Here is a 115,343-nt window from a genome sequence, read left to right as displayed (position 1 = left end):
CTCAATTTTGCAAAGATACTGACTAATATAAGAAAATAAAGTAACAAAAATTACAAAGAATTGTTAAGGGTTATAAGGGCGTGACTTATAAAAAGATTCAAATTCAAATTTCCTATCTTCAAATTGACTGGGCAAAATTTTAAAGTTTTGAATTCGGTCTACTCTAAATGCTCTATAATCATTTCGTAAATGACACCACGCAATTAGAATCCATTTATTGTCTGTGGCAAATATGGCACATGGTTCAATAACTCTAAAAGTAGCATCAACTTGATCTGCCTTACGGTAATTAATTTCAGTTAAATTAAAATTAGTAATGGCCAATTGCAATTCGGAAAGAGCATTACTGGAAATTATTTCTTGTTTAAAATCAAAAACTCGAATTTTACTATGTAGTAATTCACTTTTCTGTTGAATAGACGTTCTAAAAACCGACTTAATTTTAGTCATCGCTTCCTCAAAATCACTAACAAACGATGCATCATTTGATTTGTTTACCAAATGTTGAGCAGTAATTAACGCATTGGCTTGTTTTTCAGTAAACTGAACCGGTGCCACAACATAACCATCCATCAAGCTATAGCCTCTGCCTTCCAAAGTGATAATAGGAACGCCAGCAACTTCTAATTTTTTAATATCTCTATAAATGGTTCTAATACTAACTTCAAATTTTTTAGAAAGCTCCGTTGCCGTTAAAATTCGTTTTGATTTTAACAAGGTTAATATGGCAATGAGTCTAGAGAGTTGTTGCATGATTCACAAATATAGTAAAAGAAAAGAGGCAAGATTCAAGATTTATTTGTCCAGATTCTTACCTCTTTTTTTCTCGTCTCTTATTTATTAAGACATGGAGTGCAATGCTACTTTGTTACCTTCCGTATCTTTAAGTAAGGCAAAAAATCCATTTTCACCAATATCTGTTTTTGGTAATAAAACCTTACCTCCAGCACGTTCAACGCGACTTAAAGGAAGACTTAGATCATTGCCACCATTCAAATAAACGGTAACACCTTCCATAGATGGTTTTGCATCATCACCTTTAAAAATGGCTCCACCTACCCCTTCCTCTTCAGGTTTATAGTCAAATACACCATATTCCATGGTACCGTCTGGCATGGGATGATCGGTAATTCCAATTCCCAACACGGTGGTATAAAACTTTTTAGCTCTGTTATAATCCGTTACAGGAATTTCAAACCAACTGATTGCACTTTTCATAATTTATAGATTTTTATGGTTAAACATAATGCAAATGTAGCCGTGGTTTTGACAAATGATGTCAGGGGTTAAAAAAGTTTGTTCATCGTAAAAATGAATGGACTAAATAGTCAAATAAAAAATGCGGTTGTTAATTTACTTGATCTAAATACTGCGTATATTTTCTCTCTTGATCGAGATTATCTTTATTCAGATAATTATTTACGGCTTCTTGAATGCTCATAAAACAATTTTCTACTCCAATCTGATTTATCAGTCCACTTTTAGCGAAAGCATCCCTTAATGGGCCTTTTATATTTGTAAAGTATATTTTAATTCCTCTACTATTGTATTTTTTCAAAAGTTCATTTAAAGCGAAAACACCGCTACTATCAATATTACTTATAACTTCGGCATCGATAATAATAAGCCTTAAATCTTCACCTTTTTCATAAACTAATTCGTCCAATTTCTCTTTAAAATAATTGGTATTTGCAAAATATAATTGCGAATCGAACCTAACGATTAAAAATTCTTTATCAATTTCAACATCATTAAACCGCCCTTTATTTCTGTAAAAGTGAGCTGTATTGGGCACCTTACCTAATACTGCCATATGTGGTCTTGAAGTCTCAAAAATAACCGCAAAAATAGAAACCATTACACCCACCATAATCCCTTCTTTTATTCCGACAGTTAGCGTAATAATCAAAGTAACCAACATCATTATAAAGTCTTTCTTATCGGTTTTCCATAAAAACCTCATGTCTTTGACTTTTATCATGCCTAAAATTGCAGTAATAATTATGGCGGCAAGTACTGTTTTGGGTAAATAATAAAAAACTGGAGTCAAAAATAAAATGGTTATTAAAATAAACAAAGCAGCAACCACATTAGACATTGCTGTGTTAGCACCGGCTTCTTTATTTATTGCAGATCTAGAAAAGCTTCCTGTAAAAGTATAAGCTCCAAAAAATGACCCTACCATATTACCTAAACCTAATGCAATTAATTCTTTATTTGGCTTTAAATTGGAATCAATTACATCTTCATCTAAGGTTTTTGCAATTGATATTCCTTGTAAAAATCCTGTGAAAGCAAGTGTTAATGCTATTGGCAGTAACTTTTGCATAAGCGACACGTCAAAATGGTGCATTAAAAATGGAGGTAAACCTTTCGGGATATCTTTTACAATTTCAACATCAGATAGGTAATTGCCGAACCATTTCATAACCAAAATACCTATAATAACGACCAATAATTGACCTGGTAATTTTTTATGTATTTTTTTTAATCCATAAATAATTAAAATCGACCCCAAACCAATCAATATAGTATTCAGATTAATTTCAGTTATTTTTTCAAAAAGATTTACAATTATAGTGTGAATTTGATTACTTCGTGCTACATCTAAACCTAATAAATCTTTTAACTGACTAAAGGCTATTATAATAGCAGCGGCAGATACAAACCCGGTTAAAACAGGTCTGGATAAAAAATTAACGATAAAACCCAGTCGAAATATACCCACCAAGAATTGTAGTGCACCCACCATTATGGTGAGTAACAAAACGGTAGTAATATAATTATCTGTACCTACAATTGCTAATGTAGATACTCCGGAAGCAATAATTAATGAATCTAATGCTGTAGGACCAGTGGATAATTGTTTAGAAGTTCCAAAAATAGTATATATCAATTGCGGAATTAAAGCCGTGTATAAACCATAAATAGGTGGTAAACCTGCAATAATGGAATAGGCAATTCCTTGAGGAATTAAAATAATACCAATAGTTAAACCAGCAAATATATCTCCTCTTAAAAACGAGGTTTTATAGTTTGGTAACCAATCTAATATTGGGAAAATTTTATTCATGTAATACATTATTACCCACTTTTAACAGCTATGTTAAATTCAGTTGGCATGTCATTTTTAACTTAATATCTTTACTTTAGCAAAAGTAATGCAATTGAACTGATTTAAATAAAACGAGATGCAAATAAAACTATTGCTTTTTGGCATTGTTAAAGATATTGTTGGTAAAAACACAACAGAATTAGAAATAATTCCCAATACAACGATAACCGATTTCAAAAGCATATTGATTGAACAATACCCAAAACTCGTTCCTTATAAGAATTTTTCAGTAGCCGTTAACGAAAACTATGTTGATGATACATATTTAATCAAAGCCAATGACGTAATTGCCATCATTCCACCAGTAAGTGGAGGATAATGAAACACATTTTTAATTCTTTACAAAGTGGAACAGAAATCTTACTTAAATTTATGCTCTCAAATATTTTTTATCGACATAAAACGTACCGAATGGTATTATAGAAGCAGCCAAGACAATTAAAAATGTCTTGTTATCCCATTTATATTCCGATTTTACCAAAAAAGCCAAAACTACATACGCCACAAATAACAAACCATGTGGCATTCCAAACATTTTAACCCATGATTCATCATGACCAATATATTTTATGGGAGTTGCTATAAAAAGCAGTATTAAATACGACAATCCTTCTAAAATAGCTACAATTTTAAATGTGGTCTTCATTGGTTTTTTATCTTAAATTATGGTCTGCAAAAATAGGGAATTTCAATTCTATTTATATCCAAAACGCAGTGTCTTTCAGCAAATTTTAACAATAATTAAAGAAAACAGCCTCTATTTTTAACAAATTCTTATTATCCAAGCCCATTTTAAAAATTTAGGTTTGCTCATAACTAAATCAACCTCAATGAATATTAAAATCTCACTACTCCTTTTTATTAGTTGCTCTATCGCACAAGCTCAAATTACAGGGACAGTTACCGACGAAAACAATACGGCTTTACCATTTGTAAATATTTACTTACAAGGATCATATAATGGTACAACCTCAAATGATGATGGTATATACCAATTAGATATTAATAAAACAGGTAATTACACTATCATTTTTCAATATTTAGGGTTCAAAACATTAAAAAAAGAGGTTAATATAACCGCATTACCTTTTGAATTGAATATCGTTTTAAAAGAGGATGCTTTAGCGTTAGATGAAGTTCAAATAAGTACTAAAGACAATCCTGCTCATCGAATTATCAGAGCTGCAATTGCTGAAAAAGATAAAAATTTAAAGAAAACGTCCAATTTTACAGCCGATTTTTATTCGCGAGGTATTTATCGGATTAAAGATGCTCCTGAAAAAATTATGGGTTTTGAATTGGGTGACCTCGGTGGTGGTTTGGATTCAACAAGAAGTGGCGTTGTTTATCTTTCTGAAACGATTTCTAAAATTACCAAGAGCGAAAAGGAATTTAAAGAAAACATATTGGCTTCTAAGGTTAGTGGAGATGATAGTGGTTTTAGTTTTAATCAAGCATCTGAAGTAAATTTTAACGTTTATACGAACTTGATAAACCTCGGCGAAAATATTGTTTCACCAATAGCGAATTACGCTTTTAACTATTATAAATACACCTTGGTTAATAGTTATTATGAAGGTGAGTTTCTCATTAACAAAATAAAGGTTGCCCCTAAAAAAACTACGGATAATGCCTTTACGGGATTCATCTATATTGTTGAAAACAGTTGGGAATTTTTTGCTGTAGACCTTTCAGTTACCGGTAAACAAATACAACAACCTATGGTTAAAAAGTTGACGTTAAAACAGAGTTATTCTTATTCTGAAAAAGACAAAATGTGGCCACTATTTTCTCAAAGTATAGATTTTGTTTTTGGCATGTTTGGCATTAACGTAGATGGACGTTTTACAGGTGTATATAGCGATTATAATTTTCAACCCAACTTTACAAAAGCCACATTTACCAATGAAATTCTTTCAATTGAGGACAAAGCCAATAAGAAGGATAGTCTTTTTTGGAAGAATATGAGACCCATTCCGTTAACCGCCGAAGAAATGAATGATTATCAACTAAAAGACAGCATTAAAGAAATTAGACAGTCAGAAAAATACTTAGATTCCATAGATCTTAAGCGGAATAAATTCAAAATAATGAATGTGCTAACTGGCTATAATTATTCGAATACTTATGAAAAATGGGGTTTAAACATTGGCTCACCAGTCTTCAATTCTATGTTTAATACCGTGCAAGGATGGCATACCAATATGGATATCTCTTATTATAAGTATTATAAAGACGAAAACAGAAGTTTTAATATTAGATCCAAAATAGATTATGGTTTGTCAGATGACCAATTGAGATTGAGTGGTGGGTTTACCTATAATTTTAATGGAAAAACCAATTCTTATGTAAGTATAAATGGTGGTAGAAAAATTATGCAATTTAACGAATCAGAACCCATTGCCCCTATAGTTAATGCGGTGAGTTCCTTATTCTTTGAAGATAATTATGCAAAATATTACGATAAAACTTTCGCTTCTATTAGTGGAGGAAAAGAAATTTTTAATGGCTTACGAATGAACTCTTCAATTAGCTACGAAAACAGAAAACCTTTATTTAACAATGCCGATTGGGTAATTCTGAACAAAGATGATGAACAGTACTCTTCTAATAATCCGCTAGAGCCTGATAATTATACATCAACCCCTTTTGACGAACATAGTATTTATAAGTTTTCGTTAGGTGCTACCATTAAATTTGGACAAAAATATATTTCTTACCCAGATCGAAAAATAAATTTATATGAAACCAAATATCCTGCTTTAAACATCGGATATACTAAAGGTTTTGCCGCGAGCGAAAATAAATATAATTATGATTTGGTACAAGCACGACTATATCAAGATTTAAAATTTGGCAATAAAGGAACCTTTTCTTATAACATAAAAGCAGGTAAATTTTTAAATACTGATGAACTTTCCTTTACAGATTACAAACACTTTAATGGAAATCAAACCCATGTAAATCTAGATTTGAACTATACCAATAGTTTTTATTTGTTGCCTTATTACAATTTAAGTACAGACGATCAATACGCAGAGTTCCATGCTCAACATCATTTTAATGGCTATTTGTTACGAAAAATTCCTTTACTAAATAAATTGCAATTTCAATTGGTTGTTGGTGCTAAGGCTTTATTTACGCCTGATAATACACCTTATTCTGAATATTCAGTTGGGTTGGATAATATAGGCTTCGGTAAATTCAGATTTTTACGTATTGACTATGTACGATCTTATTTTAACGGCAAGGCTACTAATGGTGTTGTGTTTGGCTTGAGTTTTTAAAACCCCTGAATTCAGGTATAAATAAGCTTTATAATTGCTTAATTTTGGTTTATGGAAAACACCTCAATACATGTTACTACAGAAAAACTGAATTTACAAGCGTGTTACGACTTTGTTCAAGATGCTTCTTGTGGCGGAATTGCCCTATTTGTAGGTACTGTACGTAATTTAACAAAAAGTAAGGAAGTTACGTTATTAGATTTTTCTACCTATAAACCCATGGCAATTAAAGAAATGCAGAAAATAGCTGATAAAGCCTTGGTCGATTTTGACATTTTAAAAATTGCGATTCACCATGCTGAAGGTGAGTTACAAGTTGGTCATATTCCAGTAATTATTGCTGTTTCTTCAGCTCATAGAAAGGCCGCTTTTGATGCGTGCCAATACGCTATAGATACCTTAAAAGAAACAGTTCCAATCTGGAAAAAAGAACACTTTGTGGATGGTGAAGTATGGGTTAATGCACATCCATAGTTGAGCTTCACTCGGTAACTTCGAAACAAAATGTATTTCGTTTCTTGTTAATCCAAAAGGTAGGGAAAATTGCTATGAATAAAAATATGAAAACAAAATTCCTAACCTTTTTTCAAGGGGAGGTGCCAAAACGTTTTTTTAAGGCTTACTGAATTTTTAAGGGCGGAAGGGTTGGTGTTTTTTTTGAATTTTAAATATGAATAAAAACTTTACAATATTAATAATAATCTTATCCTTTTTTTCTTGTAAAAAAGAAAAACAAAACCTTTTTGTTAGCAATGAAACTATTACTATTGAGACTGAGGTATTAGATTATTCTGATGAGATAAGTCACATTAAGGCATTTGCAAAAAAAGGCAATTACAACAAAGACATTGCTTTTATGATTGATTATAGCATACATAGCGGTAAAAACAGATTTTTTGTAGTTGATTTAAAAAAGGACAGTATCCTAAAAAAAGAGCTGGTTTGCCATGGTGATGGTAAAGGAAAAAATACTACAGGAATTCCGACAGTTTTCAGCAATAAGAGTGAAACCCATTGTAGTTCGTTGGGAATGGCGGTTATGGGCGAAAGAGCCTATAGCAGTTGGGGGAAAAATTATAAATATTGGATAGATGGTCTTGAAAAAACCAACAGTAATATGCGTAAAAGAATTGTGGTGTTACATGGCTGGAAAGGAATGCCTGAAAAAGAAACCTACCCAAACCCCATTGCAACCAGTTGGGGCTGCCCAACAGTTTCTGTTAGCGTTTTAGATGAGTTGGATGAACTATTAAAAGAAAATGAGAAAGTGTTATTGTATTCGTTTAGATAAGCCAATTCTTAATGAGAAAAATTGTAAGGCCATTTATTAAAGCAAAATAAAGCAACAAGACTATTGTAAAAAAATGATCGATTTTTGTGATTTTATAACCCCTATTATATAGATACTTAGAGCCCCTAACAATTAAATAAAAATCTCTTTTTGATATTTAATACTTATAATTTTTAAAATATAATACAGAATTACAAGAATTAGAGGTGACATTATATTCAGAAACAATAATGTTCTGCCATGAACTCTATAGTCATTGTAAAGAATAACTCCAATTAAACCAATTATAAAGAGAGGTATTGTTAAAAATAAACCCGTTCCAAAATTATTCCATTGTCTGTTACGAGTGAATATTAAAAAAAAGTTTATTCCAATACCTAATGCAATTGCTATCTGCGAATAACTTATATAACTATTTTCTAAACTATCTCCATTTTCTTTAATAAAAACGAAGCGTTCATATTTTTACAAACCCCTGTTTTTAGTCGGTAGTCAAAATGCAGTTCATCATTGATGATTTCAGCATCAAAATAATAGTTTTTAATAGCCGTGAGTTCCTTTTCAATTTCGCAAAGGCTAAGGTCGTGTGTAGCAATAATTCCTGTAGAATTTGAAGCTACCAGTTTCTGTACAAACTTTTTAGAACCAATAGCTTTATCGGTACTATTGGTTCCTTTTAGAATCTCATCAAGTATTATAAAATAACGATCAGATTTTATTTGCTCTACAATAAACTTTAAGCGTTTTAATTCCGAAAAGAAATACGACTCATCATCTGCTAAAGAATCTGTAGTACGCATGCTCGTAATTAATTTTATAGGAGAATACTCAAATGATTTTGCACAAACAGGTAAGCCCATATTTGCCATGACTATGGATAAAGAAACGGTTCTTAAAAAAGTACTTTTGCCCGCCATATTTGCCCCAGTAATGATAAAAAATTGCTGGTTTTCAATGGTATAATCATTATCAATACGATTGGTGGTTTTTAACAACGGATGTCCCAATTGCTGGGCTTGAATTACGTTTTTATCTCCATTTAATTCTGGATACACATAATTGGGGTTGTTAAAAGCAAAATTTGCCAGACTATTTTGGGCATCAAAAAAGGCAATGACCTTAAACCAATTTTCAACTTTATCTCTATACGTATTTATCCAATTTTCAATTTTAAATGCCTGATTGGCATCCCATAATAATAAGCCATTACCAACAAAAGCCATTATCATATTATTACGCTGGTCTAACGCATCTAAAATTTTTGAGAATTTTTTAAAAATAACTGAGGCTTTTTCCTTTTCTGTTTTAATGGCTTCTTGTTGAGCAATCAAAATTTCAGAAGAAAAAGTAGAACCTTCTATCTTATCTAACAATTTATGATATTGCTTAAACGTATCCTTTGCTTTTCCGGCATCATCATAAATAGCATTCACCTTTTTTAAATACGCACCCGCAATACCTAAGCCAATAAAAAACCAAACCAATAAAAAATGATAGGAAACAACGTCAACACTGATCAAAACAATCAAAACCAAAGAAATTAAAGCAAAAACTCTTGGTAAAAACGCCATGAATTTAGGTAAACCTGCTTTGTAATTATGGATCCATTTTATAATATGCTTCGCCGGATGTTTTACATTAACCAAACTGCCAATAGCTGAAAATTCTTGTCGCCATTTAGGTATTTTAGACAATTCTTTTATTCCATTTTGCTTTTTATCAATATCATCAATATTATTCAATGTTAATTGATTAGCAAACTCTCTTGCTCCTTCTTTTGTTACTGTTCTGTTAGCAAATTGATAAAATGATCCTTTTCCAAAAAGATCAATATCATAACTATAATAATGATTTGGGTTTTCATGTTCAGTACCCGCATCTAAATCGAGATAATTACCATAAATAATCTCAATTTCCGTATTATTTATTGCTAATAGCTGTTTGATAAAATCTCTTTTGTATTGCAAATCTGAATGTCTTAGCACCAAATACAAAAAAAGAGCAATGCCTATAATTGCAATTGCTGCTACTATTTTAAGGTTTGCAAAAAAGAGGTAAATCCCCAATGCTATCGCTACAAAAAGCAATAACCTAATGGTACTTGACAGAGCCAATTTCTTTTTTAACGTACTTAATTCTAGTTCGTATTTTGTCTTTTCAGACTTATAAAATTCTAATGGTTTTTGCATTGAAGTGGTTTGAATTTTTTATGTTTAAGCGAAAATTAATTATTTTTTTCTCAATTGAAGTCTTTTTTTGACTTGCTTAGCAGGGCTAAGGAAGGAAAAAAAGACAAAAAGTGAGTGAAAAAAAGCAATTTTTTAGCAAATAGAATAAGTTTAAATCATTTCATTCAATAATTGCTTATACCTCCTTTGAGACTTAACATCTTCAAATTAGGATATTTTTCTTTAATTTTTTGAGTTGCCGTATAACTGCTAATTCCTTTTTGACATATAAATATAAACGTTGGTTGGTCCAGTAAATCTAGACTTTGCTCCACGTGACCAACGATATCATCAAATGCTGACAACGGTATTTTTGCATCGACTGTAAAAGGCAAAGATGTTGAAATATCTTCTATTACAGAAATTATTTGAACCTCGTTTTTGATTTTCGAATTTATAATTTGTTTTAATTCATTACTGGCTATTAACAATGACAAATCTTGAGTTTCACAATTGGCATCAAAATAACTATCTTTTTCAAATAGTTGTGAAATTCTTTCTTTATCAAATGTTCGTTTTAGCTTCATTTTGTATTGTGAGTTCTCCAAACTATTATAAATGAGCAACACATCAGTCAAAGGATTTCCAATTCCACAAACCAATTTTAAAACCTCATTAGCTTGTAACAATCCAATAATACCAACAATAGTATTTAAAGTGCCTATTTCTGAGCAATTGGGAATGGCATCCTTAGAAATTTCTGGAAAAGCATCACGAAGATTGGCACTAAATTCACTGGTCTTTTGCTGAATATTAAAACTAGCTACATAACCGTCAAACTTATAGAGTGAACCATAAATAAATGGTTTGTTTTTTAACACACAAACATCATTCAATAAGTATTTGGTGGGCAAACTATCTGTACAATCAATAACATAATCAACACTTATCAATAATTCAAATATGTTCTTTTTGTTAATAACAAAGTGATGCTCAAACACCTCGGTAAACGGAGCAATTTTTCTTAAATAGCTCCCTAAAACCGCTACTTTTGACTTCCCTACATCTCCAGTAGTAAAAAATAGTTGACGGTGTAAATTAGTAATGTCTACCATGTCAAAATCTACCAAATGAATAGTGCCAATTCCACTTCCCGCTAAAGAAGTAGCAACTGAATTTCCTAAACCACCACAACCCACAATCAAAACACTTGTTTGTTGTAGTTTTTGCTGTCCGCTCTCACCTATTTCAGACAACGTAGTTTGACGTTTGAACAATTGTTTAGCAGTTTTATGCATTTATAATTCTTTTTCCAGATTCATTTAATCGATAAATTTCGTCATTCATAGAATAATAGGCATTCAATTTATCTAAATAATTAGCATATTGTAAATCTCCAAAACCATAAACTGTTTCAGTACGTTGCCACAACAACATTTCTCTGATGATTTGATTTTTGTTTAAGTTTTCTCCATCAATAAGTTCTAACATTTTTTGTTGGATTTGATTCAGGCCGTTTGACTTGGGAAAACGTTCTAAATGTTGGATGATAGCCATTTGAAAATAGGCAAAATCAGGTTTTTGATTAAAATCAAAAGCCTTTAATTCTTCAGGATTATTATTAACATAGATTTCCCAACATTTTTTCGCAAATAAAAGTTTTTTGCGACTTAATTTCTTTTTCTTACCTAATAATTGAGGATAAGATTTAGCATCATAATCGCCTAACGTTTGCAATTGATCTTTGCCATTTTCTTTACCTGTACAAACCAAATGATACATTACAGATTTATCGTAACTCTCCAATAAATAAGTACATAATGCCATTAGATTTATTTGACAAAACAGATCATATTCAAACCATAAAATAATTTCGTCATATTTAGCAACATTCTCTAATTTAACAATCTCTTTAATGGTTTTGTCAAAGTATTCTAATTTGCCAATACCCAAATCATTCTCAAAATAGTTATATCGTTTTTTCCAAAATTCATCACTACCTACTTCCTTACAGATCGGACCTTCACAAAGCATTTCTCGCCAAATAATTACATCTCCTTCAATTTGAGATTGACTAAAAATAGAAGCAGTGCTATCACCATTTAAAATATGTAATGTCTTAGCCATTGATTTCCTTTATGGCTTGTTGATACTCTTCTGGGGTATTTATATTGCGTATCAATTCATCATCAACCTCAACAATTTCAACCTCCGAATTTATCAATACTTTACGCGGACATGCATACCCTTGTGCTAAATAACCCAACAATATTGGATATGCTTTTGGCTCATAAATGGTAATTAACGGTTCTACAAAAGTTTTGGATTTCCCTTTTATTGCAGTCGCCATTTTTGAAGGGTTCCGATGCTTTAAAAGTAACTGAATTACTTCAGAATCTACAAAAGGTAAATCGCTAGCAAATACCAGCCAAGCTTTATTCGGATCATGTTGAAATGCAGAACATATAGCTCCAAATGCTCCTAAATCGAAGAATTTATCTTCTATTATTTTGTCAACTTCTGAAGACATACCACTTGCAACAGAAATATAGGTGTCTAATAAGTTTCTTTCTAGTAATTGTACGGCATGATGCCTCTGTGGTTTACCATGGTAATCTAACTCCGTTTTATCTTGACCCATTCGAGTACTTTTACCACCGGCCAAAACCAATCCATTAATTGGTGCTATTTTTTCTTGAATTAAATTATTGATATGTCTAGCAATGGCATCTTCTTCAGTTATTGAATAGGCTTTAATATTTCTTATATGTGGAAATTTTTCAAGTAAACAATCAAAATAATCAACCTCGTCATTCAATTTAATAATGAATTGAATTCGTGTTAATTGATCTAAACGTTTTTTTACAGAAGCCTCCTTTTCATTGTCTAAAATTAAGATCTGCTTTTCTCCTTGATAATGGTTGCCATTAATAAAAACTAAATCGTGTTGAGATAAACGAATACGCTCGTTATACTCGTTTAACTCAGTTTTTATTGTGGTCTCTAAACTTCCTGAATGATGAAACACAAAACTATCAAAATCTTGTTGCGTCTCCGAATCTCTATGCGAAGCATCTAAATAGCCAATTTTAGCCTCTTTTTGAAGTTTTTTACTCATTTTTTGAACAAAAGTGGCAATTACGGAGCATTTTGTGCCCAAAACAGCAATTTCATTTGGTGCGAAATTTTCATTTTCACGCCTTTTTAATTTTGTATGTTTTTGGTGTTTCTTTTCCTCCATTACTTAACCTTTAAAATCTGATTTACCTCCCGTTTTTTCTAACAACTTAACCTCTTTTAATATCATATGCTGTGAAATACTTTTACACATGTCATATATGGTAAGAGCAGTAATTGTAGCTCCGGTTAATGCTTCCATTTCAACTCCAGTTTTACCTTCAATTTCTACAGTACATAAAATTTCCGCATGTTCATCATCAATAACATCAATGTCTATATCAACACCATTAATAGCCAATGGATGGCACATCGGTATTAGATCTGAAGTCTTTTTTACCGCTTGAATCCCAGCCACAATAGCCGTTTGAAAAACAGGCCCTTTTTTGGTGGTAATATCGTTAACTTTAAAATTAGAAACGACTTTCTTACCTAAGAACAACGTAGCTATAGCAGTGGCCTTACGTTTGGTAATGGCTTTATCGCCAACATTTACCATTTTAGGCTGATTTTTCTTGTTGATATGTGAGAATTTGTTCACTTCGATGTTATTTTTTGACCTCACAAGTGTTGACGCTGATGTGTCAGACTGAAAGGTATATTGTTTATTAATACTGTCGATATCTAATCAAAGGAAAAGTTTCTCCTTTTCTAAACTCCGTTTTATCGGCTGGCAATTCTAAAAAACCATCTGCATCTGCTAAATTAGCCAAATCTCCTGAACCTTTACCTTTTACTGGCGTTCCAATTATCCTTCCGTTTTCATTTTGCAGACGTACTTGTAAAAAATAAGTTAATGCTGGTTGAAAGGTAAAATCTTCAGAAAGAATAGCGTAATCCAAATTTTTATATTCAATGCCAATTGATTTTCTAAACCAAGGATAAAAATATTTTAAACAACCTACAAAAGTAGAAACAGGATTCCCTGGAAAAGCAAAAATTGTAGTTTTATGATTTCCATTACCTATTTTCATGTCATTTATACTAAAAGGTCCAATGGCCCCGAACCAGAAGGGTTTTCCTGGGCGTTGTTTTACTTTATGAAATTGTTTTTTAACCCCTAACTCTTCTAATATTTCGGGTAAAAAATCAAATTTCCCTTTACTGACGGCACCACTAAAAAGCAACACATCATAATCTAATAAATATCCTTCTATTTTTTGTTTCAAAATGGCTTTATCATCGTTAATATGGGCTGTATCTGCCTGAATTTTCAACTCCTGTAAAAGTGCCACTAACGTATAAACATTACTCCTTCTAATTTGATGATTTAAAGGAATTTTATCAACCTCAATCAACTCATCACCTGTAGAAACAATCATAACTTTTGGTTGTTTGGCTACTTTTACTGTTGCCTTACCAACAGTAGCTAGCACTCCAATTTCAGCTGACGAAATTATAGTGTTTTGTTTTATCAATAAATCATCTTGCTTTCGATCTAACCCTTTTCTATGAATGTTTTGACCTTGCTTTATAGTATCAGTGGATAGTTCAGCTTTACCGTCTTTAATCTCTACAAGCTCGTATGGAATAACTGTATCTACATTTTTGGGTACCACGGCACCTGTCATCACTTCTATACAATTCTGTTGACTTTTTAACGATAATTGTTCTGCCCCAGCGGCTTGGATGCTTTCAATTGGAAATGTGATATCCCCTTTTTTATAAGTATCATAATAAATGGCAATACCATCCATGCTGACTCTATCAAATGGAGGAAAATCTCTATCTGCACCAATGTCTTCCTTTAAAACACGTCCTAACGACTCCATAAAAGGAATTTTTTCAACACCGAAATCTTGAGATTCTGCTAAAATTATTTCTAATGCTTTTTCAACCGTTATCATAATAATATGACTATTTTAAACTTAAACCCCAATACTGGAGACATCTGTTTCTATTTACCTAACCTCCTATTGTAGACATACTTTCCGAAACATCATTATTTCTATTGGCCTCTGCTATAAAACCATTTTCAGGTTTTTGCTTGATAATACTCATAAAAAGCTGCTTTAAATCATCATTATTTGCTCCTTGGCGGATAAAATCTCGTATATTAAAAACACCATTATCAAAAAGGCAATTTTTAAACATGCCTGTAGACGTTATCCGTATGCGATTACAATCATCACAAATAGTTCTGGTGAAAGCAGGAATGATTCCAAATGCCCCTTTATAATCTGATACTTTGAAGTTATGAGAAGTTGATGATTTATCTGATATTAAAGGCGTAATGTTGCTATAATTGGATTTAATTTTATTTAAAATTTTATTGTAATTCCACTCCTCCTTCATGTTGCGTTGCCCCTTACCATTAAAAGGCATTTCTTCTATAAAACGTACTGCTAAATTTTTATGTTTAGTCAATTCAATAAAATCTATGATTTCATGTGTGTTAACATCCGATTGCACCACACAATTCAGTTTTAAATTTAAAGAGCTACTTTCTAAAGCTTCCAACGTTTTAAAAACATCATCAAAAACATCACGTCTTGTTATTTTTGCAAAATTCGCTTTGTCTAAACTATCAATACTCAGGTTTATAGTTTTTACTTTTAAAGCTTCAAGCTCTTTAATATGATTTACAATTAAAACGCCGTTGGTAGTGATATTAATTTCTTCCAATTTATCATTAAACGAAAGCATTTCTAAAAACTTGATAAAATCTTTACGTACAAATGGCTCTCCTCCTGTTAAGCGAACTTTATTAACACCTAGTTCACTTAAAACTCTGGTTATTCGGTACATTTCTTTAAAAGTAAGTAGTTCCTTCCTGTCAACGATATCAATGCCATGTGCTGGCATACAATATTGGCAACGCAAGTTACAACGATCAGTTACTGCCAATCGTAAATAGGAAATTTGCCTACCAAAATTATCGGTTAACATAATTATAATTTTAAAATAGAATTATTGGTAAAGATAAGAAAGAAAACATTGCCTAGTTTGGCATCCACCTTTTAACTCCGTGATATACAAAAGCACCTAACAAAGCTCCAAATACAATAATGAGAATTGCCAATACTCCCCGACCCAATAAAATAAACATAGGTCCAGGACAAGCACCAACTAAAGCCCAGCCTAAACCGAAAATAATACCACCAAACAAATTAGCTTTAAAAGCATTCTTTTTTGGCGGTATAATAATTTGTTCACCATCCTTATTTTTTAAAATACCTTTTTTGAATAACTGAATAATAAGAATACCTAAGACTACAGCAGAACCAATAACGCCGTACATATGAAAGGATTGAAACTTAAACATTTCATAAATTCTAAACCAAGAGATAACTTCTGCTTTGCTTAGTATAATACCAAATAAAATACCTACTATAAAAAATTTTATAAATTTCATCTTCTAAAATATTATCGGAATAAATACCCATGTCATTATTAATCCACCTACGAAAAATCCAATAACTGCAATTAATGATGGAATTTCTAAATTACTTAGCCCAACAATAGCATGACCCGATGTACAACCACCTGCATAACGTGTACCGAATCCAACTAAAAATCCACCCAGCAATAAAACTAAAATTCCTTTTAAAGAAAATAATGCATCTAATGAAAAAATTTCAGCTGGTAAATAAGATTGTCCGGCATTTTTAATACCTATTTCTGACAAATCCTGAATCGTTTGAGGATTTAAAGCAATAACCTCGTTTGGAGTAAGCCATTGATATGATATAAAACCGCCTATAATTGCTCCAAAAACAAAAATTAAGTTCCACGTATTTTTTCTCCAATCAAGTTTAAAATAACTATTGAATTTACCAGCTCCACCAATAGCACATATCGTTTCTAAATTTGAAGACACTCCAAATGTTTTACCAAAATAAAAGAGTAAGAACATAACCAAAGTAATCAATGGACCTGCGACATACCAAGGCCAAGGTTGTAAAAAGAATTCAATCATAATTATATTTTAATATTCAAGAACTTCTATTTTATTCCTAAATAGTTTAATTTTTTGTTCGTTTTCAAGTTGTTTTAACAATCTAGAAATAACAACCCGTGATGTGTTTAAATCTTGAGCAATCTCTTGATGCGTTGTTGTCAAGGTTGTGCTTCTCATTATTTTTACCTTATCAGTTAAGTATTTGAACAAACGCTCGTCCATTTTCTTAAAAGCCAACGTATCTATAGCTTCAATCATTTCTGATAGACGTGTATTGTAACTATCAATTACAAAAGTTCTCCAAGATTTATATTTGGCTAACCATTCATCCATTTTTTCAACAGGTATGAATATAATTTCAGAATCCATTTCTGCCACACCTCTAATCTCACTTTTTGCACCGTGCAATCCACTGCCAAAAGTAATGGTACATGTATCGCCATGTTCTAAGTAATACAATACTATTTCATCTCCCTTAGTATCTTCGTGACTAATTTTTATTGCACCTGATAGGATTAAGGGAATCTTATCAAATTTATCACCTAAATCTAGTAACAATTCATTTTCCTTTACCTTACTATAGACACCTACTTTGACAATTTCATCAACAAGTGCCTCCTCAAAAACTACATTAAAATAAGATGTTAATTTTTCTTTAATCATGATGTTCAGAAAATTAGTTATTGATGTATTTCATAATTTTTTGGGTAGACCCAATATTATTTAAAATATACTCCTTGGCAATATTACCTTTATTTTTACGAAAATCGTCATCGCTAAATAATAAAGTTAATCCAGTATCAAGCTCTTCCAAATTTTGAATAGACAGGCAGGCTTCAATCTGAAGCAAATCTTTTGCTTCATTAAATTTATGATAATTTGGACCAATAATTATTGGTACTCCAAAAGTTGCTGGTTCTAATACATTATGAATTCCAGTTCCAAAACCACCTCCAACATATGCAATATCACTATACTTATAAATCTTGGTTAGAATTCCAATAGTGTCTATAATTAACACTTGATATTCACTTAAATCCTTATTCTCCATTTCTGAATACAATAGTACTTTTTTATTTATGCTTTGCTTTAATTTATCAATTCCTTGAATATTGATATTGTGAGGAGCTATGATAAATTTTTGATTCTCATTTGATTTTTTATTAATAAAACTAACCAACAAGGCTTCATCTTTAGGCCAAGTACTACCGGCCACCAAAGTTGTTTTATTATTTTTAAATTTTTCAGCAAAACTAAGGTCAATTTCTTGCATCGTAATTTCATAAACTCTGTCAAACCTTGTGTCTCCAGAAAGCGTCGTATTGTTGAACCCTATTTTATTCAATAATTTTACAGATTCATTGTTTTGTACGAAAAAATGATCAAAAGTTTGTAGCGATTTTCGCATCCATCCTCCATAACCTTTAAAAAAAGATTGATTTTCTCTAAAAATGCCCGAAACCAAAATAGTCTTTATCTGTTTTTTTCTAAGTTCTTTCAATAAATTTGGCCAGAACTCATATTTTACAAATACTGCTATCGAAGGATCTACAATTTCTACAAACCTTCTTACATTCGTTTTAGTATCTAAAGGTAAATAAGTAACCACGTCAGCTATTGCATAACTTTTTCTAACCTCATAACCTGAAGGCGAAAAAAAAGTAACTAATATTTTAGATCCAAAAAATTGTGATTCTGAATTTGTAGTTTGTATTTTTATTTTTTCTATGATTGGTCTTCCTTGTTCAAATTCTCCCAAAGACGCACAGTGAAACCACACAACTTTGCTATCAGGTCCAAAACTATTTTGTAATTGAACAAAAACATCCTTTCTACCTTCAACAAAAAGAGCAATCTTCTTATTAAAAATTGCAATAATTTTAATCAAAAAACCTGCAATATAAACCGCTATGTTATATAAAAAATACATAAGATTTGGCTAAAATATGAATTTGTAAGATTAGGCGTTAAATAATTTGTAATTTTGTGCGTTTATTGTTAAAAACCATAACGAATGAAACCAATTGAAATGGTTGACTTAAAAAGTCAATATAAAAGAATAAAAGGGCAAATAGATACATCTATTCAAAAAGTAATTGATAATACCTCGTTTATCAATGGACCCGAAGTAAAACAATTTCAACAAGAATTAGAAGAGTACCTCGACGTTAAGCATGTAATACCATGTGCCAATGGCACGGACGCTTTACAAATTGCCATGATGGGTTTAGGCCTTGAGCAAGGAGACGAAGTAATTACAGCTGATTTTACTTTTGCTGCAACTGTTGAAGTTATTGCATTATTAAAATTAACACCTGTATTAGTTGATGTTGAAGCAGATACATTTAATATAGATATTGAAGCTCTTAAAAAAGCCATCACTCCAAAAACAAAAGCTATTGTACCTGTACATTTATTTGGACAATGTGCAAATATGGAGGCTATTTTAGAAGTTGCTAAAGAACATAACTTATATGTAATCGAAGACAACGCTCAAGCGATAGGTGCAGATTATACTTTTGCTGATGGCACAAAACAAAAAGCAGGAACCATTGGAAACGTTGGAACAACTTCGTTTTTTCCATCTAAAAACTTAGGCTGTTATGGTGATGGTGGTGCTATTTTCACAAATGATGACGATTTAGCTCATAAATTACGTGGTATTGTAAATCATGGGATGTATCAGCGTTATTATCACGATGAAGTAGGTGTAAATTCACGTTTAGATAGTATACAAGCAGTTGTGTTAAGTGCCAAATTACCTCATTTAGATGCATATTGTAATGCCAGAAGAAATGCTGCTAAATATTACAATAATGCCTTTAAAGCTTCTAAAAACATTATTACCCCTTCAGTTACTTACAACTGTAATAAAAACGGAAATGAAATTTGTGACACTTGTAATTGTCATGTTTTCCATCAGTATACCTTAAGGATAGTTGACGTTGATAGAAATGCACTACACCAGCATTTATTAGATAATAATATACCATGTGCTATTTATTATCCAGTGCCTTTACACAGTCAAAAAGCATATAGTGATGAACGTTATAACGAAGCTGATTTTCCTGTTACCAATGAATTGATAAAATCGGTTATTTCTCTACCTATGCATACAGAGTTAGAAGAAGACCAACAAGATTTTATTGCCAAAACGATATTGAATTTTATAAATAAATAAGCATGAATTTAACGGTTATTGGGACTGGCTATGTAGGTTTAGTAACAGGAACTTGTCTAGCAGATATGGGTAACAATGTTACTTGTGTTGATATTGATGAAGACAAAGTAAAGGCCATGAAAAATGGTAAAATACCTATTTATGAACCTAATTTAGAAGAACTTTTCAATAAAAATATTGTAGGGGATAGATTACACTTTACCACAAATTTAAAAGAAGCAATTCAAAATTCATCAGTTATATTTTTAGCATTACCTACGCCGCAAGACGAAGATGGATCTGCTGATTTATCTTATGTTAAAGGTGTTGCCCATGATTTGGGCAAAATGATAAAAGGTTATAAAGTAATCATTAATAAAAGTACGGTACCCGTAGGTACATCTGATATTGTTAAAGACATCATTTCTAGTCATACTAATGTAGCGTTTGACGTAGTTTCAAATCCTGAATTTTTGCGTGAAGGTTATGCTGTAAAAGATTTTATGGAACCTGAACGTATAATTATTGGTTCTAAAAGTAAAAAGGCTAAATCTATTTTATCAAAATTGTATAAGCCTTTTATTAGCACAAAACGACCTATCATCTTTATGGATGAACGCTCTTCAGAGCTTACAAAATATGCTTCTAACTGTTTTTTAGCAACTAAAATTACCTTTATGAATGAGGTTGCGAATCTCTGCGAAATCATAGGCTCAGATGTTGATATGGTTAGAATTGGTATGGGTTCAGATTCGAGAATAGGGAACCGGTTTTTATACCCAGGTATAGGTTACGGAGGTTCTTGTTTTCCGAAAGATGTAAATGCTTTAGTAAAATCTAGTGATGAAGCCAATTACGATTTTAAAATTTTAAAATCAGTTTTGGATGTTAACGTACAACAAAAAAAGTCATTAGTTCCTAAAGTATCTCGTTATTTCAATGACAATTTAAAAGGTAAAAAAGTCGCCATTTGGGGATTAGCTTTTAAACCCAATACAGATGATGTACGGGAAGCACCAGCTATTGATGTTATTAACGAATTGTTATTACAAGATGTTGAAATTACAGCCTACGACCCTGAAGCTATGCCAAACATCGAGCGTATTTATGGTGATAAAATCCAATTTGGGAAAAATGCTTATGACATTTTAGAAGATGCGGATTGCTTATTAATTTGCACTGAATGGAGCGAATTTACGCAGCCAAGTTTTGATAAAATTAAAAAATTGTTGAAAAACCCTATCGTTTTTGACGGTAGAAATATGTTTGATTTAGAAGCCATGAAGCATAATGGATTTCATTACGAATCTGTTGGAAGAAAAATAGTTACGATTTAATATTTTATAAAATGAGTAAAATTTTAGTTACTGGTGGTTTAGGTTTTATAGGTTCTCACACTGTTGTTGAACTACAAAATGAAGGTTATGAAGTTGTTATCATTGATGACCTTTCTAATACTACAATTGATGTTTTAGATAAAATAATTTCAATTACAGATAAAAAGCCTTTATTTGAAAAATTAGATTTAAAGGACAAGACTTCCATTCAGCAATTTTTTAAGAAGCATAAAGACATACAAGGTGTTATTCATTTTGCTGCCTCTAAAGCAGTTGGTGAAAGTGTTGAAAAACCTTTGAAATATTACCACAATAACATTTCAACATTAATATATCTATTGGAAGAAATGACTGCAAATAAGGTGAATAATTTTATTTTTAGTTCTTCATGTACCGTTTATGGTCAAGCTGATATTATGCCCATTACTGAAAGTGCTCCGTTCAAAACTGCGGAATCTCCTTATGGGAACACCAAACAGATTGGAGAAGAGATTATTTCTGATGCTTCTAAGGTTTCTGATTTAAATGCCATTGCGTTACGCTATTTTAATCCTATTGGAGCTCATAAAACGACTAAAATAGGAGAATTACCTATTGGAGTACCACAAAACTTAATTCCTTATGTAACGCAAACAGCAGCGGGAATGAGAAAAGAACTTTCCGTTTTTGGTGGCGATTACCCAACACCAGATGGTACCGCAGTGCGTGACTATATTCATGTTGTTGATTTGGCAAAAGCTCATACAGTTGCTATGAAAAGATTATTGGAAGGTGATAATAAATCAAATTTTGAAGTCTTTAACATTGGTACTGGCAAAGGAAGTTCCGTTTTAGAAGTGATAAAAGCCTTTGAAAAGGCTACAAATAAAAAATTAAACTATAAAATTGTCGAGCGTCGTGAAGGTGACATTACAGAAGCATTTGCAGATACTACTTATGCTCAAAATGAGTTAAAATGGAAAGCTGAACTTAGTTTAGAAGATGCATTGGCATCTGCTTGGAAGTGGCAGGAGACCTTGAAATAAAAATAACTCCTATTTTCGTAGGAATAATAGACATGAAAAACATATTAATTACTGGTGGAGCTGGATTTATTGGAGCTCACGTTGTTAGACTATTCGTTACTAATTATCCTAAGTATCATATTTATAATTTAGATGCCTTAACCTATGCTGGAAATTTAGAAAATATCGCTGATATTTCTGATGCTCCAAATTATACTTTTGTTAAAGGAAATATTAAAGATATCGACTTTATTAATAATCTATTTCAAGAGCATAAATTTGATGGGGTTATTCACTTGGCTGCTGAAAGTCATGTGGATAGATCTATTACCAATCCTAATGATTTTATTGAAACGAATGTATTGGGAACTGCTAATTTATTAAATGCCTTTCGCGATTTATGGAAAGGCAATTTTGAAGATAAATTATTCTATCATGTTTCTACTGATGAAGTTTATGGTTCCTTAGGTAAAACAGGATTGTTTACTGAAACTACATCTTACGACCCACAATCACCTTATGCCGCTTCTAAAGCTGCATCTGATCATGTGGTTCGATCGTTTGGAAACACCTATAAATTACCTTTTGTAATAAGTAATTGTTCTAATAATTATGGTGCAAATCAATTTCCAGAAAAGCTTATTCCCTTGTTTATTCACAATATTAGAACGGGTAAAAATTTACCAGTTTACGGTGATGGAAATTACACAAGAGATTGGCTATTTGTTGAAGACCATGCCAAGGCAATCGATTTAATATTTCATAAGGGTAAACTTGCCGATACTTATAATATTGGCGGATTTAACGAGTGGACGAACCTGAACTTAATTAAGGTATTGTGTAAGCAAATGGATTTAAAATTAAATCAACCTGAGGGAACTTCAGCAAAATTAATCACTTTTGTAAAAGACAGACCGGGTCACGATAAACGCTATGCTATCGATGCTACGAAACTTAATAAAGAATTAGGTTGGAAACCTTCGGTAACCTTCGAAGAAGGCCTGTCTAAAACTATTGATTGGTATTTAGAAAACGAACAATGGTTGAACAATGTTACTTCTGGTGCCTATAAAGATTATTATAAGAAAATGTACGAATAATACATCTTTAAATATTTAATTATTCAATTGATCGTAAGCTGAATATTGTTGATTAAAAGCCGCATCAATATTTGGAGTTTTTTTTGGCTTCCTTCGTTTTAAAGGAATAACGATACTAGCACCAATTACTCCACCTAGCACACTATATTGAAAGTCTTTTTTACTTCTTGTACCATTGAACCATTTTGGATCAACAACCTCCTTTAAATACCCAAAAGCTGAAGCTGTTGCTGCTCCTATTAGCCAAGCTTTTAATTTGCTATTTGTTTTTCTATAAACTAAATAAGATGTACCTCCACCAATTATTGCTCCTACAATAACATGTTCTGGATGTCCTTTTTCAGAAATAATGGTTTGTCCATATAATGGATAATAAGCAAATAGTACTATTAAGATTATTATATACCTCACAACTAAATATACTCTTTTTTATTTAAAGGCATTCAATCCTGTAACATCTAACCCTGTAATTAGCAAATGAATATCGTGCGTACCTTCATAAGTAATTACCGATTCTAAATTCATCATATGTCTCATAATAGAGTATTCACCAGTTATACCCATTCCTCCAAGCATTTGTCTCGCTTCTCTAGTTATTTTTAACGCCATATCAACGTTATTCCTTTTGGCCATTGATATTTGTGCTGAGGTTGCTTTTCCTTCATTACGCAACACACCTAACCGCCAAGCCAATAGTTGTGCTTTTGTAATTTCCGTAATCATTTCAGCCAACTTCTTTTGTTGCAATTGAAATGCTCCAATAGGTTTACCAAATTGCATACGTTCTTTCGAATATCTTAAGGCTGTATCATAACAATCCATTGCCGCACCAATCGCTCCCCAAGCAATTCCAAATCTAGCCGAATCCAAGCAACCTAATGGTGCCCCAAGTCCAGATTTATTTGGTAATAAATTCTCTTTAGGAACTTTTACATTATCAAAAATCAATTCTCCTGTAGCAGAAGCTCTTAAAGACCATTTATTATGTGTTGTTGGTGTTGTAAATCCTTCCATACCACGTTCTACAACAAGCCCGTGAATTCTACCCGATTCATCCTTAGCCCAAACCACTGCAATATCTGCAAATGGTGCATTTGAAATCCACATTTTTGCTCCATTTAGTAAATAATGATCTCCCTTATCTTTAAAATTAGTCACCATTCCTGAAGGATTCGATCCATGGTCTGGTTCTGTAAGTCCAAAACAACCCATAAATTCTCCTGACGCCAATTTGGGTAAATATTTTTGACATTGAGCTTCGTTACCATATTTCCAAATAGGATACATAACTAAAGAAGATTGCACTGAGGCCGTTGAGCGAACACCAGAATCACCACGCTCTATTTCCTGCATAATTAGTCCGTAAGAAATTTGGTCCAAACCTGCTCCTCCATACTCTTCAGGAATATAAGGTCCAAAAGCACCTATTTCAGCCAATCCTTTAATAATTTGCGTTGGAAATTCCGCTTTTTGAGCATAATCCTCTATGATTGGTGAAACTTCTCGCTTTACCCACTCTCTAGCAGCATCCCTAACTAATTTATGTTCTTCGGTTAATAAATCATCCAATTGGTAATAATCTGGAGCTTGAAATAAATCTTGTGACATATTATTAATATTTAGTATTCAAAAATAACGATTTATGTCATTTTATTGTGTTTTTTTCTAAATAGTTTATTGACTACATTTGTTTATGTATTATAAACATTACTACTTTATCGGTAATGGCTAAAATCTTAATATTATGACAAGAGCAATAGCTAGATACATTTGCTCTTGAATTATAATTACTAGTTATTTATTAATTTCAAAAACTAAATCACCTGAAATTTTCATTAAAAAAAGAAGAAAAGCTGAAAAGTAAAATCCTGATTGGAGAACTATTTGAAAAGGGGAAATCCTTATCAAAATTTCCACTGCGTTTAGTATATTTAAAATCAGAGCATTCTTCTAATTACCCAATAAAAGTAGCCTTCTCAGCCCCAAAGCGTAGGTTTAAAAAAGCTGTGGATAGAAACAGAATTAAACGCCTGATGAGAGAGGCTTATCGCAAAAACAAGCATATTTTATATAGTAACATTGAAGAAAAGTATATTATTATGTTTACCTATTTAGACGAAAACGAGTTAAAATACGTTGAAATAGAAGAAAAATTAATACTTTTATTAAAAAGGTTATCTGATAAAATCAAGTCTTGCCAGCATGAAGAGAGTTAAACAATTAGGAATTATTACTGTACTGATTACTGTTTTAACAGTATCAGTTGGTTATAAATCTGACTTTTTTGAAGTCGCCAAACAAATAGAAATCTATACTACATTGTTCAAAGAATTAAATATGTATTATATAGATGAAACTAATCCTGCCGAATTAACAGAAGCTGCAATAGACCACATGTTAAATGAATTAGACCCCTATACTCGGTTTTATGACGAGCAAGGTGTAGAAAAAGCAAGAATAAATGCCGCATCTGATAATGGAGGAATTGGTGCCAGTACTAAAATAATTGACAATAAATTGTATATAGCCGAAGCCTATGAAGATGCCGCAGCAGATAAAGCTGGATTAAAAACTGGTGACCAAATTGTAAAAATAAATGAACTTGCTCTTAGCAAAATCCCTGCAATAGATGCTATGTCTATGCTTAACGGCAACCCTAATTCTAAAGTTAGTTTAGAATTAAAAAGGCAAGACAAAACTTTTACCGCTACAATAAACAGAGAGGCTAATGAATTTGACCCTGTTCCCTACTACAGAATGTTAGATGACCAAGTTGGTTATATTTCATTTATTAAATTTAACACAAAAGCATCTTCTAGTGTAAAAGCTGCCTTTGAGGATTTAAAATCTCAAGGAATGACTAAGTTGGTTCTAGATATTAGAGGAAATGGTGGAGGATTGCTAAATGAAGCCGTGGAGATAACGAACTTTTTTGTCCCAAAAAATGAAGTAGTAGTTACCACAAAAGCTAAAGTAAAAAAGTGGAGTGACACTTATAAAACGAAAAGAGAGCCTATAGATTTAGATATTCCAATTGCAGTTTTAATAGACCGATATTCTGCATCAGCCTCTGAAATTGTTGCTGGCTCTTTACAAGATTTAGATCGAGCGGTAATTATTGGCGAACGTTCTTTTGGAAAAGGTTTAGTGCAGCGTTATAGAAAACTAACCTATGGTACACAGCTAAAATTAACGATATCAAAATATTATACGCCTAGTGGAAGATGCATTCAAGAATTAGATTATACTCATAAAAATAAAGATGGTGTAATTCCAAAATTTTCTGAAATTAAAAGAAATGCATTTAAAACTTCAAATGGCAGAACCGTTTATGATGGAGGTGGAATAGAACCTGACATTAAATTATCTAAAACAGAAAGAACCAATGCTACCCATGCTTTATTAGAATCTGATGCTATTTTTATGTTCGCTAACACTTTTACAAATAAAAATAAAACTATTGATGATACAGAAACCTTTAATCTTAAAGATTCAGATTATCAAGATTTTATTACTTATCTAATCGAAAATAAAGATGCCTTTCAAACGGAAACAGATAATAAATTATCAGACGCTTTAAAAACTGCTGAAAAAGATGGTTATAGTGAGAGTATAGATAAAGAATATCAAAATTTAATTTCAAAGATTAATAGTGAAAAAATTAAAGAATTATCGCAAAATGAATTTGAAATTAAAGATGCATTAACGAATGAAATTGTCAGACGATACTATTACAAAAAAGGCGAATATATCCATAAAGCATCTCATGATAAGGGAATTATTGAAGCCCTACAAATCTTGAATGATGAAAATAAATATCAAAATCTTTTAAAATAATTTTTTAGTAAGTATTTTGGTATCTTTGTTCAAATATATTTTTGAATGAATACTTTAAAGCCAACCAAATCTCAAGAATCTTCTAACGCTATTGAACGTATGTATACCGCTATGCGGCATTTGTTCAATCGTGGATTTTATAAACCCATGGGTGTTTCTGGGCAAACCTTACGAGAATCTTTATTGCTCCTAAGACCAGAAATATATGGTTCTATTGCAGATGAAAATACCGAACTTGATGGACTATTATATGTAATCGAAAGATTACCTGAAGGGATAGAAGAATGTCAATTTATCAATCTAACTTCAGACGAAGGTTATAAAGATTCTCACTACACACCAATTATTCCTGAAAAAAGACGTAGAAATTGCTACAGAATCGATAAAGATCAAATGAATATTGAAATTACGCGAGGGCGTTCTGATATTTATGATGTTTTAACGCACCTGACTTTCCTATTCATAGAATCTCATAAAATAAAAAATAATATACTAATTGACGAAGAAGGTATAACCATTCGAGAATGGATGCATTTGGAAGAGGTCGTACTTAATAATAAAGAATTATCAGATAATGAGAGAGAAGTTCTGATTACCCATTTGGCCAACATTTTGGGAAGAACTTTTATAGAAGTTAAACAAATAGCTCAAAGTTTTGCAACAAAAGAAAACCCAAATAAATTCTTCAATTGTATTTTTTGGATGGGTAAATTGGCTCTTAACGAAACCTTATTAAACAAAAAAAGGACAATTGTTTTTAGCACTTCACTTCGCGAACGCATTGGTCATCATATTTATGGAGATAAGTGGGCAAACAGCATAAAAGAAGTCTTAGATAAAAATAATTTAATCAAAAGACCGATTCATATTATCAGTGCAAATATGCATAGTGTTATGAATTCTATTTATGCTCCAATAATTTTGTCTAAGGAGGCAAAATTAAATGAAGGAATCGCTTTATTTGAATTGCTTAGTAAAAAAGCAAATGCTTCTTTACAAAAAAAGGTAAAAGAACATGCGTCACAAAACGGTTTAATCTATGTAAAGGATACTTCTGGAACTAACATAAATGTTCAAATTATTGATACCGAAAAAATTAATTTCAAAGGTTCTAAATATTCATTTTCAAAAGAATTATCCGAAGAAAACAAACCAATTATCATCGTAATGGATTATGCCTTTGGAGAGCAAGCATTTGAAACCTTAGACGAATTGTTAAAACCTTTCGTTTGCAAAAAGGAAAAAATACACCATTTAAATGTGGAATCGGTTTCAATAATGGGTAAAGCAGGTATTTTACAAGGTGGAAAAGGAGATATTATGATTCCTTCTGCTCATATTTTTGAAGGCACAGCAGATAACTATCCTTTTACAAACGAGCTTAAAAAAGAAGATTTAGAAGGTTTTGGTCTTAATGTTTATGAAGGGTCAATGGTTACTGTCTTAGGAACTTCTTTACAAAATAGAGATTTATTAGAATTTTTCCATAATTCTACTTGGAGAGCCATTGGATTAGAAATGGAAGGTGCACATTATCAAAAAGCAATACAATCGGCTTCAAAAATAAGAGGAAACATATCAGAAAATGTAAAAGTTAGATATGCATATTACGCCTCTGATAACCCCTTGGAAACTGGTGGTACACTTGCCTCTGGTGGTTTGGGCACAACTGGCGTTAGACCAACCTATGTGATAACGCAAAAAATATTAGAACAAATTTTTTCAGCTTAAATTAAGTACAACATGAGTCAACAAAATATTCAAAAAGACGAAGAGGTAGATTTAGGCAATCTTTTTAAAGCTATTGGTAAAGGATTTCAAAACCTTTTTAATGCTATTGGTCAATTTTTTATGAGCTTATTAAATTTGCTTATAATGGCATTAGTCTTTATTAGAAATAATGCCATAAAATTAGGTTTGGCTGTTTTTATTGGGGCAATTGTTGGCTTAGTTTTAGACTTTAACACACCGAAACAATTTTCCTCTACAATGATTGTAGAACACAATTTTAATAGTGCTCAACAATTATATAAAAACATAGAGTTTTATAATGAATTGGTAAAACAAAAGGATTCCGTTTTATTAGCAGAAGCGTTAGACATTACGGTAAGTGAAGCTGTTAAATTAAAAGGGTTTTACATTAGCCCAATCAGAAATGAAAATGAAAAATATGAACTTTTTGATAAATTTGTTAATGAAGTAGATACTGCCACAGTGAGTAGAATTGACTTTAAGGAATTTAAACAAGGATTTACGGATTACGATTATAAGTACCATCAGATTAAGGTTAAATCCTTGAGCAATGGTATTTTTGATAAATTGAGTACTCCAATTGTGAATTCAGTTGAAAGTAACCCGTATTTTAATAACCAAAAAAAGATAAACGATCAAAACTTACTTCAAAATGAAAAGGTCTTAGTCAAATCTTTAAGTGAAGTAGACACATTAAGAAATATATACAACGAAGTTTTAATTACAGAAGCTAAAAAAGCAGAAACAGGAACCAATATTACACTAGCCCAAGGTTCAAAAAAAACAAATGAACTTGAGCTATTTAGTGAAAGCTTAAAGTTAAATAAAGATTTAATTAGTAATAATAAAGCAAAAGCTGAAACTACAGACATTTTAAATGTGGTTTCCTCATTCAGTAAAGTCGGGGTAAAGGAAAGTAGTCTATTTAAAAAAAATACATTTCTATTGGGTATTGGGTTTGGTCTATTGATGCTATTATTTATATTATTTAGGCAGTTGAATAGGTATTTGAAGAATTATAAAAACTAAGTATTTGGTCTTTGAACTTTAATTCAAATAAGACCATACTCAGACAAGACAAAGTAAACAATCAACATTGGTCAAAATCGGCTATCTATTAAAATGATAATATTAAATACTATTTTTAAATTTCTATTTAGTGTTGCAGGAATGAATGCAGGTTTTTCAGTTAGTAAAAATGAGTTAAATTCTTTCATTAAAAATTTAAAACCACAAAAAACAAATTTTGAACTCATTAGACTGGGACCTGAAGGTGATGGTGGATATTTAGTACCCAATGATTTAGAAAATATAGATGCTTGCTTTTCTCCAGGAGTTGATTTAATAAGTGACTTTGAACAAGAGTGTTATAATATAGGGATGCAAATTTATTTAGCTGATAAGTCAGTAGATAGACCTAATTTAGAAATTCCTCAAGATAATTATCATTTTCTGAAAAAATTTATTGGTCCAATCAATAATGATGACTATATAACAATGGACAGCTGGGTTAATTCTGTAAATACAAAGGCTAACTCTGATTTACTATTACAAATGGATATTGAGGGTCACGAATATTCTTCTATACTGGGTATGTCTGACGAATTAATGAATAGGTTTAGAATTATTGTTATAGAATTTCATGAATTAAATAAACTATGGAACAAAGAGTTTTTTAGGATAGCCCAAGCCGTTTTTACAAAGCTCTTAGATACACATGTGTGTGTACATATACATCCGAACAATCAATATGGTATAGATACTCTTAAAGGTATAGGAATACCTAGAATTGCCGAATTTACTTTTCTAAGAAAAGATCGTATAACCATTCTCAGTGATGCTATTGAAATCCCAAACAAACTGGATTTTGATAATACAAATAATAAGAGCATCGTATTACCTAATATTTGGTACAAATAATTTTAAATTTCTAAAAATTTAGATTCATTTTGGATGAAAAAAACAGCATCTTAAAAAAAAATATTACTTATATTTTTTTCTTTAAATTAATTTCGGTTCTATTTGTTTACCTATCTGTTCCATTATTAATAGATGCTTTAGGCGTTGATAACTATGGAATATGGATTACAGTATATTCAATATTTGGATGGATTTACTTGTTAGACTTGGGATTAAATAATGGTTTAAAAAACAAATTAACAATTGCTTTCCTAAAAAAAGAAAATGAAGTTAATGAATATATTACTACCTCATATATATGTTTAGCCTGTCTTGCAATTGTGTTTTTTTTAATTTCAAGTTTATTAATTTATTTTATAAATCTGGGTAATCTTTTAAACATTCCACTTGAAGAATGGTATATAAAAACACTATTTTTTATTACTTTAATATCATTTGTAATTATATTTATTCTAAGCATTTATAAGCAGTTTTTCTATGCATTGCAAAAATCTTCAATTGTAGAACTTTCAATGATGATTTATAACGGATTGGTTTTATTATTACTTTATTTATTTTTCCACTATTCTAAATCTTCATTAATTACAACCACAATTATTTACGGTGCATCTAATATTTTAATTTGCATTATTTTCACTTATATATTCTTTAAAAATAAAAATGAATATACTTTTTCATTTAAAAATTTTAAATTTCAAAAAATTAAAGAACTTAGCAGGATTAGTGTAGGTTTTTTTATTATCCAAATTTGTGTTTTAATTATTCTTTCCACTGATAATTTATTGGTAATTATACTATTAGGACCAACAGAAGTAACTTCTTATAACAATGCTTTTAAACTGTTTCAGCTATTTTTAATTGTTAGCACTATCATTCATGCTCCTTTATGGGCTTTGTACACAGACGCTTATCATAAAAAAGACTTTAAATGGATTAAAAAAACGATGCTTAGGTTAAATGTTTTGTTCATAATTTTAATTTTATTCGTTGCATTAACAATATATCTCGGACCTGAAATTTTAGCACTTTGGATTAAGGAAGACATTTTTTATGATCCAAAATTATTACTTTTTATGGGTTTGTTCGTTATTGTCAGAATTTTCGGCGAAATTTATATTACCTTTCTAAATGGTATTGGAAAGATTAAAATTCAATTAATTGTATCTATTTCCGCCGCTATTATTAATATTCCATTATCAATAATTTTTGTAAAATATTTTGATTTGGGTAATAGTGGGATCATACTTGCGACAGTTATCAGTATTTCTATTTATGCAATTGCAATGCCTATTCAGGCATTTTCAATTTTAAGGAAAAAAAATATTGTATGATTGTAATTAGAATGAACAGTCAAGAAACGTGTTACTCTAATATAAATTTCTGTTTAAATGATAAAAATATCAAGTATTTCGACTAAAGTTATAAGAAAAATAAATAATGTATTGGGCAGAGGTACTAATAAATTCTTAAAACATGTTACTGGTGTAATTCATATTGGAGCCAATACAGGTCAAGAAAGAGATTTATACCGAACACATAATTTGAAAGTAGTGTGGGTTGAACCAATACCTAAAGTCTACGAAAAATTAAAAGAAAATATTAAAAGTTATGAAAATCAAAAAGCTATAAAAGCTCTTATTACAAATAAAAATAATAAGGAATATAAATTTAATATTGCAAATAACGAAGGAGCCTCATCTTCTATTTTAAAATTAAAAGAGCATAAAGATATTTGGCCAGATGTTTTTTACAAAGAAACCATTTTATTAAAAAGCACAACATTAGAGAAGTTAATTGAAAATGAAAAAATAAATATTAACAATTATCAGGCATTAGTTTTAGACACTCAAGGGTCAGAATTACTAGTTTTAAGTGGAAGTACTTCTATATTAAAGCATTTTAAGTATATCGTTGTTGAAGTGGCCGATTTTGAATCTTATAAAGATTGTTGTACACTTATTCAGGTTACTGAGTTTATGAAAAAACAAAATTTTCAAGAAAATCACCGATCAAAATTTGTAGAAAGTATAAATGGCGGAAGTTATTATGATATTGTTTATAAAAGAATGAATTAATACTTAAACAAACACACTACGGATTAAATCATGGAGGAAACAGATATAAATATTAAACCATTAGTTTCAATTATTACTGGGTCTTATAATAGTAAAAAAACAATCAGAGATACTATTGAATCTGTTTTAAATCAAAGTTATCCTAATATTGAATATGCTTTAATTGATGGAAGACTAAAGACAATACATTAAACCTTAGAAAATATATAGTATAAAAAAACTATACTTAAATTTTTAATCAAGTCATAATGAATAATAAACCTCTAATTTCAATAATTACGGCATCATATAATAATGAGAGTACTATAAAAGATACTATACAATCTATTTTAAATCAAACTTATACTAATTTTGAATTTATCATAGTTGACGGAAATTCAAAAGATAAAACATTAGATTTAATTGAAGCTTATGAACAGAAATTTAGTGACAGAAAAATAAGATACAAATACCTAAGCGAACCTGACAATGGTATTTACTGTGCCTGGAATAAAGCATTAAAAATGATTCATGGTGAATGGGTCGTTTTTATTGGAGCAGATGATTATTTCAAAAATAATATGGTTTTTGAAGAAATGATTCCATATTTAAATCAATCAATAGAGCAAAATTATAAATATGTTTATGGTAAAATTGAACATGTAACATTTAAAAATCAATTAGTAGAAATTGCTGGAAAACCATGGCCTTTGCAGAAAAGTAGATTTACTTATACTATGAATATTGGCCATAGCGGATGCTTTCATCATAAAGAATTATTTAAACAACATGGCACCTTTAATGAGTCTTTTAAAATTGCTGGAGACTACGAATTTCTATTGAGGGAACTAAAAGACCCAAACAATAACGCGTTCTTTGTTGATACATCACTTATAGTGATGAGAGAAGGAGGAGTCAGCGGAAGTCTAAATAATAGATTAACGATAGTTAAAGAGAATCATAAGGCAAGAAAATTAAATGGTATTTTAACATTTTCTAGAGAATTGTTTTTGTGGGAAATTAGAGTGAGAGGACTTATCATGATAAGTTCAATTTTTGGCGATAATTTTGCTAAAAAGATGGCAGATTATTATAGAAAAATATTTTTAGGAAAAAAAAAGCGATGGAGCATTTGATATATGAGTATTAATTGGTTTGTATTTATTATTTTAGTTGTAATTACTTTTATCGTAATATTTAAAAAGGAATTTAAATATATAGATGCTTTTGTCTTTTTTATTCCTTTTAATGCTACAGTGGTATTTTCTACACATGATTCTACGGCAATCAATTTACCTTTCATTTTATTTGCTTTTGCAGCCATATCTTATTTTGTAAATAAATCTTTGCAATCAAAATTTACAATTTCAAAAAGTAAAAAAAACATAATAAATTGGTTAATCGTGTTAGGTATTATTGCAATATTTTCACAAATAATGCCATATATAATTGATGGGAAATATATGGTTCTAGATAGATATAAAGAAAGTATCTATTGGGCCAAAGAAGAAGCTCTATATCCGAGTATGCAGTGGGTAACACAAACCATCTATTTTTTAATTGGACTGCTAGTTGTTATTATTGTAAGTGATACTTATAAAACAATTTCAGACTTAAAAAAGGTTTTAAAATTATTATTAGCCGGTATAACATTTATGATTTTTTGGGGATGGCTTGGAGACTTAACTTACTTTTTAGGAATTCCTTACCCTCAATTTTTTAATCAGATTGGGATGAATGAGTTTGGTATTCAGGATTTTAATGGATACCCTAGAATGTCAAGTGTTACTATGGAAGCATCTTATTTTGCCCAAATCTTAATTCCAATAACCCCCTACTTTTATTGGTTTTCACAACAAAATAAAACCTTTATTTTTGACAAAACTTTTCATAAAAGAATGTACCTCCTATCAGTTATCACGTTACCGTTAGCCATTACTACAACAGGAGTATTAGGTTTTTTTATTATAATTGGTTTATTATTAAAAAATAGTATGCGGTTATTTACACTTAAAAGTAAATATTTTTTGGTTAGTCTCTATTCGATATTGGTATTGACCTTTTTTATATTTTCAATTAAATATTTAATTAATATTTCTGGAACATATTCGGGTATAGAACGATTTAAAACAGTTCACTATGGTGTCTTCTATTTTTTAGATTATCCAATTTTAGGATTGGGTTGGGGTGTTTTTCCAACCTATGATTTTATAATTAATTTACTTGTTAACTTTGGATTATTAGGAGCAATTCCTTTTCTAATTCTATTGTACAATATCTATATAAAACTACATGTTAAAATTAAAAAAGCAGATAAAAATATTAGGCCACTTTTTAAAGCAGCAATTGAAAGTTTTATATTGATTTTAATTGTTTCTCAACTTTCTGGATTTATTTACCATTCACAATACTTTTGGTTATATATAGGACTTGCTGTTTCTATAGGGTCATTAGAGTTAAATAAAGAATCTTTATAAATGAAATTTTCAATCATAATCTCTACTTTAAATAGAATAAAAGAACCTTTATTAATGTTAGATTCTCTAACAAATCAATCATTTAAAGATTTTGAGGTTTTATTAATAGATCAAAATGAAGAAGCTATTTTAGATGAAAAGCTTAGGAAGTATTTTGAGTTATTATCTTTAAAACATATTAAATCTGATATTAAAGGTGCTTCTAACGCCAGAAATATAGGTATTAAAAAAGCCAAAGGAGAATTATTATCATTTCCAGATGATGATTGTGAATTTAATATTACGTTTTTGGAAGATATTTATAACTATTTTAAAAATAATAGTTTTGATGGAATTGTTACTACTTCAAAAGATCGATTTGATGGCAAGGCTATTTCAATATTAATGTCTTCAAAATCTCAACCTATTCATAGAAAAAACATTCTAAAAACAGTTGTGGAATTTGGTATTATCGTTAGAAAAAATAAAATAAAAAATGTTTTATTTGATCCTGAAATGGGAGTTGGCTCTCCAAATTCACCGTATTGGTCAGATGAAGGGCCTGATTTTATTTTAAGATTAATTAAAGAAGGTTTAAGGTTTAATTATTGTCCACAATTTTATATATTTCACCCTAACCCCGTAAAAAAATATAATCTGAAAACGACTATTAGAAGTTATCAGTATGGAAAAGGAAGAGGGTATTTCTTGAAAAAGCACAATTTTGGCAAAAGGGCAATTTTATATTATTTATTTATCTATATTATTGGAATGCTAAAAGGCTTAGTTTTTTTTAACAGGTTCATGTTTTTATACTTTAAAGAAGGTTTTAAAGGACGCTATGAAGGATATTTTAGATCGAAATAAAAGTGACAAAGGATTAAGGTTGTTACTTTTTTTAGTTGCATTTAGTTTGCCATTTTCTTTTGCTTTTAATAGCATTTCATTGGCCGCTTTATTTTTATACTCTTTTATTTATTTTAAAAAGGATTATTTTTTAATATGCATAAGTAATAAAAAAGTTTATCTTTTTTACTTGCTTTTTTTTATAGTACAGACTATTTCAATTTACTATTCCGATAATAAGGATTTAGCAATAAAGGTAGTTACTAGTAATATCTTATTTCTTATAATACCCATTACTTTTGTTAATCTAAAAAATAAAATCGACGAAAATGAAATAAAAATCGCCTATTTAGGTCTTCTTATTGCCGTACTCTTAAACTTAATTAGTTCTTATTTTAATATTATTAGAAAATCTATATTTGAAAGTATGGATTGGAGTAATGTTATTAGAGAAAATTTTATAAGAAACAGTATTTATGAAATTCATGTACCATATTTGGCTTTATTAGTTGTTTTTCTAATAATATGCAGCTATAAAATAAAAATTCCCTTTAGAAAAAAAAGTAACATTTTTATAAGGTATTCACTAATGGCTATTTTAATTTTATCTTTGTTTTTGTTATCTGGCATTATGGCTATTTTAATTTTAATTTTATTTTTTATAGTTCAATTTTTATACAGTGAAAATTCAAAAAAGACAAAATTAGTTGGTTCTATTCTAGTTATTATAGGGATAACTTCTTCTTTTATTTTATTGAAACATCTTGATGATCAGAAGCGAATTAGAGGTTCTGAAAATATTGTTTATAGAGCACAAAAAATTATTACAAAAAAAGATCCAGTTAGAGAAGTAAATTGGAAAAGTGTTGTTAAAGTAATTTCATCGAATTTCATTTGGGGTGTTGGAGCTGATGGCGGTATCGATTTATTACAAAAAGAAAGACCAATAATGAGTGAGTCATATATTAATAAACATAACGCACATAATGATTACTTAGAGATAGTACTCAGATATGGTATTATTGGTATTAGTATCTATTTAATAATATTAGGAAGCCTTATTAAAACTGCATTTACGTCAAATAATTATTATTTTATGTGGTTTTTAATTGTTTTTATGATTTCAAGTTTAACAGAATCGTACTTACAAAGACAAGTTGGTTTAGTCTTTTTTGTTTTCTTTTCATTGCTCTTTTATACCCAAAGCACCTTCAGAAAAATTGATAAAATCAGCTAATGAAAGTAGCCATTATACATTATTGGTTTGTTACACGCCGAGGTGGTGAAAAAGTGGTAGAATCACTTTTAAAAATTTATCCAAATGCTGATATATATACTTTATTTTACGATAAAAGTAAATATGGTAATTCTTTAGATAATCAAACCATATATACCTCTATCTTAAACACTCCTATTTTAAAAAAACGATATCAAAAAGTATTTCCCTTGTACCCTTTGGGTATTAAATCTCTAAAACTCAAAAAAAAATATGATTTAATAATTTCTTCTGAATCAGGACCTGCTAAAGGTATTCATATCGGCAACAACACTCCTCATATATGTTACATTCACTCTCCAATGCGTTATTGTTGGAGCCATAAAGAAACCTATGTTAATGCAGTTAGTCCAATACTTAGACCATTATTGAGTTTTTTTCTTAATAGGCTTAAAAACTATGATAAATCAACAATAGATAACGTAAATTTGTATTTGTCAAATTCAAAAAACGTAGCTAATCGTGTAAAAAAATACTATCAAAAGGATTCTGAAGTCGTTTATCCTCCAATTGCAGATGATTTATTTACAAAACCATTACCTACAGATACTGAAAAAGATATATTTTTAAGTTTTGGTGCTATAACACCTTATAAGAGAATAGATTTACTGATTGATCTTTTTAACAAAAATGGAAAACAATTAGTAATTATTGGCGACGGTTCTGAAAAGTTAAAGTTGGAAAAAAAAGCTAATAAAAATATAATATTTAAGGGAAATCTCGCTTGGGAAGAAATTGAATACTTCTTCGCACGATCAAAAGCATTATTATTTCCTGGAGAAGAAGATTTTGGAATGATTCCGTTGGAGGTAATGGCTTACGGAATTCCGGTAATTGCCTTTAAAAAAGGGGGTGCTTTAGAAACAATAATTGAAAATAGAAGTAACATAAAAGAATCATCAGGTCTATTTTTTGACAATCAAAATATAGAAGCAATAGAAAAAACTATAGATTTTTTTGAAAAAGAGCTTGAAAACTTTAATTCGATTTGGATTAGAAATCATGCAAAAAAATTTAGCGAAGAAATATTTATATCTAATATCAAAAAACAAATAAAAAAATTCGAAAAGAAATAATGCCATTAAGAAAATATAGATATTCATATTTAATACGACCTCTATTCGTCTTGATTGATATACTCATTATCATTGGCGTAGTTTTCTATATATCTGACCCTGAATTTTTCAATCCTTATTTTCTTACATACATCATACTTTTTTGGTTAATTATTGCCTTTAACACTAACTTTTACCAAGTCTTTCGTTTTACCAAGACATTTCGAGTGTTTAAGTTATTATTTATTCAGTTTGCCTTATTCTTTTTGGGTTATTTTACCTATTTCGGCGTTTTTAAAGAAGGGGTAGTTGTTCATAATCAACTTTTAGTCCTTTCAACAATTATTGGAAGCATAAGCTTATTTAAACTTATTTCATTTTATACCCTAAAAAAATATCGATTAAGAGGAAAAAATTATAGAAGGATTGTCATTATTGGTTTTGACGACACCTCGAAAAGGGTAATTGAATTATTCAACAAAAAATCAAGTTTAGGATATCGATATATGGGTTTCTTTTCGGATAAAAATTATAAAAAGGAAGCTTATTTAGGCAAGTTAAATGATAGCTTCAATTATATACTCACAAATAATATTGATCAGATTTACTGCACACTTTCTAACTTAAATAGGCATGAAGTCAAAGAGTTTACCAAATTTGCTACTAGAAATAATATTATCATAAAATTAATACCAGACTCCAATGAATTATATAGCAAAAGTTTAGGAGCTGAATATTATGACAATCTACTTGTTTTAAATGTTAAGAAATTGCCTTTCGAAATTCTTGACAATCGGTATATAAAAAGAACTTTTGATATTATTTTTTCTTTTTTAATCATTATTTTAGTTATGTCATGGTTAACACCACTGTTATGGATAATAGTAAAATTAGAATCTAAAGGTCCATTATTTTTCAAACAAGAAAGAGAAGGTAAGGAAGGAGAGCAATTTGTTTGTTATAAATTTAGGTCAATGAAAATAAATAATTTTTCTGATAAAATTCATGCTACTAAAAATGACTCTCGGGTAACACGTAGCGGTTTTTTTTTAAGAAAAACTAGTATCGACGAGCTTCCTCAATTTTTCAATGTGTTAAAAGGTGAGATGAGTGTCGTTGGACCAAGACCTCATATGAGCAGTTTATCAATAGCATATCAAAAGGAAATAGACAGTTATGTTCAACGATTTTCTGTTAAACCAGGTATTACTGGCTTAGCTCAAGTTAGCGGATATAGAGGTGAGGTCCGAAAAAAATCAGATATAAAAAATAGAATTAGATTAGATATTTTCTATATTGAAAATTGGTCATTTTTACTAGATATTAAAATAATAATGCAAACAATATTAAATGTTTTTAAAGGAGAAGAAAAAGCATATTAATAAAACGTAATGGCAGAAAAAAGCATATTAAATAACAAAGTAATTACTGCTACTATTGTTTTGTACGAAGAAAATTTTGATGAACTTTCTAAAACTATTGCTAGTTTTTTAGCTACGCCGTTTACAAAAAAACTATTTTTAGTAGATAACTCAAAAACAGACGTATTAAAAGATAAATTTAAACATCCTGATATAGAATATCTATTTGTAGGAGAAAATATTGGATTTGGGAAAGGACATAATAGAATTCTTGACAAAATTAAAAATTACTCAACATATCATTTAATATTAAATCCTGATGTTGTTTTTGAACCAACATTAATTCCGGAGCTCATCAACAAGTTTAAAAAAATACATAAATTAGCCCTAATCGCACCAAAAGCTATTTTTCCAAATGGTAAACATCAGTATACAAGTAGAAGATATCCGACAATTTCTGAATTAATCGTAAGAAGATTACCATTTTTAAATGCTATTTTTCCTAAAATCATCAAAAAAGGAGAATACAGAGACAGAGATTTATCTAAAGCTTTTAATCCCGATTTTATCCATGGCTGTTTTCTCTTATTTAAGACAGATGCATTTATTGACCTGAAAGGTTTTGATGAAAGATACTTTTTATACATGGAAGATGTTGATATTTGCAAAAAAATGGACCAACAGGGCATGAAAAAATTATATGATCCTGATGTTGAGATTATTCATGTATTAAAAAAGAAATCTTTAAAAAACTTTAAGCTGTTTACCTATCATACTATTTCAGTATTTCAGTACTTTTACAAATGGCATATTAAAAAATAATAAAAAAATGAACATTTTAATTTTAGGTTCTGGCGGAAGAGAACATGCTTTTGCCTTAAAACTTTCAGAGAGTAAAAAAATAAATCAGCTTTTTGTTGCACCAGGCAATGCGGGTACTGACTCCATCGCAAAAAATGTTGCTATAGATCCGAACGATTTTAATGCTGTAAAAACCTTGGTTTTAGCTGAAGCTATTCAAATGGTAATTGTAGGTCCTGAGGCTCCATTAGTGAAAGGTGTACATGATTTTTTCTTGGCAGATAGCGATTTACATCACATACCCGTAATTGGTCCTAAAAAAGACGGGGCTATGCTTGAAGGAAGTAAAGACTTTTCTAAAATATTCATGGAAAAACACGGTATTCCTACTGCTAAATATCAATCTTTCACCAAAGATAATTTAGAAGATGGTAAACGTTTCTTAGAAACTTTAAGTCCTCCATACGTTTTAAAAGCGGACGGATTGGCTGGTGGTAAAGGTGTGCTTATTTTAAATTCCTTAAACGAAGCAAAATCTGAACTTGATGATATGCTAACCAATCAAAAGTTTGGTACAGCTTCTAATACAGTTGTTATTGAGGAGTTTTTAGACGGAATAGAATTATCTGTTTTTGTATTGACTGACGGAAAAAGTTATAAAGTGCTACCCTCAGCTAAAGATTATAAACGAATTGGAGAAGGAGACACAGGTTTAAACACTGGCGGTATGGGAGCTATTTCACCCGTACCTTTTGCAAGTGATGACTTTTTAAATAAAGTTGAAGAACGTGTTGTGAAACCTACAATAAATGGTCTACAAAAAGACGGAATTGATTATCGTGGTTTCATATTTATTGGTTTAATGAATATTAAAGGAGATCCTTTTGTGGTTGAATATAATGTTAGAATGGGTGACCCAGAAACTGAAGTCGTCTTACCTCGGTTAGAATCTGATCTTTTAGAATTATTTGAAGGTGTAGCAAACCAAAATTTGCACGAAAAATCATTTTCTTTAAAATCACAAACAGCAACAACAGTAATGTTAGTTGCAGGTGGTTATCCTGAAGCATATGAAAAAGGCAAAGAAATTACTGGGTTAGAAAACGTAACTGAATCTATTGTTTTTCATGCTGGTACAACAACTAAAAATGGTAAAACCATTACCAATGGTGGAAGAGTTATGGCTGTAACATCTTTGGGAGATACAATTGAAGAAACTCTAAAAATATCATACGATAGTATAAATAAGATTCATTTTGAAGACATGAATTATAGAAAAGATATTGGGTTCGACTTGGTTTAAGTATTTAAAACCAACGTCACGATAAATTTTCATTCTTCATTAGAAATTTTATTATTGTTTAACATCTGTCTTTTATTGGATAAGACTCTAAGAATATGTTCATAGTGACATATCTATTTTATTGAATTATCTATAATCAGCTCATGCCCTATGCCACTAAAACATTCAAAAAAAATTTTGGTTGCACCCCTAAATTGGGGTTTAGGTCACGCAAGTCGTTGTATCCCTATTATAAATGCCTTAATTGAAAATAATTTCACACCTATCATAGCTAGTGATGGTGCAGCCTTAACATTGCTTCAAAAGGAATATCCCAAATTAAAATTTTACGAATTACCAAGTTATAATATTACATACAGTAAAAGTAATACTCAAAAACTACAACTACTGTTAGGAAGCCCCAATATTATAAGAGCGAGTTTAACTGAGCAAAAAGCAACTCGAAAAATTCATAAAGAAGAAGGATTATCTGGTATTATTTCTGACAATAGATTTGGAGTTCGTTTATCAGAAATTCCATCTATTTATATTACACATCAAATTAATGTACTTTCAGGTAGTACAACATTAATAACTTCCAAAATACATCAAAATATTATAGCCAAATTTGATGAATGTTGGATTCCTGACCAGATTAAATCAAATCTTTCAGGTAAATTATCTTCAACTAAAAACAGTAAATTAAATATCAAATTTATTGGCCCAATAAGTCGGTTTGAAAAAAAATCATCTCCTAAAAAATATGACTTATTGATTCTTTTATCTGGTGCTGAACCCCAACGAGGCATTTTAGAAAAACGCCTCATTTTTGAACTAAAAAACTATCCTAAAAAAGTATTGTTTGTTAGAGGAGTTTTTAACGCTGTTGAATTGCCTCAAATTGCAGAAAACATAACTATGGTTAACTTTATGCTCAGCATCGAATTACAACAGGTTATAAACGAAAGTGAAGTAGTTTTAGCAAGATCTGGATATACCACTATCTTAGATTTAACAAAATTAGATAAGAAGGCCTTTTTTATTCCTACGCCAGGACAACACGAACAAGAATACTTAGCGGAAAGAATGGCTGAATTAAGTTTAGCTCCTTATGCAAGACAAGATGATTTTAAAATTGAAATGCTTAATAGGGTTACTGATTTTAGTGGACTAAAAAATATTTCAAAAGCTGAAACAATACCCTCCGCATTATTTAAACTTTTCTAGCGTAAATGAAAAGGTGGAGCCTTTACCTACTTCACTTTTTGCAAATACCTTTTGATGATGTGCTTCAATAATATGTTTTACAATAGACAAACCTAATCCTGAACCACCTTGTTCTCTAGATCTACTTTGTTCGATTCTATAAAAACGCTCAAATATTCTTGATAGATTACGTTCAGGAATGCCTTCTCCTTCATCTCTCATATGGACAATAAATTGAGAATCGGAATAATTTTTAATACTTACCGTATTCTGACTCTTCATCTTACCATATTTAATGGAATTTTCAATTAAATTGATGACTACTTGTTCTATTCTTTTTCTATCTCCTTGAATTAAAATAGGGGTATCATAAACTTTGTCAAATTGCAATGTAATATTGCGTTTTTTAGCCTGAAAATCCAGTAATTCAAACACATTTCGAATTAATTTGACGATATCAAACTGCTTTAATGATAAATTTAAATTACCCGATTCTAGTTGATTTATCATATCTAAATCCTCAACAATACTCACCAATCTTTCTAATCCAATATTGGCTCTATTTAAATATTTATCTCTAATTAATTTATCATTTATTGCACCACCTGACAAGGTTAACAGATAGCCTTGCACGGTAAATAAGGGTGTTTTTAATTCATGTGATACATTACCTAAAAACTCTCGTCTATATTCTTCTCTTATCTGAAGCATTTCAATTTCTAAGAGTTTATCTTCAGCAAACTTTTTTACCTGTTTAGAAAGTGTTTCCATATTGGTAGTAACACTTCCTCTATCTAAATTTTCAATTTTAGACACAGAAACATCATCATAAATATTTTTGATTCTATTATAAATAAAATACTCTACCCTATATTGAATTACAACAAACGAAAAAATAAAAATAGATAGTGCTGTTAATAACGCGAGATTATAATTAACATGATGTGTTAAAGTATATGTAAGAATTAATGCTACTGAAAACGCAAATATGGTGATGTATAATGACGATTTAAAAGCGAATTTATATGTTTTTTTCAACTTCAATTTGTAGAAAATTTATATCCAACTCCTTTTACGGTTTTAAAATACTTTTCACCTACTTTTTCTCTGAGTCTTCTAATATGAACATCTATAGTTCTACCTCCTACAATGACATCATTACCCCAAACATTTTTTAAAATAACGTCGCGTTCAAAAACCTTATTTGGTTTAGAAGCCAATAATGCCATCAATTCAAACTCTTTACGCGGCAATATTATTTTAGTATTATCTTTTTGAACAAAATACTCTTCACGATTAATGATAATGTCTCCAATTGTCATTATAGTATTTATGCCTTCTTCATTATGCCTTACACGTCTTAAAAGAGAATTTACCTTGCTCACCAAAACTTTTGGTTTTACGGGCTTAGTAATATAGTCATCGGCACCTGCATCAAAACCTGCAAGTTGCGAGTAATCTTCACCTCTCGCTGTAAAAAAAGCTACAATAACGTCTTGTAGCTTATCTATTTTTCTAATTTTTTGACAGGCCTCAACACCATCCATTTTTGGCATCATTACATCTAATAGAATTAAATGTGGAATAATTTCTCTTGCTTTTTCAATGGCTTCTAGTCCGTTGGTAGCCGTAAATATCTGATAACCTTCGTTTTTCAAATTATAACCAACTATCTCTAATACATCAGGTTCGTCATCAACCAATAGTACTTTTATATTTTTTTTCTTCATTTTTCATATTAAATTCCCTCAAAATTAAGGATTAAAAATAATTTTATAAACTTAACACTCTTTTAACTTGGTAATATTAAGTTAACATTAAGCTTTGAAGTAAATGTTAAAACCCTGTTTTTATGAGTGTTATGTATATAAATATTAGGGGTAATAACAGATGGATTATACTTAAACCACAAAAGTTATTCACAATTGTATTATTTAACTGAAATGTACACAATATTTATCTAATTTTGAAACACTTAATTCAATTTAAGTGCAATCAACCAAATTTGCCGAAAATAATTAAATACGTATGAAAAAAAATTACTTTTTTTTAATATTATTATTGGTAACTACTTGTTTCTATGGGCAAATTGCTGATGACAACGAATCATCACAAAATAGTGCTGTTCAAAAAACAAAAGAAATTAAGGATTTCAAAATTTTCCCTAACCCTGTTGTTAATGGAAAATTATATATACACACGTTTAATAATGCCGACAAAAAAGTCCAACTTTTCAACATTTTAGGGAAAGAGGTACTAAATATTACCTTAAGAGGCAAAGAATTGAATGTTTCTAAATTTGATTCTGGTGTTTATATTCTCAAAGTATTTGAAAAAGGAAGTACTTCAATTCGCAAATTGGTTGTCAAATAACGCAACCCAACAACCTGATTTTTAGAAGTGAACTTTAATTAGTTCACTTTTTTTGCTTTAAATTGACTATATTTATGAATGTTAGTTGTCAATTCTAAAAAATGCTCAATAAAATAAAATTAGAAAATATCTTATTCTTGGATATCGAAACGGTTCCTGAAGTAGCAACTTTTACCGAGCTTTCTGATCTAAAAAAAGAATTATTTGCTAAAAAAACAGAATATCAGCGTAAAAATGAAATTTCTGTTGAAGACTTTTACGACCGGGCGGGAATATGGGCCGAATTTGGTAAAATAATCTGTATCTCAGTGGGGTATTTTGTCGATTTAGACGGAATTAGAAACTTTAGACTCACTTCTTTTTCAGGAGATGAAAAACAACTCTTAATTGATTTTAAACAGCTACTAAATAACCATTTCAATAAAGACCATCATTTACTATGTGCACATAATGGAAAAGAATTTGACTTTCCGTACATAGCTCGCCGTATGATTATTAATAGTGTAACCCTACCTTCAAAACTTAATTTATTTGGTAAAAAACCATGGGAAGTTGCCCATTTAGACACCTTAGAATTATGGAAGTTTGGCGATTACAAACACTATACATCGTTAAATCTATTGACTAATATTTTGGGTATACCATCACCAAAGCAAGATATTGACGGCAGCCAAGTAGCTAACGTTTTTTATGAGGAAAATGATTTAGATCGGATTGTTAAATATTGCGAGCGAGATACACTTGCCGTAGCCCAATTATTATTGCGTTTTAACAATTTAGAACTGCTTCAAGAGAATGAGATTGTTACGATTCCATCTTCATAGAAATTTCTAACCAACGTTCTTCTTTAGAAGTTATACTTTCGATAATTTGCTGTAATTGTTGTGAAACTTCATCAATTTTATCATTTTCTACTTCATTGTTCAAAAATTGTAATTCAATCGCCTCTTTTTGTTTCTCTAATTTTGCAATATCCTTCTCTAATTTTCGAAATTCTTGTTTTTCGTTATACGATAACGTTTCCTTACTTGTTGACGTAGCCTTTTTATCATCATTAGCCGAAATACTTTTATCTACAACTGTAACAGTCGAAGATGTATTTGGTTGTGAATCTTCATATGTTCTATAGTCAGAATAATTTCCAGGAAAATCAGTAATTAATCCTTCTTCTTCGAAAACAAATAAATGATCTACAATTTTATCCATAAAATACCTATCGTGCGAAACCACTAATAAATTTCCAGGATAATCTAATAAAAAGCTTTCTAAGACATTTAGAGTTAAAACATCTAAATCATTGGTAGGTTCATCTAAAATTAAAAAATTAGGATTTTGAATTAAAACCGTACACAAGTAGAGCCTTTTTAACTCTCCTCCAGATAGTTTTTCAACAAAATCGTATTGTTTCTTTCTATCGAATAAAAAACGTTCCAATAGACCACCAGCTGATATTTTTTGCCCTTTTGCAAGCGGTATGTATTCACCAAATTCTTTAATAACCTCAATTACTTTTTGGCCTTCTTTCACATGAATTCCCGATTGTGTGTAGTAGCCAAATTTTACAGTTTCACCTAATATAACTTTACCCGAATCTACTGGCATTTTACCAGTTATCATATTTAAAAAAGTAGATTTACCAGTACCGTTCTTTCCAATAATACCAATGCGTTCTCCACGCTTAAAAACATATTCAAATTTATCTAAAACAACTTTGTCATCAAAAGATTTAGAAATATTATGTAATTCTAAAATCTTACTCCCTAAGCGTTCCATGCTAATTTCCAACTGGACTTTGTGATCATTTCGTCGTTGACTGGCTTTTTCTTTTATTTGATAAAAGTCGTCAATTCTTGATTTAGACTTGGTTGTTCTTGCCTTAGGTTGACGACGCATCCAGTCTAATTCCTTTTTAAATAGGTTTTTGGCTTTACCAACAGTAGTTTGCTCAATAGCAATACGTTCTTCTTTTTTCTCTAAATAATAAGAATAATTACCTTTATATGTATAAAGTTGACCTTCGTCTAACTCTATAATTTCATTACAAACGCGTTCTAGAAAATACCTATCATGCGTTACCATAAATAAGGTGATTTTTTCCTTTTTAAAGTAGTTTTCTAACCACTCTATCATTTCAAGGTCTAAATGGTTTGTAGGCTCATCTAAGATCAATAAATCAGGCTTGCTAATCAATATTATGGCCAATGAAAGTCTTTTTCTTTGTCCACCCGATAAATTACTGACTTTAATACTTAAATCTTCTAGCTTTAATTTGAATAGGATTTGATTGTATTGGGTTTCAAAGTCCCATGCTTGATGTTGATCCATCAAGTCAAATGCTTTTTGATAGGCTTCCGAATCATCGGGATTTTTCAATGCAATTTCATATTGATGAATAACATTTAAAATAGGATTATCAGAACTAAAAATAGCTTCTTCTATAGTTTGCTCTGCATTGAGTTCATCAGTTTGAGATAAATAGGCAATTCGTAAATCTTTTCTAGAGACTACTTGACCAGTGTCTGGAGTATCATTACCTGTTATAATATTTAAAATAGAAGTTTTACCTGTACCATTCTTGGCGACAAAGGCAATTTTTTGGTCTTTATTAATACCAAAAGAAACATCTTCAAAGAGCACTCGCTCGCCGTAAGATTTAGAAATATTTTCAACAGATAGGTAATTCACAACAGATTTTTAAGGTGTTGCAAAGTAAGTCAATTTTTTGGGATAAATGTGTAGTAAGTTCCCTTCCCTTATTGAAGCATTAAGTATAACGTTTATTCTACCTTAAACTCAGCGTTAAAGTCTTTTTGATAAGCTTCCCACTGCTCTTTTGTAGTTACATCTTTATGTTTATCAGTGGCAAACAATTTTAAGAAAATTTCTAACTGATTTGGTGCGTGATAACCCGTAACTGGAGCTAATAACTCTGCTTTTTCATCTAAAAAAACTATTGTTGGATAGGCTTGCACTCTTAAATGCTGTGCAAATTGATGTTGACTATTTCTTCCTTTTTTAGAGGCATTGTATGCGGGATTTCCGTATTCTTTATCTTTAAAATTAATTGTTTCACCTCCTTCAGCATTAAATTTTACAGCATAATAGTTTTCATTAACATAAGTGGCAACATCTTTATTTTGAAACGTATTCTTATCTAACATTTTACAAGGACCGCACCAAGTAGTGTACATATCCATCATAATTTTACGTGGTTCTTTTTCTTGAGCGGCAACAGCTTCTTCAATAGTCATCCAATTAATTTCACCTTTCTCTTGTGCTATTCCATTAAAAGAGTAAGCTAAAACTGCTAATAGTAATACAAATTTTTTCATGCTAATATTTTATATTTTGATAAATAAGACGCAAATAATATGCCTAAATTACAAAACGATGTATTCAAGTGTTTATTTTATTTGACTCCGTGCATTAATTTTTTAAGCACCGGGTTTAATAGCATTGAAATGAGACCTATTCCGACAGGGATGAGTGTAAATATTAAAAAGAATGTACTTAATGAATATTCTGCTGTTATTTTATCAATCATTCCTCCCATTGAACCAGCTGCTTTATTACCAATTGCAATCGCTAAGTACCAGATACCAAACATAAATCCAATCATACGTCCTGGAACCAATTTACTCAAATAAGAAAGACCTACTGGTGAGATACAAAGTTCACCCATAGTATGGAATAAGAACGCTAAGATTAAAAACACCATGCTTACTGATGCTGTTTTGGCACCTTGTGGGATTCCCATGGTACCAAACACTAAAATACCAAATCCTAAACCAAGTAAAACCAGTCCAATTCCATATTTCATTGCGACACTCGGGTTGTATTTACTTTCCCACCATTTTGAAAAAAGAGGAGCTAAAGTTATTATAAAAAATGAATTCAAAATTCCAAACCAAGAAGCTCCAACTTCAGTTACATCTTTACTAAATTCATTACTAACTTTATAATAAACAACATACCAAAGAAATGCAAAAGTGAGACCTAAAATTATATTGGAATATGGAATTTTCGAAAATGTTTTTTTAAATAATAAATACAATACCCAAGTGATAATAGCTAAAGGTACAATAGTAAGAATTGTATCAATGACTTTAAATATGGTTGCAGCTGAACCTACTAAGACTCTATCGGTGTAATCTCTAGCAAATAATGTCATAGATCCTAAAGACTGCTCAAAAGCGGCAAAGAAAAATACCGTAAAAATTCCAAAAATTGAAACTGCAATAATTTTGTCTCTTACAATTGGATTGTATCTTAAAATTCGAGTAATGATTAAATATAAAAATAATACTAGAGCAAATATAATAGTGAAATTAGAGCCATCTAAACTACCTACATTAAAGTTTAGTAAATTGATATTTCCGATTTTTGACATGGGGTCATTGAACAGATAAAGAACTCCCCCAATTGTAGACAAAATAATCAATATTTTATCTATTAAAGTAAAAGGATTCAACTTTTCTACAACCTCAGTTAAATCATGTTCCTTTGGACTTTCTTCATTAATATTTTGAGGCAATTCAACTTCATGAATTTTTGAAGGTCGTTCACCTATCATCCCAAACAAATCTTTGGCTAACCAAAATTGTATTAGCCCACCCAGCATAAAAATTCCCGCCAATCCAAATCCATAACTCCAGCCAAGGTTCTCAGCTAAATACCCACATAACATCATTCCAAAGAATGCACCAGCGTTTACACCCATGTAATATATTGTATAAGCTCCATCTTTTTTGGATTCCTTTCCTTTATACATTTCAGATATCATTGAAGTCATATTTGGCTTAAAAAAACCAGTACCAATGACTAACAAGGCTAAACCCAAATATAATGACCAAGTGGTCTCAAAAACCATAAAAGCATGACCAAGCATCATAATAAAACAGCCAATAATTACTGCCCATTTGTAACCAGTTATTTTATCTGCTATCCATCCTCCAAGAATTGGAGTTAAGTATAATAATGATGCGTAAGTTCCTATTAGTGATAGTGAATTTTCTCTTGACCATTCCCATCCAGGATGGTCACTTAATAAAGGAGCCGTTAAAAATAATATCAATAATATTTTCATACCATAGAAAGAAAAACGTTCCCACATTTCTGTAAAAAATATTACAAATAGTCCAGCCGGTTGGCCAATAACTTTGTCTTTAAATAGGTTTTCAATATCGGTGTTCATGGTAGTATTATTTTAATACAAAAATAAAGGAAATTCTTTTTATTGTTAATGCACATTACCCATTAATTTCTTCATTAATGGAGAAAAAAGTAATACAACTACGCCTGCACCAAGAGCATATTGAGAAATTAATGCAAATCCATCTGTATAAACGCTTAATGTTTCTAAACCACCTACGTTAACGTCAGTACTTTCAATAGCAAGTTGCTTAGATATAAAACCTACTATTTGAAACGCATAAGCTGATGACAAAAACCAAATCCCCATCATAAATGCTACAATTCTTTTTGGTGATAAGTCAGTTATTTTAGACAATCCTACTGGAGACATAAACAACTCTCCTATTGACAGAATAAAATACATAATAAAAAGATAAGCAAAAGGAACCATTCCATTTTCATCTGCACTTCCTTCACTTAATGATAAAATATAAAAGCTTACCCCTGCCAAAACAAGACCTAATCCAAATTTGTAGGGTGTTCTTGGGTTTAAATTTCGTTTAGATAAATAAGCCCAAAGTAATGATATAGGTATTGACAACAAGATAATAACCAAGGAGTTCAGTGAATTTGTTTGACTGGCATTCATAATACCATCTAAATTAACATTTCTATCAGCAAACAAAGTAATTACACTACCTGACAACTCATGAAAGCCCCAAAATAAAGTCATAAAAAACGTAATTAAGACAGCCATAAACAACTTTTTTCGTTCTTCAGGTTTTGACTCAAAAATTATTTTTGCTAAGAAAACAACAACACCAATTCCAATTAAATAGAAAAGAATATTTACATAATTCTTATCTCCTAAAAATGACCCCTTAACCCCAAGAGACTGATAAGACGCCAATAATGAAGCTATTACAGGAACAAATAACACAGCAACAATTGGTACAAATATTTTCTGAGGAATACTTAGTATAGTTTTTTCATAAGCCTCTTTACTCGGCGGCATACCTTTATCTCCAAAAACATTCTTTTTTATACCACTCCAAAAGAAAACTAAACCTGTTAGCATCCCTATACCGGCAAGTCCAAATCCATAATGCCAACCATATTCAACGGCTAACCATCCACAAATTAAAGGTGCTGCAAAACCACCAATATTTATTCCCATATAAAAAATAGTGAATCCTGAATCTTTTCTTCTATCTCCATCCTTATATAAAGACCCAACAAAAGTTGAAATATTTGGCTTAAAAAATCCATTACCAACAACAATAAACGCTAAAGCTAAAAAGAACGCAACATCGTTTTCAATGGCCAATACAAAATGCCCAATTGACATTAAAATTCCACCTAAAAAAATAGAACTTCGCATGCCTAATATTTTGTCAGAAACCCTACCGCCAATAACGGTAGAAGCATAAACTAATGAACCATAAGATGCATAAACAGCCGCCGCTGCAATATCTTTCTCTGAAAGTGCTTTAAAAATTTCCTTTGTCATGTAGAGCATTAACAATGCTCTCATTCCGTAGAAACTAAAACGTTCCCATAATTCGGCAAAAAATAAATAAAATAGCCCTGTTGGGTGTCCTAAAGTTTGTTTTTCAAAGGGTTCATTGGAAATATCTGACATAAGCTATGGGTTTATTATAAAATTTATAAAAAAGTGATTTTTCAAAAGTGTTTCAAGTTTACGCAAATTTCGGCGAAAATTGGTGTAAAAAACTGATAATTTAAGTTTGAATAGTATCTTTACCACAGAACTAAATGCAATTTATAGATGTCTAAGACCATTACGGGATTTTCTAAACTTACTAAAGAAGAAAAAACAACCTGGCTTATAAAAAATTTTTTATCTGACTATCCAGAGTCAAAACCTATTTTAAATCAATATTTAAATAGTAACACTAAACTTCAACAACTTCATGATGAGTTTATTGAAAACTCAATATCTAATTTCTATTTACCCTTCGCAATAGCACCAAACTTTATAATAAATGATAATGCCTATGTTCTTCCCATGGCAATTGAAGAAAGTTCGGTAGTAGCAGCTGCATCTTTAGTAGCAAAATTTTGGAGTAAAAGAGGAGGTTTTAAAGCTGAAGTATTATCAACTACGAAAATTGGTCAAGTTCATTTTATGTATGCTGGTGCGTATTTAAATTTAGAAACATATTTCAATTCAATAAAACCAACATTGTTAAAAGCTACGGAATCCATCACAAAAAACATGCGAAAACGTGGCGGTGGAATTTTAGATATTGAACTTAGAGATAAAACATCTGATTTAGATAATTATTACCAACTCCATGTTACTTTTGAAACAAAAGATAGTATGGGAGCCAATTTTATTAATTCTTGCTTAGAAACCATTGCCAATACGTTCAGAAAAGATGACGTAGAAATCGTTATGAGCATTTTGTCAAATTATATTCCAGACTGTTTAGTAAAAGCGGAAGTCAGCTGTAACATAGACGATTTAGGTGAAAACGGGGTGGAGTTCGCCAATAAATTCTATCAAGCCGTGCAAATTGCTCATGTTGAACCTCATAGAGCTGTTACACATAATAAAGGAATAATGAACGGTATTGATGCTGTTGTTATTGCTACCGGAAATGACTTTAGAGCCGTTGAGGCAGGTGTGCATGCTTATGCCGCGAAAAGTGGGAAGTATAAAAGCTTAAGTAATTGCTCAATTGATAATGGTATTTTTAAATTTTGGATAGAAATACCATTAGCATTGGGTACGGTTGGTGGTTTAACCACCTTACATCCAATATCAAAATTATCTTTAAATTTATTACAAAACCCTTCTGCCAAAGAATTAATGATGATTGTTGCTGTAGCCGGACTCGCTCAAAATTTTGCAGCACTAAAAGCCTTAACCACTACTGGCATACAACAAGGGCATATGAAAATGCATTTAAACAATATTCTAAATCAATTAGAAGCAACCAAAGAAGAGAAAAAGACACTAATTAAAACTTTAAATAATAAGCAAATTACACATAACATAGTTAACAATGCACTTCAGCAATTAAGAATTAAGTAAATGTGAACATAATCTTAATTTATTGCCCGATAAGAACATTCTATCTTGTTCACCCGATTATTAGTCTCAAAATTTTTATATTTGGAATTCAGAATTGAAAATTCAATTCACAAAAAAAGTTTAATCATAAAAAAATATAAAATCATGGCTTTTGAATTACCTAAATTACCTTACGCTTATGACGCGTTAGAACCTAATATTGATGCACGTACAATGGAAATACATTACACGAAGCATCATGCAGGGTATACAAATAATCTAAACAATGCAATAAAAGGCACTGACTTAGACGGAAAATCTATTGAAGATATTTTAACAAATTTAGACATGAGCAATGCAGCTGTTAGAAATAATGGTGGCGGTTTCTATAACCATAGTTTATACTGGGAGGTTATGAATCCTGAAGGTAAAGGTCGTTTATCAGGTCCTTTAAAAGAAGCTATTGAATCTGCGTACGGAACTGTTGATGCATTTAAAGATGCTTTTGCAAAAGCTGCTGCAACGCGTTTTGGTTCAGGATGGGCTTGGTTGTGTGTTCACAAAGGTGGTAAGGTTGAAATCTGTTCAACACCAAATCAAGATAACCCATTGATGCCAGATGTAAGTTGTGGTGGTACCCCTATTTTAGGTATTGATGTTTGGGAACATGCTTATTATTTAAATTATCAAAACAGAAGACCTGACTATATTAACGCATTTTTTAATGTAATCAACTGGAATGAAGTTGAAAAACGTTACGATGCGTCTAAATAATTAGTAAATAAAAATAAATAAATTGTATTAAAAAGTAATGATTTGAGAAATTCAAATCGTTACTTTTTCTTTTTTGAATGAAGTTATGCATAATAAAACAAGAGCTTATATTGCCGCTTTTATTGTTGCTCTAATTTATGGTATAAATTATACAGTAGCAAAAGATGTTATGCCAATGTACATAAAACCATTTGGTTTTATTGTAATACGCGTATTAGGTGCTACAATACTATTTTGGATTTTAAGTCTTTTCACCACCAGTGAAAGAATAGATAAGGCTGATTTTTTGAGAATATTTTTGGCAGCACTATTTGGAGTCTGTATCAATATGCTTGCCTTTTTTAAAGGTTTAAGTATGACTAGTCCAATAAATGCCTCAGCTATCATGGTTTCTACCCCCATTATAGTATTACTACTTTCAGCAATTATTTTGAAAGAAAAAATAACTATTCCAAAAGTTGTTGGTATTCTAATAGGTTTAACGGGTGCAATTATTTTAATAGTTTATGGTAAAAGTGCTGTACCTGGTGATCATCCAATTTTAGGTAATCTTTTCATTTTTATAAACGCATCTTCATACGGTTTATATCTAATAATTGTTAAAAAACTCACCGTCAAATATAATCCTTTAACTTTTATAAAATGGCTATATCTCTTTGGTCTTCTCTTAGTTATTCCTTTCGGAATTAGCGAAGTGATAGACATACAATGGAATAGTATTCCAACATCAATCTATTACAATATTGGTTTTGTAATTGTTTTTACCACTTTCTTTGCTTATTTGATAAACCTATTTGCATTAACAAAACTTAAACCCACAACATTAAGTGCATTTGTTTATTTACAACCTGTAATAGCAACTGCTTACGCTCTTCTTACTAAAAGTGATACACTAAGCAGCGTTAAAATTTTAGCAACCCTTTTAATTTTTGTGGGAGTTTATATGGTAACCTCAGTTAACAGAGCTAAACAATAGAAGCCTGTTAACATATTTTGCGTAAATTTGCGTGAAACTTACCCATATTATATGATACAATCTATGACAGGATACGGTAAAGCCGTAACTGAACTATCTCAAAAAAAAGTAACCGTTGAAATTAAAACGTTAAATAGCAAAAACTTAGATTTAAACGTTAGAGTTCCGTCGATGTACCGAGAAAAAGAACTCGAAATTAGAAGTAAACTTTCACAACAATTATTTAGAGGTAAAGTAGATTTTTCAATTTATATTGAAAGTACGGGTAGCGAAACCACCTCAACAATTAATCAAGAAGTTGTCAACAGCTATATAGACCAATTAAGAAGTGTTACAGAAGTGGCTTCTGAAAGTTTATTAGAAATAGCTATGAGATTACCCGATGTCTTAAAAACGAACCGTGAAGAGTTTGATGAAACAGAGTGGACAGAGATTGAAAAAACGATTGATGAAGCCATTGATGAAGTATTGATTTATAGAGCTGATGAAGGAGCTGTTTTAGCTCATGATTTTACTACACGAATAAAAAACATTCAAAAATTATCTACCGAAGTTGTTGATTTAGATATTCAACGCTTGGCTCAAGTTCGCGAACGTATTGAAAAAGCAGTGTCTGATTTAGTGCAAAATGTAGATGAAAACAGGTTTGAACAAGAACTAATTTATTATCTAGAAAAATTAGATATCACAGAAGAAAAAGTTCGTTTAAAAAATCACTTAGATTATTTTTTACAAGCATTACTTAGTGAAGAATCTAATGGTAAAAAGCTGGGTTTTATTTGCCAAGAAATTGGTAGAGAAATAAACACAACAGGTTCAAAATCTAATTTTGCTCCAATGCAAAAAGTTGTGGTACAAATGAAGGATGAATTAGAAAAAATAAAGGAACAGTTACTAAATGTTTTATAAGCAAACTTTATAAAACACATACCAATCAGTATTATTTTAACATAACAGACTGGTAGTTAACCCTAATTATTAACTAAATCAAATAATTAAACACTGCTAAGTATTTATTAGTGTTTTTAAAAAGGTAAAGAAATATATGTCTTCAAGTAAAATCTCTAATCTAAAAAAAGGTAAACTCATTGTCTTTTCTGCACCATCAGGATCAGGTAAAACTACAATTGTAAGACATTTGTTGGGCCTAAAAGACCTGAATTTAGAATTTTCTATTTCGGCTACTTCTCGTGAGCCTCGTGGTGAAGAAATTAATGGTTCTGATTATTATTTTATTAGTACAAAAGATTTTAAAAATCATATTAAAAATGATGACTTTTTAGAATGGGAAGAAGTCTATAGAGATAATTTTTACGGTACATTAAAAAGTGAAGTAGAACGTATATGGGCATTGGGGAAACATGTAATTTTTGATATTGATGTTGCTGGTGGATTAAGGATTAAAAAGAAATTCCCTGAAGAAACTTTGGCTGTATTTGTAAAACCACCGAGTGTTGACGAATTAAAAATTAGATTAAAAAAACGAAAAACAGAAAGTGAAGATCGCATTAATATGCGTATCGCAAAAGCTTCTGTTGAACTGGCTACTGCTCCACAATTTGATCAAATTATAAAAAATTACGATTTAGCAGTTGCCTTAAAAGAGGCAGAAGAGTTGGTTGCAAATTTTGTAGATAATAATAATTATACCAAATGAAAATTGGCTTGTACTTTGGGACTTTTAACCCCATTCATGTAGGACATTTGGCCATTGCCAATCATATGGTTGAATTTTCTGATTTAGACGAAATTTGGATGGTAATAACGCCACATTCGCCATTTAAAAAAAAATCGACCTTATTAGCAGATAATCATCGTTATCAATTGGTTAGCCTTGCTACAGAAGACTATCCTAAATTGAAACCTTCAAAGATTGAGTTTGACTTACCTCAGCCCAACTACACCATCAATACACTAGTACATTTGGCAGAAAAACACCCGCAACATCAATTTAACTTGATTGTGGGTGAAGATAATTTGGCTTCTTTCCATAAATGGAAAAATTATGAGGTAATTCTAGAAGTATACAATATTTACGTATACCCTAGAATTTATGCTGGCGAAAAACCTATAACTAGATTTGACAATCACCCAAAAATTCATCCTGTTGATGCCCCGATTATGGAAATTTCCTCCACGTTTATTCGTAAAGCTATCGCCAATCATAAAAATATAAAACCGCTATTACCTTGCAAGGTTTGGCAATATATTGATGAAATGAATTTTTACAAGTAATTCTAGATGAATTAAGAAAATATCTAATTTTGCGGTTTTATAAACCATTTCTAACTCAAAAAACCGTTGTATATTTGTTACTAACTAATGGCAAAAAAAAAGGAAAATAAAGCAAAAATTAAAGAGAAACTTACGTTTAAATACCGCTTTGTGGTATTAAATGAAGATACTTTTGAAGAACGTTTTTCTTTTAAATTAAACAGGCTTAATGTATTAATATTAAGCTCTTTATTTTCAGTAATTCTAATTGGTTCTACCATTTTTTTAATAGCATTTACTCCATTAAAAGAATACATTCCTGGTTATTCATCTACAGCTTTAAAGAGACAAGCAACTGATTTGGTATATAAGGTAGATTCTTTACAGCAGAAACTGGCCGTTAATGATGTGTATTTACATAATATTCAACAAGTACTCACTGGTAAGGTTAAAGATATCGCTGTAAATAGAGATTCTATTGAAGAGCAACTTCGCATTGAAGATGTTAATTTAGATACCAAAATTTCACCTTTAGACTCTGTCTTTAGAGAAGAAGTTGAACGCGAAGATCGGTTTAGTGTTTTTGAAAAAGCTACCAAAAAAACTGATTTGGTATTCTTTGCTCCTATTTCAGGTAAAATAACCGATGTTTTTAATCCCGAAGAAAAACATTATGCTATAGATATTGCTGTAGAAAAAGATTCTCCAGTAAAAGCTGTGGCTGATGGTACTGTAATCTTCACTGGTTTTACAGCAGAAACTGGGTTTGTTATTATTTTAGAACACGCAAAGGGATTTTTATCTGTATACAAACACAATTCATCTATACATAAAGAGCAAGGTGATATTGTAAAGACGGGTGAAGCAATAGCCAATGCCGGTTCAACTGGCGAGCTATCTACTGGACCCCACCTGCATTTTGAGCTATGGAATGATGGTTTTCCTGTAAATCCTTTAAACTTTATAGATTTTAAATAATGAATGTCAAATCTATTTTAGCGAAACCCATTGCTAAACGGATCCAAAACCGGGTTTATAAATGGGCTGCAGAACCAAAAAAGACGCAAGAAAAAGTCTTTAAAAAATTAATTGCTCAAGCCAAAAATACCACATTTGGCAAAGATCATAACTTTAAGAATATCAATTCTTATCAAGAATTTAAAGTCAATGTTCCCATTAGAGACTACGAAGATTTAAAACCTTATGTTGAGCAAATTCTACAAGGTAAATCTGATGTATTATGGCGTGGAAAACCACTCTATTTTGCCAAAACTTCTGGAACCACTTCTGGTGCCAAATACATTCCGCTAACTAAAGAATCAATGCCTTTCCATATCAAAGCAGCCCGGAATGCATTATTAATGTATATCGCTGAAACTGGTAATACTGATTTTGTAAATGGTAAAATGATATTTCTTCAAGGTAGCCCCATTATTGATGAAAAAAAAGGTATAAAAACAGGTAGACTGTCAGGCATTGTTGCACATTTTGTACCTAATTACTTACAAAAGAACAGAATGCCAAGTTGGGAAACCAACTGTATTGACGATTGGGAGACTAAGGTAGATGCCATCGTTGAAGAAACCATACAAGAAGATATGACTTTAATTAGTGGAATTCCTTCTTGGGTGCAGATGTATTTTGAAAAATTAACAGCGAAATCAGGTAAAAGTATTAGCGAAATTTTCCCAAATTTTAATTTATTCGTTTATGGTGGTGTAAATTTTGAGCCATATCGTAATAAGTTTGAGAAAATGATTGGTAAAAAAGTTGATTCTATTGAACTTTTTCCTGCTTCGGAAGGTTTTTTTGCTTTTCAAGATAAACAAAATGAAAAGGGAATGCTACTCCTATTAAACGGTGGTATTTTCTATGAGTTTATAAAAGCAGATGAATTCTTTGATGAAAACCCGGAGAGAATTACTATTTCTGATGTAGAATTAGAAGTAAATTATGTAATGATAATTTCAACCAACGCCGGTCTTTGGGGATATAATATTGGAGACACTGTTCAATTTACTTCATTAAAGCCATATCGAATTATAGTTTCTGGAAGAATAAAACACTTTATTTCTGCATTTGGTGAGCATGTTATTGCAAAAGAAGTTGAACATGCTTTAAAAGCGGCTACAGAAGGCACAGGGATATCCGTAAACGAATTTACTGTTGCACCTCAAACCAATCCTGAGAGTGGACTGCCTTATCACGAATGGTTTATTGAATTTGAAAAAGAACCTGTTGATATGACCGATTTTATCTCTAAAATCGACAATAGTATGCAGGAACAAAACTCCTATTATTACGATTTAATTGTCGGAAATATCCTTCAGACTCTCAAGGTAACCAAAATAAAAAAAGATGGTTTTCAAGATTATATGAAATCTATAGGTAAATTAGGAGGGCAAAATAAAATACCAAGATTATCAAATGACCGAAAAATAGCAGATAAGTTAACATCAAAAAAAGTACAATCTTAGAGGTACTAAAACAAGAACACTTTCTTCTTTTACCTATTTTTCATTAATAAACTAATGCATGAAATCAATGAAAATAATATCTCTCAATATCGGTGAAAAAAGAATCATTCAATGGCGAAATAAAACTGTTGAAACTGGCATCTTTAAATTTCCTGTTAAAGACGCTATCTTTTTAGATACAGAATTTGTAAAAGACGATGCTATTGCAGACAGAAAACACCACGGAGGTATTGATAAGGCAGTTTATGCATATGGCGAAAATCATTATTCTCATTTTAAGGAACTACATCCTAATTTAGATTGGCAATACGGTATTTTTGGCGAAAACATAACATTCGATCAGTTAGAAGAAACTCAAATACATGTGGGTGAAATTTATCAATTAGGTGAGGTTAAAATTCAAGTTACTGAACCTAGAGAGCCCTGTTACAAGCTAGGTATTCGATTTAATGACCAATCAATTGTTAAACAATTCTGGAATTCTACTAAATGTGGTGTCTATTTTAAGGTACTAAAAAAAGGTAGTGTAACTGTTAATGATGAATTGATATTGCTTGAAACCGCATATGAGAATCCTACAATTGCAGAAGTTTATCATTCAAAGAAACATAAACAATAAATACTTTTATTTCTAAAAAACAAAAAACCCGAGTTTTTCAACTCGGGTTTTTTAGGTCAATTGATTTTGGTTTTCGAAAATTATTTTTTCAATAAATCTCTAATTTCAGCTAATAAATCTTCTTGAGAAGGTCCGGCTGGAGCAGCAGCTTCAACTGGTTTCTTGGTTTTATTGTAAGCTTTTACTATCATGAACAATACAAAACCAACAATAATTAAATTGATAATAGTATTGATCCATGCTCCCCATCGTACAGCATTTTCAGCTTTTACAACAGCACCATCAGCAGCTAATTCTGCAGGAGATAGTACATATTTCAAACTAGCAAAGTCCATTCCTCCAGCAAAATGGCCAACAACAGGCATAACAATGTCATTGACAAATCCGTTTACCATAAGACCAACGGCACCAGCCAAAATAACAGCAACAGCAAAGTCTATGACGTTGCCTGACATAATAAAATTCTTAAATTCTTTTAACATTTTAGTTTATTTAATAGGTTAATAGATTGCAAATATACGTAAATTTAACATTTACTTAACAATTCTTTTTACACGTTGTGAAATTGCTGTTAATATTTCATAAGGAATTGTATCAATAGCGGACGCTAATTCAATTATTGTTTGCTGACTATTAAAAATAACCACTTCATCTCCTTCTTCACAATTAATATTTGTAACATCAACCATTATCATATCCATACAAACATTGCCAACTATAGGAGCCTTAGATCCATTTATGGTAACATACCCTTTACCCTTACCGAAAGATCTATGAATACCATCAGCATGGCCTATGGGTATTGTTGCTGTTTTTATCTCTTTACCAGCAGTAAAACCTCTATTATATCCGACAGATTCCCCTTTATCAATAGTATGAATCTGAGATATAATGGATTTTAATGAAGCTACATTCCTTAGTTGTTCCGTATATTTTTGCTCATTAGCAAAACCATAAAGACTGATTCCTATCCGAACCATATCAAAATGGGCATTGGGATAGTTTAAAATACCTGAAGTATTTGCCATATGAAATATGGGTTGATCGTTTAGTTTTGATTTAAACGTATCAATAATTTTGTTAAATAGATTAATTTGGTTCTCTGAGAATTCTCGTTCATTTAAATCTTCACTCGCTACTAAATGAGAGAATATAGAAGCTACTTTGACAGTTGTTGTATTATGTAAATAACCACTAATTGTATCAACATCTTCTATTTTAAAACCTAATCTATTTAAACCAGTATTAAATTTAAGGTGTATGGGGTACTGCTTTTGATTTTCAGATTCCATCAAATCAATAAAAGCCATTAAGACTCTTTCACTAAATATATTAGGTTCTAAGCAGTGCTCGATTAAAAGTTTAAAATGAACAATTTGCGGATGCAAAACTAAAATTGGAGTTTTAACACCAGCTTTTCGTAATGCAACACCCTCATCAACATAAGCTACAGCAAAGTAATCAACATTTAGTTTTTCTAAATGTTTGGCAATGACACAGGCATCTGTACCATATCCAAAAGCTTTTACAACTGCTAAAGTTTTTGTATTAGGCTTTAGTTTTGACTTTATGTATTCAAAATTATGCTGAAGTGCATTTAAATCAATTTCTAAAACCGTTTCGGCCGTTTTAGTCATTTACAATTTTGATTTAGGTGTAATTTTCTCAGCATCTTTTACCTCAACATGCTTTAATTTTTCTTGCAATATTTCTTTATAATAGGCGGCTCTACTCAAGGGTTCATACTCTTCTGTTTCACCTAGAAATACCAAATTATCATTCATTATTTTTCTATGACTATAATGGGCTAGGTTTCCTGTTTTAGTACACACAGCATGTACTTTTGTAACATATTCAGCTGTAGCCATCAATGCGGGCATGGGTCCAAAAGGGTTCCCTTTAAAATCCATATCTAACCCTGCAACTATAACTCTAACACCTCTATTTGCCAAATCATTACAGACAGCTACAATTTCATCATCAAAAAACTGGGCTTCGTCTATACCTACTACATCTACATCATTCGCTAAAATTCTAATATTTGCCGCTGCCGGTACTGGTGTAGAACGGAATTCATTAGCATCATGAGAAACTACATTTTCATCATCATAACGTGTATCAATTTCTGGCTTAAAGATCTCCACCTTTTGTTTGGCAAATTGAGCTCTTTTTAGTCGACGAATTAATTCTTCCGTTTTACCAGAAAACATAGAACCGCAGATCACCTCTATCCAACCAAATTGTTCTGCCTGATTTACTGTATTTTCGAGAAACATTTTGTAATTTTAAGCGTTGTAATATTCGTAATATGTTTTGTGATTATAGAATCATAACAAATCTATTAAAAATTAGTCCTACAACATAAATAAAATTATCATTTTATGCACAAAAAACTGGAAGCGGAGCTAGTGAGCCTAGCTCATAGTATTTTACAAATGAAAAATAAAGATGAAGTTTTGGCTTTAAAAGAGAAGGCAAGATTAGTTTATGAAAAACTTTCCGTATTATCATTTGTAGATGATTACATTGTTACTACTCCAAATCTTAAAAAAACAAAAGAAGAACTGGTTGAAGAAGTTAAAATAAAAATTGAAAACAAGAGTAGTATAAAACCAGTAGTTCATAAAATTGAAACTCCTATAAAAACAATAGAGAAACCGGTAACTCCCAAAAGAGAGGTTGAGGAAAAAAGCATGTTTGAACCTACATTTGATAAAGTTAAAATTGACATTAGAAAATTAAAAGCCAATCAAATAAGTATAAAAGAAGAGTTTAGAGATTCTATTTCTGCAGATAAGACATCTACACTCTTTGACGATGATGATAGACCTGCTGAGAAAAAAACATTGAATGATAAGATGTTTAATCAAACGATTCAAATTGGTTTAAATGATAGAATTGCTTTTGTAAAGAATTTATTTAATTTTAGTCAAGCCGATTTTAATAGAGTTTTGTCTCAACTGAATACCTTAAAATCTGAAAAAGAGGCCAAAGATTTTATTTATAATCAAATCAAACCAGATTATAATTGGGCTGGTAAAGAAGAATATGAAGCGAGGTTAATTAATATTATTGAAAGAAAATTTTCGTAAAAATGCAAGCATCAGAATTTAACAATTTATTTGACAGTGTGATTAAGAAATATCACTTAAAAGATTCGGTTGATCAATCTTTTGAAAACCCCTTTAATAAAAACACATTAGAACATTTATTATATAGGAAATGCTGGATTGATACCGTACAATGGCATTATGAAGACATCATACGTTTACCAGATATTAATCCTGAAGAAGCATTGACTTTGAAACGAAAAATTGATGCTTCAAATCAAGATAGAACCAATATGGTTGAATATATTGATAGCTATTACTTTGATAAATTCAAAAATATTACAATTGAACCGCAAGCAACCATTAACTCAGAAAGTCCGGCTTGGGCAATCGATAGGTTATCGATATTAGCATTAAAAATTTATCACATGCAAGAAGAAGCGAATAGAGCATCTGCTTCTGAAAAACATAGAGCCAATTGTCAATTAAAGTTAGATATTCTTTTGGAACAACGAGTTGATTTAACCACTGCAATTGACGAGTTGCTGAATGATATATCACTAGGAAAAAAATACATGAAAGTCTACAAACAGATGAAAATGTATAATGACGATGAGTTAAATCCAATGCTGTACGCAAAAAAATAGAATTATTAGTAAAGAGTTTGAATTTAGATTAATATCCCATCAAAATCGATAGCCCAATTTAAAATTGACACTGTCAACCATATCGTTAATGCCTAAATTGCTATTTTCCGCAGCGTTAAAATTACGTCTATAAAAAAATTTAGCATACGCATTTTCGTTAAAATCATATTGTAAACCTATTTCTGCAGAAGATCCAAATCCTGTCGAATTTAATAAGTTACCATAACGGTTAATATTGCGTGTAGTATAAACGCTTGGCCCTGCAAAAAACTTAGCTGTTGATTGATTTTATACTTAAAATGGACAGGTAACTCTAAACTCATGGCATCAAAATTATACCCAACACTAATACCCTTTTCTATAAATAATTGGTCCGTAATCTTTGTAGTTGAAGTGAAATTAGCATTAAAAATGCCATCGCTCACTTTTAAATCTGAATTCTTCTCTTTTTGAGCATAAGAAATAGTAAGAATTAGCGAAAATAGAATTAAAATGTAATTTTTCATCTCCTAAGAAGTTATATAATCCAAATTCCACTTCTAAGGTATTAAAAATTTCTCTAATAAACGTATTCCCTTTCCTTTCAACGTTTCTAAAAGAATGTAAAAAAGCTAACCTAACAATGCTTTTAATGCTTCAATTGTTTTTTTTGCATTTCCAACAAAAATTTTATCGCCTACAATAATAACAGGACGTTTTAAAAAGGTATACTCCTCTAAAATAAGTTGTTTATAGTCTTTCTCAGTCAAGCTTTGGTTTTTTAAATCCATTGCTGTATATTTTTTTGCCCGCTTATTAAATAGTGCTTCATAACTATTCGTCATAACATACATTTCTTCTAACTGATTAACAGTTACTGGTGTTGTCTTAATTTCTTGAAGTATAAAATCATCAGTATTAATTTCTTTCAAAATTCTTCTGCAGGTATCACAAGTTTTTAAAAAATATATTTTTTTCATTCTATCAGATTTAAAAATTAAAACTTTAATTTCACGCTAAATTAAAAAATATGGAGAAACAATTTGATATTTTAAAGGCAAATAGATTATTAATTTTAAAATTAATTGATAATTACTCACTGGAACAACTCAATAAAATGCACGCAGGGTTTAATAATAATATAGCTTGGAATATTGGTCATTTATTAGTTACACAACAAATACTCTGTTATAAATTTTCTGGATTGCCAATGTATATTTCTGATGCAATTATTGAGAAATATCGCAAGGGTACTGTACCTGAAAATGATATGACAGCACAAGAATTAGAATATATAAAATCGCAATTACTTCAGCTAGTAGATCAATTTGATACTGATTATAAAAGCGGTATGTTTAAATCTTTTACTTCATATACCACAAGTGCTAACGTAACTCTAAATTCAATATCAGATGCCATTGAATTTAATAACTTTCATGAAGGTATTCATTATGGTTATATTTTAGCTTTAAAAAACAATCTTTAAACATGGATTATTTTAGTATAGCAACCATTCTTATAGTTTTATCTGCTTTTTTCGGATATTTAAACATAAAATTTATTAAACTACCTGATGCTATTGGGTTAATGCTAATTACTATTCTTTTCACCTTGGCAATTTTAGGATTAAGTTTATTTGATGACACCTTACTTTTAAAGGAAAAAGAATTTATTTCTCAAATAAATTTTGAAACCATTTTATTAGATATTATGCTGAGTTTTTTGTTGTTTGCAGGTGCTTTGCATACCAATTTTCAGCAATTAAAAGTACAACGAAAACCTATTTTAATCTTTGCCACATTAGGTACTTTTATATCTACGTTTTTAACGGGAATAATAGTTTATTACTTATTGAAATTGTTAAATTTTAATGTTGATTTTATTTATTGTTTGCTCTTTGGATCTCTCATTTCACCAACTGACCCTATAGCCGTATTGGGAATTATGAAAAAAGTTGGAGCACCGAAACAATTAGAAACCAAAATTGTTGGAGAATCTCTTTTTAATGACGGTGTAGGTGTTGTTATATTTTTAACTATCTATCAAATTGCTAAAGGTGGTCAAGATATTTCAATAATTAACGTTTCTAAATTATTTTTAGTAGAAGTAGGTGGTGGTATTGCACTTGGTTTAGCTATTGGCTGGTTAACTTATAGACTTTTAAAAAGTATTGATGATTATGCTATTGAAGTAATTTTGACTTTGGCGGCAGTAATGGGTGGTACATTAATCGCTCAACATTTTCATTTGTCAGCTCCATTAGCGATGGTTACCGCCGGTTTATTAGTAGGTAATGATACCATTAGACAATCCTCTATGAGTGAGCTTACAGAGCAATATGTTGATAAATTTTGGGAATTGATTGATATTTTATTAAACACCATTTTATTCGTAATGATAGGTATGGAAATGTTGGTGTTAACATTTAAAGTAGAATATGTTTTAGCAGGATTTTTAACTATTCCTATATTACTATTAGCCAGATACATATCACTATTACTACCTATTAAAATTTATGCTAAAAAGCTAAATTTTGTACGAAAAACAAACCTAATAATGACATGGGGTGGTTTACGAGGGGGAATCTCAATAGCTTTAGCCCTAAGTTTAACACAAGCTATGGAACGTGATTTGTTCTTAGTAATAACTTATGTAATTGTGGTATTTTCAATAATAGTTCAAGGTTTGACTGTAGGGCCGTTGATAAAAAAAATAACTGATAAAGATGAAATTTAATACAAAAACTATACATGGCGGTCAACAACATGACCCTGCCACAGGTGCTGTAATGCCTCCAATCTATCAAACTTCTACCTATGCACAAAGCAGTCCAGGAAAACATAAAGGATATGCATATTCTAGAACAGCAAACCCTACCCGTACCGCTTTAGAGAATAATTTTGCTGCCATAGAAAATGGCACACATGGATTTGCTTTTTCGTCAGGTTTAGCAGCTATAGATTGTGTATTAAAACTATTAAACCCAGGTGATGAAATCATAGCTGGTGACGATTTATATGGCGGTTCTTATAGAATGTTTACAAAGTTATTTCAAAAATATGGTTTAAAATTCCATTTTGTAAATATGGAAGATGCCTCTAATATCGAAAAATATATTAATAAAAACACTAAGCTGATTTGGATTGAAACACCTACAAACCCATTAATGAAGATAGCTGATATAGAACAAATTTCAAAAAATGTAAAAGCCGTTGATGATACTATACTAATTGCAGTTGATAATACATTTGCCACACCTTATTTACAACAACCTTTAGACTTAGGAGCTGATATTGTAATGCATTCTGCCACTAAGTACCTTGGAGGGCATTCTGACATTGTTATGGGGGCATTAATGGTTAAGGAAGAGAAATTAGCTAAGAAAATTCATTTCATTCAGTTTGCAGGAGGAGCTATTGCTGGGCCACAAGACAGTTTTTTAGCATTACGTGGTATAAAAACCTTACATTTAAGAGTACAACGTCATAGTGAAAATGGAATAGCTTTAGCAAAATATTTAACAACACATCCAAAAGTTAGTGAAGTTTTCTATCCTGGATTAGAGAATAGTAAAAATTATAAAATTGCTAAAAAACAAATGAAAAACTATGGTGGAATGGTTTCGTTTAAATTAAAAGATGAAAGCCAAGAAGCTACTTTCAAAGTCCTTGAGAATTTTAAACTATTTACATTAGCAGAATCTTTGGGAGGTGTGGAAAGTCTTGTAAATCATCCTGAAACAATGACACATGCTTCTATTCCAATACAAGAAAGAGAAAAAATGGGTATCACTACCAACCTCATTCGATTAAGCGTTGGTATTGAAGATATTGATGATTTATTAATTGATTTAAAAAATGCCCTAGATTAATAATTTCTAGCAAACGTATCCATATCAATAACAACACCCACACTAAAATAAATTAAAGTATCATTAAATTTACTAGATTCATCTTTTTTAGAATCTAAACCATCATATTTATCTGTAAAGAAATATTGCCATCTTGCATCTAACACTAAATCAAAATTATCAAATTTATAACGAGTACCAGCACTCATGGTCATAGAAAATGCATTTTGCTTACCTACATATACTTGGTCTTGCCATTTTTCAGGTAAAACAGAAGGGTTAGTAGTCCAATCTCCTAAATCAGAAGTTAGTTCTGGTGTAAAAATATTATACTGAAGACCAGCACTTATATAAGGTGCAAATCTATCATCATCATTAAATAGAAGACCATAATCTTCTAAATTTTTAAAATAATACTCTAGAGCTGTACCAAAATTAAGAGATTTAGTTTTACCATGCATAGCTCTCAACTCGTTAACTATAGGATTTGACGCCCCATCGTCTACATATTGACCTTTGTGCTCTAAACTATTATTAAAATAGTAAGACACCTCCGTTTTTAGTTTAAAATGGTCTGAAAAATAACTCGCTCCATTTCTCCAGTTATAATTACTTCCGTAAAAACTTAAATAATGTACCGCAGCTATACCAAAACTAGTAGCCGTACTACTAGGTAAATGATGCCTTTCACCATAGTCTGTTTGCATGGTAACGGGTCCTGCTGTAATACCAAATTCGTGACTTAACTCAAGCTGAGCAAAAGTTTTAGTCATCGAAAATAATATGATCAATGTAAGTAATTTATAATGTAGTCTCATGTACTCTCCCTTTTGGGTCGCAATTTAGTAAAAAATATGCAATGGCATTATTTAAAAACAGTATTAAAACTTAATTTTATTAAAAATATTGTTTCTTTTTTAACATTTAGTCATTTGGGTTCCAAAAAATAGCCTCAAAATTCGAAATTTTCTCGTCTATAACTTCAACTCCTTCATTTTCTAATAGTTGCTGCATTAGGTTAATTCCATCAAAATGATGCTTCCCTGTTAAAATTCCATTTCGATTTACAACTCTATGAGCCGGTATGGTATCATCTAGATGACTCGCATTCATAGCCCAACCAACCATTCTGGCCGATTTCGCAGCTCCTAAACATTTAGCTATTGCTCCGTATGACGTGACTCTACCATAAGGAATCTTTCTAGCTATTTTATATACTTTTTCAAAAAAACCATCTTCTGGCATAAGGTAAAGAAACTATTGTTACTTATAAAGCGTCCTAAATTTTATATAAGTTATGGCTTTATTTTGTTCTAAAAACTGATTTTCATAAAAAGTTTTAATCTCTGTAGCTTCTAGAGGGCTATAACTGTTAATATAAATGTTATGATGTGCATATATAATTTCATGATTTCCTTCTTGCAACAAACCTAAAGTATAGCCATGTAAAAACTCACTATCTGTTTTTAGGTGCATAACACCTTCATCCGTAAGGATTTGTTGATATTTTTTGAGAAACTCAGGATTTGTCAACCTATGCTTCATCCTCTTATATTTAATCTGAGGATCAGGAAAGGTAATCCAAATTTCACTAACCTCATCAACACCAAAGCACATATCAATTAACTCAATTTGAGTACGTAAAAAAGCAACATTATCCAATTTATCATCCAATGCTGTTTTGGCTCCACGCCAAAACCGTGACCCCTTAATATCAATGCCAATATAATTTATATTTGGATTTCGCTTCGCTAAAGCAACAGTATATTCACCTTTGCCACAACCAAGTTCTAAAATAATTGGATTATTATTTTTAAAAAAAGTATTCCATTTAGATTTTAAATGAAATCCGTCTAATATTTCTTTTCGAGAGGGTTGTACAACATTTACAAACGTTTCATTCTCGCGAAAGCGTTTTAATTTATTTTTACTTCCCAAAATTTACTTTATTAAAGACTATTTTCTCTTTCATGTTTAACCATTTTACTCAACCAATAAAATGCTGCCATAAAACCAATGATAACAATAATAGTGTTTAAAATATTTGATGACCACCAACCATGTATTGATCTAAAATAATCATACGGTACAAATAAAACATTTGTGAAAAAATCGCCTAAAGCTCTAAAAATATTGTTTGCAATCATATCTTAAGTATATTTACAGGGCAAAAATATGAAATATTACCAATGATTGCCAATTTTTTTAATAAATCAACACCTGTAACCACTTTTACCATTTTTATTTTAATAACATTGGTAATTTTAGTTTCAATATTCTCTACACCTGCCATTGATTTTAGCTTTACTTTCTTTTTAAAAAAATTAGCAGTACTGTCTTTCTTAATGCTTACCCTTTTATTAGTTCAATTTATTACTAAAAAAAATGGATTGATAAAAGATAACGCCTTTGATTTACTTTTAATAGTACTATTTATTGCTATGTTTCCTAAGGTAATTAGTGAATTTAAATTATTAGGAGCACACTTTGTACTGTTGTTAGCTTTTAGGAGAATTTATAGCTTAAGAACAGTTAAAAACCCCAAAGAAAAGTTGTTCGACAGTTCCTTTTATATTGGTGTAGCAACCATAATCTATCCTTGGTGCATTTTATATATGGTATTGCCTTATGCAGCCATTATTAATTTTAATAAACGTACCATTAGAAATGTATTAATCCCTTTTATTGGTCTTATAACACCGTTTATTATTTATGCATCCTACTTAATGTTGATTGACAAGTTCGATACTTATGAGATGGATTTTACAACAAACTTCGTATTTACAAATTACAATTCATTAAATTTACTAATTCCATTAACCTTATTGCTAGGATTTATCATTTGGGTGATTTTTCCAACTACTTTAAAAATAATATCAATTAATAGTGATCTTAAAAATGCTTGGTTTGTATTAACAGTTCATTTAATTGTCAGTATTTTTATAATAATTCCTGCACCAGTAAAAAATGGTTCTGAGTTTTTATTTCTATTTTTTCCAACTGCCGTACTTTTTACAAATTATTTGCAAATGGTTAAAGAAAAATGGTTTAAAGATGTGTTTTTGTATTTATTTGTTGCAACGGCTATAGTTTCTACATTTATATAAGTTTCTATAGTTTTTCTCCATAACATAAATCGCCAGCATCGCCTAAGCCTGGTACAATGTATCCTCTAGAGTTTAATTGATCATCGATAGTAGCTATCCATAAATGTGTGTCTTCAGGAAATACTTTTTCTATATAATTTATACCTTCTGTAGATCCAATGACTGAAATAATATGAATTTGCTTCGGTGTTCCATGATCTTTAAAACTTTTAAGTACATTTTCTAAAGTTTTACCTGTTGCCAACATAGGATCTGCTAAAAGCAAAACTTTATTATTTAAAGTTGGTGAGGCCAAATAATTAACAATGACTTCAAAATCATCATTATCATTTGGATGATGTCTATACGCAGAAACAAAAGCGTTTTCTGCATTGTCAAAATAATTTAACAACCCCTGATGTAAAGGAAATCCTGCACGTAAAATAGAGCAAAGTACTAACTCATCTTGTAATACCGAAACTTTCTTATCACCTAATGGCGTTTTTACATTTTTAGATTTAAAATCTAATGTTTTACTTATTTCATAAGAGAGAATTTCACCAACACGTTCAATGTTTCTTCTGAACCGCATACTATCTTTTTGAATATCAGTAGCTCTCAGTTCTGCAATAAATTGATTTAAAATTGAATTGTGTTCTTCAAAATTGTGGAGTATCATAAAAATTTGACTTTATACAAAAATACAATTTTATATTTCACTTTTTTGGTTATATCATTTCAATTAACCAAATATTAAATACCTTTTAAAACATAAATAATGGAAGTAAAATATTTACAAACTTAAAAACGTACTTTACCCATAAAAGATTAACACACGGAAGTATTTACAGATTTTATGTTAGCAAACCCCGAGTATAGTTATTTATTTGGAGTTGTAAGCTTTCTACTTATAATAATAGGCTTGATACTCGATTGAGATTGGGTTGTAGAACCTCGTGGAGACTATAATAATATTTGCACCATATAGTAATGTTTGGACGAAAAACGGTTCGTATAGTATATGGATTAATTATATTTACGGGAATTCTTGCTTATTTGTATGGCTTTTTTAAGTACAACCCAAGTTTATATCCAAAGTAAATTTCTGTTCCTAATTAAAGGTTCTACTATTTTTTAAATTTATCGTATCTTCACAGCCTTAAACATAAAAACTAAAAATTAAATTATGGGATTATTTTCATTTATTAAAAACGCTGGTGCAAAAGTATTTGGCATTGGAAAAACTACAGAAGAAGAAGCATTAGAAGATGCAGCGAAAGCAACTGAACTAGCTCGTGTAAAAGCAAGTAAATTGGTTAATGCTGTTGAAGCTTTAGGCTTTGGTGTAACGGACTTAGACATATCTGTTGACGGTGATTTAGCACTTGTTTACGGAGAAGCTGAAAATCAAGCTACTCGTGAAAAAATAGTATTAGTTGTAGGCAACACAGAAGGTATTGCAAGTGTTGACGACAGAATGACAACTGCTGTTCAAGAGCCCGAAGCTCAATTTCATACGGTTGTTAGTGGAGATACGCTTGGTAAAATTGCAAAAACATATTATGGTAATGCTATGAAGTACCCTGTAATATTTGAAGCTAACAAACCAATGTTATCAGATCCTGATAAAATTTATCCAGGACAAATGTTACGTATTCCTGCTTTGGACTAAAATAACACATGTTATAATATCAAAAAACCTCCAAATTGGAGGTTTTTTTGTTTCAAATTAATACCGGATAGACTCTAAAATAATTGATAATAAATTTGAGTTATATTTCATTTAAATGAAATAGAAAATATAAGCATAGTTTTGACTACGGTTCTATTTTATTTTGAAATATAAAGGTAATAGAAACAAATTTAATCGAGTATTTTAATGACTATTTGGTATGTATCTATAAATGAAAACGAAGTCCTAATGAAATATTATGTTGTTCTACTAGTGCATCTTTAAAAATTGGATTTAAATCATACTTTAAATAGATTGTAGTATCTCCAAATCCAGCATATGTACTTAATCCATATATAAAATTTGGGGAGTTGTAGTCACGTTTAATTTTATCTTTTACATTTTCACCATCTATTTTATATTTTAATTTTTGACGTGTACCTAAGTTAAATCCACCATAGCCACCGATTCCAAATCTGAACTTTTTATGAGTGGAATATCTGATACTTTGTTCTGTTTTTTTAACCTTTGAAGGACCAAACTCAAAATGAACAGGGAAGACCAAATTATCCATACGTAGTTTCGATTTTTTTAATTCATAATCAAACTCTTGCAGTTCTGTTTGACCATTATTGTTTACAAAATATTGGTTACCCTCTGGTTTTAAACCATTAAATTGAAACGAAAGTCCATAATTTAATCTTAAGAAATTGGAGTTTTTAAATACACGTGTTTGCCACTCCCATCCTAATTCAAAAAAGCGGCTTCCCCCTACTTTATATGGAGAGTCATCTAAGGACTGATTTTCTATTAATGCATTGTTCAAACCCACAGCTATAATTAAAGCCGATGTAGTTCTATCATCATATTTCACTTTTTTAGGTCGATTATCTTGAACTTTTACACCAAAAATATAGTCATTATCTAAATCTTTGTGTCCCATTCCTAGTACAATTCTTGAAGCTCCTAATGAATCTTTCTCACTAATCATTAACATTTCACCATCATTCCTTTCTAGCAAAGCAATTTTATTATCAATTATAGCATTTCTATTTTCGATATTCAATGCTCTTTTTTTTGCTGCTGCTTCCTTTAAACTTTGAGCTTCACTTTCAGTTATTTGTTTATTTTTTAAACGGTTGTTAATGCTTTCAATTTCGTTTTTCAGAGCTTCTTTTTCCTGAGTAGCTACATATTCCTTTTGGAACTTCAAGCTCTTAATCATTGGTATACTATCCTCTTGTGCGTTTAAATTTAGGGTGCTAAATACCATTAGCAAACCTATTACATAGATACTTTTGTTCATTTTGTTAAATTTTTTTTAATTATTAATTTGAATCGGCAAGGGCATTTTTTGTTTCTAATATTCCTTTTTTAAGTAAGTCGAAAAGTTTGTCTTTTAAAGGTCTTTCTAATTCTCCTTCAACTTCGTTCAATAAAGCCATAGCATCAACAGAACGATCTTGGCGAAATATTTTGTTCTGCAATATTTCTTTTTGAGCTTGAAGAATTAAAGCATCAACTTCTAAATCTGTTAAAGTGCTGCTATCTTTCTCAAGTTTATCAACTTTAGCAACTACTTCAGCAATTTTTTGTTGTATTATTTCTTCTTGACTAAACACGACTTTGTCATTTTTAACTTTCTGTTGAGTTTGAACTATAGCCATCGCATTATCTTCATTTATTATTGGTTTTTTAATTTCTTTTTCTAACCTCTCAACTTTTTCTTTTTTATAACCTTCTTTACTATTACTTGGTGTTACCACCTCTGTATTTGCAATTTGATTTTCTTCAACTTCTTTTGCTAATGAATTTGAATCCCTTTCTATAATTTCAATATTTTCTTTATTAGTTTCAACCACAGTATTACTATCATTACTATCAGTTTTATCATAATTGAAATATATTGTTGAAATAATAAGTAATCCAGCAAAACTTGCGGCAACACCTAACCACATATAACGAGGTTTCTTTTCTTTTTGAGGTGGTTCTAATTTATTAGAAATTTTGTTCCATGCATTATCAGATGGTTGAATTTCTCGCCTATTTAGCTCCTCTTTTATATGTTGTTCAAATTTATTTTGTGCCATAACCTATAATTTTCTGCTGCTTTAATTTTTCTTGAAGCATTTTTCGTGCTTTAAACAATTGTGATTTAGATGTACTTTCTGAAATATCTAACATCTTAGCAATCTCTTGATGTTTATAACCCTCTACAGTATTTAAAACAAACACCGTTTTATAACCTGTAGGTAACGCATCAATTAACAACTGAATGTGAGCAACGTCTAGTTCAGAAGTAAAAGTTTCAACATCATTATTCCGATCAATAATATCATCGTCATAAACCACAAATTGCTGTTTCCTAAGGTGTGAAATAGATTCCCTTACCATAATTTTCCGTATCCAACCTTCAAAACTGCCTTCGTGTTTAAACGAACTTAAATGCTTAAAAACTTTTACAAACCCATTAATCATTACATCTTCTGCAAAATGCAAATCATTAATATACTGCCTACATACACTTAACATTTTTGGTGCATGCTTTTCATACAACGCCTGCTGTGCTTGCCTGTTTTCAGCAGCAGCCTTATTTATCAATTGTTTTTCGTTGGTATAAAATGAAATGATTTTCAATTGTTTTTGTTTTCTATTTATATAGACGCAGCGATGTTAAAAATAGTTGCCTGAAGTAAAATAAATTTTTAAAAAGATTCGAAAACGGCACTGTTTAATTGAATCTTCTTAAATCATTTTTAGTAAAATTCCACTCTGGAGTATATAACTGTTCCAAGTTTTCAGCATTATACCAAGGGGAAATTTCCGTATTGTTAAAATTCTTTAAAACATGTATTTCTTGTGCAGGCATATAACTCTGTGCTAGTAGAAATAGCTTTTTACCCGCTATATTTTTAGCAATATCTACCACAATTACGGCATGACCGGGACTACCTCCTTGAATAAAAATATCGCCTATTTGCATTTGACTAATTGAAATTTTCTTCAACTCTTTCTCTAAAGATAGGGTTCCGGCATAACTAAAGACCATGGTTAAATATTTATCGAAGCTAGATCTTGAGTCACTTTTAGAACTTCCACCATACCAACTTACTTTATTTCCTTTTACCGAAATTCGTTGACCCGTTCTCCATTTGCTATAATTAGCATTAAACCCGTTAGTGAAATTAAAATGAATGCTATCATATTTCTTTTGTTGGTAGAGATAATCGGCTCGTAAACGCATGGTGGCATCTGCACATTGTTGCAAATCGCGTTTGCCAACACTGACATCAAAAATAGCAGCATGCACGTCTTGTCGGTTCTTTAAATTACCATTATAAATCTGAACTTGCTTGCCATGCTCTTTTAAAGGATAGTTTTGTAAAAAATAGCCAAATGATTCTTTTTGAAGTGAATCTCTTTTATAGCCGATTGGTGGATGAAATCTAGTTTTTAACGTATTTCCGTCAGGATTGAGTAGATTATGTTTTACTGTTGGAGCAATGGCTGTAATTAACGAATTCTGTGATATACTTTCCTTTTTACAGGAAAAAAGTACAATTAACAGAATAATACTTGTAATTTTTTTTGTCATGTGATTAGATTATCAACTATTATTCCATAAAAGTTTACAAAACCTATTAAATGATCTCAGCAATTTTATCGACCACAGTTTGTGGATCAATACTCCGCATTACATCTTCATAGCCTTCACAAATTTTATTACCATAAATTGAACATGGTAACTTCGGATATTTCTCTAAATCTGGTAAAATTTGATACTCTTGCGGTTGGTTAAATGGAGTGAATCCTGCATAGGGATGGGTAACACCCCAAATGGTGATGGTTTTTACGCCTTGCATGGCCGATAAATGTCCGTTCGCAGAATCCATACTAAGCATACCATCTAAATTTGAAATCAAAGCTAACTCTTCCTTAAAATTTAACTTTCCGGCTACCGTAATAGTATCTGAATAACGGTTTTCTAGATCGTTTAAGGCCTTTATTTCCTTTTCACCACCTCCAAACAGTAATACTTTATAATTGTTAGATACCGTCAGCTTATCAATTACCTTTTCTATTAAATCTAATGGATACATTTTACCTTGATGCTGTGCAAAAGGAGCAATACCAATCCACTTTTTATGATCTAAACCTATTAGATTAGTTATCCTTTCTGATAATTTTTCTTTTTCTGGAAAAATAGGATTCAATAAATTTATTGGATAACCTAATTTTCCAAATACATCCGCATAACGTTCGTGTGAAGTTTTAAGCGGTTTAAAAATCTTATTCTCAATACGTGTTAATGCTTTTTTTTCCGCCCTACCCTTATCAATTACCGCCATTTTTATCCCAAAAAGAAAAAATCGCAACACTTTTGATCGCAACACATTATGTAAATCGGCAAATGCATTGAACTTCAATTGTTTCAATTCTTTACTCAACTTATACAAACCCATAAGACCCTTATGTGTTCCTTTTACATCTGCGGCGTAAAAGTGCACATTAGGAATATCATCAAACAAAGGTTTGAGAAAAGTCCTGGAAACCATTGTTATTTTAACTGTTGGGTATTGTTCTACCAAAGCTCTAATAATGGGAACGACCATCGCCACATCGCCCATTGCAGAGAGACGAATAACTAATATATGTGTTGATTTAGAGTCCATAAATTTCGAATAAAAATACTAAAAATAACACCTCTATTATAAAAAAATCCCACATAGTTTTGAAAACCATGTAGGACTTAATCTTTAAATCTATTTCAAAAATTGAATACTAGTTATTTACAATTTTCTCTTGATGTTCAATAGACTCTTGGTGGATAGATTTGAATATTTTTTCTATAAAATCTTCGCTAAGCCCATTTAGTTTACCTTCATTAACCATTCCTTGCATTACTTCTGACCATCGGCTACGTTGTAAAATAGCAACGTTACTTTCTTTTTTCACCTTACCAATGTTTTCAACAACATCCATTCTATCAGCTAATAAATCAATTAATTGTTTGTCTAATACATTGATTTCAGCTCTTAAATTATTCAATTTAGCTAAAGAATCTTTTTCTTCAACTCTACCTTTACGAACTTTAAGCTCTTCTGTAATTTCTTTTAATCTAGCTGGTGTAATTTGTTGTTTAGCATCACTCCATGCGTTATCTGGATCAAAATGAGTTTCTATCATTAAGCCTTCAAATTTTAAATCTAAAGAAGTCTGACATACATCAAAAAGACCTTCACGCTCACCACAAATGTGCGAAGGATCATTAATAATAGGCAATGTTGGAAACCTTTGTTTTAAAGCAATAGGAATTTGCCATTGTGGTGTGTTTCTATATTTCGTCTTTTTAAAAGATGAGAAGCCTCTATGAATAGCTCCTAAATTCTTTATTCCCATAGTATGTAAACGCTCAATAGCACCAATCCACAATTCTAAATCAGGATTTATAGGATTTTTTACTAACACTATTTTATCAGTACCTGCCAATGCATCTGCAATTTCTTGTACAGCAAAAGGATTTACAGTTGTTCTTGCACCAATCCAAATGATATCAATATCAAATTCTAAAGCTAACTTAGCATGCTCTGCATTTGCCACTTCAACAGTAGTTAACATTCCTGTTTCTTCCTTTACTTTAGCCATCCATGGTAATGCTTTTACACCATTGCCTTCGAAATTTCCTGGACGTGTTCTTGGTTTCCAAATACCTGCTCTAAAAACAGTAGCATCCGTTTCTTTTAATTGATGAGCTATTTTTAAAACTTGCTCTTCCGTTTCTGCACTACATGGTCCGGCAATTACTAAAGGATGGTTTAACTCCATCTTCTTTAACCATGTTGAAAAGTCTACTGATTCCATAATTTCTTCTGTTTGCGATTAAATACTACTGCGTATTATATTTATTATTAATTATTTTTTACTTATTGATTTCTAGATGATTAATTACTTAACAATACCATCTAGTATGTTTTTAATTCTGTTTGTGTTCTCCATAATATTAAAAACTTCTTCATTTGACCCCTCTTCAATCTTATTTTTAAAGGTTTCTAGGTTTTTTATATACTCGGTTAACGATTTTAAAACGTTCTCCTTGTTTTGCAAAAAAATAGGTGTCCACATTGCGGGAGAACTTTTTGCTAAACGCACCGTTGATCTAAATCCACTCCCTGCCATATTAAAAATATTGTGCTCATTTGGCTCAATTTCTAGCACCGTTTTACCTAACATAAATGAACTTATATGCGATAAATGTGAAACATAAGCAATGTGTTTATCATGCTCATCAGCTTTCATAAAAGTGGTTCGCATTTCTAATTTATCAAAAATTTGCAATGCTTTTTCTAATATGTTTTTATCTGATAACTTTTTTTCACAAATTATATTAATCTTATTGGTAAACAAACCACTAAATGCTGCTTCCGGTCCTGAAAACTCAGTACCAGCAATAGGGTGGGCTGCTACATAATTCCTTCTATTTGGATGTTCTTTTACCTGATTACATACTTGCCCTTTTACTGACCCTACATCAAAAACCAATGTGTTTTCATTAATTTGATCTAAAACCGATTTTGTAACTGGAGGTATTGCATCGGCAGGAACGGCAACAATTACCACGTCTGCTTCAGTTAAAATTGAATCAGCTCCAATTTCATCTATAATGCCTAATTCCAATGCTTTATTAGTATGATTTACATTTCTATCAATTCCAATAATATGATAATTACCATTTTTCTTAAGGTCAATTGCCATTGAACCTCCTATTAACCCTAAACCGATAACAACTACTTTTTCCATTTAATTAGCTCTCAATATTCGACTTAATACTTCGCTCAACACTTCTTCTGTAACACATAATGAAAGTCTTATATAGCCTTCTCCATTGGTTCCAAAAATAGTACCTGGAGCTAGAAACACATCATAGGTATATAATAAATCATCTGCTGTTTGCTCTGCCGTTAATCCAATTGGTAATTTTGCCCAAACAAACAGTCCAGAGGCATCCTTGTCATATGTACAACCTAACGCATCCGCAATCTTCCAAGCGATATTTCTACGTTTTTCATAAATAATATTTAAGTTGTTAAACCAACTATAATCCGATTGTAGGGCTGCAATTGCTCCCTGTTGAATTCCATAAAACATTCCAGAATCCATATTACTTTTTACTTGTAAAACCGTATTCATATGCTCAGCGGAACCCAATAGCATCCCTACACGCCAACCTGCCATATTAAAAGTTTTACTGAGTGAATTTAGCTCTAACGCCACCTCTTTTGCTCCATCTATATTTAAAATACTAAGTGGATTATCATTTAAGATAAAACTATATGGATTGTCATTTATTAAAATAATATCATGCTTTTTCGCAAAGGCAATCAGGTTTTTAAACAACTCTTTTGTTGGCTTTTTACCTGTTGGCATATGAGGATAATTTACCCACATTAACTTAACTTTAGATAAATCAGATTTTTCTAAAGTTTCTAAATCAGGTAACCAATTGTTTTCATCAACCAAATCGTAATACACAGGTTGAGCTTCTAATAAATTAGTAACTGAAGTATAGGTAGGATAACCAGGATTTGGAATTAAAACTTCATCACCTACATTTAAAAATGCCATTGAAATGTGCATTATACCTTCTTTGGAACCCATTAAAGGCAAAATCTCATTCTCTGGGTTTATATCAACATCGTAATATTTATTATAGAAATTAGAAATGGCAGCTCTAAACTCCGGTAAACCTTGATAACTTTGGTAACCGTGAATATTATTTTGTTCTAACGCATTCTGCATTGCTCTACTTACAGTAATTGGTGGATCCAGATCAGGACTTCCAATACCAATATTAATTATCGGTTTGCCAGCTGCCTTAAGCTGACGAACTTCCCTTAATTTACGAGAAAAGTAGTATTCTTTTACGCTATTTAATCTGTTGGCTTTAGCTGTCATGCTTACGTTTACTTTGTTTGTATTCTCCAATTACTTTTAAATCACTCACTTTATTTTTAACTTCTATAATCGCCTTCTGAAATTGTTGATAATCATCAAAAACAACATCTGCAAAAAAAGAATAATTCCAAGGGTTATCTATTATTGGTAACGATTGTATTTTAGACAGATTCATATTAAAGCTTGCAAAAATACGTAATACCTCAGACAAACTTCCTGTATGATGGTGTGTTACAAAACGCAATGACGCCTTATTAACATCTGTAGAGCTTTTGATATTACCATTACTTTTCTTTAAGATAAAAAAGCGGGTATAGTTTAGCTTCCTTGTTTGTATTTCACTTTCAATGATATTCAAATTATAAATTTCCGCAGCCATGTTACTCGCGATAGCAGCAATACCCATCAACTTTTTATCTTGAATTTGCTTTGCAACCTCTGCCGTATCACTTTCTTCAACTAATTTTATATTTGGATAATCTCTAAAGTATTTTCTACATTGTAATATTGCCATAGGATGCGACCAGACTTCTTTTATGTCAGATAATGACTGCCCTTCCAATGCCATTAAATTATGATGAATAGGCAAATGTACTTCGCCATGAATTCTTAAATCAAATTCATCAATCAGAGCATAATTTGATAAAATAGAACCTGCTAATGTATTTTCAATGGCCATAACCGCACCATCGACTTTATTAGAATTAATTAGTTGAGGCATTACATCAAAAGACAAGCACTCTGTTAAATTAACATCTTCACCAAAATATTGATGAGCCACGATGTGGTGAAATGAGCCTAAAATACCTTGAATAGCAATATTCATGTTTAAAAATTTACAATTGAATTGGTTAAAACTTAATCTATCTTAAAAAGTTTAAATCAATTCATAAAAAAAGCCTCGAATTAACGAGGCTTATATATGATTGTGTTTACAAATTATTGTTCTAAAACACCAACAAAGCCTCGCTCCATCTTATAAAAATAAAAGAAGTAGAAATAAGCTTGCCAAGTGTTAAATAAATTCATTTTCTCTGTTTGAAAAGACAAATCTATTATTAAAAATTTAATAAACAAATTATTTTTAGTGATATATACTCTTTTTTATTGAATTTTCAATAATACCTAACTTTCATTTTTAATAAAAGACTAAAAGATGCCCTCAGCCTAAATTATAGTAAAAGTTATTTTTTGGTTTCTGATAAAAAAGCAACTTTAGCAAAAAAAGAATTAATAAGTTTAACTTTACACAATAAGCAATAATCTTTTTTAAAATGACCATCAACCCAATCAGCACATTCAAGTTTGCAGTATTAACCAGCATTTTGTTATTTATGACATCATGTAAAACTGAACAAAAAAACGACAAAACACCAACTACAGAAAATAAAAAACCTAATATTGTTTTTATAATGTCAGACGATCATGCGTATCAAGCGATAAGTGCCTATTCTGATAAATTAATAAAAACCCCAAACATAGATAGAATTGCCAACGAAGGCATGTTGTTTAGTAATGCAAGTGTTACTAATTCTATTTGTTCGCCATCAAGAGCGGTTATCCTTACAGGAAAACATAGTCATTTAAATGGAAAAATTGATAATTTGAGTTCATTTGACACCACCAATGTTACTTTCCCGCAATTGTTGCAAAATGCAGGTTATCAAACAGCAATGTTTGGTAAACTTCACTTTGGTAACAACCCCAAGGGATTTGATGAGTTTAAAATCTTACCTGGGCAAGGCAGTTACTATAACCCTCAGTTTATTACTCAAAAAGGTGATACCACAATAAATGGTTATGTAACTGATATTACTACTGACTTGGCGTTAGATTGGTTAAAAAATAGAAGAGTAGCTGATAAGCCATTTCTTCTGATGTACTTGCACAAAGCACCACACCGAGCATGGTATCCTACTAAAAAATATTATACTGAATATACTAAAAAAACATTCCCATTACCTGAAACTCTATTTGATAATTACGAAGGTAGAACTGCGGCTAAAACTGCCGAAATGAATATTCTAGAACATATGCATTTAGCTTATGATAATAAAATAGACAAAGAGGTCTTAAAAAAACTAAACATTTTTGATGGAATGGGAAGGTCTGAAATAAAAAGAATGACTGCTGAGCAACGTAGCAGTTGGGATAGTGTTTACAATCCTATTATTACAGATTTTGAAAAGCGATACCCTACGATGGACGACAAACAATTAATGGAATGGAAATACCAACGCTATCTACAAGATTATTTAGGTACTATTGCTTCTGTTGATGATAATGTTGGACGAGTGTTAGATTATCTTGATGAAGAAAAACTATCAGAAAATACAATAATAGTTTACACTTCTGACCAAGGTTTTTATCTTGGTGAACATGGCTGGTTTGATAAACGCTTTATGTATGACGAATCTTTTAAAACTCCTTTATTGATAAAATGGCCAAATAAAATTACCGCAGGAACAACAGAAGATGAAATGGTTCAAAATCTTGATTTTGCTCAAACTTTTCTAGATATAGCAGGTGTTGAAGCTCCTGAAGAAATGCAAGGTGAAAGTTTAGTGCCTCTTTTAAAAGGAGAAAAAGAAAAATGGGACAGAGATGCTGTGTATTACCATTATTATGAATATCCTGCAGAACATGCTGTAAAACGTCATTATGGTATTGCTACTAAAGAATTTAAAATTATTCATTTTTACTACGACATTGATGAATGGGAATTTTATGACCGTAAAAAAGATCCGCAAGAAATGAATAACCTTATCAATGACAAAAACTATGCAGATACTATTACAGAAATGAAGCAAAAATTAAAAGAGGTTAGAGCAAAATATAAAGATTCAGAAACATTGGATAATCATTATATTGAATTGTATAAGGATAAGAAAAAACATTAGTTTTCACTAGTAAAACTTACAGGAGCTAGGAATAAAGTTAATAATGATTAAAAAAGTTTACTTTTTTATATATTACTATATTTATAGATCAATAAGAAAAAAAGATAAATCAACTGCAGTTGGAACTGCAGCGATGGTTTTTGCGACTGTAGAAGGTTTCAATATTTTGGTCATTTTTAGTTTTATTAAAAAGATATTGGATTATAATGTTTACGAAAAGTTAGGAAAACTATTGTTCGTTTTTTATTAATTCTTTTATTAATTTTAAATTTAGCAATCATTTATTATAAGAGTTGGTATAAAGACATTATGAAAAAATATGAAGATTTCTCAGATGAAGAGCATAAAATGAACTGGAAAATTACTTTAAGTATATGTTAGTCTCTTTTTTATTAGTCCTTATTATTCCCCCTGTTCTCGACAGTTTGTAACTGGTGGTTTTTTTAGACTTACCTCTTGATCAATCGATCCTCCCCATCCGTTAACCATTCTAGCGAAAAGCTCACAAAAGGATTTTCAGTATAATTATCCTTTTCAAAAAACAAACCAATATCTCCATTTTTAAGAATGGTTAAAGAGGAATAGGCAGAACTTCCCGCATAGATAGTCTTTCCTTTTGACCATGTTTTCCCTTCGTCATAACTTATCTTTACAGACATATTTTCTCGCTTATCTTTACTGTTGGCATTCGAGAAAAGCAATCTATTCTTTTTATAACCATCTTCAATTGAAGTATATCTTATGATACTGGCATTACAAGCAGGGTCAATCAACTCGGTTTGCGGTTCGGTTTTCCACGTTTTTCCATTGTCTTTAGAAGTATGGGTATAACGCATTCCCGCTTTATTGACGCGAGCATTAATCATTAATGTTCCGTCAACCAATTCAATTATTTTAGATTCGTCTGCTGGTTTTAAGGGACTATCTATAAAAAACCATGACTTACCATGATCGTCGCTTCCAAAAACATGCATGCCGCTTTCTAAATTCACCATGCAATGTAATAGCCGACCATCTCTGGTCTGAATCCCCCTGCCAGAAGTAATGAATTTGAAATCGTTGTGCCATTCAGGTTTTGCAATTTGAGAGGTAATATCTTCGGGTTTGGACCACGTTAACCCATTGTCTGAACTTTTAGTAACATGTAAATAATAAACATTTAATTCCTTCTCTAAATTCATATAATTATAGAACATAAAAATTTCATTTGTTTTAGTATCGACAATCATAGAAGGGTCTGATGCTGATTGTCCATATGGAAAATCGACTACTCGTTCTATATCAGACCAATTTTTGCCATTATCTGAACTCCTTCTAATAACTATATTAATTTCTTTACTCCATTTTAAATCACCACAAGAAGGTATACGCTCATCAATGGCTGCAATAAGATCTCCGTTTGGAGCAGTAACTAATGAAGGTATGCGGTAACAACTAACGCTATCCACCATAGAGGAATTAAATAAATCTGTAAATACAATTTTTTCCAAATTCATTTTAGTCTCCAATTTTTGCCCATTTGTGTACAATGAGAAAGATAAAACGGCTATTAAAATTAATTTATTCATTATTTAGTTTTGGTTTAGCTTTAAACGCATATCGTAAAGCTATACTTATAATTTTAAATACCGAGTATTTCTTCCTAAATTGCTGAAGATTTTATAATTATAGTAACCCAACCCATAATTCTAGACAACTATGAAACCAATTATTTATGCTTTCCTCCTACTTTTTATAATAAAAGTAAATGCTCAAGTAAATGTAACCTATCAGAAACCCTCAAAAGAAATTTTAGATTTAGTTGATGTGCCATTGGCTCCATCAGTTATTATGGATGACAATAAATCTGTTATGGTTTTTTTATACAGAGATTCCTTTAAAACCATTGCTGAACTTTCTGAAGATGAGCTACGCTTGGGAGGACTACGAATAAATCCAAAAACTAATATTGGTAGTAGAACTAACTACTATAACAATATTAAAATGCAAAGTTTAGCCAATAAAAAAGCTGAACTATTGCAAATTTCAGGTTTACCCAAAAACCCAAGAATTGCCAATTTTAGTTGGAGTCCTAATCAAAAAAAGATTGCCTTTACACAAACTACACCTGAAGGTGTTGAATTATGGGTAATAGACATTGCTTCTGTAAGTGCTAGAAAATTAACAGAACCAAAAATCAATGCAAACATGCGAGATGTTATCAATTGGTTTAATGACAGCGAATCTGTCTTGGTAAAAATGCTTTCTGAAAATAGAAAAGAATTGATTAATACGAGTGAAGCCATCCCTACAGGACCAACAGTTTCTGTTAATGATGGTAAAAAAGCTCAAAATAGAACTTATCAAGATTTATTAAAAAATCCTAATGACGAACATAATTTTGAACAATTGGCATTATCAGAATTATACAAAATTTCTTTAAATGGAGATACGCTTAAATGGCTAGAAACTGATATGTATGGATCTATTACGTTTTCACCTGATGGAAAATACGTAATGGTAAATTCTATTCAAAAACCATTTTCATATCTTGTTACTTATGGCCGTTTTCCTTCTAAAACTAAAATTTATGCTAAAAATGGTATGGAAATAGCGAATGTGTTAGAGTCTCCGTTATTAGAAGACTTACCGCAAGGTTTTATGGCAGTTAAAAAAGGTAGAAGAAACATGACTTGGCGTTCTGACAAACCTGCAACCCTGATTTATGCCAAAGCATTAGATGGCGGTGACCCTGAAAATAAAGTCGATTTTAGAGATGAAGTTTTTCAATTAGAAACTCCGTTTAAAGGAGATGGTAAAAGTATTTTAAAAACTATAAATCGTTATTCTGGCATTCAATGGGCAAATGACAATATTGCTATTGCCTCTGATTATTGGTGGAACACTAGAAATACCAAAACCTATACTTTTAACCCATCTGATGCAACTCAAAAACCTGTAATTCTAGTTGATAGAAATTATCAAGATGCTTATGCCAATCCCGGTTATTTCGTGACTAAAAGAAACGAAATGGGACGTTCTGTAATAGCTCTAGACAAGGCTAATAATACCTATTTATTAGGTGATGGTTATTCTGATAAAGGACAATTTCCATTTGTGGATAAATTGAATTTAGAAACAAACAAAAAAGAACGTGTATACCAATCTGCATATACCGATAAACTTGAAGATATTTATGATTATGATGTGGATAAAAATGAACTACTTGTAAGAATTGAATCGCCAAGTGAATACCCAAATTATTATTTTAGAAAATTGCGAAATAAAAAATTAACGCAGTTGACTGCTTTTGAGAATCCGTTTAAGGCTATTCAAGATGTTCATAAAGAAGTTATCAATTATAAACGTGATGATGGTTTAGAACTTTCTGGCACATTATATCTTCCGGTTGGTTATGACATAGAGAAAAAAGAAAAAATGCCAATGATTTTATGGGCATACCCAAGAGAGTTTAAAGACAAAAGTAGTGCCTCACAAAATACAAGTAACCCAAACGAGTTTATTTCTCCGTATTGGGGATCTCCAATTTATTGGGTAAATAAAGGTTACGTGGTTTTAGATGATGCCGCATTCCCAATTGTAGGTGAAGGAGATGAGCAACCTAATGATACTTTTAGAACACAATTGGTAACCAATGCAAAAGCCGCTATTGATGCCGTAGATAGTTTGGGGTATATTGACAGAAACCGCGTTGCCGTAGGCGGACATAGTTACGGAGCATTTATGGTAGCCAATTTACTATCTCATTGTAATTTATTTGCTGCGGGTATTGCAAGAAGTGGTGCTTACAATAGAACTTTAACTCCTTTCGGGTTTCAAAGTGAAGAACGTAATTACTGGGAAGCTCCAGAAGTGTATTACGCAATGTCTCCATTTATGCATGCTGATAAAATGAAAACTCCTTTGTTGATGACGCATGGTATTGCTGATAACAATTCAGGGACCTATCCTCTGCAAAGCGAGCGTTATTTTAATGCTTTAAAAGGATTAGGAGCAACTGTAAGGCTAGTAATGCTACCAAAAGAAAGTCATGGTTACAGAGCAAAAGAAAGTATCTTACATCTGCTTTGGGAACAAGACCAATGGTTGGAAAAATATGTAAAGAATAAATAACAAACACACCTTTTAAAATCTCCTCCTTGAAAAAAGGAGGAGAATAAAAGATTGTAATTCTATTATCAAAAATTCAATTTCCTTTTGATTACACTTAACTCTAATTTCACAATTAATAACCAGTAACAGTATTGTCTAATGGTTTTAGAGTTTCTCCTTGTAAAGCATACCAAACATTAATCATTCGTGGGTTATGGCTTGGTTTATATCGTATAGAAATAGGATGCCATCCTTTCTTAAGTGCTACTTTACCATAACGTTTTCTAGGGCCATGATAACCACCATTATCAACAATTAACGTATTGCCTACATATAATAAATCTCCTCCATCTGATTGGGTCTCAAATTCGTAAACAGCATCTTTTTCTGCTTTAAAAAAACCTTCGTAAACTAGGGAGAAATTTAATTGATCTTTAAATTTCCCAAGATTAATAGTATTTACGCTTGTCCAGTTAGAAGTTGTAGGAACCTTAACATCTTTTACTTTTTTTAATTTATCGTTTGTTACCCATCTTTTTAATCCACTTTCTTTTGGGCTATTTTTTGATGCTGCCACATAGTTCTTATGAATGACTTTTGTAGTTTTTAAATCGTTAAATTTATCATCACGATACGCACGAGCTTTTATTTCAGATATGTCTTTCACAACAAATGGTACATCATATTTTAAAGATGCTTTACTTGGTATACTCCCATCCAGCGTATAGTATATATCTACACCTTCAAGCGGATAGCTTAAATCTAAATTGACCAACGTACTATCAACAAAGACAATCTCTTTTTCTAATCCTTTAACTGCGGGTATATAGTAGTAAACCCCTAACACGTCTAATCTTTCATATTGCTTGTCTAATCTTTTATTAAACGTCTCAAAGTTTTTTTCTTTAGTGGCCCACCCTACTTCTGATACTGCAAGTATTCTAGGGAATGCTTGGTATTGTAATCTTTTAAAATTAGGAATCCACTCTGACCAAAGATTTGCTTGTATGCCTAAAACATTCTTTGTTTCTTCTGATGTAAAACTATCTGGAATCGGTTCATATCCGTAAATATTCTCTATAGGATTGTGATCATTTAGATAGTCAAAATAATAAGCTGCTGTGGTTGATACTACAATTTTATTTCCATTTTTAGCGGCTATCTTAGGAGCATCTGGCTTCCAATTTCTCCACCACATTACTGAAGCATCTTTTGTTAAGCCACCACTAACAATTTCATCCCAACCCATAAGTTGTTTACCTTTAGATTGTAAAAACTGTTCTATATCTCTGTTAAAATGTGATTGTAACTCGTGCTCATCTTTTAAATAATTTTCTTTAATAACTTTTTGACAATGCGGACATTTTTCCCAAGATTTTATATTGACTTCATCACCACCTATATGAATGTATTTAGCAGGAAAAAGTGGTATTACTTCTGCCAAAATGTTTTTCATAAACTCATTTGTGGTCTCCTTACCTAAACAAGCAGGGTATGTAAAAACAGTATCCCAACCAGACTCTTCATTACATGATAAAAACGGGTAATTATCTATGGCCGATTTAAAGTGCCCAGGCATATCTATTTCTGGTATTACAGTTATACATCTTTCATCAGCATAAGCAACAATTTCCTGTATCTGCTCTTGTGTAAAAAAACCACCGTATTTACGTTCACCATCAATAGTTTTAAAATTAGATTCATCGATAGTATAGAGCTCGTTTTCTATCGCTCTTGTATTACAAATTGTATCTTGATTATTTGGAGTTCGCCACGCACCCTTTTCTGTCAATAATGGATATTTTTTTATCTCAATTCTCCAGCCTTGATCATCTGTAAGATGCATATGATAGGTGTTTAATTTATACAATGCCATATAATCTAAAAACTCCTTTACTTCTTCCAATTTAAAGAAATGTCGACTAAAATCCATGTGCATTCCTCGCCACTCAAAACGAGGTTCATCTTCAATACTAACTGAAGGTACAAACCAATCTGCTGTTACTTTTTCTTTACTTTCTATAGCTGTAGGTAATAACTGACGAATGGTTTGAACACCATTAAAAAACCCTGTCTCTTCTGAGGCTTTTATGTTTATTGAAGTTGGATTCACTTCTAAATGATAAGCTCCTTCTTTTAAACCTTCTATGGTTTCAAAAACAATTGCCTCTTCCGTTTTTGTGTTTATTATTTCTAAGTCGTAACCAGCAGCTTTGTTAAACAAACCTGACAAATAATTTGCAGCTTTTTGTTGACTTTCGTTTTGAAGACTGATTTTTGTGTCCGCTTCAATTTCAAAAGAACCTTTATTTAATTGAAAACGCAATGGTTTTGGAACTATTGAAATATCTTCCAGTACAAATGATGGTTTTGTATTTGAACATGCTCCTAAAAAACCTACTATTATTAATAAAACGAAATATTTTTTCATTTAAGTTTAAAACTATTTAATTATAAGTTTGATGATAACATCAATAGAATTATTTAAATTCTTTTGAGGATAAATAAAAGTACCTTCTTTTACTTGTTTAAATTTAATTTTTGTTTTCCCATCAAAAGAAGTCGCTGAGCGAATTTTTTCGTTTAATTCTGGAATGAAAATATAAGGTTCTGAAGACGGGTTTAAAATATGTACATATAAAGTTTTATCCTTTTTAGTTATAGTACCCCAATCTTGTGATTTAATAACACCTCCTTTAGTACCATAAATACTTTCGCCATATTTTGAAGTCCACTCACCAACTTCTTTCAACGTTTTAACAAATTCAGGTTGAATTTCACCATTAGGCATTGGCCCCACGTTCAACAATAAATTACCATTTTTACCGGCCGCATTTACCAAAAAGTTAATAAGTTGTTTTGTAGATTTATATTTATTGTCATTTATGTTAAAACCCCAAGATTTTGCCATTGTGGCACAACTCTCAAGTGGAAGTTGGCTTATTTGAACACCATGACTAAAACCTCCCTTATTTTCCCCTGGTAAATCTCTTTCAAAAGTTTGAATATCTTCTCCTGGAATAGGTTGAATATGGTGATTATTGGCTATTAATGTATTTGGACTTAATTCATGAATTAAAGAATAAATTTCATCATAATGCCAATTCGCTTGCTTTCTATCCCAATGTCCATCAAACCAAATACAACCTATCTCACCATAATTAGTAAGTAGCTCCGTTAGTTGAGTTTTCATAAACTTGATATAATTATCCCAGTTAACAGCGTCACCCTTTTTTCCAAGCTTATAATCTTCCCTTGCCCAATCTAATAAAGAATAATAAAAGTTCAATTTAATACCTTCTTTTTTACATTCCTCAGCTAACTCTTTCAAAGGATCTCTATTAAATCGTGTAGCATCAATAATGTCATAATCTGTTGCTTTGGTATCAAACATGCTAAAACTATCGTGGTGTCTTGAGGTAATTGTAATGTATTTCATACCTGCAGACTTTGCAATCTGAACCCATTCTTTTGCATTAAAGTCTTGTGGATTAAAAAACTTAGTTAGTTTTTTATAAGTATCTAATTTAATTTTTTGCTGATGCATAACCCATTCGCCGTCACCTAACACACTATAAACACCCCAATGGATAAACATACCAAACTTCATATTTTGAAACTCTTTACGGGCTTCTAAATTTCCTGCAGTTGGAACATACTCAGGCATTGGATAGGAATATTGCTGTGCACTTACCGTAAATACAACGAGACTAAATAAGGTTAAAAACTTTTGCTTCATAATATATATTTTAATTTTTGAGTTCTGTTATTTATTAGTATTCATTAAGGGTTTTGGTCCCATTTCTAGTTCTAAAACACCACCTTGGGTAATCTCTTGATGCGTAATCCAATAACGCTGTAATGGTTTGTCGTTTAATTTTATGGATTGTATGTAAATATTATCTGCTGAATTATTATTCGCAATAATTTTAAACGTTTTACCTTTATAATAATTTGTATCTAAATTGATTTCAATTTTACTAAAAACAGGACTTGTAATCTGATATTTATTATCGCCTGGAGCAATAGGATGTATACCGATGGATGCCAATACATACCAAGCTGACATTTGCCCTACATCTTCATTACCACATAATCCATAAGCATCAGTTCCATAAGCATCTCTACAAATTTGTCGTGTAATTTTTTGAGTTAAATACGGCACACCTGCTTCATTTAACATAAAAGGAACATGGTGTACGGGTTCATTTGGGTGGTTGTAATAATTGTTCCATAAAAAATCTTCTGGTGTTTTTTCAAAGAAAGAAATAAGCTCATCTCTAAAGGCTTCTTCACCTCCCATAAGCTTTTTTAAACCGTCAATATCATGCGGTACAAACCAACCTTGTTGAAACGGATTACTTTCAATACAACCCTGACCATGGACTGTTTTCCCTTTCCATTCTAACCAATTTCCTAAACTGTCTTTGGCTCTAAACCAATTGACTTCATCGTTCCAAATATTTTTATAACTTTCACTTTTCTTTAAATATTCTTCGCCCATTTTATTTTTCCCTAAAGACATTGCCATGGTCCCTAACGCCCAATCAGAATAAGCATATTCCAAGGTCTTAGAAATATTATTAGGTGTATATCCTAGCTCACCATTTCCTGTATGATCTACTGTGTTTTTAGAAAATTTGAATGCTTTTTCTATATCATAATTTCTGATTCCCTTTTCAAAAGCGTCTACAATTACTGAAACTGCCGGGTTACCTAGCATACAGCCCGAATACGAATTCAGCATTTCCCAACGTGGTAAGTAGTTATTACCACTTAATTCTGCCATTTGCAGTAGAGAATTTATCTCATCATTAACCAGTGAAGGATTTATTATCGTTTGTAAAGGAAACTGCGAACGAAACACATCCCAACCACTAAAAATGGTACGATAAGTAAAATCATTTGTTTGATGCACTTTTTTGTCGGCACCAATATAATTTCCATTAACATCTGAAAATGTTCGAGGATCAATCATTGTGTGATACAACGCGGTATAAAAAATCGTTTTTTCTTCAACTGTACCTCCAGAAACAGTAATATCTTTTATTGCATTATTCCAAAGGTTACGTGCTTCCTCTTTTGTTTTATCAAAATCCCAATGCTTAATATCATGTTCTAAATTTTCTTTTGCACCATCCACACTCACAAAAGAAATTCCACTTTTTACCAAAACTTCTTCACCTTCAGTAGTACTAAAATTGGTGAAAAAACCAATATGTTTACCTTGTAACTCACTTTTACCTTTAATAATTTCAGCATTTTCTACCGCTAATTGATAATCATCCTGTCGGATAAAACGCATTTTTCTTGGCACATCAGGTATATTAGCATTCCAAAAACCATAGTCTTTTAAGGGCTTGCTAAACTGACAATAGAAATACACTACATAATCTGCGTTTCCATCACCAGCACCCCAACCACCACCTTCAGGCGGGCACTTCATCCAACCAGAAATAGTATTTTCATCTACCACTTTTATATATTGCTCTGTAGACGTTCCGCCCACTCTACGTGACAGATCTATTTGAATTCTTGAACTGTCTTGTTTTGGATATGTAAAACGAATAATTCCTGCTCTAGGAGCTGCAGTAAGCTCGACTTTTACCTTGTAATCATCTAATGTAACAGCATAATATCCTGCCTGTGTCACTTCTGTATCATGGGTAAATCGAGAACGATATCCACTCTCAGGATTTTTAGGCACCCCTCTATTTGTTTTTAACTTGCCTGTTGTTGGTGTTACTAAAAAGTTACCTAAATCCCCAAACCAGCCAACGCCACTCATGTGTGTAAAACTAAAACCTTCTAATGTAGGATGTTCATACGAATAGCCTGAACCATTATCTCCACCTGTAAACGTGTCAGGACTCAATTGCACCAACCCAAAAGGTGTTGCTGCTCCTGGAAATGTCTTACCAAAACCATGTGCATCTTTTGATTTTTTACCATAAGTAATTGCTCCAATTATGGGATTTATATAATCTACAGGTTGCTTTTCTGTTGCCGCTGACTTTTCACCGGCTGTTGAGGAAGTGCAAGAAATAGTTACTAAAGAACTTAGTGCAATACCAATTATTAGTACTATTATATTTGATGTTCTTACACTCATATTTATTTATTATTTATTGCTTTAATAAAAACTATTTATTTGTTTTAAAAATATCAACCACCACGTCATTTTGCTGTAATTCACCCGATGTAGTTCTTCCATTATTTACAATGTGCTCTAACTTCTCTGTCATTTTCTTTACCAACTTAGGGTGCTTTTTATAGACATTAGTAGTCTCTTCTTTATCCTTTTTCATGTTGTACAATTGTATTTCCGGAAGGTTTTGCTCACGTGCTTTCGGATCCCTTGGGTCTGTCCATCCACCAGAGCCTGGAGTCAATTCTAATTTCCATTTTTTATTTCGGATAGAAAATTTTCCATTTATAGAATGATGTACAACTAAATTATAATCAGTTTTAGCTTTCTTGTTTTTTAACATTGCTAAGATACTGTATGAATCTACACCTTCCTTTTTGTCTAACGTCGAACCTAATATTTCAGCACAAGTAGCCATTAAATTGGTTTGACAAATTAATTTATTATTTATAGAATTTGACTCAATTTTTCCTAGCCATCTTACTACAAATGGTATTCTATGACCGCCTTCCCAGATATCAGATTTAGAACCACGAAATTCGGCACTTGGATAATGTCCAAATTCATTTTCTAATTTTTTACCTTTTGCAACAGGATAGGAACAACCATTGTCACTTGTAAAAAACACAATAGTATTATCTGCAATACCATTTTCTTCTAACGCTTTTAAAACACGGCCTACGGCATCATCCGTTTCCATTACAAAATCAACATAATCGCCCATTCCGCTTTTTCCTTTCCATGCTTCAGATGGCACCACTGGACTGTGGGGAGAGTTCAATGCCAAATACATAAAAAATGGTTCCGGTTTTTTTGAATTATCTGCAATATATTTTGTCGCATTATCCGTTAAATACTTCAACATTTTCACTGGTCGCATATGATCTATGACCTTATCATCCTTAATTACGGTACTCATAGATGCGGAATGATGGAAACCCACGTATGAATCAAAACCACGAGAAACAGGGCCGTTAGGTACGTGTGCTCCTAAAGGAGCATCTACTAATTTTTTTCCATTGTAAAGATTATAAGGTTCTCCTTTTTCATCTAAAAAGCTAAAGCCTAAATGCCATTTTCCTATAGCAGCGGTTTTGTAACCTTCTTTTTTTAACATGGAAGCCACGGTCTCACGATTTTTGTCAATTAAAGGTTCAAATTCATCACCACCCCTTAAAACACCTTCTTGCAATCTTGAACGCCAAGCATAACGTCCCGTTAAAATGGCATATCTTGAAGGCGTACATACTGCAGATGCAGAATGTGCATCTGTAAAAGACATCGACTCTTTTGCAAATGCATCTATTTTTGGAGTGAGAATTTTTCCTTTTTCAGGATTTAAAAACTGTACATCTCCATACCCTAAATCATCACAGATAATATACACAATATTTGGATTTTCTTGTGCCCAAATAGAGCAGAATACCAACATGAATAAAACAGTCAATTTAAGTTTTTTCATTTTTTTTATTTTAATCTTAGTTCGGTGATTTCACCTAATAATTCTCCTGATTTATCAAACAAACCCGCTTTTAAAAGTGTTTTAGGAGATGTTTTAAAATTTTCATCATACTTTGTAGCATTAATAGTAGGGTCTGTTCCATCTGTTGTATAATAAATATCATAACCTACAGTTTCTGTTTGTAAATATACAATTGCCTCATTATGTAATTCGTCAATAGCAAATGACAGATAAACACTATACATACTTTTTGCAACATTTACCTTTGCTGTTTCTAATCTTTTAAAATGCCACTTTTCTAATGCAGATTGAAAACGCGACCAATCTTTAACTTTTGGTTGGCTCCACGAAACTTCTGCACTTGCTAAAGCACGTGGATAAAGCATATACTCACAATGTGCTTCTGTTGGCGTAAACTCTCCCCATAAGCACGTTTCATTTCCTAAAACGTTACTCGCTTCTTCTGCTGTTAACTCTAAAGGAATAGGTTCGTGATTATAAACTTTTGATAACGGTAAAACTACATTTGGACCTTCTGGCTCCATAAAGGATGGCCCTTGAACTTGACTTATATAAGAATAGATATAAGAAGTCATAATAGTTGGATAACCCTCTTTAGGAGCATCTATTTGAGGAGAATGCTTGCCTCTACGCCATGCCATAATTGTTGCTCCTTTTGCTCCTTTTCCACTTAATATTTCATCCCAACCAATCATTATTTTCTTTTGAGCAGTAACTATTTTATTAACTTTTTGAATAAAGTGACTCTGTAGCTCTTCTTCATCCTTCAGGTTATTCTCTGTCTTTACTTTTTGACAATATGGACATTTTTTCCAGTTCGTTTTATTACACTCATCTCCACCAATATGCAAGTATTGTGATGGAAACAACTCCGCTACTTCTTTTATAACATTTTCTAAAAACTCATACGTTGTTTCTTTACCTGCACACAAAGCATTGTCAGGGGCTTTTCCACCAACGGCAACTTCAAAATTAGCTTTGGCATCATCATAACAAAACAATTCAGGATAAGATGCTACTAATGCTTTACTATGCCCTGGCACATCTATTTCAGGAATAACTTCTACATTTCTAACTCTTGCATATTCAATAACTTCTTTAATTTCATCTTGTGTATAAAAACCACCTACTGATTTGGGTTCTTCAGCTGTAGCTGGTTTACGAGACCACCAAGTTATACCTGTTCTATCGCCTCTCCAAGCTCCCTTTTTAGTTAGGTTAGGATATTTTTTTATTTCAATTCTCCAACCTTGGTCATCTACTAAATGCCAATGAAATTTATTTATTTTATAAGAGGAGAGGACATCAATTTGCTTCAAAATAAATGCTTTCGGTTGAAAGTGACGAGACACATCTAACATAACTCCTCGCCAATTAAATCTTGGATTGTCTTTTATAATTAAATTAGGAATAACTATCGACTCTGCTAATCCTAAAGGTATTGCTTGCCTTAACGTTTGAAAACCATTAAAAAAGCCAGCATAATCTTTCGCTTTAATTATTATTTTTAAATCAGAAACTTCTAAAGTATAGCCTTCACTCTCAACCTTAGCTTCTTTTGTAGTTTGAAATTGAATATAGTTTGAATTAATTCTTGGGCGTTTTGATTCTGTTTTTAATGTTAACCCAGTATCTTCTTTAAGTTTTGCTAACAAATACGGTTTTAAGTCTTTTTGAAATTTCTTTGGAAGAAATATTTTAGTTGTATTACTCAAGATGAAATTACCCTGTTTTATAACAACAGATTCTGGTTGTGGAATAAAATTATTCTGTGCTTTTAGTCCACTTGAAAATACAAGTGCTATTAAAAAAACAAATAGTAAATTAATCTTCATAATTTCTTCTTTAGATTATAATATTTACACTTCTAATTTAAGCTAATCGTTAATGTATTGAATGATTTAGGATCTAGTTCTGCTTTAATAATTTGCTCATTAACGTTCAGATTTAATGTTCGTTTATTATCATCATTATTATAAGTAATTACATTTATTTCATTACTCTGATTATTTAGAAACACAATAGAATTATCGGTATCACCGCTTGCTAACAATTTAATAGAACCTGGTGCAATAAAAGCACTTAAATGTTTCATTAAATAAAATTCTGGATTGTAAACAATTGCTCGTGTTTTACTATCAATAGAAATCATAGAATTTTGTTTCCAACCCCATTGACTTTTTCCAGTTTCATCTAAAACCATATTCCAATACATATAAGAATTGGCTCCATTTTCAAAATAATGCTTCATTAATTCGAAGGTATGTTCTGCCGCTTTCCAATCATTAGAACCATCACCACACTCCGTTTCCGTCTGCATCAATTGCATTTCTGGATACTGAGCATGTACCTCTTTTATAGCACCTTTACCTGCCCATTGAAAACCAACACCTGTTACATAATCTTTAGTGTTCTTATATTCTAAAACATCATTTACACGGTCTATTTGTGGACGTTCAATAGTACCTAACCAAATGTCAGTATCTAAATTTTCTGCTTCAAATTTTGGACCTAAATAATCAGCAATAAAAATTCCTAAATCTTGAGGTTTCCATACGCATGATGGGAAATTTTGAGCTGAATTTGGTTCGTTTTGGACATGAACCGCACTGATATCTATTCCTTCTTTTTCATAGGCTTTTACAAATTTTGAAAAGTATAATGCATACGCCTCTAAATATTCTGGTTCCATAATAAAACGTGAAACCAACTCTTCTGTTGAACTTAATTCTAATGGTAAATCATTAACTTCGGGATTCGCTTTACAAGCATAATGTTTGCTGTGTTTCATCCATGATGGCGGACACCAAGGTGACGCCCAAACTTCAATTTCAGGATTTATTTTTTGTGCTTCTTTTATATATGGAATCAATCTTTTTTTATCTCTATCAATGGAAAAATTTTCCATTGAAAAATCCTCTGGAGTTTCGTTATGACTATACCAATTTACAGCATAGTCATTTGCACCGATGGGCATTCTACAAATATTGAACTTACACCCAGCAATAGAATCAAATAAATCATTTAAAATTTGTTGTTTTTCTTCTGGCTTAACCATTTCTAATGCATCCCATCCTAACTCATTAAAACATCCTCCAAAACCAGTAATTGTTTGTTGTTGTTTATTTGTATCTATTGTTATAGCAATATCTGAAAGTGCCTCATTTATAGATGGTGCGTATACCTTTTCTACCCAAAGGTTATCATCTGTGCTACTTACCCAGTTTACTTTATGTTGTTTTTTACATGACGCAAACACTACTAAAAATCCAATTACTACTACTTTTAAAAGTCTCATAAATTATTTATTTTACTGTGAGTATACCTCTAAGACGAACGTCTTTCGATGAAGCTCCAATCATAATTCTAAAATCGCCAGACTCAACAAGCCTCTTTAAATCTTTATCTAACATTGATAATTTTTCAGGTCCTAATTGAAAAGTTACCATTTGTTGTTCTCCTGCTTTTATAGAAATACGTTGAAAGCCTTTCAATTCTTTTATTGGCCGTGCTACAGAAGCCAGTTCATCACGAATATATAATTGAACTACTTCATCTCCATTTGTTTTACCAACATTCTTTACTGTACATGTAATTTTTACGGTGTCTTCGGGTTGAATATTATTTTTACTAAACTTTAAATCAGAATATTCGAAAGACGTATAACTTAATCCAAAACCAAAAGGAAACAAAGGTTGCCCTGTTAGGTTATGATAATTATCTCCTCTACCTGTTGGCTTATTGTTGTAATATAATGGGCATTGTGCTTCATCTACGGGAAAAGTAATAGGTAGGCGTCCTGCTGGATTTTCATCACCAAATAAGATATCTGCAAATCCATTTCCTCCATTTTCACCAGAATACCATGCCATTAGAATACCGTCTACATCTTGTTTCCAATTTGCCATGGTAATAGCACTACCACCTACCAATACAACAACTGTTGGTTTACCCGTTGCTACTACAGCTTTGATTAATTCTTCTTGATGACCAGGAAGTGCCAATAATGCACGGTCTTGAAATTCTCCTTCATGAATACCCGCGAACACAATAGCAACATCACTTTTTTTAGCTATTTCAACGGCATCAACTATTTGTTGTTTCCATTTATTTTCAATAAAAGTATCCCAAACCAAATTGAATTTTGCATTACCTGCAGATTCAAAAAACTCAATTTTTATATCATATTCTTTTCCTTCTTCAAAAGTGAATGTCTTTGTGATAGAATTATAAGATTGTTTTTGCCAGTTATCAATAATTAATTTCCCATCTAAATACAGACGATAGCCATCATTACCTTCAATTCCTATATTAAAATCTCCTGTTTTTGGAGCCTTTAATTTACCTGTCCATCGTACCGAAAACCAATCATACGGTAAATCTTCATGCGGCGAAAATAAAGTCCAACCAAACTTAATTTGCTTGTCTATTCGTTCAACTTTTGGGTTGCCACTCAATTTAATATTATCAAAATAAGCACCTTTTAAGCCATTAATTCTTTTACCGTTTTCATCTGTTGTTGACAAATATTCTGAAGTAATAGCCTTATGTTTTTCAGCTTTTAATGACACTCCGGGAGCATATAAAACATGATCTTTTCCTATTTTATTTACAACACCATCATACAGAGTAACTATATTATTTCCAGGTCCACTATACCCTCCTAAACGTCCTGCTTTTGCATCGTAACCAATTAGTGCTACTTTTTTAGTTGATTTATGTATAGGTAAAATTTCATTTTCATTTTTCAATAAAACCATTGATTTGTAAGCTGCCGTTTTGGCTAATGCTCTATGCTCTTTATGTCCATTCCATTTGGCGGCTTCTTTAACATCTACGTATGGATTTTCAAATAAACCCAATTCAAACTTAGCCGTTAAAATTCTGCTTACAGCTTCATCAATTGCTTTAATATCTACCATTCCCGTTTTGTAAGCCTCCCAAAATAATGGATAATGATTGTAACTGGTTTGAAACATCACATCCAAACCTGCTTCAACAGCATCTTCTGTTGCTTCGGCATAATTTTTTGCAGTAAAATGCAACACATTGGCTCCTCCTGTAGCTCCTGCATCTGAAATAACAAAACCCTTAAAGCCCCATTCTTCTTTTAATTTTTTACGTAACAACCATTCATTAGAGGTGCATGGCGTGCCATCTAAAGAATTATACGAGGTCATAACTGATCTTGCTCCTCCTTTTTGAAAAACAGTTTTAAAAGCAGGGAAATAGATTTCTTCTAACAAGCGTTCATTAAAACTGATTGGATAACTATCTCTTCCACCAGCACCAACGTTAGCTACAAAATGTTTTGGTGTAGTAATAACCCCTTCTTTTTCAAATTGACTGATAAAAGACAACCCTATTTGAGAGGTTAAGTATGGATCTTCTCCATACGTTTCTTCCGTACGGCCCCAACGAACATCACGAGCTATATTTAAAACTGGTGACAATATCTGACGTATACCACGAGTTTTTGTTTCTTTTGTTATGGCACGAGCTACATTACTTACTAAAGTAGTATCCCAAGTTGCTGCCAACGCTATTGCTTGAGGAAAAGTGGTCGCTCCATCTCTTGCTAAACCATGTAAGGCCTCATTAAAAGGAATAATTGGTATCCCTAAACGCGTTTCTTCCAAAAAATAATGTTGAATTTCATTTATTTTTTCGGCCATTTGTTCTGCACTACCCGAAGAACCATAATCCATCATTTGCTCTGCAACATTATCTTTTTTCCCTTTTGAAGATACTTGAAATCCAAAAACACCATGTTTGTACTTTTCTTTACCATCGCTTAAATCGCCAGGAATCATAAACATTTGCCAGAACTTTTCTTCTAACGTCATTCTGCTAAGTAAATCGTTTACACGTTCCTCAACTGATAATTTAGAATTTTTATAAGGTGGTTTTTTCTTATCAGAAAAAGACAACGAACTTATAATAAGAACTACAACAGTTACAACTTTAATAAAATGATTTATAGTTTTCAAGTTTTGCAATTTTTTAATTATACTGATGATGGTTTTCTTTTAAATCTGAATCAAACTCGACCATCATTTTTTGCAATTTTTTTACAATTTTAGGGTTTGATAATGCCACATTTTTACTTTCTGAAATGTCCGTTTTTAGGTTGTACAATTCTACTTTATCTTTAACAATACGTAATTTCCAATCTCCTTTTCTTACAGCTTGAAGCGTTGTATTTGAATAGTAATAAAACCCTTCTTTTTTATGTGGCGACTTCATTTTTTTACCGGATAATAATTTCCACATATTTTTGCCATCAATTGGTTTTTCAGAAAGCTCAGCTCCCGTCAAATAAGCCAATGTAGGTAGTATATCAATTGTTGAAGCTACTTCTTCCGTTACAATACCTGCTTTTATTTTACCTTTCCACTTGGCAATCATAGGTACACGCATCCCTCCTTCGTAGGTTTCAAACTTAAAACCTCTTAATGGTAATGCACTTCCACCTTGCCCATCTTTTAAATTCCAAGGTCCATTGTCTGAAGTGAAAATGACCAAGGTATTTTCGTCAAGATTTAATTTTTCAAGCGTTTCTAATATCTTACCCATGCTCCAATCTATCTCCTCAATAACATCCCCATATAAACCTCTTGCACTTTTACCTTTAAATTCTGTTGAAGCATACAATGGAATATGTGGCATGGAATGGGCTACATACAAGAAAAAGGGGTTGTCTTTATTTTCTGTAATAAAGTCAACTGCATTTTCTGTGTATCGTTTTGTTAATGTCGTTTGATCTACAGGATACTCCACAACCTCATCTTGCTTCATTAATGGCACTTTTCTTCCTCTCCATTTTTGCTCACGAAGGCTATCAATTGTCATACCTTCTCTAAAGAGGATATCTTCTGAAACTTTTGACTTTGGATTCACAGACATATCGTTACTAAAAGGAATACCATAATAAGAATCAAACCCTTGTGTTGTTGGTAAATATTGTGCTTCATCTCCAAGATGCCATTTTCCGATACAAGCTGTATTATATCCTTTTGTTTTAAGCATATCAGCAATGGTAAGCTCTTGGTTATTTAAACCTCCTTCTAAATTTGGCCATAACACTTTAGGTACACCAACTCGTGGCGGATAAGACCCCGTAAGCAATGCTGCACGCGATGGCGAACAAACGGAAGAGGCAGAATAAAAATCGGTAAATTTTATACCCTCATCAGCCATTTTATCAAGGTTTGGAGTTTTTATTAATGGAGAACCAAAAACACCAACATCTTGATACCCTTGATCATCTGTAAAAAATATGATGACATTCGGTTTAGACGAATCATTCTGTGCGATAACTCGTAAATTGCTACTTAAAAGGATAATTAATGCCCCTATTAAAAACTTATTATATTGCATAGTGTTTAATTTATTTTGCATTAAGCATACCGTCAAATGTATACTTTTTTCCAACTTTTGTATCAAATTCAATAACTTTATCCTTGTATTTTAATTTACATTTTGAACCTTTTTTCGAGGTAATTATTACCTCTTGTAAAAGGGAGTTCTCCCATTTGAAATCTAACTCAAACCCACCTCTAGCAACAACGCCAGAAATGTTACCTTTTGGTAATGCATCGGGTAATGCAGGTAATAATTCTATTTTACCCAAATGACTTTGTACCAACATTTCTATAATACCAGCTGCGGCACCAAAATTACCATCTATTTGAAATGGTGGGTGTGCATCAAATAAATTCGGGTATGAACCTCCACTAATTTCTCGTTCTGGTATTTCTGCAGGACTTAATAAGACACCTAGTAATTTATAGGCCCTATTGCCATCTTTAAATCTAGACCAGAAATTAACTTTCCAAGCCAAACTCCACCCTGTTCCGTTATCACCGCGAAACTCTAATGATTGTTTTGCTGCCTTCATCAACTCAGGTGTTTCCTCATAATTAATTTCGTTACCAGGATAAACTGCCCATAAATGAGAAACATGTCTGTGATGCGATTTTGGGTCGTCTTTATCTTCTAACCATTCTTGTAATTGTCCATATTTTCCAATTTTATTTGGAGCTATTTTAGGAATCATCACTTGAAGTTTTTTTGAAAACTCTTGATCCGTATCTAATATTTCAGTTGCCTTAACAACACTTTTAAACAAAGCTCTTATAATTTGATGATCCATTGTAGGGCCAGCTACCATACCGCCTATTTCAGGAGAAGTAGAAGGTGTACTTATTAAGTAGCCTGTTTTTGGATCTTCAATAAGAAAATCTGTATAGAAAAGGGCCGCATCACGCATTAATGCATAATTTTCTTTTAAAAATTTCTTATCCTGTGTAAACAAATAATGTTCCCAAATATGTGAACAAAGCCATGCACTACCAGACAGCCAAAGGCCATGATTGGCATTATTTACTGGTGCTGCACCACGCCAAATATCTACGTTATGATGTACAATCCATCCGTTTGCATCATAATGCTCTTTCGCAACATTTTTTCCTGTTTCAGAAACATCTTTGATAAAATCAAATAATGGCTCATGGCATTCACTTAAGTTCGCAACTTCCACTGGCCAATAATTCATTTCTAAATTTATGTTGGTAGTGTAACTACTAAACCATGGCGGTTTTATTTTATCATTCCAAAGCCCTTGTAAGGTTGGAGGCTTAGTGCCTGGACGGCTACTTGCAATCATTAAATAACGACCATATTGAACATATAAAGAAAGCAATTGAGGATCGCTAGGATTCTTCCAAAAATCAAAAATCCGCTTATTAGTTACCTCTTTAGATTTTCCGTTATCACCAAAATCAATTTGAAAACGATTAAATAATGATTGATAATCTTTGATGTGCGTATCTTTTACTTTTTTATACTTTTTAGCCTTAATTTTTTCTAACGTCTCTTTTACTATCTGTTGAGGATTACCCGAAACATCTTTAAAGTTTTTATAATTGGTCGCTGCTGATAAATAGATAGAGGCTCTTGATGCATTGGCGACTGAGAGCTTTCCATTTTTAGACTCTATTGTACCATCAGTAGTTACTTTTATGGTTGATAACCCTTTTAAAACGCCATCCTTTACGTGAACTTCCAACGTTTGCGAATTTGCACTTGTTGTAACTTGCTTTTCTTCATGAATTGCATCTAACCAAATACTAAAATTCAATGCTTTTGATTCACTTGCGGTTAAATTGATTGCAATAATTTGATCTGGATAACTTGAAAGTACTTCGCGTTTATATATTACTTTATTAACCTTATACGAAACTTTACTAACCGCATTATTAAGATCTAATTCTCTAGCATATTCTGAATATTTTTCATGGCCAGGAAAATCAATATATACATCACCAAAAGGTTGATAATGTATTTGCTTCAATGGCACACTCATAAATTCTTTATTCCCTAAATCTTGAGCTTCTCTTTGTTTACCATCAGTCAATAATTGTCTTATTTCTCCTAAATATTTATAGGCACCTTTATGAGCATAATCATGTGGTTTTCCAGCCCACAATGTTTCTTCATTAAACTGAATGTGTTCTTGAGATACATCACCATAAATCATAGCCCCTAAACTACCGTTACCTATCGGTAAGGCTTCTGTCCATTTTTCGGCAGGTTTGTCATAATACAACTTCAACTGCTCTTGTGCTTGTGCCGTATTTAAAAACAAATAGCTACAAATACTTACGATAAATAATTTTATATTGTTTGGTATACTAGTCATTCCAGTGTGCTTTAATTATATCATGAATTTCTTGATTATCAGGATCGGTATCTCCTAAAGCTTCTCGTTGCTTTATAATTTCTACTTTCATCTCTTTTATGATATCTTGATACTCTGCATCATTATATGCATTATGAGTTTCTTTAGGATCTTTCTCTAAATCAAAGAAGTCCCAATATTTTTTAGGTTGATTCTCTTTGGTGTATCCGTTTTCCTTGAGTCCATTACCGTAATAAAAAGCCAATTTATAACGTTGACCTCTAACACCGAAATGCCCAGGACGGTCTATAGAATGATCCCAATAACGGTAGTACGCATATTTACGCCAATCTTTAGACGTATTCCCTTTTAAGTTTTCTCGGAAACTATGACCTTGCATTGTTTCTGGATATTCAAGACCTGCATAGTCTGCAAATAATGCGGAAAAATCTACATTTTCTATTAGATCTGTGTTACGCGTATTTGCAGGAATTTCTTTTGGATATCGAATTACAAAAGGCATATGAATTGATTCTTCATAAATTAATCGTTTGTCGAACCATCCGTGTTCTCCTAAAAAGTATCCTTGATCTGCAGTGTAAATGACAATGGTGTTTTCTGCTAGTCCAGATTCTTCAAGATATTTTAATAATTTCCCAATATTATCATCTATCGCAGCACCACAACGCATAAAATCTTTTACATATTTTTGATAGGTTTTGTAACGTGCTTGATCATTTGTTAAACCATCTACATCAAATGGTAATTCTGGATATTGCATGTAACCAGGCACATTATCTGGATCTTCTGAAGCCTTTAAATACCTTTTCTTCAAATTGTCTACAGACTGTCCTTTAAAAGATCTACCTGTAGTTTCAGCACCTTGATCATAAAATGTACTTGGAACAGGAATATCTTCATCTCTATATAAATGACTAAAACGTTCAGGGTAATCAAAAGGTTCATGAGTTGCTTTAAAATGACACATCATCATAAAAGGCTTGGTAGTATCGCGTTTTTCCATCCAATCAATGGTTTTATCTGCAATTACATCGGTACTAAAACCTTCATAGGGCTTACCACCTTGCATATAATCTTTCCAATTTTCTTTGGTTTTTAAAATCGGGTTCCAATACCTTCCTTGCCCTGGTAAAACGCTATAATAATCAAACTCATCTGTAGGTTCTTGTTTTAAATGCCATTTGCCTATAATTGAAGTTTGATAACCTCCGCGTTGCATAACACCCGCAATAGTTGGATGTTTGGAAGGTAAACCTCCCGCTAAAATTGTTACACCGTTAACGTGGCTGTACTGACCTGTAAGAATTGTTGCTCTACTTGGAGAACAGATAGAATTTGAGACCAAGCAATTATCTAAAACCGTTCCTTCTTCTGCTAACCGCTGAATATTTGGTGTATGCACATAATCTTTTAAAATACCATCATATACACCCCATGCTTGTGATGTATGATCGTCAGCCATTATATATAAAATATTTGGGCGTGTATCTTTTACCTCTTGTTTAGCTTCTGTTTTATTTTTACAACCAACAGTGAAAATAAATAGAGATAGTGTAAGAATTCCTAAATAAAATAATCTTCTTTTTTGCATTTGGTTTTAAGTTTAGTTTGTTACTTCTAAATTAATATTTATAAAATCATCAGAAGACTTTCCTATTCCAATTTGGAATAATCCCGGTTCTACAACTTGCTTGTTTTGTTCAAAGTCATGAAAGGATAAATCTTCTGGTTTTATGGTGAAATTTACTTGAATTGTTTCTTGAGGATCTAATGAAATTCTTTTGATACCTCTAAGACTTTTTAAGGGTCTTACTTCTTTACTTTCCAAATCTTTTATATATAGCTGAACTACTTCATCTCCTTGAAATTTTCCAATGTTAGTAACATCAATACTTACTGATGTTGATTCGTTAGCCTTTATTTTTTGATTTGTTAATTTTATATTATTATAATCAAATGACGTATAACTTAATCCGTAACCAAAAGGGTAAAGAGTTTCACCTTCAAAGTAACGATAAGTACGGCCTTTCATAGCATAATTTACAAATGGAGGTAAATCTTTTATCGACTTATAAAAAGTTACAGGTAAACGTCCTGATGGATTGTAATCGCCAAATAATACATCTGATATAGCGGTGCCACCAAGCTCACCAGGATACCAAGCTTCTAATATAGCTGGTAAGTTTTCTTCTTCCCAATTAACAGCCAATGCACTACCATTTAGTAGTACTAATATAACAGGTTTACCTGTGGCATGTAAATCTTTAATTAATTGTTTTTGTATTGCAGGTAACTTAATATTGGTTTTATCACCGCCGTCAAACCCATCATAAGTAACACGCATTTGCTCACCTTCCACATTGGCAGAAATACCTCCAACAAAAATAACTACCTCAGATTTTTTAGCGATTTCAATGGCTTTATCATAAGAAGTTTTTTCTGGTGTTATCCATTCTAACTTCATTTTTGATGGATAGCCAATTTGAGCACAATCAATATCGATAGCGTATTTTTTACCTTTCTTCAAAAACACTTTAGTCGTTAATCTTTTGCTTTTCGGTTCTTTCCAATTATCAATTAACACTTCATTATTAATAGATAACTTATACCCTTTCTTAGCTAAAAGTGACAATGTATATTCACCAGATACTTCAACCTTTAGTGTTCCTGTTAGATTTACAGAGAATTCACCATCTTTTTCTAATAATTCTAGAGGATTTGAATTCCAATTAGAATTAATTACCTTTTCAATTCTGGTAGGTAAAGATGCTCCTGATAAGTCGCCGCTATTATAATAAGTAGCCTGTAAACCTGATTTTCCTTGATAACTTAAAAATTCTGTTGGAATTAATGAAAATGCTTTTTCAGAATCAATTAGATTACATCCTGTTTCAAAATAAACTTTAGTGTCTTTTGATACCTTATTTTTTATTCCTTCAAGAGGAGTTATATAATTCTCAGGAAATCCATTGTAGTTCCCCAATAAGACTTCAAGATGATTGGCATTAGGACCAACAACTGCAATAGATTTAATATTTTTTTTAAGCGGCAATGTGTTATCTTCATTCTTCAATAATACCATCGATTTTTGAGCTGTCTCTAAGGCCAATGCTCGGTGTTTTGGAGAACTAACTACATCCATTGAAATCTTCGAATAAGGCACTTTTTCTGGAGCATCAAACATTCCTAGTTTAAAACGAGCCTTAAACAATCTTTTTAAAGAAATATCTATTTCATCTTCAGTAATATCACCTTTTGCCACTGCATTTGTCAAATATGTATAACGATCACCACAATTTAAATCGCAACCTGCTTTAACCGCAACAGCAGCCGCTTCTTCTTTGGAGTCTACAAAATTATGATAATCATGAATATCTCGAATTGCACCGCAATCTGAAACAACGTAGCCTTCAAATCCCCAATCTTTTCGTAAAATATCGTTTAACAAACGATGACTTGCACAACAGGGTTCACCCATATAACGATTATAGGCACCCATTATGGAGTATGCTTTTCCTTCTTTTATACATACCTCAAAAGCAGGAAGGTAAGTATCATAAAAATCTCTTTCATTGGTTAATGCATCAAAAAAATGTCTTTCTGGTTCTGGACCATTATGTACAGCAAAGTGTTTAGGAGTAGCAACCAATTTAAGATAATCTGGATTGTCTCCCTGAAGTCCTTTGACAAAATTGACGCCCATACGACCTGTTAAATAAGGATCTTCACCATAAGTTTCCTGGCCTCTTCCCCAACGTGGATCACGAAAGATATTTACATTAGGTGTCCAAAAGGTTAAGCCCTGATAACGTTTGAACTCGTTATTTCGTTGTGCTTCATTATATTTAGCTCGTGCTTCATCAGAAATAGACATAGCCGAACGATAAATCAAATTCGTATCCCATGTTGCCGCTAAACCAATAGCCTGAGGAAAAACAGTGGCTTTACCTGCACGAGCCACACCGTGTAAACACTCGTTCCACCATTCATATTCAGGAATATGAAGCCTTTTAATTTCCGGAGACTCATTCATCATTTGAGAAACTTTTTCCTCCAATGTCATTCTAGAAACCAGATCATTTACTCTAAAATCGATACTTAATGATGCATCTTCAAATGGGAATTTAACCTGTTGCCCAAAACTTACATTAACATAAAATTGCAATACTATGAACCAACAAAAATGTAACTTTTTCATACTTAATTCATTAAAAAATTATAAAAAAACCTTTAAAACTATTGGATAACTTCTACCATTTATGAGCGGTATTGTTATGCTTGTATGCTCATTTGTTTGCACAAACTTTACTTTCGTTTTTGTATTTAATCGGTAAAGTTTTTTAAGCTTCCCTGGCCCCATTTCATTCTTTAACCCAAAGGTCGGAATTATTAGTTTGCCTTTTGTTGGGTTCATAATCAAAATATATAAATTATCACCCTTTTTAGTAAATCGCACCTCATCAGAAGCATATTCTGGTGAAGCTGTAGTTCTCTGATTGTAATGTTCAGCTGTTTTTTTCTTTGTAACAATATCATCACCAGCATTTCTTATTTCTCCATTGCTAACTGTTTCAGATTCTCCTCGCACACTTTTACCATCACCATAAACTTTCCAAGGTCTTGTTGCATAAATAGCTTCTCCATTTACCTTAAGCCAATCACCTACAGTATTTATAATTACTTCTTGTTCTGGAGGAATAGTTCCATCAGGATTCAACTCTATATTAAGTAATAAATTACCATTTTTACTTACTGCCTCAATTAGCATTTCTAAAATGGTTCTAGCATTATGCGTTAAGTGTCTGTCTTTTTTATAAAACCAATCGGTAAAGGTTATTTCAGATTGCCAAGGTTCTGCTCTTAAGGTGTTACTTCCTCCACTTTCAACCTCCGTAACCGTACCAGCGATAGGAGCTTTCAATAACATAACGGCATCTATCTTTCCGTTTTCCTTTAAACTGTTGTTATACATTTTCGCACTTACCGCTTTACCATGTTCTCCGTAAGCAAAATTAAAACCATCATAATATAAAATATCAGGCTTGTATTTATTGACCAATTCTAAATGACGTAGTTCCCAATTTTCTTTAATTTTCTCTATAACTTCTGGTGTTCTATTTTCTGGAATTGGGCCATATAAATCTGCCGGATCATAACCTTCCCACCATTTTCCTTTTCCGTCTTCTTTAGTTAATCTTCCATCATAAGGCACGCCTTTATATTCTCCACTTTCGTCTGCCCCAAAAGCAGGCAACCACCAACTTAGAAATCGATTATCGTGACTGGTTACACCAAACTTCATTCCTTCTGCTCTAGTGGCATCCGCAAAAGCTTTTATAATATCTTTTTTTGGCCCCATATTTACGGCATTCCAATCGTGATATGTTGAATTGAACAAATCAAAATGATCGTGATGATTTGCCAATGCCACGATATATTTGGCACCATTATTTTTAGAGAATTTAATAAGTGCTTCAGCGTCAAATTTTTCCGCTTTCCACTCATTTATAATGTCTTTAAAACCAAATTTTGATGGATGTCCATATGTTTGTAAGTGATATGGATTTGCCATTTTTCCAAACTTCTGACGTCCAACATCTTTCATGTACATATGTCTTGCATACCAGCCACCACCTTGTTCTGGAACACTTTGCGGCCCCCAATGAAACCAAATTCCAAACTTGGCATCTCTAAACCAATCAGGACACTCATATTGACTTGCTAGTTCATCCCAAGATAATTCTTCCTCTTGTGCTATTGCTACATTCGTGCTTATCAGAAACAACAGAGCCACAAAAAATAATTGAATTACAATCGGCTTTTGATATTTTACTTGAAACCTATTTTTATCTGATAATGAAAATCTCATTTTCTATTTCTTTTTAAAATTATGGGCTTCTGGATTATCAAAAAGTCCAAACTCCTTTTTATCCAGTTGTGCTGGATCTCCAGTCTTTGTAATTAGTGTTTGCATTTCCTCTAACATGTCTTTTTTTACCTTTTTAAAAGCTACAACTTCTGCCAAGTTATTTAGTTCCCATGCGTCTTTTGATAAATCAAACAATAGGTAGGTAAACACATCATGCTTTGCATTTACTATCAGTTTAAAATTGCCTTTACGAACAGCTCTTTGTCCACCATAATTATTTACTTTAGGGTTAAAAGCTTCACCAGGCCAAGAGTTATAAGCGTAAAGCATACTATTTCTAACTTCTTTTTTTTCTCCTTTTAATAGTGGGGTTAGGTCTTCCGTTTCGATAGATTCAGGAATTGCTAGTCCAGTTAATCCACATAAAGTGGGAAATACATCATGTAAATAGGCTAATGCGTCATTTTTTACATTTTTAGGAATATTTGGCCCAATAAAAATTAATGGAACACCTACACTATGTTCATAAACATTTTGTTTACCTAATAAACCGTGTTGCCCCAATGCCAATCCATTATCACCTGCAAATACAATAATGGTATTATCTGCCTTCCCTGAAGCTTCTAACGCCTTTAGGACTCTACCTATCTGTGCATCGGTAGCAGTAATCATCGCATAATAATCTGAAATTTCTTTTTGAACTCTAGCTTCTGTTCGTGGAAAAGGAGCTAACCTTTCATCTCTAATATGATCATCGGCAATTTCAAATGGATGTTGCGGCATAAAATTTTTGGGAAGCTTAATCTCTTCAGATGGATACATCTCTTTAAACTCTTGCGGTGGAGTGCGAGGATCATGTGGTGCTGTGAATGCAACATACATAAGAAAAGGAGCTTCTTTTTTATAAGAATCTAAAAACCCAACAGCAGCATCCGCAAAAACCTCACTACTAAACTTTTCTTTATTTTGATACGGTTTAGACCAACCATCATCAGGTGTATAATCTTTTACCTTGGTACCAAAATGAGTGGTCATTCCTCCTAAAAAGGCGGACTTGATTTGATTAAAACCTCTTTCTAACCAAATTTCACCATTATGTTGCTTTCCTGTTGCAAACGTTTCATATCCATTTTGCTTAAAATACTCAGGGAATGTTAATAAATCACTTTTACCTCTTTCTTCTTTTGGAAATGCAAATTGTGCATACACATTAGGTTCTATATTAAAAAAATAGCGACCGGTCATTAACATGGCTCTACTTGGTGAACATACAGCAGCTGTTGTTGCTCCAAAAATATATGAATTGGTAAATGAGGTGCCTTTTTCAACCAATTTGTCCAGGTTTGGAGTTTGAACATTATACCTGTCCATTGCTCCTATTGTACCTGCTCGTTGATCATCGGTAAAAAGGAAAAGTATATTTGGTTTTGTTGCTTCTTTTTGTTCAGGCTTCTTTTCTTTACATCCTATAGTAAGTAATCCTAAAAGAAGTAAACAGTACCCTATATTTTTGTTCATCACCATGTTTCTATTTCTTTTCTTCTTTTGCCAACATCTTACCTACTTCTAATAGAATTTTAGCTGACTCTTTCGGTACTTTTCCATCACCGTCAGGACCAACATTTAATAAAAAATTACCGCCTTTACCATTAATATCTTTTAATTTTTCATACACTTCTTGCGGACTTTTCCAATCAGTATCTTTTATTTTAAAACCCCAAGAGTCATTCATGGTATAACATGCTTCCCAATAGTAATCGACTTTATCTTCTAAATGAAATTGCTCTGGAGTTCCAAAATCTTTTTTGAAAATTTTTCTTTTAGAGACCCGATTATTTATAATGATGCTAGGTTTCAATTCTCTGATGTATTGATACAAATCATCTCCATCTTCTAAAGTCCACCAATCCACCCAATCTCCATCAAACCAAATAATATTAGTATCGTAATTCTCAATTAATTCTTTTATTTGATTTTTTAAATATTGAACATATTCCTCTTTTTTCCCTTCATGCATTTTCGTCATTCCCCAACCCCAATCTTTACCTTCTTTTACATATTGTGAACCTTGATGCCAATCAGTAATACTGTAATAAGTGCCAAAAACGATTCCATGTTTTTTACAAGCATCGGCCAATTCTTGTACGAAATCACGCCCTTTCATAGGCGTATTTGCGATATCAAATTCGGTATATTTAGAATCCCAAAGACAAAACCCTTCATGATGTTTGGTGGTTACTACCAAATACTTCATTCCGGCTTTTTTTGCCAATTTCACAATCTTATCAGCATTAAAGTCTTTTGGATTCCATGTTTCCAAAAGCTTTACATATTCTTCTTGAGGAATATTTTGATTTCCTTGAATCCACTCAGCATATCTTCCCTCATCATTGCCTTTATAAATACCTCCAAGTTGACTGTACAACCCAAAATGAATAAACATGCCATATTTAGCATCATTAAACCATTGCATTCTTTTACTAAAATCTATTTTTGATTCTTCTAAATAATTAACTGTTTTTTGAGCATAAAGAGAAGTTATAAATGCAAAAAACATAAAAAAAGTTATCTTTTTCATTGGAAAGGTTAATTTATAAATATAAATTTTGGTTCTTAAAATAAGCCATTCGTTTAAAGTACCTATTACATATAATTATCATACTAAAACATAAAAAAACTTATTAGAAATAATCTATTTTGATTAAAAATTAAAATGGTTTTTTACTTAAAACTAACTTGAAAAGTTAAAACCTTTAAAGAATATCTAAAAGTATACATTCCTTTTTCTAAGAAAACTTCTTTTCGACCAACAACTAATTAAAGAAGATAAAAATATGATTCTATTTTATCTAAAAATTTTTAATAAGAAAGAGCTATATAAAGAACCCAAAAACAGAATTCAAAACATACATTTATTAATGACAGGATAAAATAAAAGGGAAAACTTTTACATCCTCCCTCTTATATCAAACTCAAATATTATTTTTATTTAAAACGCTATTACCAACCTGGATTTTGAGTTAGGTTTGTATTAAGCACTAACTCTTCAGCTGGTATAGCAAGTAAATAATCTCGCTCCGGAATAAAGCCAAAACCATCTGGCATAGACCCAGCAAATGGATCAAGGTAACCATTTTCATCAACATCTTGAGATCCTGAAACATCCGATATCAGAGTCTCAAAATAGGCACCTTTTGGTCTTTTTCCAACAAAAAGCTTATGAGCCCCCCAACGCATTAAATCATCAAGTCTAAAGCCTTCATTCATTAACTCTACAACTCTTTCTCTTCTTATTTCTTGAATAATAGGCGATATACTGTGACCATAATCTGGCCAATTTGGATCTGTAACGGGTGCTAAAGTAAGTTTGGCAGTTGGATTAGCAATAAAATCAAAACCGGCTCTTTCACGTAATGCATTGATAGAGATATCTAAGTCCTCTTGCGTTATGGTTCCTAATTCTGCTTTAGCTTCAGCATATATAAGTAAGGCTTCACCATATCTCATAAGAATTTTAGCCGTATTTCTTGTGAAATTACCCGTAGTAGCATCTAATTCTGGAATTCTATATTTTTGACCCTCATAGGCACCAACACTCTCACTTATATTTGGTGCAGTCCAAGAGACTATAGAGTTATCAATATTAACACGAACTACATCTCCTGGAACCATAAGTGTTTCAGCCAGTCTTGGATCTCTATTAGTCTCAATGTTTGCTAGCTCAGTATCGGTTGTAGGTAGTGTACTTATAGCTGTAGGCAAACCATCTATACATAAATAACTGCGTATAGCATCTAATGCATAAGAGTATTTATTTGGCCAAAAAACTTGAGCATCGTTACCAAAAGAATTTCCTAAACCAACAAAATCATATTGTTTCCAAAGAATAATTTCGTTATTAGCACTCAGGTTCGTTTGG

The 115,343-nt window shown here is 31.5% G+C and carries 103 protein-coding genes (1 of these 103 cut by a window edge); 45 read left to right on the top strand and 58 right to left on the bottom strand.

Features of this window, described 5'->3' with window-relative positions:
* Positions 1-63: 63 nt before the first annotated feature.
* From JBL43_RS08670 to JBL43_RS08660, 3 genes are all read right to left on the bottom strand, one after another.
* Positions 64-753, bottom strand: a complete 690-nt coding sequence (locus JBL43_RS08670; protein WP_198841046.1) for a helix-turn-helix transcriptional regulator — start codon at positions 751-753, stop codon at positions 64-66.
* 87 nt (positions 754-840) lie between these two features.
* Positions 841-1,218 (bottom strand): VOC family protein, encoded by a 378-nt coding sequence (locus JBL43_RS08665; protein ID WP_198841045.1) that lies wholly within the window; start codon positions 1,216-1,218, stop codon positions 841-843.
* Positions 1,219-1,348: 130 nt separating this feature from the next.
* Positions 1,349-3,073 (bottom strand): SulP family inorganic anion transporter, encoded by a 1,725-nt coding sequence (locus JBL43_RS08660; RefSeq protein ID WP_198841044.1) that lies wholly within the window; start codon positions 3,071-3,073, stop codon positions 1,349-1,351.
* A 118-nt stretch (positions 3,074-3,191) separates the two neighbouring features.
* Here JBL43_RS08660 and JBL43_RS08655 point away from each other — a divergent pair, with 118 nt between their 5' ends.
* Complete coding sequence (locus tag JBL43_RS08655) at positions 3,192-3,434, top strand: MoaD/ThiS family protein (protein ID WP_198841043.1); 243 nt, start codon at positions 3,192-3,194, stop codon at positions 3,432-3,434.
* A gap of 51 nt (positions 3,435-3,485) precedes the next feature.
* Here the strand turns inward: JBL43_RS08655 and JBL43_RS08650 are convergent, their stop codons facing one another.
* A complete protein-coding gene (locus JBL43_RS08650) occupies positions 3,486-3,761 on the bottom strand; it encodes a DUF3817 domain-containing protein (RefSeq protein ID WP_117883869.1) in 276 nt (91 codons plus the stop codon).
* Positions 3,762-3,945: 184 nt separating this feature from the next.
* Here JBL43_RS08650 and JBL43_RS08645 point away from each other — a divergent pair, with 184 nt between their 5' ends.
* The 3 genes from JBL43_RS08645 (at position 3,946) to JBL43_RS08635 (ending at position 7,693) form a co-directional block, all read left to right on the top strand.
* Positions 3,946-6,402 (top strand): DUF5686 and carboxypeptidase regulatory-like domain-containing protein, encoded by a 2,457-nt coding sequence (locus tag JBL43_RS08645; RefSeq protein WP_198841042.1) that lies wholly within the window; start codon positions 3,946-3,948, stop codon positions 6,400-6,402.
* A 51-nt stretch (positions 6,403-6,453) separates the two neighbouring features.
* On the top strand, positions 6,454-6,876 hold the full coding sequence (locus JBL43_RS08640) for a molybdenum cofactor biosynthesis protein MoaE (RefSeq protein WP_198841041.1): 423 nt from the start codon (positions 6,454-6,456) through the stop codon (positions 6,874-6,876).
* A gap of 196 nt (positions 6,877-7,072) precedes the next feature.
* On the top strand, positions 7,073-7,693 hold the full coding sequence (locus JBL43_RS08635) for a murein L,D-transpeptidase catalytic domain-containing protein (protein WP_198841040.1): 621 nt from the start codon (positions 7,073-7,075) through the stop codon (positions 7,691-7,693).
* A gap of 419 nt (positions 7,694-8,112) precedes the next feature.
* Here JBL43_RS08635 and JBL43_RS08630 read toward each other — a convergent pair whose 3' ends face one another.
* The 11 genes from JBL43_RS08630 to JBL43_RS08580 all read right to left on the bottom strand — a co-directional run bounded on the left by JBL43_RS08630 (position 8,113) and on the right by JBL43_RS08580 (position 18,869).
* Positions 8,113-9,882 (bottom strand): MutS-related protein, encoded by a 1,770-nt coding sequence (locus tag JBL43_RS08630; RefSeq protein WP_198841039.1) that lies wholly within the window; start codon positions 9,880-9,882, stop codon positions 8,113-8,115.
* 164 nt (positions 9,883-10,046) lie between these two features.
* Positions 10,047-11,159: a HesA/MoeB/ThiF family protein gene (locus JBL43_RS08625; RefSeq protein ID WP_117883863.1), complete on the bottom strand. Its 1,113-nt coding sequence runs from the start codon at positions 11,157-11,159 to the stop codon at positions 10,047-10,049.
* Positions 11,152-11,988: a DUF1835 domain-containing protein gene (locus JBL43_RS08620; protein ID WP_198841038.1), complete on the bottom strand. Its 837-nt coding sequence runs from the start codon at positions 11,986-11,988 to the stop codon at positions 11,152-11,154. The genes JBL43_RS08625 and JBL43_RS08620 overlap by 8 nt, the downstream gene beginning before the upstream one ends.
* Positions 11,981-13,102, bottom strand: coding sequence for an NTP transferase domain-containing protein (locus JBL43_RS08615; RefSeq protein WP_198841037.1), 1,122 nt, complete (start codon positions 13,100-13,102; stop codon positions 11,981-11,983). Before JBL43_RS08615 ends, JBL43_RS08620 begins: the two co-directional genes overlap by 8 nt.
* Positions 13,103-13,105: 3 nt before the next feature.
* On the bottom strand, positions 13,106-13,579 hold the full coding sequence (gene moaC / locus JBL43_RS08610) for a cyclic pyranopterin monophosphate synthase MoaC (RefSeq protein ID WP_117883860.1): 474 nt from the start codon (positions 13,577-13,579) through the stop codon (positions 13,106-13,108).
* A gap of 67 nt (positions 13,580-13,646) precedes the next feature.
* Positions 13,647-14,885, bottom strand: coding sequence for a molybdopterin molybdotransferase MoeA (locus JBL43_RS08605; RefSeq protein WP_198841036.1), 1,239 nt, complete (start codon positions 14,883-14,885; stop codon positions 13,647-13,649).
* Positions 14,886-14,943: 58 nt separating this feature from the next.
* The gene (gene moaA / locus JBL43_RS08600; protein ID WP_198841035.1) at positions 14,944-15,927 is read right to left on the bottom strand and encodes a GTP 3',8-cyclase MoaA; all 984 of its coding nucleotides are present in this window, start codon (positions 15,925-15,927) and stop codon (positions 14,944-14,946) included.
* Positions 15,928-15,979: 52 nt separating this feature from the next.
* Positions 15,980-16,393 carry a DUF6691 family protein gene (locus JBL43_RS08595; protein ID WP_198841034.1) on the bottom strand — a complete coding sequence of 138 codons (414 nt, stop codon included), beginning with the start codon at positions 16,391-16,393 and terminating at the stop codon, positions 15,980-15,982.
* 3 nt (positions 16,394-16,396) lie between these two features.
* Positions 16,397-16,954 (bottom strand): YeeE/YedE family protein, encoded by a 558-nt coding sequence (locus JBL43_RS08590; protein ID WP_117883984.1) that lies wholly within the window; start codon positions 16,952-16,954, stop codon positions 16,397-16,399.
* A gap of 12 nt (positions 16,955-16,966) precedes the next feature.
* Entirely contained in the window at positions 16,967-17,602 is a 636-nt protein-coding gene (locus tag JBL43_RS08585; protein ID WP_198841033.1) for a Crp/Fnr family transcriptional regulator, read from the bottom strand.
* 13 nt (positions 17,603-17,615) lie between these two features.
* The gene (locus JBL43_RS08580; RefSeq protein WP_198841032.1) at positions 17,616-18,869 is read right to left on the bottom strand and encodes a 3-deoxy-D-manno-octulosonic acid transferase; all 1,254 of its coding nucleotides are present in this window, start codon (positions 18,867-18,869) and stop codon (positions 17,616-17,618) included.
* A gap of 84 nt (positions 18,870-18,953) precedes the next feature.
* On the opposite strand from JBL43_RS08580, the gene JBL43_RS08575 reads away from it, so the two are divergent.
* The 4 genes from JBL43_RS08575 to rfbB are packed head-to-tail and all read left to right on the top strand — an operon-like array spanning position 18,954 to position 23,540.
* Positions 18,954-20,120 (top strand): DegT/DnrJ/EryC1/StrS family aminotransferase, encoded by a 1,167-nt coding sequence (locus tag JBL43_RS08575; RefSeq protein ID WP_198841031.1) that lies wholly within the window; start codon positions 18,954-18,956, stop codon positions 20,118-20,120.
* A gap of 2 nt (positions 20,121-20,122) precedes the next feature.
* Positions 20,123-21,436 carry a UDP-glucose dehydrogenase family protein gene (locus tag JBL43_RS08570; RefSeq protein ID WP_198841030.1) on the top strand — a complete coding sequence of 438 codons (1,314 nt, stop codon included), beginning with the start codon at positions 20,123-20,125 and terminating at the stop codon, positions 21,434-21,436.
* 11 nt (positions 21,437-21,447) lie between these two features.
* Positions 21,448-22,461 carry a UDP-glucose 4-epimerase GalE gene (gene galE, locus JBL43_RS08565; protein WP_198841029.1) on the top strand — a complete coding sequence of 338 codons (1,014 nt, stop codon included), beginning with the start codon at positions 21,448-21,450 and terminating at the stop codon, positions 22,459-22,461.
* Between the two features lie 32 nt (positions 22,462-22,493).
* Positions 22,494-23,540 carry a dTDP-glucose 4,6-dehydratase gene (rfbB, locus tag JBL43_RS08560; RefSeq protein WP_198841028.1) on the top strand — a complete coding sequence of 349 codons (1,047 nt, stop codon included), beginning with the start codon at positions 22,494-22,496 and terminating at the stop codon, positions 23,538-23,540.
* Between the two features lie 15 nt (positions 23,541-23,555).
* Here the strand turns inward: rfbB and JBL43_RS08555 are convergent, their stop codons facing one another.
* Together JBL43_RS08555 and JBL43_RS08550 are read right to left on the bottom strand one after the other, a co-directional pair.
* On the bottom strand, positions 23,556-23,951 hold the full coding sequence (locus JBL43_RS08555; RefSeq protein WP_198841027.1) for a hypothetical protein: 396 nt from the start codon (positions 23,949-23,951) through the stop codon (positions 23,556-23,558).
* Positions 23,952-23,969: 18 nt separating this feature from the next.
* A complete protein-coding gene (locus tag JBL43_RS08550; RefSeq protein ID WP_198841026.1) occupies positions 23,970-25,148 on the bottom strand; it encodes an acyl-CoA dehydrogenase family protein in 1,179 nt (392 codons plus the stop codon).
* A 215-nt stretch (positions 25,149-25,363) separates the two neighbouring features.
* Here JBL43_RS08550 and rnpA point away from each other — a divergent pair, with 215 nt between their 5' ends.
* From rnpA to JBL43_RS08465, 17 genes are all read left to right on the top strand, one after another.
* Entirely contained in the window at positions 25,364-25,756 is a 393-nt protein-coding gene (gene rnpA / locus JBL43_RS08545) for a ribonuclease P protein component (RefSeq protein ID WP_198841087.1), read from the top strand.
* The gene (locus tag JBL43_RS08540) at positions 25,743-27,377 is read left to right on the top strand and encodes a S41 family peptidase (RefSeq protein WP_198841025.1); all 1,635 of its coding nucleotides are present in this window, start codon (positions 25,743-25,745) and stop codon (positions 27,375-27,377) included. The genes rnpA and JBL43_RS08540 overlap by 14 nt, the downstream gene beginning before the upstream one ends.
* Before the next feature lie 45 nt (positions 27,378-27,422).
* Positions 27,423-29,108: a DUF6909 family protein gene (locus JBL43_RS08535; RefSeq protein WP_198841024.1), complete on the top strand. Its 1,686-nt coding sequence runs from the start codon at positions 27,423-27,425 to the stop codon at positions 29,106-29,108.
* Positions 29,109-29,120: 12 nt separating this feature from the next.
* Positions 29,121-30,158, top strand: coding sequence for a hypothetical protein (locus tag JBL43_RS08530; protein ID WP_198841023.1), 1,038 nt, complete (start codon positions 29,121-29,123; stop codon positions 30,156-30,158).
* A gap of 93 nt (positions 30,159-30,251) precedes the next feature.
* On the top strand, positions 30,252-31,049 hold the full coding sequence (locus JBL43_RS08525; protein ID WP_198841022.1) for an FkbM family methyltransferase: 798 nt from the start codon (positions 30,252-30,254) through the stop codon (positions 31,047-31,049).
* A 29-nt stretch (positions 31,050-31,078) separates the two neighbouring features.
* Complete coding sequence (locus tag JBL43_RS08520; RefSeq protein WP_198841021.1) at positions 31,079-32,380, top strand: oligosaccharide flippase family protein; 1,302 nt, start codon at positions 31,079-31,081, stop codon at positions 32,378-32,380.
* Between the two features lie 57 nt (positions 32,381-32,437).
* A complete protein-coding gene (locus JBL43_RS08515) occupies positions 32,438-33,124 on the top strand; it encodes an FkbM family methyltransferase (protein WP_198841020.1) in 687 nt (228 codons plus the stop codon).
* 30 nt (positions 33,125-33,154) lie between these two features.
* Positions 33,155-33,316, top strand: a complete 162-nt coding sequence (locus JBL43_RS08510) for a glycosyltransferase (RefSeq protein ID WP_198841019.1) — start codon at positions 33,155-33,157, stop codon at positions 33,314-33,316.
* Between the two features lie 56 nt (positions 33,317-33,372).
* A complete protein-coding gene (locus tag JBL43_RS08505; RefSeq protein ID WP_198841018.1) occupies positions 33,373-34,239 on the top strand; it encodes a glycosyltransferase family 2 protein in 867 nt (288 codons plus the stop codon).
* Positions 34,240-34,242: 3 nt separating this feature from the next.
* Entirely contained in the window at positions 34,243-35,580 is a 1,338-nt protein-coding gene (locus tag JBL43_RS08500) for an O-antigen ligase family protein (protein WP_198841017.1), read from the top strand.
* Entirely contained in the window at positions 35,581-36,426 is an 846-nt protein-coding gene (locus tag JBL43_RS08495; RefSeq protein ID WP_198841016.1) for a glycosyltransferase family 2 protein, read from the top strand.
* 568 nt (positions 36,427-36,994) lie between these two features.
* Positions 36,995-37,642 (top strand): O-antigen ligase family protein, encoded by a 648-nt coding sequence (locus JBL43_RS08490; RefSeq protein WP_198841015.1) that lies wholly within the window; start codon positions 36,995-36,997, stop codon positions 37,640-37,642.
* A complete protein-coding gene (locus JBL43_RS08485) occupies positions 37,642-38,757 on the top strand; it encodes a glycosyltransferase (RefSeq protein WP_198841014.1) in 1,116 nt (371 codons plus the stop codon). The genes JBL43_RS08490 and JBL43_RS08485 overlap by 1 nt, the downstream gene beginning before the upstream one ends.
* Positions 38,757-40,118: an undecaprenyl-phosphate glucose phosphotransferase gene (locus tag JBL43_RS08480; protein WP_198841013.1), complete on the top strand. Its 1,362-nt coding sequence runs from the start codon at positions 38,757-38,759 to the stop codon at positions 40,116-40,118. Before JBL43_RS08485 ends, JBL43_RS08480 begins: the two co-directional genes overlap by 1 nt.
* Positions 40,119-40,127: 9 nt before the next feature.
* Positions 40,128-40,919, top strand: coding sequence for a glycosyltransferase (locus JBL43_RS08475; protein ID WP_198841012.1), 792 nt, complete (start codon positions 40,128-40,130; stop codon positions 40,917-40,919).
* Positions 40,920-40,926: 7 nt separating this feature from the next.
* Complete coding sequence (purD, locus tag JBL43_RS08470; protein WP_198841011.1) at positions 40,927-42,201, top strand: phosphoribosylamine--glycine ligase; 1,275 nt, start codon at positions 40,927-40,929, stop codon at positions 42,199-42,201.
* A gap of 177 nt (positions 42,202-42,378) precedes the next feature.
* Positions 42,379-43,407, top strand: coding sequence for a glycosyltransferase (locus JBL43_RS08465; protein WP_233098724.1), 1,029 nt, complete (start codon positions 42,379-42,381; stop codon positions 43,405-43,407).
* On the opposite strand, the gene JBL43_RS08460 is transcribed toward JBL43_RS08465, so the two are convergent.
* Complete coding sequence (locus tag JBL43_RS08460; RefSeq protein WP_317193445.1) at positions 43,390-44,424, bottom strand: sensor histidine kinase; 1,035 nt, start codon at positions 44,422-44,424, stop codon at positions 43,390-43,392. The two genes, JBL43_RS08465 and JBL43_RS08460, sit on opposite strands and share 18 nt — an antisense overlap.
* Positions 44,425-44,426: 2 nt before the next feature.
* Positions 44,427-45,116: a response regulator transcription factor gene (locus tag JBL43_RS08455; protein WP_198841008.1), complete on the bottom strand. Its 690-nt coding sequence runs from the start codon at positions 45,114-45,116 to the stop codon at positions 44,427-44,429.
* Positions 45,117-45,414: 298 nt separating this feature from the next.
* Between JBL43_RS08455 and JBL43_RS08450 the strand changes: the two genes are divergently transcribed.
* Together JBL43_RS08450 and JBL43_RS08445 are read left to right on the top strand one after the other, a co-directional pair.
* Complete coding sequence (locus JBL43_RS08450) at positions 45,415-45,759, top strand: T9SS type A sorting domain-containing protein (RefSeq protein WP_138947957.1); 345 nt, start codon at positions 45,415-45,417, stop codon at positions 45,757-45,759.
* Positions 45,760-45,860: 101 nt separating this feature from the next.
* On the top strand, positions 45,861-46,583 hold the full coding sequence (locus JBL43_RS08445) for a 3'-5' exonuclease (protein WP_198841007.1): 723 nt from the start codon (positions 45,861-45,863) through the stop codon (positions 46,581-46,583).
* Here the strand turns inward: JBL43_RS08445 and JBL43_RS08440 are convergent.
* From JBL43_RS08440 to JBL43_RS08425, 4 genes are all read right to left on the bottom strand, one after another.
* On the bottom strand, positions 46,564-48,444 hold the full coding sequence (locus tag JBL43_RS08440; RefSeq protein WP_198841006.1) for an ABC-F family ATP-binding cassette domain-containing protein: 1,881 nt from the start codon (positions 48,442-48,444) through the stop codon (positions 46,564-46,566). The two genes, JBL43_RS08445 and JBL43_RS08440, sit on opposite strands and share 20 nt — an antisense overlap.
* 92 nt (positions 48,445-48,536) lie before the next feature.
* Positions 48,537-49,091, bottom strand: a complete 555-nt coding sequence (locus JBL43_RS08435; RefSeq protein WP_198841005.1) for a thioredoxin family protein — start codon at positions 49,089-49,091, stop codon at positions 48,537-48,539.
* Positions 49,092-49,168: 77 nt separating this feature from the next.
* On the bottom strand, positions 49,169-50,953 hold the full coding sequence (locus JBL43_RS08430; RefSeq protein ID WP_198841004.1) for a peptide MFS transporter: 1,785 nt from the start codon (positions 50,951-50,953) through the stop codon (positions 49,169-49,171).
* A 45-nt stretch (positions 50,954-50,998) separates the two neighbouring features.
* The gene (locus JBL43_RS08425; RefSeq protein ID WP_198841003.1) at positions 50,999-52,534 is read right to left on the bottom strand and encodes a peptide MFS transporter; all 1,536 of its coding nucleotides are present in this window, start codon (positions 52,532-52,534) and stop codon (positions 50,999-51,001) included.
* Between the two features lie 147 nt (positions 52,535-52,681).
* On the opposite strand from JBL43_RS08425, the gene JBL43_RS08420 reads away from it, so the two are divergent.
* The 9 genes from JBL43_RS08420 to JBL43_RS08380 all read left to right on the top strand — a co-directional run bounded on the left by JBL43_RS08420 (position 52,682) and on the right by JBL43_RS08380 (position 60,992).
* Entirely contained in the window at positions 52,682-53,953 is a 1,272-nt protein-coding gene (locus JBL43_RS08420) for a hydroxymethylglutaryl-CoA reductase, degradative (RefSeq protein ID WP_198841002.1), read from the top strand.
* 144 nt (positions 53,954-54,097) lie between these two features.
* A complete protein-coding gene (locus JBL43_RS08415; RefSeq protein WP_233098723.1) occupies positions 54,098-54,706 on the top strand; it encodes a superoxide dismutase in 609 nt (202 codons plus the stop codon).
* Positions 54,707-54,791: 85 nt separating this feature from the next.
* Positions 54,792-55,682, top strand: a complete 891-nt coding sequence (locus JBL43_RS08410; RefSeq protein ID WP_198841001.1) for a DMT family transporter — start codon at positions 54,792-54,794, stop codon at positions 55,680-55,682.
* A 51-nt stretch (positions 55,683-55,733) separates the two neighbouring features.
* Positions 55,734-56,591 (top strand): YicC/YloC family endoribonuclease, encoded by an 858-nt coding sequence (locus JBL43_RS08405; RefSeq protein ID WP_233098722.1) that lies wholly within the window; start codon positions 55,734-55,736, stop codon positions 56,589-56,591.
* Between the two features lie 136 nt (positions 56,592-56,727).
* Complete coding sequence (gene gmk, locus JBL43_RS08400; RefSeq protein ID WP_198841000.1) at positions 56,728-57,339, top strand: guanylate kinase; 612 nt, start codon at positions 56,728-56,730, stop codon at positions 57,337-57,339.
* Positions 57,336-57,917: a nicotinate (nicotinamide) nucleotide adenylyltransferase gene (gene nadD, locus JBL43_RS08395; protein ID WP_198840999.1), complete on the top strand. Its 582-nt coding sequence runs from the start codon at positions 57,336-57,338 to the stop codon at positions 57,915-57,917. Before gmk ends, nadD begins: the two co-directional genes overlap by 4 nt.
* 87 nt (positions 57,918-58,004) lie before the next feature.
* A complete protein-coding gene (locus JBL43_RS08390) occupies positions 58,005-58,874 on the top strand; it encodes a M23 family metallopeptidase (protein WP_198840998.1) in 870 nt (289 codons plus the stop codon).
* Positions 58,874-60,373: a GH3 auxin-responsive promoter family protein gene (locus JBL43_RS08385; RefSeq protein WP_198840997.1), complete on the top strand. Its 1,500-nt coding sequence runs from the start codon at positions 58,874-58,876 to the stop codon at positions 60,371-60,373. The genes JBL43_RS08390 and JBL43_RS08385 overlap by 1 nt, the downstream gene beginning before the upstream one ends.
* Before the next feature lie 58 nt (positions 60,374-60,431).
* Positions 60,432-60,992, top strand: a complete 561-nt coding sequence (locus tag JBL43_RS08380) for an MOSC domain-containing protein (RefSeq protein ID WP_233098721.1) — start codon at positions 60,432-60,434, stop codon at positions 60,990-60,992.
* Positions 60,993-61,072: 80 nt separating this feature from the next.
* Here JBL43_RS08380 and mscL read toward each other — a convergent pair whose 3' ends face one another.
* From mscL to JBL43_RS08365, 3 genes are read right to left on the bottom strand one after another with little or no spacing between them, the layout of a single operon-like run.
* On the bottom strand, positions 61,073-61,474 hold the full coding sequence (gene mscL, locus JBL43_RS08375) for a large conductance mechanosensitive channel protein MscL (protein WP_117883816.1): 402 nt from the start codon (positions 61,472-61,474) through the stop codon (positions 61,073-61,075).
* 51 nt (positions 61,475-61,525) lie between these two features.
* On the bottom strand, positions 61,526-62,629 hold the full coding sequence (alr, locus tag JBL43_RS08370) for an alanine racemase (protein ID WP_198840996.1): 1,104 nt from the start codon (positions 62,627-62,629) through the stop codon (positions 61,526-61,528).
* On the bottom strand, positions 62,630-63,268 hold the full coding sequence (locus JBL43_RS08365; protein ID WP_198840995.1) for a thymidine kinase: 639 nt from the start codon (positions 63,266-63,268) through the stop codon (positions 62,630-62,632).
* Between the two features lie 105 nt (positions 63,269-63,373).
* On the opposite strand from JBL43_RS08365, the gene JBL43_RS08360 reads away from it, so the two are divergent.
* Both JBL43_RS08360 and JBL43_RS08355 read left to right on the top strand, forming a co-directional pair.
* Positions 63,374-64,084, top strand: coding sequence for a DUF8457 domain-containing protein (locus tag JBL43_RS08360; protein ID WP_198840994.1), 711 nt, complete (start codon positions 63,374-63,376; stop codon positions 64,082-64,084).
* Between the two features lie 2 nt (positions 64,085-64,086).
* The gene (locus JBL43_RS08355; protein WP_198840993.1) at positions 64,087-64,689 is read left to right on the top strand and encodes a DUF4254 domain-containing protein; all 603 of its coding nucleotides are present in this window, start codon (positions 64,087-64,089) and stop codon (positions 64,687-64,689) included.
* A gap of 209 nt (positions 64,690-64,898) precedes the next feature.
* Here the strand turns inward: JBL43_RS08355 and JBL43_RS08350 are convergent, their stop codons facing one another.
* Together JBL43_RS08350 and JBL43_RS08345 are read right to left on the bottom strand one after the other, a co-directional pair.
* On the bottom strand, positions 64,899-65,195 hold the full coding sequence (locus JBL43_RS08350; RefSeq protein WP_198840992.1) for a hypothetical protein: 297 nt from the start codon (positions 65,193-65,195) through the stop codon (positions 64,899-64,901).
* Positions 65,196-65,300: 105 nt separating this feature from the next.
* Positions 65,301-65,648, bottom strand: a complete 348-nt coding sequence (locus tag JBL43_RS08345) for an arsenate reductase family protein (protein WP_198840991.1) — start codon at positions 65,646-65,648, stop codon at positions 65,301-65,303.
* A 50-nt stretch (positions 65,649-65,698) separates the two neighbouring features.
* On the opposite strand from JBL43_RS08345, the gene JBL43_RS08340 reads away from it, so the two are divergent.
* The 3 genes from JBL43_RS08340 to JBL43_RS08330 are packed head-to-tail and all read left to right on the top strand — an operon-like array spanning position 65,699 to position 68,539.
* The gene (locus JBL43_RS08340; protein ID WP_198840990.1) at positions 65,699-66,154 is read left to right on the top strand and encodes a DinB family protein; all 456 of its coding nucleotides are present in this window, start codon (positions 65,699-65,701) and stop codon (positions 66,152-66,154) included.
* Positions 66,155-66,156: 2 nt separating this feature from the next.
* Positions 66,157-67,404 (top strand): cation:proton antiporter, encoded by a 1,248-nt coding sequence (locus JBL43_RS08335; protein ID WP_198840989.1) that lies wholly within the window; start codon positions 66,157-66,159, stop codon positions 67,402-67,404.
* Complete coding sequence (locus tag JBL43_RS08330) at positions 67,394-68,539, top strand: cystathionine gamma-synthase (protein WP_198840988.1); 1,146 nt, start codon at positions 67,394-67,396, stop codon at positions 68,537-68,539. Before JBL43_RS08335 ends, JBL43_RS08330 begins: the two co-directional genes overlap by 11 nt.
* On the opposite strand, the gene JBL43_RS08325 is transcribed toward JBL43_RS08330, so the two are convergent.
* From JBL43_RS08325 to JBL43_RS08310, 4 genes are all read right to left on the bottom strand, one after another.
* Complete coding sequence (locus JBL43_RS08325) at positions 68,536-69,336, bottom strand: THC0290_0291 family protein (RefSeq protein WP_198840987.1); 801 nt, start codon at positions 69,334-69,336, stop codon at positions 68,536-68,538. The two genes, JBL43_RS08330 and JBL43_RS08325, sit on opposite strands and share 4 nt — an antisense overlap.
* 106 nt (positions 69,337-69,442) lie before the next feature.
* Positions 69,443-69,763, bottom strand: a complete 321-nt coding sequence (locus JBL43_RS08320) for an MGMT family protein (RefSeq protein WP_198840986.1) — start codon at positions 69,761-69,763, stop codon at positions 69,443-69,445.
* An 18-nt stretch (positions 69,764-69,781) separates the two neighbouring features.
* Positions 69,782-70,456 carry a tRNA (guanosine(46)-N7)-methyltransferase TrmB gene (gene trmB, locus JBL43_RS08315; protein ID WP_198840985.1) on the bottom strand — a complete coding sequence of 225 codons (675 nt, stop codon included), beginning with the start codon at positions 70,454-70,456 and terminating at the stop codon, positions 69,782-69,784.
* A gap of 11 nt (positions 70,457-70,467) precedes the next feature.
* Positions 70,468-70,665 carry a DUF6341 family protein gene (locus tag JBL43_RS08310; protein WP_138947931.1) on the bottom strand — a complete coding sequence of 66 codons (198 nt, stop codon included), beginning with the start codon at positions 70,663-70,665 and terminating at the stop codon, positions 70,468-70,470.
* Between the two features lie 42 nt (positions 70,666-70,707).
* Between JBL43_RS08310 and JBL43_RS08305 the strand changes: the two genes are divergently transcribed.
* On the top strand, positions 70,708-71,625 hold the full coding sequence (locus tag JBL43_RS08305; protein WP_198840984.1) for a DUF6427 family protein: 918 nt from the start codon (positions 70,708-70,710) through the stop codon (positions 71,623-71,625).
* Between the two features lie 4 nt (positions 71,626-71,629).
* On the opposite strand, the gene upp is transcribed toward JBL43_RS08305, so the two are convergent.
* On the bottom strand, positions 71,630-72,283 hold the full coding sequence (gene upp, locus JBL43_RS08300) for a uracil phosphoribosyltransferase (protein ID WP_198840983.1): 654 nt from the start codon (positions 72,281-72,283) through the stop codon (positions 71,630-71,632).
* 507 nt (positions 72,284-72,790) lie between these two features.
* On the opposite strand from upp, the gene lysM reads away from it, so the two are divergent.
* Positions 72,791-73,276, top strand: coding sequence for a peptidoglycan-binding protein LysM (gene lysM, locus JBL43_RS08295; protein ID WP_198840982.1), 486 nt, complete (start codon positions 72,791-72,793; stop codon positions 73,274-73,276).
* 226 nt (positions 73,277-73,502) lie between these two features.
* Here the strand turns inward: lysM and JBL43_RS08290 are convergent, their stop codons facing one another.
* The 9 genes from JBL43_RS08290 to JBL43_RS08250 form a co-directional block, all read right to left on the bottom strand.
* Positions 73,503-74,582: a porin family protein gene (locus JBL43_RS08290; RefSeq protein ID WP_198840981.1), complete on the bottom strand. Its 1,080-nt coding sequence runs from the start codon at positions 74,580-74,582 to the stop codon at positions 73,503-73,505.
* A 22-nt stretch (positions 74,583-74,604) separates the two neighbouring features.
* Positions 74,605-75,366: a hypothetical protein gene (locus JBL43_RS08285; RefSeq protein WP_198840980.1), complete on the bottom strand. Its 762-nt coding sequence runs from the start codon at positions 75,364-75,366 to the stop codon at positions 74,605-74,607.
* The gene (locus tag JBL43_RS08280) at positions 75,353-75,913 is read right to left on the bottom strand and encodes an RNA polymerase sigma factor (protein ID WP_198840979.1); all 561 of its coding nucleotides are present in this window, start codon (positions 75,911-75,913) and stop codon (positions 75,353-75,355) included. The genes JBL43_RS08285 and JBL43_RS08280 overlap by 14 nt, the downstream gene beginning before the upstream one ends.
* Before the next feature lie 94 nt (positions 75,914-76,007).
* Positions 76,008-76,871, bottom strand: coding sequence for a DUF4846 domain-containing protein (locus tag JBL43_RS08275; protein ID WP_198840978.1), 864 nt, complete (start codon positions 76,869-76,871; stop codon positions 76,008-76,010).
* Between the two features lie 46 nt (positions 76,872-76,917).
* On the bottom strand, positions 76,918-77,949 hold the full coding sequence (locus tag JBL43_RS08270) for a glycosyltransferase family 9 protein (protein WP_233098720.1): 1,032 nt from the start codon (positions 77,947-77,949) through the stop codon (positions 76,918-76,920).
* A 109-nt stretch (positions 77,950-78,058) separates the two neighbouring features.
* On the bottom strand, positions 78,059-79,138 hold the full coding sequence (locus JBL43_RS08265; RefSeq protein WP_198840977.1) for a bifunctional 3-deoxy-7-phosphoheptulonate synthase/chorismate mutase type II: 1,080 nt from the start codon (positions 79,136-79,138) through the stop codon (positions 78,059-78,061).
* Between the two features lie 84 nt (positions 79,139-79,222).
* Complete coding sequence (locus JBL43_RS08260; protein WP_198840976.1) at positions 79,223-80,074, bottom strand: prephenate dehydrogenase; 852 nt, start codon at positions 80,072-80,074, stop codon at positions 79,223-79,225.
* A complete protein-coding gene (locus tag JBL43_RS08255; protein ID WP_198840975.1) occupies positions 80,075-81,229 on the bottom strand; it encodes a pyridoxal phosphate-dependent aminotransferase in 1,155 nt (384 codons plus the stop codon).
* Positions 81,219-82,055 carry a prephenate dehydratase gene (locus JBL43_RS08250; protein WP_198840974.1) on the bottom strand — a complete coding sequence of 279 codons (837 nt, stop codon included), beginning with the start codon at positions 82,053-82,055 and terminating at the stop codon, positions 81,219-81,221. The genes JBL43_RS08255 and JBL43_RS08250 overlap by 11 nt, the downstream gene beginning before the upstream one ends.
* Before the next feature lie 448 nt (positions 82,056-82,503).
* On the opposite strand from JBL43_RS08250, the gene JBL43_RS08245 reads away from it, so the two are divergent.
* Entirely contained in the window at positions 82,504-84,129 is a 1,626-nt protein-coding gene (locus JBL43_RS08245; RefSeq protein WP_198840973.1) for a sulfatase family protein, read from the top strand.
* A gap of 449 nt (positions 84,130-84,578) precedes the next feature.
* On the opposite strand, the gene JBL43_RS08240 is transcribed toward JBL43_RS08245, so the two are convergent.
* Positions 84,579-85,697 carry a sialidase family protein gene (locus JBL43_RS08240; protein ID WP_198840972.1) on the bottom strand — a complete coding sequence of 373 codons (1,119 nt, stop codon included), beginning with the start codon at positions 85,695-85,697 and terminating at the stop codon, positions 84,579-84,581.
* Between the two features lie 130 nt (positions 85,698-85,827).
* Between JBL43_RS08240 and JBL43_RS08235 the strand changes: the two genes are divergently transcribed.
* A complete protein-coding gene (locus JBL43_RS08235) occupies positions 85,828-88,242 on the top strand; it encodes an alpha/beta hydrolase family protein (RefSeq protein WP_198840971.1) in 2,415 nt (804 codons plus the stop codon).
* A 112-nt stretch (positions 88,243-88,354) separates the two neighbouring features.
* Here the strand turns inward: JBL43_RS08235 and JBL43_RS08230 are convergent, their stop codons facing one another.
* The 15 genes from JBL43_RS08230 to JBL43_RS08160 form a co-directional block, all read right to left on the bottom strand.
* Entirely contained in the window at positions 88,355-90,652 is a 2,298-nt protein-coding gene (locus tag JBL43_RS08230; protein WP_198840970.1) for a family 20 glycosylhydrolase, read from the bottom strand.
* 12 nt (positions 90,653-90,664) lie between these two features.
* Complete coding sequence (locus tag JBL43_RS08225; RefSeq protein ID WP_198840969.1) at positions 90,665-91,960, bottom strand: alpha-L-fucosidase; 1,296 nt, start codon at positions 91,958-91,960, stop codon at positions 90,665-90,667.
* A 27-nt stretch (positions 91,961-91,987) separates the two neighbouring features.
* Positions 91,988-94,333, bottom strand: a complete 2,346-nt coding sequence (locus JBL43_RS08220; protein ID WP_198840968.1) for a GH92 family glycosyl hydrolase — start codon at positions 94,331-94,333, stop codon at positions 91,988-91,990.
* Between the two features lie 31 nt (positions 94,334-94,364).
* Positions 94,365-95,831 (bottom strand): sulfatase family protein, encoded by a 1,467-nt coding sequence (locus JBL43_RS08215; protein WP_198840967.1) that lies wholly within the window; start codon positions 95,829-95,831, stop codon positions 94,365-94,367.
* A gap of 5 nt (positions 95,832-95,836) precedes the next feature.
* A complete protein-coding gene (locus tag JBL43_RS08210) occupies positions 95,837-97,687 on the bottom strand; it encodes a beta-N-acetylhexosaminidase (protein ID WP_198840966.1) in 1,851 nt (616 codons plus the stop codon).
* A 32-nt stretch (positions 97,688-97,719) separates the two neighbouring features.
* The gene (locus JBL43_RS08205; RefSeq protein ID WP_198840965.1) at positions 97,720-99,150 is read right to left on the bottom strand and encodes a glycoside hydrolase family 30 protein; all 1,431 of its coding nucleotides are present in this window, start codon (positions 99,148-99,150) and stop codon (positions 97,720-97,722) included.
* A gap of 7 nt (positions 99,151-99,157) precedes the next feature.
* Positions 99,158-101,842: a glycoside hydrolase family 3 C-terminal domain-containing protein gene (locus tag JBL43_RS08200; protein ID WP_233098719.1), complete on the bottom strand. Its 2,685-nt coding sequence runs from the start codon at positions 101,840-101,842 to the stop codon at positions 99,158-99,160.
* A gap of 13 nt (positions 101,843-101,855) precedes the next feature.
* Positions 101,856-103,232: a sulfatase family protein gene (locus JBL43_RS08195; RefSeq protein ID WP_198840964.1), complete on the bottom strand. Its 1,377-nt coding sequence runs from the start codon at positions 103,230-103,232 to the stop codon at positions 101,856-101,858.
* A 10-nt stretch (positions 103,233-103,242) separates the two neighbouring features.
* Positions 103,243-105,555, bottom strand: coding sequence for a glycoside hydrolase family 95 protein (locus JBL43_RS08190; RefSeq protein ID WP_198840963.1), 2,313 nt, complete (start codon positions 105,553-105,555; stop codon positions 103,243-103,245).
* Positions 105,548-107,146 (bottom strand): sulfatase family protein, encoded by a 1,599-nt coding sequence (locus JBL43_RS08185; RefSeq protein WP_198840962.1) that lies wholly within the window; start codon positions 107,144-107,146, stop codon positions 105,548-105,550. Before JBL43_RS08185 ends, JBL43_RS08190 begins: the two co-directional genes overlap by 8 nt.
* A 12-nt stretch (positions 107,147-107,158) precedes the next feature.
* Positions 107,159-109,753: a beta-glucosidase gene (locus JBL43_RS08180; protein ID WP_198840961.1), complete on the bottom strand. Its 2,595-nt coding sequence runs from the start codon at positions 109,751-109,753 to the stop codon at positions 107,159-107,161.
* An 18-nt stretch (positions 109,754-109,771) separates the two neighbouring features.
* On the bottom strand, positions 109,772-111,424 hold the full coding sequence (locus JBL43_RS08175; RefSeq protein WP_198840960.1) for an alpha-L-fucosidase: 1,653 nt from the start codon (positions 111,422-111,424) through the stop codon (positions 109,772-109,774).
* Positions 111,425-111,427: 3 nt separating this feature from the next.
* A complete protein-coding gene (locus tag JBL43_RS08170; protein WP_198840959.1) occupies positions 111,428-112,942 on the bottom strand; it encodes a sulfatase family protein in 1,515 nt (504 codons plus the stop codon).
* Positions 112,943-112,952: 10 nt separating this feature from the next.
* Positions 112,953-114,002, bottom strand: a complete 1,050-nt coding sequence (locus JBL43_RS08165; protein ID WP_198840958.1) for an alpha-L-fucosidase — start codon at positions 114,000-114,002, stop codon at positions 112,953-112,955.
* A 422-nt stretch (positions 114,003-114,424) separates the two neighbouring features.
* Positions 114,425-115,343, bottom strand: the 3' portion of a protein-coding gene (locus tag JBL43_RS08160) for a RagB/SusD family nutrient uptake outer membrane protein (RefSeq protein WP_198840957.1). It continues 800 nt past the right edge of the window; 919 of the gene's 1,719 nt are visible here — the last part of the coding sequence; its start codon lies beyond the right edge, outside the window; the stop codon is at positions 114,425-114,427.

Origin of the sequence: Aureibaculum flavum, from assembly GCF_016406085.1 — a bacterium.
In the GTDB taxonomy this organism is placed as follows: domain Bacteria; phylum Bacteroidota; class Bacteroidia; order Flavobacteriales; family Flavobacteriaceae; genus Aureibaculum; species Aureibaculum flavum.
Note: the sequence above shows the minus strand (reverse complement) of the source record. Positions and strands in the feature narration are given on the sequence as shown.

Coding starts and splice junctions, on each gene's coding strand:
- JBL43_RS08270 (WP_233098720.1), bottom strand. CDS start 77,949: ATGGACTCTAAATCAACACATATATTAGTTATTCGTCTCTCTGCAATG.
- JBL43_RS08490 (WP_198841015.1), top strand. CDS start 36,995: ATGGCTATTTTAATTTTATCTTTGTTTTTGTTATCTGGCATTATGGCT.
- alr (WP_198840996.1), bottom strand. CDS start 62,629: ATGACTAAAACGGCCGAAACGGTTTTAGAAATTGATTTAAATGCACTT.
- JBL43_RS08330 (WP_198840988.1), top strand. CDS start 67,394: ATGAAATTTAATACAAAAACTATACATGGCGGTCAACAACATGACCCT.
- JBL43_RS08445 (WP_198841007.1), top strand. CDS start 45,861: ATGCTCAATAAAATAAAATTAGAAAATATCTTATTCTTGGATATCGAA.
- JBL43_RS08630 (WP_198841039.1), bottom strand. CDS start 9,882: ATGCAAAAACCATTAGAATTTTATAAGTCTGAAAAGACAAAATACGAA.
- JBL43_RS08195 (WP_198840964.1), bottom strand. CDS start 103,232: ATGCAATATAATAAGTTTTTAATAGGGGCATTAATTATCCTTTTAAGT.
- JBL43_RS08255 (WP_198840975.1), bottom strand. CDS start 81,229: ATGACAGCTAAAGCCAACAGATTAAATAGCGTAAAAGAATACTACTTT.
- JBL43_RS08450 (WP_138947957.1), top strand. CDS start 45,415: ATGAAAAAAAATTACTTTTTTTTAATATTATTATTGGTAACTACTTGT.
- JBL43_RS08640 (WP_198841041.1), top strand. CDS start 6,454: ATGGAAAACACCTCAATACATGTTACTACAGAAAAACTGAATTTACAA.
- JBL43_RS08235 (WP_198840971.1), top strand. CDS start 85,828: ATGAAACCAATTATTTATGCTTTCCTCCTACTTTTTATAATAAAAGTA.
- lysM (WP_198840982.1), top strand. CDS start 72,791: ATGGGATTATTTTCATTTATTAAAAACGCTGGTGCAAAAGTATTTGGC.
- JBL43_RS08230 (WP_198840970.1), bottom strand. CDS start 90,652: ATGAAAAAATATTTCGTTTTATTAATAATAGTAGGTTTTTTAGGAGCA.
- JBL43_RS08505 (WP_198841018.1), top strand. CDS start 33,373: ATGAATAATAAACCTCTAATTTCAATAATTACGGCATCATATAATAAT.
- JBL43_RS08410 (WP_198841001.1), top strand. CDS start 54,792: ATGCATAATAAAACAAGAGCTTATATTGCCGCTTTTATTGTTGCTCTA.
- JBL43_RS08660 (WP_198841044.1), bottom strand. CDS start 3,073: ATGAATAAAATTTTCCCAATATTAGATTGGTTACCAAACTATAAAACC.
- JBL43_RS08350 (WP_198840992.1), bottom strand. CDS start 65,195: ATGAAAAATTACATTTTAATTCTATTTTCGCTAATTCTTACTATTTCT.
- JBL43_RS08335 (WP_198840989.1), top strand. CDS start 66,157: ATGGATTATTTTAGTATAGCAACCATTCTTATAGTTTTATCTGCTTTT.
- moaA (WP_198841035.1), bottom strand. CDS start 15,927: ATGTTAACCGATAATTTTGGTAGGCAAATTTCCTATTTACGATTGGCA.
- mscL (WP_117883816.1), bottom strand. CDS start 61,474: ATGTTAAAAGAATTTAAGAATTTTATTATGTCAGGCAACGTCATAGAC.
- upp (WP_198840983.1), bottom strand. CDS start 72,283: ATGATACTCCACAATTTTGAAGAACACAATTCAATTTTAAATCAATTT.
- JBL43_RS08405 (WP_233098722.1), top strand. CDS start 55,734: ATGATACAATCTATGACAGGATACGGTAAAGCCGTAACTGAACTATCT.
- JBL43_RS08390 (WP_198840998.1), top strand. CDS start 58,005: ATGGCAAAAAAAAAGGAAAATAAAGCAAAAATTAAAGAGAAACTTACG.
- JBL43_RS08250 (WP_198840974.1), bottom strand. CDS start 82,055: ATGAATATTGCTATTCAAGGTATTTTAGGCTCATTTCACCACATCGTG.
- JBL43_RS08650 (WP_117883869.1), bottom strand. CDS start 3,761: ATGAAGACCACATTTAAAATTGTAGCTATTTTAGAAGGATTGTCGTAT.
- JBL43_RS08635 (WP_198841040.1), top strand. CDS start 7,073: ATGAATAAAAACTTTACAATATTAATAATAATCTTATCCTTTTTTTCT.
- JBL43_RS08240 (WP_198840972.1), bottom strand. CDS start 85,697: ATGAATAAATTAATTTTAATAGCCGTTTTATCTTTCTCATTGTACACA.
- JBL43_RS08495 (WP_198841016.1), top strand. CDS start 35,581: ATGAAATTTTCAATCATAATCTCTACTTTAAATAGAATAAAAGAACCT.
- JBL43_RS08430 (WP_198841004.1), bottom strand. CDS start 50,953: ATGAACACCGATATTGAAAACCTATTTAAAGACAAAGTTATTGGCCAA.
- purD (WP_198841011.1), top strand. CDS start 40,927: ATGAACATTTTAATTTTAGGTTCTGGCGGAAGAGAACATGCTTTTGCC.
- JBL43_RS08175 (WP_198840960.1), bottom strand. CDS start 111,424: ATGAGATTTTCATTATCAGATAAAAATAGGTTTCAAGTAAAATATCAA.
- JBL43_RS08550 (WP_198841026.1), bottom strand. CDS start 25,148: ATGTCACAAGATTTATTTCAAGCTCCAGATTATTACCAATTGGATGAT.
- JBL43_RS08595 (WP_198841034.1), bottom strand. CDS start 16,393: ATGAAATTTATAAAATTTTTTATAGTAGGTATTTTATTTGGTATTATA.
- JBL43_RS08525 (WP_198841022.1), top strand. CDS start 30,252: ATGATAATATTAAATACTATTTTTAAATTTCTATTTAGTGTTGCAGGA.
- JBL43_RS08385 (WP_198840997.1), top strand. CDS start 58,874: ATGAATGTCAAATCTATTTTAGCGAAACCCATTGCTAAACGGATCCAA.
- JBL43_RS08530 (WP_198841023.1), top strand. CDS start 29,121: ATGAGTCAACAAAATATTCAAAAAGACGAAGAGGTAGATTTAGGCAAT.
- JBL43_RS08165 (WP_198840958.1), bottom strand. CDS start 114,002: ATGAAAAAGATAACTTTTTTTATGTTTTTTGCATTTATAACTTCTCTT.
- JBL43_RS08540 (WP_198841025.1), top strand. CDS start 25,743: ATGAAGAGAGTTAAACAATTAGGAATTATTACTGTACTGATTACTGTT.
- JBL43_RS08340 (WP_198840990.1), top strand. CDS start 65,699: ATGGAGAAACAATTTGATATTTTAAAGGCAAATAGATTATTAATTTTA.
- JBL43_RS08420 (WP_198841002.1), top strand. CDS start 52,682: ATGTCTAAGACCATTACGGGATTTTCTAAACTTACTAAAGAAGAAAAA.
- JBL43_RS08670 (WP_198841046.1), bottom strand. CDS start 753: ATGCAACAACTCTCTAGACTCATTGCCATATTAACCTTGTTAAAATCA.
- JBL43_RS08205 (WP_198840965.1), bottom strand. CDS start 99,150: ATGAGACTTTTAAAAGTAGTAGTAATTGGATTTTTAGTAGTGTTTGCG.
- gmk (WP_198841000.1), top strand. CDS start 56,728: ATGTCTTCAAGTAAAATCTCTAATCTAAAAAAAGGTAAACTCATTGTC.
- JBL43_RS08215 (WP_198840967.1), bottom strand. CDS start 95,831: ATGAAAAAACTTAAATTGACTGTTTTATTCATGTTGGTATTCTGCTCT.
- JBL43_RS08310 (WP_138947931.1), bottom strand. CDS start 70,665: ATGATTGCAAACAATATTTTTAGAGCTTTAGGCGATTTTTTCACAAAT.
- JBL43_RS08655 (WP_198841043.1), top strand. CDS start 3,192: ATGCAAATAAAACTATTGCTTTTTGGCATTGTTAAAGATATTGTTGGT.
- JBL43_RS08210 (WP_198840966.1), bottom strand. CDS start 97,687: ATGAAGATTAATTTACTATTTGTTTTTTTAATAGCACTTGTATTTTCA.
- JBL43_RS08360 (WP_198840994.1), top strand. CDS start 63,374: ATGCACAAAAAACTGGAAGCGGAGCTAGTGAGCCTAGCTCATAGTATT.
- JBL43_RS08260 (WP_198840976.1), bottom strand. CDS start 80,074: ATGGAAAAAGTAGTTGTTATCGGTTTAGGGTTAATAGGAGGTTCAATG.
- JBL43_RS08325 (WP_198840987.1), bottom strand. CDS start 69,336: ATGAGACTACATTATAAATTACTTACATTGATCATATTATTTTCGATG.
- JBL43_RS08480 (WP_198841013.1), top strand. CDS start 38,757: ATGCCATTAAGAAAATATAGATATTCATATTTAATACGACCTCTATTC.
- JBL43_RS08645 (WP_198841042.1), top strand. CDS start 3,946: ATGAATATTAAAATCTCACTACTCCTTTTTATTAGTTGCTCTATCGCA.
- JBL43_RS08455 (WP_198841008.1), bottom strand. CDS start 45,116: ATGAAGAAAAAAAATATAAAAGTACTATTGGTTGATGACGAACCTGAT.
- JBL43_RS08355 (WP_198840993.1), top strand. CDS start 64,087: ATGCAAGCATCAGAATTTAACAATTTATTTGACAGTGTGATTAAGAAA.
- JBL43_RS08425 (WP_198841003.1), bottom strand. CDS start 52,534: ATGTCAGATATTTCCAATGAACCCTTTGAAAAACAAACTTTAGGACAC.
- JBL43_RS08345 (WP_198840991.1), bottom strand. CDS start 65,648: ATGAAAAAAATATATTTTTTAAAAACTTGTGATACCTGCAGAAGAATT.
- JBL43_RS08220 (WP_198840968.1), bottom strand. CDS start 94,333: ATGAGTGTAAGAACATCAAATATAATAGTACTAATAATTGGTATTGCA.
- JBL43_RS08285 (WP_198840980.1), bottom strand. CDS start 75,366: ATGGCACAAAATAAATTTGAACAACATATAAAAGAGGAGCTAAATAGG.
- JBL43_RS08475 (WP_198841012.1), top strand. CDS start 40,128: ATGGCAGAAAAAAGCATATTAAATAACAAAGTAATTACTGCTACTATT.
- JBL43_RS08515 (WP_198841020.1), top strand. CDS start 32,438: ATGATAAAAATATCAAGTATTTCGACTAAAGTTATAAGAAAAATAAAT.
- JBL43_RS08535 (WP_198841024.1), top strand. CDS start 27,423: ATGAATACTTTAAAGCCAACCAAATCTCAAGAATCTTCTAACGCTATT.
- JBL43_RS08585 (WP_198841033.1), bottom strand. CDS start 17,602: ATGATTAAAGAAAAATTAACATCTTATTTTAATGTAGTTTTTGAGGAG.
- nadD (WP_198840999.1), top strand. CDS start 57,336: ATGAAAATTGGCTTGTACTTTGGGACTTTTAACCCCATTCATGTAGGA.
- JBL43_RS08245 (WP_198840973.1), top strand. CDS start 82,504: ATGACCATCAACCCAATCAGCACATTCAAGTTTGCAGTATTAACCAGC.
- JBL43_RS08185 (WP_198840962.1), bottom strand. CDS start 107,146: ATGCAAAAAAGAAGATTATTTTATTTAGGAATTCTTACACTATCTCTA.
- JBL43_RS08575 (WP_198841031.1), top strand. CDS start 18,954: ATGAAACCAATTGAAATGGTTGACTTAAAAAGTCAATATAAAAGAATA.
- JBL43_RS08415 (WP_233098723.1), top strand. CDS start 54,098: ATGGCTTTTGAATTACCTAAATTACCTTACGCTTATGACGCGTTAGAA.
- JBL43_RS08605 (WP_198841036.1), bottom strand. CDS start 14,885: ATGATAACGGTTGAAAAAGCATTAGAAATAATTTTAGCAGAATCTCAA.
- JBL43_RS08665 (WP_198841045.1), bottom strand. CDS start 1,218: ATGAAAAGTGCAATCAGTTGGTTTGAAATTCCTGTAACGGATTATAAC.
- JBL43_RS08225 (WP_198840969.1), bottom strand. CDS start 91,960: ATGAAGCAAAAGTTTTTAACCTTATTTAGTCTCGTTGTATTTACGGTA.
- JBL43_RS08580 (WP_198841032.1), bottom strand. CDS start 18,869: ATGTATTTTTTATATAACATAGCGGTTTATATTGCAGGTTTTTTGATT.
- JBL43_RS08190 (WP_198840963.1), bottom strand. CDS start 105,555: ATGACTAGTATACCAAACAATATAAAATTATTTATCGTAAGTATTTGT.
- galE (WP_198841029.1), top strand. CDS start 21,448: ATGAGTAAAATTTTAGTTACTGGTGGTTTAGGTTTTATAGGTTCTCAC.
- JBL43_RS08275 (WP_198840978.1), bottom strand. CDS start 76,871: ATGACAAAAAAAATTACAAGTATTATTCTGTTAATTGTACTTTTTTCC.
- JBL43_RS08170 (WP_198840959.1), bottom strand. CDS start 112,942: ATGAACAAAAATATAGGGTACTGTTTACTTCTTTTAGGATTACTTACT.
- JBL43_RS08320 (WP_198840986.1), bottom strand. CDS start 69,763: ATGCCAGAAGATGGTTTTTTTGAAAAAGTATATAAAATAGCTAGAAAG.
- JBL43_RS08305 (WP_198840984.1), top strand. CDS start 70,708: ATGATTGCCAATTTTTTTAATAAATCAACACCTGTAACCACTTTTACC.
- JBL43_RS08570 (WP_198841030.1), top strand. CDS start 20,123: ATGAATTTAACGGTTATTGGGACTGGCTATGTAGGTTTAGTAACAGGA.
- JBL43_RS08290 (WP_198840981.1), bottom strand. CDS start 74,582: ATGAACAAAAGTATCTATGTAATAGGTTTGCTAATGGTATTTAGCACC.
- JBL43_RS08620 (WP_198841038.1), bottom strand. CDS start 11,988: ATGGCTAAGACATTACATATTTTAAATGGTGATAGCACTGCTTCTATT.
- JBL43_RS08365 (WP_198840995.1), bottom strand. CDS start 63,268: ATGTTTCTCGAAAATACAGTAAATCAGGCAGAACAATTTGGTTGGATA.
- JBL43_RS08435 (WP_198841005.1), bottom strand. CDS start 49,091: ATGAAAAAATTTGTATTACTATTAGCAGTTTTAGCTTACTCTTTTAAT.
- JBL43_RS08485 (WP_198841014.1), top strand. CDS start 37,642: ATGAAAGTAGCCATTATACATTATTGGTTTGTTACACGCCGAGGTGGT.
- JBL43_RS08180 (WP_198840961.1), bottom strand. CDS start 109,753: ATGAAAAAGTTACATTTTTGTTGGTTCATAGTATTGCAATTTTATGTT.
- JBL43_RS08625 (WP_117883863.1), bottom strand. CDS start 11,159: ATGCATAAAACTGCTAAACAATTGTTCAAACGTCAAACTACGTTGTCT.
- JBL43_RS08500 (WP_198841017.1), top strand. CDS start 34,243: ATGAGTATTAATTGGTTTGTATTTATTATTTTAGTTGTAATTACTTTT.
- JBL43_RS08380 (WP_233098721.1), top strand. CDS start 60,432: ATGAAATCAATGAAAATAATATCTCTCAATATCGGTGAAAAAAGAATC.
- JBL43_RS08510 (WP_198841019.1), top strand. CDS start 33,155: ATGGAGGAAACAGATATAAATATTAAACCATTAGTTTCAATTATTACT.
- JBL43_RS08265 (WP_198840977.1), bottom strand. CDS start 79,138: ATGGAATCAGTAGACTTTTCAACATGGTTAAAGAAGATGGAGTTAAAC.
- JBL43_RS08615 (WP_198841037.1), bottom strand. CDS start 13,102: ATGGAGGAAAAGAAACACCAAAAACATACAAAATTAAAAAGGCGTGAA.
- rfbB (WP_198841028.1), top strand. CDS start 22,494: ATGAAAAACATATTAATTACTGGTGGAGCTGGATTTATTGGAGCTCAC.